The 115,343-nt window shown below is 64.1% G+C and carries 98 protein-coding genes and 1 tRNA gene (1 of these 99 running past the window's edge); 46 read left to right on the top strand and 53 right to left on the bottom strand.

The window, feature by feature from the left end:
- The 3 genes in view from AC1D05_RS14045 to AC1D05_RS14035 are tightly spaced (at most 6 nt apart) and all read left to right on the top strand, a layout consistent with a single transcriptional unit that may run on beyond the window.
- Positions 1–1,198: the 3' portion of a Re/Si-specific NAD(P)(+) transhydrogenase subunit alpha gene (locus tag AC1D05_RS14045; protein ID WP_477441325.1), read on the top strand. 77 nt of this gene lie to the left of the window's left edge; the window shows 1,198 of its 1,275 coding nt (coding positions 78–1,275); its start codon lies beyond the left edge, outside the window; the stop codon is at positions 1,196–1,198.
- Positions 1,198–1,623, top strand: a complete 426-nt coding sequence (locus AC1D05_RS14040) for an NAD(P) transhydrogenase subunit alpha part 2 (protein WP_015314277.1) — start codon at positions 1,198–1,200, stop codon at positions 1,621–1,623. Before AC1D05_RS14045 ends, AC1D05_RS14040 begins: the two co-directional genes overlap by 1 nt.
- Before the next feature lie 6 nt (positions 1,624–1,629).
- Positions 1,630–3,036: an NAD(P)(+) transhydrogenase (Re/Si-specific) subunit beta gene (locus AC1D05_RS14035; RefSeq protein WP_477441323.1), complete on the top strand. Its 1,407-nt coding sequence runs from the start codon at positions 1,630–1,632 to the stop codon at positions 3,034–3,036.
- 79 nt (positions 3,037–3,115) lie between these two features.
- Here AC1D05_RS14035 and AC1D05_RS14030 read toward each other — a convergent pair whose 3' ends face one another.
- Positions 3,116–4,033, bottom strand: coding sequence for a hypothetical protein (locus tag AC1D05_RS14030; protein WP_477441321.1), 918 nt, complete (start codon positions 4,031–4,033; stop codon positions 3,116–3,118).
- A gap of 163 nt (positions 4,034–4,196) precedes the next feature.
- Here AC1D05_RS14030 and AC1D05_RS14025 point away from each other — a divergent pair, with 163 nt between their 5' ends.
- Positions 4,197–5,537, top strand: a complete 1,341-nt coding sequence (locus AC1D05_RS14025; protein WP_477441319.1) for an alpha/beta hydrolase family protein — start codon at positions 4,197–4,199, stop codon at positions 5,535–5,537.
- A 100-nt stretch (positions 5,538–5,637) separates the two neighbouring features.
- Here the strand turns inward: AC1D05_RS14025 and gyrB are convergent, their stop codons facing one another.
- From gyrB to AC1D05_RS14000, 5 genes are all read right to left on the bottom strand, one after another.
- Positions 5,638–8,109: a DNA topoisomerase (ATP-hydrolyzing) subunit B gene (gyrB, locus tag AC1D05_RS14020; protein ID WP_477441318.1), complete on the bottom strand. Its 2,472-nt coding sequence runs from the start codon at positions 8,107–8,109 to the stop codon at positions 5,638–5,640.
- Positions 8,110–8,254: 145 nt separating this feature from the next.
- Positions 8,255–10,819: a caspase family protein gene (locus AC1D05_RS14015; RefSeq protein ID WP_477441317.1), complete on the bottom strand. Its 2,565-nt coding sequence runs from the start codon at positions 10,817–10,819 to the stop codon at positions 8,255–8,257.
- A gap of 189 nt (positions 10,820–11,008) precedes the next feature.
- Positions 11,009–13,267: a caspase family protein gene (locus tag AC1D05_RS14010; RefSeq protein WP_477441315.1), complete on the bottom strand. Its 2,259-nt coding sequence runs from the start codon at positions 13,265–13,267 to the stop codon at positions 11,009–11,011.
- A complete protein-coding gene (locus tag AC1D05_RS14005) occupies positions 13,203–13,580 on the bottom strand; it encodes a caspase family protein (RefSeq protein ID WP_477441313.1) in 378 nt (125 codons plus the stop codon). Before AC1D05_RS14005 ends, AC1D05_RS14010 begins: the two co-directional genes overlap by 65 nt.
- Positions 13,581–13,735: 155 nt before the next feature.
- Positions 13,736–14,305, bottom strand: coding sequence for an NADPH-dependent FMN reductase (locus AC1D05_RS14000; protein ID WP_477441311.1), 570 nt, complete (start codon positions 14,303–14,305; stop codon positions 13,736–13,738).
- Positions 14,306–14,515: 210 nt separating this feature from the next.
- Between AC1D05_RS14000 and AC1D05_RS13995 the strand changes: the two genes are divergently transcribed.
- Complete coding sequence (locus tag AC1D05_RS13995; protein WP_477441309.1) at positions 14,516–15,889, top strand: cytochrome P450; 1,374 nt, start codon at positions 14,516–14,518, stop codon at positions 15,887–15,889.
- Positions 15,890–15,898: 9 nt separating this feature from the next.
- On the opposite strand, the gene AC1D05_RS13990 is transcribed toward AC1D05_RS13995, so the two are convergent.
- From AC1D05_RS13990 to AC1D05_RS13960, 7 genes are all read right to left on the bottom strand, one after another.
- Positions 15,899–16,876, bottom strand: a complete 978-nt coding sequence (locus AC1D05_RS13990) for a complex I NDUFA9 subunit family protein (RefSeq protein WP_477441307.1) — start codon at positions 16,874–16,876, stop codon at positions 15,899–15,901.
- A 111-nt stretch (positions 16,877–16,987) separates the two neighbouring features.
- On the bottom strand, positions 16,988–17,440 hold the full coding sequence (locus tag AC1D05_RS13985) for a DoxX family protein (RefSeq protein ID WP_477441305.1): 453 nt from the start codon (positions 17,438–17,440) through the stop codon (positions 16,988–16,990).
- Between the two features lie 330 nt (positions 17,441–17,770).
- On the bottom strand, positions 17,771–18,772 hold the full coding sequence (locus AC1D05_RS13980; protein WP_477441624.1) for an Ldh family oxidoreductase: 1,002 nt from the start codon (positions 18,770–18,772) through the stop codon (positions 17,771–17,773).
- Positions 18,773–18,940: 168 nt separating this feature from the next.
- Complete coding sequence (locus tag AC1D05_RS13975) at positions 18,941–19,750, bottom strand: ABC transporter permease (protein WP_477441304.1); 810 nt, start codon at positions 19,748–19,750, stop codon at positions 18,941–18,943.
- Positions 19,750–20,415 carry an ABC transporter permease gene (locus AC1D05_RS13970; RefSeq protein WP_477441302.1) on the bottom strand — a complete coding sequence of 222 codons (666 nt, stop codon included), beginning with the start codon at positions 20,413–20,415 and terminating at the stop codon, positions 19,750–19,752. The genes AC1D05_RS13975 and AC1D05_RS13970 overlap by 1 nt, the downstream gene beginning before the upstream one ends.
- 197 nt (positions 20,416–20,612) lie before the next feature.
- Positions 20,613–21,410, bottom strand: a complete 798-nt coding sequence (locus AC1D05_RS13965; RefSeq protein WP_477441300.1) for a transporter substrate-binding domain-containing protein — start codon at positions 21,408–21,410, stop codon at positions 20,613–20,615.
- A 54-nt stretch (positions 21,411–21,464) separates the two neighbouring features.
- A complete protein-coding gene (locus AC1D05_RS13960) occupies positions 21,465–22,280 on the bottom strand; it encodes an ABC transporter ATP-binding protein (RefSeq protein ID WP_477441299.1) in 816 nt (271 codons plus the stop codon).
- A 214-nt stretch (positions 22,281–22,494) separates the two neighbouring features.
- On the opposite strand from AC1D05_RS13960, the gene AC1D05_RS13955 reads away from it, so the two are divergent.
- The 4 genes from AC1D05_RS13955 to AC1D05_RS13940 all read left to right on the top strand — a co-directional run bounded on the left by AC1D05_RS13955 (position 22,495) and on the right by AC1D05_RS13940 (position 26,635).
- Positions 22,495–23,367 carry a dimethylarginine dimethylaminohydrolase family protein gene (locus AC1D05_RS13955; protein ID WP_477441297.1) on the top strand — a complete coding sequence of 291 codons (873 nt, stop codon included), beginning with the start codon at positions 22,495–22,497 and terminating at the stop codon, positions 23,365–23,367.
- The gene (locus AC1D05_RS13950) at positions 23,364–24,014 is read left to right on the top strand and encodes a TetR family transcriptional regulator C-terminal domain-containing protein (protein ID WP_477441295.1); all 651 of its coding nucleotides are present in this window, start codon (positions 23,364–23,366) and stop codon (positions 24,012–24,014) included. The genes AC1D05_RS13955 and AC1D05_RS13950 overlap by 4 nt, the downstream gene beginning before the upstream one ends.
- Positions 24,015–24,107: 93 nt before the next feature.
- Positions 24,108–25,688, top strand: a complete 1,581-nt coding sequence (locus AC1D05_RS13945; protein ID WP_477441294.1) for a 5-guanidino-2-oxopentanoate decarboxylase — start codon at positions 24,108–24,110, stop codon at positions 25,686–25,688.
- Positions 25,689–25,927: 239 nt separating this feature from the next.
- On the top strand, positions 25,928–26,635 hold the full coding sequence (locus AC1D05_RS13940) for an SDR family NAD(P)-dependent oxidoreductase (protein ID WP_477441293.1): 708 nt from the start codon (positions 25,928–25,930) through the stop codon (positions 26,633–26,635).
- A gap of 188 nt (positions 26,636–26,823) precedes the next feature.
- On the opposite strand, the gene rpsA is transcribed toward AC1D05_RS13940, so the two are convergent.
- The 4 genes from rpsA to aroA all read right to left on the bottom strand — a co-directional run bounded on the left by rpsA (position 26,824) and on the right by aroA (position 31,062).
- Positions 26,824–28,521 carry a 30S ribosomal protein S1 gene (gene rpsA / locus AC1D05_RS13935; RefSeq protein ID WP_027040545.1) on the bottom strand — a complete coding sequence of 566 codons (1,698 nt, stop codon included), beginning with the start codon at positions 28,519–28,521 and terminating at the stop codon, positions 26,824–26,826.
- 209 nt (positions 28,522–28,730) lie between these two features.
- Positions 28,731–29,381, bottom strand: a complete 651-nt coding sequence (cmk, locus tag AC1D05_RS13930) for a (d)CMP kinase (RefSeq protein ID WP_477441291.1) — start codon at positions 29,379–29,381, stop codon at positions 28,731–28,733.
- Positions 29,378–29,704, bottom strand: a complete 327-nt coding sequence (locus tag AC1D05_RS13925; protein ID WP_477441289.1) for a hypothetical protein — start codon at positions 29,702–29,704, stop codon at positions 29,378–29,380. The genes cmk and AC1D05_RS13925 overlap by 4 nt, the downstream gene beginning before the upstream one ends.
- The gene (gene aroA, locus AC1D05_RS13920) at positions 29,704–31,062 is read right to left on the bottom strand and encodes a 3-phosphoshikimate 1-carboxyvinyltransferase (protein WP_477441288.1); all 1,359 of its coding nucleotides are present in this window, start codon (positions 31,060–31,062) and stop codon (positions 29,704–29,706) included. Before aroA ends, AC1D05_RS13925 begins: the two co-directional genes overlap by 1 nt.
- Positions 31,063–31,268: 206 nt before the next feature.
- Between aroA and AC1D05_RS13915 the strand changes: the two genes are divergently transcribed.
- Both AC1D05_RS13915 and AC1D05_RS13910 read left to right on the top strand, forming a co-directional pair.
- Positions 31,269–31,655 carry a TIGR02300 family protein gene (locus AC1D05_RS13915; RefSeq protein WP_477441286.1) on the top strand — a complete coding sequence of 129 codons (387 nt, stop codon included), beginning with the start codon at positions 31,269–31,271 and terminating at the stop codon, positions 31,653–31,655.
- 172 nt (positions 31,656–31,827) lie between these two features.
- A tRNA-Ala gene (locus AC1D05_RS13910) sits at positions 31,828–31,903 on the top strand.
- A 95-nt stretch (positions 31,904–31,998) separates the two neighbouring features.
- On the opposite strand, the gene AC1D05_RS13905 is transcribed toward AC1D05_RS13910, so the two are convergent.
- Positions 31,999–32,760 (bottom strand): SDR family NAD(P)-dependent oxidoreductase, encoded by a 762-nt coding sequence (locus tag AC1D05_RS13905; protein WP_477441284.1) that lies wholly within the window; start codon positions 32,758–32,760, stop codon positions 31,999–32,001.
- Positions 32,761–32,862: 102 nt separating this feature from the next.
- Here AC1D05_RS13905 and AC1D05_RS13900 point away from each other — a divergent pair, with 102 nt between their 5' ends.
- Positions 32,863–34,146, top strand: a complete 1,284-nt coding sequence (locus tag AC1D05_RS13900; RefSeq protein ID WP_477441282.1) for a class-III pyridoxal-phosphate-dependent aminotransferase — start codon at positions 32,863–32,865, stop codon at positions 34,144–34,146.
- A gap of 117 nt (positions 34,147–34,263) precedes the next feature.
- Positions 34,264–35,274 carry a phosphotransferase enzyme family protein gene (locus AC1D05_RS13895; RefSeq protein WP_477441280.1) on the top strand — a complete coding sequence of 337 codons (1,011 nt, stop codon included), beginning with the start codon at positions 34,264–34,266 and terminating at the stop codon, positions 35,272–35,274.
- Positions 35,275–35,287: 13 nt separating this feature from the next.
- Here the strand turns inward: AC1D05_RS13895 and fabG are convergent, their stop codons facing one another.
- The 8 genes from fabG to AC1D05_RS13855 all read right to left on the bottom strand — a co-directional run bounded on the left by fabG (position 35,288) and on the right by AC1D05_RS13855 (position 43,623).
- Positions 35,288–36,052 (bottom strand): 3-oxoacyl-ACP reductase FabG, encoded by a 765-nt coding sequence (gene fabG, locus AC1D05_RS13890; RefSeq protein WP_477441278.1) that lies wholly within the window; start codon positions 36,050–36,052, stop codon positions 35,288–35,290.
- A gap of 80 nt (positions 36,053–36,132) precedes the next feature.
- Positions 36,133–37,659: an APC family permease gene (locus AC1D05_RS13885; RefSeq protein ID WP_477441276.1), complete on the bottom strand. Its 1,527-nt coding sequence runs from the start codon at positions 37,657–37,659 to the stop codon at positions 36,133–36,135.
- A 98-nt stretch (positions 37,660–37,757) separates the two neighbouring features.
- Complete coding sequence (locus tag AC1D05_RS13880) at positions 37,758–38,456, bottom strand: cysteine hydrolase family protein (protein WP_477441274.1); 699 nt, start codon at positions 38,454–38,456, stop codon at positions 37,758–37,760.
- A 9-nt stretch (positions 38,457–38,465) separates the two neighbouring features.
- Positions 38,466–38,885, bottom strand: a complete 420-nt coding sequence (locus tag AC1D05_RS13875) for a diol dehydratase small subunit (RefSeq protein WP_477441273.1) — start codon at positions 38,883–38,885, stop codon at positions 38,466–38,468.
- Positions 38,882–41,152: a propanediol/glycerol family dehydratase large subunit gene (locus AC1D05_RS13870; protein ID WP_477441271.1), complete on the bottom strand. Its 2,271-nt coding sequence runs from the start codon at positions 41,150–41,152 to the stop codon at positions 38,882–38,884. The genes AC1D05_RS13875 and AC1D05_RS13870 overlap by 4 nt, the downstream gene beginning before the upstream one ends.
- 103 nt (positions 41,153–41,255) lie before the next feature.
- Positions 41,256–41,501, bottom strand: a complete 246-nt coding sequence (locus AC1D05_RS13865; RefSeq protein WP_477441269.1) for a hypothetical protein — start codon at positions 41,499–41,501, stop codon at positions 41,256–41,258.
- Positions 41,502–41,777: 276 nt separating this feature from the next.
- Complete coding sequence (dgoD, locus tag AC1D05_RS13860) at positions 41,778–42,926, bottom strand: galactonate dehydratase (RefSeq protein ID WP_477441267.1); 1,149 nt, start codon at positions 42,924–42,926, stop codon at positions 41,778–41,780.
- 7 nt (positions 42,927–42,933) lie between these two features.
- Entirely contained in the window at positions 42,934–43,623 is a 690-nt protein-coding gene (locus AC1D05_RS13855) for a FadR/GntR family transcriptional regulator (RefSeq protein WP_477441622.1), read from the bottom strand.
- Between the two features lie 256 nt (positions 43,624–43,879).
- Here AC1D05_RS13855 and AC1D05_RS13850 point away from each other — a divergent pair, with 256 nt between their 5' ends.
- From AC1D05_RS13850 to AC1D05_RS13820, 7 genes are all read left to right on the top strand, one after another.
- The gene (locus AC1D05_RS13850; RefSeq protein ID WP_477441266.1) at positions 43,880–44,869 is read left to right on the top strand and encodes an arabinose ABC transporter substrate-binding protein; all 990 of its coding nucleotides are present in this window, start codon (positions 43,880–43,882) and stop codon (positions 44,867–44,869) included.
- 70 nt (positions 44,870–44,939) lie between these two features.
- Positions 44,940–46,451 carry an L-arabinose ABC transporter ATP-binding protein AraG gene (gene araG / locus AC1D05_RS13845; protein WP_477441264.1) on the top strand — a complete coding sequence of 504 codons (1,512 nt, stop codon included), beginning with the start codon at positions 44,940–44,942 and terminating at the stop codon, positions 46,449–46,451.
- Positions 46,452–46,461: 10 nt separating this feature from the next.
- Positions 46,462–47,412, top strand: a complete 951-nt coding sequence (araH, locus tag AC1D05_RS13840) for an L-arabinose ABC transporter permease AraH (protein WP_477441262.1) — start codon at positions 46,462–46,464, stop codon at positions 47,410–47,412.
- Between the two features lie 25 nt (positions 47,413–47,437).
- The gene (locus AC1D05_RS13835) at positions 47,438–48,217 is read left to right on the top strand and encodes an SDR family oxidoreductase (protein WP_477441260.1); all 780 of its coding nucleotides are present in this window, start codon (positions 47,438–47,440) and stop codon (positions 48,215–48,217) included.
- A gap of 16 nt (positions 48,218–48,233) precedes the next feature.
- Positions 48,234–49,946, top strand: a complete 1,713-nt coding sequence (locus AC1D05_RS13830) for an IlvD/Edd family dehydratase (RefSeq protein ID WP_477441258.1) — start codon at positions 48,234–48,236, stop codon at positions 49,944–49,946.
- Between the two features lie 10 nt (positions 49,947–49,956).
- Positions 49,957–50,862, top strand: coding sequence for a dihydrodipicolinate synthase family protein (locus AC1D05_RS13825; RefSeq protein ID WP_477441256.1), 906 nt, complete (start codon positions 49,957–49,959; stop codon positions 50,860–50,862).
- 215 nt (positions 50,863–51,077) lie between these two features.
- The gene (locus AC1D05_RS13820; protein ID WP_477441254.1) at positions 51,078–51,821 is read left to right on the top strand and encodes a 4'-phosphopantetheinyl transferase family protein; all 744 of its coding nucleotides are present in this window, start codon (positions 51,078–51,080) and stop codon (positions 51,819–51,821) included.
- A gap of 20 nt (positions 51,822–51,841) precedes the next feature.
- On the opposite strand, the gene AC1D05_RS13815 is transcribed toward AC1D05_RS13820, so the two are convergent.
- The 8 genes from AC1D05_RS13815 to AC1D05_RS13780 all read right to left on the bottom strand — a co-directional run bounded on the left by AC1D05_RS13815 (position 51,842) and on the right by AC1D05_RS13780 (position 60,141).
- Complete coding sequence (locus AC1D05_RS13815; RefSeq protein ID WP_477441253.1) at positions 51,842–52,516, bottom strand: GntR family transcriptional regulator; 675 nt, start codon at positions 52,514–52,516, stop codon at positions 51,842–51,844.
- 82 nt (positions 52,517–52,598) lie between these two features.
- Positions 52,599–53,615 carry a Zn-dependent oxidoreductase gene (locus tag AC1D05_RS13810; RefSeq protein WP_477441251.1) on the bottom strand — a complete coding sequence of 339 codons (1,017 nt, stop codon included), beginning with the start codon at positions 53,613–53,615 and terminating at the stop codon, positions 52,599–52,601.
- 14 nt (positions 53,616–53,629) lie between these two features.
- A complete protein-coding gene (locus AC1D05_RS13805) occupies positions 53,630–54,316 on the bottom strand; it encodes a cyclase family protein (RefSeq protein WP_477441249.1) in 687 nt (228 codons plus the stop codon).
- A gap of 17 nt (positions 54,317–54,333) precedes the next feature.
- A complete protein-coding gene (locus tag AC1D05_RS13800; protein WP_477441247.1) occupies positions 54,334–55,275 on the bottom strand; it encodes an ABC transporter permease in 942 nt (313 codons plus the stop codon).
- The gene (locus AC1D05_RS13795; RefSeq protein WP_477441245.1) at positions 55,272–56,237 is read right to left on the bottom strand and encodes an ABC transporter permease; all 966 of its coding nucleotides are present in this window, start codon (positions 56,235–56,237) and stop codon (positions 55,272–55,274) included. The genes AC1D05_RS13800 and AC1D05_RS13795 overlap by 4 nt, the downstream gene beginning before the upstream one ends.
- Positions 56,230–57,729 carry a sugar ABC transporter ATP-binding protein gene (locus AC1D05_RS13790; RefSeq protein WP_477441244.1) on the bottom strand — a complete coding sequence of 500 codons (1,500 nt, stop codon included), beginning with the start codon at positions 57,727–57,729 and terminating at the stop codon, positions 56,230–56,232. The genes AC1D05_RS13795 and AC1D05_RS13790 overlap by 8 nt, the downstream gene beginning before the upstream one ends.
- Positions 57,730–57,740: 11 nt before the next feature.
- Positions 57,741–58,829: a substrate-binding domain-containing protein gene (locus AC1D05_RS13785; protein ID WP_477441242.1), complete on the bottom strand. Its 1,089-nt coding sequence runs from the start codon at positions 58,827–58,829 to the stop codon at positions 57,741–57,743.
- A gap of 64 nt (positions 58,830–58,893) precedes the next feature.
- A complete protein-coding gene (locus AC1D05_RS13780; RefSeq protein ID WP_477441240.1) occupies positions 58,894–60,141 on the bottom strand; it encodes an enolase C-terminal domain-like protein in 1,248 nt (415 codons plus the stop codon).
- Between the two features lie 147 nt (positions 60,142–60,288).
- Here AC1D05_RS13780 and AC1D05_RS13775 point away from each other — a divergent pair, with 147 nt between their 5' ends.
- From AC1D05_RS13775 to AC1D05_RS13720, 12 genes are all read left to right on the top strand, one after another.
- The gene (locus AC1D05_RS13775; protein WP_477441239.1) at positions 60,289–61,017 is read left to right on the top strand and encodes a GntR family transcriptional regulator; all 729 of its coding nucleotides are present in this window, start codon (positions 60,289–60,291) and stop codon (positions 61,015–61,017) included.
- Positions 61,018–61,224: 207 nt separating this feature from the next.
- Positions 61,225–62,397 carry an FMNH2-dependent alkanesulfonate monooxygenase gene (ssuD, locus tag AC1D05_RS13770; RefSeq protein ID WP_477441237.1) on the top strand — a complete coding sequence of 391 codons (1,173 nt, stop codon included), beginning with the start codon at positions 61,225–61,227 and terminating at the stop codon, positions 62,395–62,397.
- Positions 62,394–63,854, top strand: a complete 1,461-nt coding sequence (locus AC1D05_RS13765) for an FAD/NAD(P)-binding protein (RefSeq protein WP_477441235.1) — start codon at positions 62,394–62,396, stop codon at positions 63,852–63,854. The genes ssuD and AC1D05_RS13765 overlap by 4 nt, the downstream gene beginning before the upstream one ends.
- Positions 63,855–64,020: 166 nt before the next feature.
- Entirely contained in the window at positions 64,021–65,121 is a 1,101-nt protein-coding gene (gene sfnG / locus AC1D05_RS13760) for a dimethylsulfone monooxygenase SfnG (RefSeq protein ID WP_477441234.1), read from the top strand.
- Between the two features lie 121 nt (positions 65,122–65,242).
- Entirely contained in the window at positions 65,243–66,178 is a 936-nt protein-coding gene (locus tag AC1D05_RS13755) for an ABC transporter ATP-binding protein (RefSeq protein WP_477441233.1), read from the top strand.
- Positions 66,175–67,074 carry a branched-chain amino acid ABC transporter permease gene (locus AC1D05_RS13750; protein ID WP_477441232.1) on the top strand — a complete coding sequence of 300 codons (900 nt, stop codon included), beginning with the start codon at positions 66,175–66,177 and terminating at the stop codon, positions 67,072–67,074. Before AC1D05_RS13755 ends, AC1D05_RS13750 begins: the two co-directional genes overlap by 4 nt.
- Positions 67,075–67,077: 3 nt before the next feature.
- A complete protein-coding gene (locus AC1D05_RS13745; RefSeq protein WP_477441231.1) occupies positions 67,078–68,118 on the top strand; it encodes a branched-chain amino acid ABC transporter permease in 1,041 nt (346 codons plus the stop codon).
- A 70-nt stretch (positions 68,119–68,188) separates the two neighbouring features.
- Positions 68,189–69,526: an ABC transporter substrate-binding protein gene (locus AC1D05_RS13740; RefSeq protein WP_477441230.1), complete on the top strand. Its 1,338-nt coding sequence runs from the start codon at positions 68,189–68,191 to the stop codon at positions 69,524–69,526.
- 80 nt (positions 69,527–69,606) lie between these two features.
- Entirely contained in the window at positions 69,607–70,413 is an 807-nt protein-coding gene (locus AC1D05_RS13735; RefSeq protein WP_477441229.1) for an ABC transporter ATP-binding protein, read from the top strand.
- Between the two features lie 24 nt (positions 70,414–70,437).
- Positions 70,438–71,685 carry an SfnB family sulfur acquisition oxidoreductase gene (locus AC1D05_RS13730; protein WP_477441228.1) on the top strand — a complete coding sequence of 416 codons (1,248 nt, stop codon included), beginning with the start codon at positions 70,438–70,440 and terminating at the stop codon, positions 71,683–71,685.
- A 67-nt stretch (positions 71,686–71,752) separates the two neighbouring features.
- Positions 71,753–72,313, top strand: coding sequence for an FMN reductase (msuE, locus tag AC1D05_RS13725; protein WP_477441227.1), 561 nt, complete (start codon positions 71,753–71,755; stop codon positions 72,311–72,313).
- Between the two features lie 116 nt (positions 72,314–72,429).
- A complete protein-coding gene (locus tag AC1D05_RS13720) occupies positions 72,430–72,915 on the top strand; it encodes a hypothetical protein (protein ID WP_477441226.1) in 486 nt (161 codons plus the stop codon).
- A gap of 71 nt (positions 72,916–72,986) precedes the next feature.
- Here the strand turns inward: AC1D05_RS13720 and AC1D05_RS13715 are convergent, their stop codons facing one another.
- The 6 genes from AC1D05_RS13715 to AC1D05_RS13690 all read right to left on the bottom strand — a co-directional run bounded on the left by AC1D05_RS13715 (position 72,987) and on the right by AC1D05_RS13690 (position 81,242).
- Positions 72,987–73,520 carry a hypothetical protein gene (locus AC1D05_RS13715; protein ID WP_477441225.1) on the bottom strand — a complete coding sequence of 178 codons (534 nt, stop codon included), beginning with the start codon at positions 73,518–73,520 and terminating at the stop codon, positions 72,987–72,989.
- The gene (locus AC1D05_RS13710) at positions 73,513–76,398 is read right to left on the bottom strand and encodes a sarcosine oxidase subunit alpha family protein (protein ID WP_477441224.1); all 2,886 of its coding nucleotides are present in this window, start codon (positions 76,396–76,398) and stop codon (positions 73,513–73,515) included. The genes AC1D05_RS13715 and AC1D05_RS13710 overlap by 8 nt, the downstream gene beginning before the upstream one ends.
- On the bottom strand, positions 76,395–76,661 hold the full coding sequence (locus AC1D05_RS13705) for a sarcosine oxidase subunit delta (protein WP_477441223.1): 267 nt from the start codon (positions 76,659–76,661) through the stop codon (positions 76,395–76,397). Before AC1D05_RS13705 ends, AC1D05_RS13710 begins: the two co-directional genes overlap by 4 nt.
- An 8-nt stretch (positions 76,662–76,669) precedes the next feature.
- On the bottom strand, positions 76,670–77,923 hold the full coding sequence (locus tag AC1D05_RS13700) for a sarcosine oxidase subunit beta (RefSeq protein ID WP_477441222.1): 1,254 nt from the start codon (positions 77,921–77,923) through the stop codon (positions 76,670–76,672).
- Between the two features lie 82 nt (positions 77,924–78,005).
- Entirely contained in the window at positions 78,006–80,417 is a 2,412-nt protein-coding gene (locus AC1D05_RS13695; protein ID WP_477441221.1) for a GcvT family protein, read from the bottom strand.
- 165 nt (positions 80,418–80,582) lie between these two features.
- Entirely contained in the window at positions 80,583–81,242 is a 660-nt protein-coding gene (locus AC1D05_RS13690) for a TetR/AcrR family transcriptional regulator (protein WP_477441220.1), read from the bottom strand.
- 274 nt (positions 81,243–81,516) lie between these two features.
- On the opposite strand from AC1D05_RS13690, the gene AC1D05_RS13685 reads away from it, so the two are divergent.
- Positions 81,517–82,956, top strand: a complete 1,440-nt coding sequence (locus tag AC1D05_RS13685; RefSeq protein ID WP_477441219.1) for an aldehyde dehydrogenase family protein — start codon at positions 81,517–81,519, stop codon at positions 82,954–82,956.
- Between the two features lie 54 nt (positions 82,957–83,010).
- On the top strand, positions 83,011–83,586 hold the full coding sequence (locus tag AC1D05_RS13680; RefSeq protein WP_477441218.1) for a DUF1349 domain-containing protein: 576 nt from the start codon (positions 83,011–83,013) through the stop codon (positions 83,584–83,586).
- A 53-nt stretch (positions 83,587–83,639) separates the two neighbouring features.
- Here AC1D05_RS13680 and AC1D05_RS13675 read toward each other — a convergent pair whose 3' ends face one another.
- From AC1D05_RS13675 to AC1D05_RS13650, 6 genes are all read right to left on the bottom strand, one after another.
- Positions 83,640–85,214 (bottom strand): glycosyltransferase, encoded by a 1,575-nt coding sequence (locus AC1D05_RS13675; RefSeq protein ID WP_477441217.1) that lies wholly within the window; start codon positions 85,212–85,214, stop codon positions 83,640–83,642.
- Entirely contained in the window at positions 85,211–86,434 is a 1,224-nt protein-coding gene (locus AC1D05_RS13670; protein ID WP_477441216.1) for a glycosyltransferase family 4 protein, read from the bottom strand. The genes AC1D05_RS13675 and AC1D05_RS13670 overlap by 4 nt, the downstream gene beginning before the upstream one ends.
- Before the next feature lie 168 nt (positions 86,435–86,602).
- Positions 86,603–88,132, bottom strand: a complete 1,530-nt coding sequence (locus AC1D05_RS13665; protein WP_477441215.1) for a mercuric reductase — start codon at positions 88,130–88,132, stop codon at positions 86,603–86,605.
- The gene (locus tag AC1D05_RS13660) at positions 88,122–89,468 is read right to left on the bottom strand and encodes a glucoamylase family protein (protein WP_477441214.1); all 1,347 of its coding nucleotides are present in this window, start codon (positions 89,466–89,468) and stop codon (positions 88,122–88,124) included. The genes AC1D05_RS13665 and AC1D05_RS13660 overlap by 11 nt, the downstream gene beginning before the upstream one ends.
- A gap of 236 nt (positions 89,469–89,704) precedes the next feature.
- Complete coding sequence (locus AC1D05_RS13655; RefSeq protein WP_477441213.1) at positions 89,705–90,457, bottom strand: SDR family NAD(P)-dependent oxidoreductase; 753 nt, start codon at positions 90,455–90,457, stop codon at positions 89,705–89,707.
- A 118-nt stretch (positions 90,458–90,575) separates the two neighbouring features.
- Complete coding sequence (locus AC1D05_RS13650; protein ID WP_477441212.1) at positions 90,576–91,385, bottom strand: IclR family transcriptional regulator; 810 nt, start codon at positions 91,383–91,385, stop codon at positions 90,576–90,578.
- 186 nt (positions 91,386–91,571) lie between these two features.
- On the opposite strand from AC1D05_RS13650, the gene AC1D05_RS13645 reads away from it, so the two are divergent.
- The 6 genes from AC1D05_RS13645 to AC1D05_RS13620 all read left to right on the top strand — a co-directional run bounded on the left by AC1D05_RS13645 (position 91,572) and on the right by AC1D05_RS13620 (position 98,316).
- Positions 91,572–92,585, top strand: coding sequence for an ABC transporter permease (locus tag AC1D05_RS13645; protein ID WP_477441211.1), 1,014 nt, complete (start codon positions 91,572–91,574; stop codon positions 92,583–92,585).
- Positions 92,585–93,427 carry an ABC transporter permease gene (locus AC1D05_RS13640; RefSeq protein ID WP_477441210.1) on the top strand — a complete coding sequence of 281 codons (843 nt, stop codon included), beginning with the start codon at positions 92,585–92,587 and terminating at the stop codon, positions 93,425–93,427. Before AC1D05_RS13645 ends, AC1D05_RS13640 begins: the two co-directional genes overlap by 1 nt.
- A gap of 24 nt (positions 93,428–93,451) precedes the next feature.
- The gene (locus tag AC1D05_RS13635; protein ID WP_477441620.1) at positions 93,452–94,510 is read left to right on the top strand and encodes an ABC transporter ATP-binding protein; all 1,059 of its coding nucleotides are present in this window, start codon (positions 93,452–93,454) and stop codon (positions 94,508–94,510) included.
- A complete protein-coding gene (locus tag AC1D05_RS13630; RefSeq protein ID WP_477441209.1) occupies positions 94,507–95,544 on the top strand; it encodes an ABC transporter ATP-binding protein in 1,038 nt (345 codons plus the stop codon). Before AC1D05_RS13635 ends, AC1D05_RS13630 begins: the two co-directional genes overlap by 4 nt.
- 78 nt (positions 95,545–95,622) lie before the next feature.
- On the top strand, positions 95,623–96,861 hold the full coding sequence (locus AC1D05_RS13625) for a CaiB/BaiF CoA transferase family protein (RefSeq protein ID WP_477441618.1): 1,239 nt from the start codon (positions 95,623–95,625) through the stop codon (positions 96,859–96,861).
- An 18-nt stretch (positions 96,862–96,879) separates the two neighbouring features.
- A complete protein-coding gene (locus AC1D05_RS13620; RefSeq protein WP_477441208.1) occupies positions 96,880–98,316 on the top strand; it encodes an NAD-dependent succinate-semialdehyde dehydrogenase in 1,437 nt (478 codons plus the stop codon).
- 12 nt (positions 98,317–98,328) lie between these two features.
- On the opposite strand, the gene AC1D05_RS13615 is transcribed toward AC1D05_RS13620, so the two are convergent.
- Both AC1D05_RS13615 and otnK read right to left on the bottom strand, forming a co-directional pair.
- On the bottom strand, positions 98,329–98,967 hold the full coding sequence (locus AC1D05_RS13615) for a class II aldolase/adducin family protein (protein WP_477441207.1): 639 nt from the start codon (positions 98,965–98,967) through the stop codon (positions 98,329–98,331).
- A complete protein-coding gene (gene otnK, locus AC1D05_RS13610; protein WP_477441206.1) occupies positions 98,967–100,343 on the bottom strand; it encodes a 3-oxo-tetronate kinase in 1,377 nt (458 codons plus the stop codon). Before otnK ends, AC1D05_RS13615 begins: the two co-directional genes overlap by 1 nt.
- Positions 100,344–100,474: 131 nt before the next feature.
- On the opposite strand from otnK, the gene AC1D05_RS13605 reads away from it, so the two are divergent.
- A complete protein-coding gene (locus tag AC1D05_RS13605) occupies positions 100,475–101,212 on the top strand; it encodes a GntR family transcriptional regulator (protein WP_477441205.1) in 738 nt (245 codons plus the stop codon).
- A 27-nt stretch (positions 101,213–101,239) separates the two neighbouring features.
- Here AC1D05_RS13605 and AC1D05_RS13600 read toward each other — a convergent pair whose 3' ends face one another.
- The 4 genes from AC1D05_RS13600 to AC1D05_RS13585 all read right to left on the bottom strand — a co-directional run bounded on the left by AC1D05_RS13600 (position 101,240) and on the right by AC1D05_RS13585 (position 107,433).
- Positions 101,240–102,469: an aminotransferase class III-fold pyridoxal phosphate-dependent enzyme gene (locus tag AC1D05_RS13600; RefSeq protein WP_477441204.1), complete on the bottom strand. Its 1,230-nt coding sequence runs from the start codon at positions 102,467–102,469 to the stop codon at positions 101,240–101,242.
- A gap of 120 nt (positions 102,470–102,589) precedes the next feature.
- Positions 102,590–104,152 (bottom strand): ABC transporter substrate-binding protein, encoded by a 1,563-nt coding sequence (locus AC1D05_RS13595; RefSeq protein ID WP_477441617.1) that lies wholly within the window; start codon positions 104,150–104,152, stop codon positions 102,590–102,592.
- Between the two features lie 84 nt (positions 104,153–104,236).
- Positions 104,237–106,411, bottom strand: a complete 2,175-nt coding sequence (locus AC1D05_RS13590) for an alpha-ketoacid dehydrogenase subunit alpha/beta (RefSeq protein WP_477441203.1) — start codon at positions 106,409–106,411, stop codon at positions 104,237–104,239.
- A 242-nt stretch (positions 106,412–106,653) separates the two neighbouring features.
- Positions 106,654–107,433, bottom strand: a complete 780-nt coding sequence (locus AC1D05_RS13585) for a helix-turn-helix transcriptional regulator (RefSeq protein ID WP_477441202.1) — start codon at positions 107,431–107,433, stop codon at positions 106,654–106,656.
- A 143-nt stretch (positions 107,434–107,576) separates the two neighbouring features.
- Here AC1D05_RS13585 and AC1D05_RS13580 point away from each other — a divergent pair, with 143 nt between their 5' ends.
- The 5 genes from AC1D05_RS13580 to AC1D05_RS13560 all read left to right on the top strand — a co-directional run bounded on the left by AC1D05_RS13580 (position 107,577) and on the right by AC1D05_RS13560 (position 115,029).
- On the top strand, positions 107,577–109,706 hold the full coding sequence (locus AC1D05_RS13580; RefSeq protein WP_477441615.1) for a hydantoinase/oxoprolinase family protein: 2,130 nt from the start codon (positions 107,577–107,579) through the stop codon (positions 109,704–109,706).
- Positions 109,707–109,718: 12 nt separating this feature from the next.
- Positions 109,719–111,923, top strand: coding sequence for a hydantoinase B/oxoprolinase family protein (locus AC1D05_RS13575; RefSeq protein WP_477441201.1), 2,205 nt, complete (start codon positions 109,719–109,721; stop codon positions 111,921–111,923).
- Positions 111,920–112,405, top strand: coding sequence for an acetone carboxylase subunit gamma (locus AC1D05_RS13570; protein ID WP_477441200.1), 486 nt, complete (start codon positions 111,920–111,922; stop codon positions 112,403–112,405). The genes AC1D05_RS13575 and AC1D05_RS13570 overlap by 4 nt, the downstream gene beginning before the upstream one ends.
- A gap of 146 nt (positions 112,406–112,551) precedes the next feature.
- Positions 112,552–113,379: an SDR family NAD(P)-dependent oxidoreductase gene (locus AC1D05_RS13565; protein ID WP_477441199.1), complete on the top strand. Its 828-nt coding sequence runs from the start codon at positions 112,552–112,554 to the stop codon at positions 113,377–113,379.
- A gap of 336 nt (positions 113,380–113,715) precedes the next feature.
- Positions 113,716–115,029: an O-antigen ligase family protein gene (locus AC1D05_RS13560; protein WP_477441198.1), complete on the top strand. Its 1,314-nt coding sequence runs from the start codon at positions 113,716–113,718 to the stop codon at positions 115,027–115,029.
- Positions 115,030–115,114: 85 nt separating this feature from the next.
- Here the strand turns inward: AC1D05_RS13560 and AC1D05_RS13555 are convergent.
- On the bottom strand, positions 115,115–115,343 hold a 229-nt coding region (locus AC1D05_RS13555; RefSeq protein WP_477441197.1), incomplete at its 5' end, for a phosphoribosyltransferase family protein.

Raw genomic sequence — 115,343 nt, 5'->3', positions numbered from 1 at the left:
GCGGCTGGCGGGGCTGGGCCTCGACGTGATTGTCGAAACCAGTGCCGGCACAAGGTCGCGCATCCCGGACGAAGAGTTCGCCAAGGCAGGTGCTGCCATCGGCAAGGCTTCCGATGTCGTCAGGGCCGATGTCGTCCTGAAGGTACGCCGGCCAACGGACGCCGAACTGAAAAGCTACAAATCCGGCGCTGCCGTGATCGCCATCATGGATCCCTACGGCAACGACGCTGCCGTCGCGGCCCTGGCCAAGGCTGGGGTGACGGCCTTCTCGATGGAGTTCATGCCGCGCATCACCCGAGCGCAATCGATGGACGTCTTGTCCTCGCAGGCCAACCTCGCCGGCTACCAGGCGGTGATCGATGGCGCTTCGGAGTATGATCGCGCGCTGCCGATGATGATGACTGCGGCGGGCACCGTGCCGGCGGCGAAGGTCTTCATCATGGGCGTCGGCGTCGCCGGCCTGCAGGCGATCGCGACGGCGCGCCGCCTTGGCGCGGTCGTCACCGCCACCGACGTGCGCCCCGCCGCCAAGGAACAGGTCGCCTCGCTCGGCGCGAAATTCCTGGCCGTCGAGGATGACGAGTTCAAGGCCGCCGAGACAGCCGGCGGCTACGCCAAGGAAATGTCGAAGGAATACCAGGCTAAGCAGGCAGCACTGACCGCCGAGCACATCGCCAAGCAGGACATCGTCATCACCACGGCGCTGATCCCCGGCCGGCCGGCGCCGAAGCTGGTCTCGGCGGCGATGGTCGCCTCGATGAAGCCGGGCTCGGTGCTCGTCGACCTCGCGGTCGAGCGCGGCGGCAATGTCGAAGGCGCTGAAGCCGGCAAGATCGTCACCACGGCCAACAACGTCAAGATCGTCGGCCACCTCAATGTGCCCGGCCGCGTCGCCGCATCTGCCTCGCTGCTCTATGCCAGGAACCTGTTCGCCTTCCTCGAGACGCTGGTCGACAAGACCACCAAGACGCTCGCCATCAACCGCGATGACGATCTGGTCAAGGCGACGATGCTGACCGATGGCGGCCGTGTCGTTCATCCCGCCTTCGCCAAGGCCGATCAGCAGCCGCATGTCGAACCCGCGGCGATCCCGGCCACGACGATGGTCGCCGATGCTTCGGACGCGCCGAAAAAGTCCGCGCCTAGGAAGACCGCCGCATCCAAGTCGCCCGCGTCCAAGTCGAAAGGCACAGCGTGATGGATCAGACCCTGCAGAAAGCCCTCGATCAGCTCGACCAGGCAAGCGCTGCCGTCAGGCTTGCGGTGCAGAACCTGGCAAATGCTCCAGGCGGTGCCGAAGCGGCCGGTGATGCCGCGCACGCGCTCTCCGGCGGCGCCATCGATCCCTTCGTCTTCCGTTTCGCCATCTTCATCCTGGCGATCTTCGTCGGCTACTACGTCGTCTGGTCGGTGACGCCGGCACTGCACACGCCGCTGATGGCCGTCACCAACGCCATCTCCTCCGTTATCGTCGTTGGCGCGCTGCTCGCGGTCGGCATCGCGGCTTCCGGTGTCGCCGCAGGCTTCGGCTTCGTGGCGCTGATGCTGGTTTCCGTCAACATCTTCGGTGGCTTCCTGGTCACCCAGCGCATGCTGGCCATGTACAAGAAGAAGGACAAGTAGAGCGCCATGAACGCCAACTTCGCGTCCTTCCTCTATCTGGTTTCCGGCGTCCTGTTCATCATGGCGCTGCGCGGCCTGTCGCATCCGACCACCAGCCGCCAGGGCAATATGTACGGCATGATCGGCATGGGTATCGCCATCGCCACCACGCTGGCGCTGGCGATTCCGCTTGTCCCGTCGGCCGGCCGCTATGGCCTGATCGTGCTAGGCCTCGCCATCGGCGGTAGCGTCGGCGCCGTCACCGCGCGCCGCATCGCCATGACCTCGATGCCGCAACTGGTTGCTGCCTTCCACAGCCTCGTCGGCCTCGCCGCCGTCATGGTGGCTGCCGCGGCCATCTACGCGCCGGAGAGTTTTGGCATCGGCACCGCGGGCGACATCCATGCCCAGGCGCTGATCGAGATGAGCCTTGGCGTCGCCATCGGCGCCATCACCTTCACCGGCTCGGTCATCGCCTTCCTCAAGCTCGACGGCCGCATGTCGGGCGAGCCGATCATGATCGGCGGCCGCCACCTCATCAACGCAGCCCTCGGCGTAGCACTCATCGTGCTGATCGTGCTGCTGGTCGGCACGGAATCGAAGCTGGTGTTCTGGCTGATCGTCGCCGCCTCGTTGGTGCTCGGCATCCTCTTGATCATCCCGATCGGCGGCGCCGACATGCCGGTCGTCGTCTCGATGCTCAACTCCTACTCGGGCTGGGCAGCGGCTGCCCTCGGCTTCACGCTCGGCAATCTGGCGCTGATCATCACCGGCGCGCTGGTCGGCTCGTCCGGCGCGATCCTGTCCTACATCATGTGCAAGGGCATGAACCGCAGCTTCATCTCGGTCATTCTCGGCGGCTTCGGTGGCGAGACCGCAGCAGCTGCCGATGACGGCATCGAGCGCACGGTCAAGCAGGGCTCGGCCGACGACGCCGCCTACCTGATGATGAACGCGCAGAAGGTCATCATCGTGCCGGGGTACGGCATGGCGGTTGCCCAGGCGCAGCACGCGCTGCGCGAAATGGCCGACAAGCTCAAGGCCAACGGCGTCGACGTCAAATACGCCATCCATCCGGTCGCCGGCCGCATGCCCGGCCATATGAACGTGCTGCTGGCCGAAGCCAACGTGCCCTATGACGAAGTGTTCGAGCTCGAAGACATCAACTCGGAGTTCGCGCAGGCCGATGTCGCCTATGTCATCGGCGCCAACGACGTCACCAACCCTTCGGCCCGTGATGACAAGTCGTCGCCGATCTATGGCATGCCGATCCTTGATGTCGACAAGGCGCGCACCTGCCTGTTCGTCAAGCGCTCGCTCGGCTCCGGCTATGCCGGCATCGACAACACGCTGTTCTACAAGGACGGCACCATGATGCTGCTCGGCGATGCCAAGAAGATGACCGAGGAAATCGTCAAGGCCATGGATCACTGAGCCAGCTGATAGTCCCGATATCCGAATAGCAAAGAGCCCGGTCTCTCGAAACCGGGCTCTTTCATTTTGGCGCGTGCGTTTAGCGGTTGGTCAGGAAAACCGCTTCCTCTTCGTCGCGCTGCCTGCCGCCGAGAGCGGCCGCGGCACTGGCGATGAAAGCGCCGATGACCAGCGACAAGGCGCCAAGCAGGGCAAAGGTCGCGCTGCCCTTCCTGGCGGTGTCGGCGGCCTGCTTGGCCTTGACCTTGGCGTCTTCGACCTTGGCAACCAGGGCATCGACACGCGCCTTGGCGTCGGCTTCGGACAGGCCGGTGCGGGCGGCAACCAGTTGCGACAGGTAGGTCTTGTCGTCGGCCGAAATCTCGCCCGCCGCCGCAGTGGCGACCAGGATGCGTGAGGCTTGGCCAACCGCGGCGGCATTACCGTCCGGACCAGCCGCCGCGAGCTTGCTCGGATCGGCCGGACGGAACAGCGAATCCACCAGATAGGAGGTCGCATTGTCGGTCGATGCGCCGCCGGCATTGGCGGAGGCTCCGGCCGACGCACCCATGGCGGCACCCGACGCTACGGTGGAGACAGCCTGCAGGCCTGTACCAAGCGCTGCGGAAAGCGCTGAACCCAGGACGCCGACGACGAGCAGTGTGGCCAGCGCCCAGGCAAGGAAGCCATGAGCGGTGTCACGGAAATACACTTCGTCAGTGTGGATGCCGACCCATTTGGTGCGCAGGCGTCCGGCAAGGTAGCCGCCGACGCCGGAGGACAGCCATTGCACGATGACCAGCCAGATCGCGGTGGGCACCGCGAAGGTGGTGATCGACGCGCCGGACCCCGACCATGGCGAGACCATGCTGAGCCCAAGCCCTGAGCCGAGCAGCATCAGGATAAAGGTCAAGGTAGAGGCCGCGAAGGCGCCAGCGATGATCGGCCCCCAGCTGACGGCTGTGGCGGATGATTCTTCTGAAGCGGACAGGTCGATAGCCGATACGGTGGGCTGCATCAACGCCCCCTATCGTACGAAAAGCATGATGAGGATGATGATCGGAATCGGAATACCGAGCAACCAGAGCAAAATGCCACGTCCCATGAAGGCCTCCTGTGAGAAATTGTGATCGATGCTGTCACAATGTCGTCGGAGGACTTCCGTTCCGGAGCGTTTTGAAATGATTTTGTTTGCTGGCGATGGAACAATTCGGAGCGCCGGTTCGCTCCAATGTCTCAAGCGATCATGTTGTTGTGATTTGACCCATAGGTCGAGTCGGGCAAAAGCGGAAATCCAGGCGTCGTCCCTGCCTTTGACTCACAAGTCTCGCTGGATCCGACCCGTCAGCCCTACGAATTTTCTTCGAAGTGCCTTGCCGAGCAGGAAGACAATGACTCCAAGGAAATTCCAGAAGAAGCAGAAAGCAAGAGTCCGGCGGATTTCGGCCCCAGCCGGCGGCTCGCGCTCAGCAATTTTCGCCGGCCTGGTCTTGCTCTCTGGTCTGTTCACCGGAGCCTTGACCCCGGCGGCTACAGCCGGTCCGACGATTGGCGCGACATCGGTCAGTCCAGTTGCTGAAGACCTCGCGCATTCCCCCGTGGGCTTCGAAGCCGTTCGCATTCCCAATGGCGGCGAACCACCGCTGGCCGCCGGCATCTGGTACCCGACTTCAGCCGAGCCGCGCGATGTGCCGCTGGAATTCTTCAAGCAGCGCGTCGCGCCTTCCGGCCCGGTAAAAGGCCGTGCACTGCCGCTTATCGTGATTTCGCATGGCGGCGGAGGATCCTATGCGGGTCACTATGATTTAGCGATCGCGTTGGCGAGAGCCGGGTTCATCGTCGCCGCGGTCAGCCATGCCGGCGACACCTACGACGACCAGAGCAAGGTGCTGATGCTATGGCGCCGGCCCGCCCAGCTGAGCCGGCTGATCGATTTTATGCTGAAGGACTGGCAAGGACATGCTGACATCGATCCGCAGCGCATCGGCGCCTTCGGATTTTCGAATGGCGGCTTCACCGTGCTCGTCGAAGCGGGCGGAATACCCGATCTCGGCAGGATCGACCCATACTGCGCGGCAAATCCCCAGCATGATCTTTGCACCACGCTGGCGAAAGCGGGGGTCCATTCCGTCGCACAAGCGCCCCAGCCGCCGCCGGAGGCGTGGAAGCCTGATCGGCGAATCCGCGCTATTGCAGCTGCCGCGCCCGCGTTCGGCTTTACATTTGACCGTGCCGGCCTCGCTACGGTTCAAATCCCGGTGCTTCTATGGCGCGCGGCCAACGACCGGCATCAACCCGACCCCTGGTACGAAGAACACCTTCGTTCGGCGCTGCCCCGACCGCCGGAATATCATGTCGAGCCGCTGGCGGGCCACTATGCGTTCCTGCCGCCTTGCAGCACTCGCCTGCGCGCCATTGCGCCCATGGCTTGCGTTGACGCACCCGGCTTCGACCGGGCCGCGTTTCATCAGCGCCTCAACGCCGCCCTGGCAAGCTTCTTCGAAGCATCGCTACTGCCTTAAGGCGCGTCGCGTCGAAACGGCTTCAGAAGACGTGCTTTAAGCCTTGTTTTTATGCTTGTCGTTCGCCCAAAAACCGTTGTGCAGTTTTGGGCGACAAGCATCAAATATCCAGATTGGCGACGGACAGCGCATTGTCCTGGATGAATTCGCGCCGTGGCTCCACCTCGTCGCCCATCAGCCGCGAGAACAGGCTGTCGGCATCGGTCGCATCGTTGACCTTGACCTGCAGCAGCGACCGCACATTCGGGTCGAGCGTGGTTTCCCAGAGCTGTTCGGCATTCATCTCGCCGAGACCCTTGTAGCGCTGCATGGTCAGCCCCTTGCGGCCGGTCGCAAAGACGGCGTTGAGCAGCGCCAGCGGTCCCGAAACGACTTCTGAGACATCCTTGCGGCGCAGCACCGGCGGCGCCCCGTAGACCTCGGTGAGGCGCTGTGCGTAGCGGTCGAGCTGGCGGGCGTCAGCCGAATTGATCAGCCCCATGTCGAGATGGGCGTATTCCTTGACGCTGCGCACGGTGCGCTCGAAGACATAGCCGCCGCTGCCGTCATTCGAGGTCGACATGCGGCCGGTCCAGCCGCGCTCGGTGTCCTCGGCGATGATGTCGAGGCGTTGCGCAATCCGCTCCGCCATCGCGTTGGCGCCGCCAAGGTCGTTGAAGACATCGGGGTTGAGCCCGCCGGCGATCGCGGCTTGTTCGACCACGCCCCTGTTGTAGCGTGTGTGCAGGCCGTTGATGAGCTGGCGCACAGCCAGCGCGTCTTCGACGGCACCGCGCAGGTCCTGTCCGATCCGGACTTCGCCTGAACCCAGCGTAAGCGAGGCTTCCTCCAGCCCGGAATCGATCAGGAACTCCTCGAAGGCGCTCTCATTCTTGATGTATTGCGAGCTCTTGCCGCGCGTCACTTTGTAGAGCGGCGGCTGGGCGATATAGAGATGCCCGCGTTCGATCAGCTCCGGCATCTGCCGGAAGAAGAAGGTGAGCAGCAGGGTTCTGATATGGGCGCCGTCGACGTCGGCGTCGGTCATCAGGATGATCTTGTGGTAGCGCAGCTTGTCGGCGTTGAATTCGTCCTTGCCGATCGAGGTGCCGAGCGCGGTGATCAGCGTGCCGATCATGTCGGAGCCGAGCATGCGGTCGAAGCGGGCGCGCTCGACATTGAGGATCTTGCCGCGCAGCGGCAAAATGGCCTGGTTCTGCCGCGAACGGCCGCCCTTGGCCGAGCCGCCGGCCGAGTCACCCTCGACGATGAAGATTTCGGATTTCGCCGGATCGCGCTCCTGGCAGTCAGCCAGCTTGCCCGGCAGCGAGGTGACGCCGAGCGAGCTCTTGCGGGTGATGTCGCGCGCCTTGCGCGCCGCTTCACGCGCCGCCGCGGCCTGGATCACCTTGTCGATGACCACCTTGCCCTCGGTCGGATGCTCCTCCAGCCAGGTGCCCAGCGCCTCATTGACCAGCCCTTCGACCACCGGACGGACTTCCGATGAAACCAGCTTGTCCTTGGTCTGCGAGGAGAATTTCGGGTCGGGAACCTTGACCGACAGCACGGCCGTCAGGCCTTCGCGGCAATCGTCGCCGATCAGCGAGACCTTTTCCTTCTTGGTCAGGCCCGAGGACTCGCCATAGCCGGTGATCTGGCGCGTCAGCGCGCCACGGAAGCCGGCCAGATGGGTACCGCCATCGCGCTGCGGGATGTTGTTGGTGAAGGCCAGCACGTTCTCGTGGTAGCTGTCGTTCCACCACATCGCCACTTCGACGGTGATGCCGTCGCGCTCCGCCTTGATGGCGATCGGTTTCTCGATCAGCGGTTTCTTGACCCGGTCGAGATATTTGACGAACTCTTCGAGGCCGCCATCATAGTGCAGCTCATGGCGCACGATGTCGGCGTGGCGGGCGTCGGTCAGAATGATGCGGACGCCGGAATTGAGGAAGGCGAGCTCGCGCAGCCGGTGCTCCAGCGTGCCGAAGTCGAACTCGACCATGGTGAAGGTCTCGGACGACGGAAAGAAGGTGATCTGGCTGCCGCTGCGGCCCTCATAGGTGCCTGGCTGCTTGTCCTGTTCGTAGCTGCCCGTCGCCTTCAACGGCGCATCGGCGTTGCCGTGCGTGAAGCTCATCTCGAAGATCTGGCCGTTGCGGCGAATCTTGAGCTTCAGCCATGCCGAAAGGGCGTTGACCACCGAGACCCCGACGCCGTGCAGGCCGCCCGACACCTTGTAGGAGTTCTGGTCGAATTTGCCGCCGGCATGCAGCTGCGTCATGATCACTTCGGCCGCCGAAATGCCTTCGCCGGTGTGGATATCGGTCGGAATGCCACGGCCATTGTCGATCACCGTCACCGAACCATCGGGGTTGAGCGTCACGGTGACGAGGTCGGCGTGACCGGCCAAGGCCTCGTCGATGGCGTTGTCGACCACCTCATAAACCATGTGATGCAGGCCCGAACCGTCGTCGGTGTCGCCGATATACATGCCGGGGCGTTTGCGGACAGCGTCCAACCCCTTCAAAACCTTGATGGAATCGGCGCCGTATTCGGCTTCGGCGCCGTTGGTGTTCTCGGTCTGGTCGCTCATGAAAACCTGTTGTCTAGATGCCGTTTGTACTGCGCGAAAAATCGGCCCCGAATCGCGCGTCTGATATCGGCTAGATATAGGCGCTAAAGGCGGTTTTTCCAAGGTTTGCAGGCATTTCCGGGTCGAATCCCGGGCTGGCAGCCGGCTATTTTTTTCGGGCGCCGAGTTTGGCGAGAAGGCCGCGCAAATATTTGATCGTGGATTTGTCTCTAGGCGCCAGCCGACCCGTGCGGTCGAGCTCCAGCGTCAGGTTCAGCGCCTTGGTCAGCACCGCCTTCGGATCCTTGGCCACATACGCATAGTTGATGTAGGCCTGGACCAGATCAAATTGCCAGATCGCATTGTCCGGATCGGACTGGGCCAGTTTCTGGCGGATGCCGAGGCTGGCTTCGAAGGCCTTCTTGGAGCCCTCGAAATGGCGCTGCTTGGTCTCCAGCATGCCGATTTCCGACAGGGTGATCGACAGGTCGCGTTGCCAGTCGGAATTACCTGGGTCGAGCTTCGCCAGCCGGTCGGCAATGGCAAGGCTGTCCTGGTAGTTTTGCAGCGCGCCACTGACATCGCCCTGGGCATCAAGCACACCAGCAACTTTTTCCAGACAGACCGAGAGGTCGCGCTGCCATTCGGTGTTGCCGGGGTCATCAGCGGCAAAGTCACGCGCGACAGTCAGCGCTTGCTGATAGGAAGTCAGCGCTGCCGGCCAGTTCTCCTGGTCGTTGAGCGCGTTGCCGATCTTGGCGTAGCTGATCGACAGGTCGCGCTTCAAGTCGGTGTCGTTAGGGTCACGGCGCACCATTTCTTCGGCGATCGTCTGGCTCTTGGTGTAGGCCACGAGCGCACCGGCGGGGTCGCCGCGCAGGCGCAAGACGTCACCGATCCTGTCGTGGCTGACAGAGACAGCACGCTGACGCTCAGGGTCATCGGGTTTGTCATCGGCCAGCACCAGCCGAATTCTCAGGCTCTCTTCAAAGGCCGTCTGGGCGCCGTCCAACTGGCCGGCGGTCCGGGCAAGGTCGCCGATTTCGTCATAGGTTATGGTCAGGTCGCGCAGCAGATAGGCGCTGTTCGGTTCGGCATCGGCCAATTTCTGCTTGATCGACAGGCTTTGCTGATAGGCCTGGGCCGCCGCACCCACATCGCCTTGTGTCGCCAGCACGTTGCCGATCTTGTCATTGGCCATGGCAAGGTCGCCCAGCCAATCTTTCTTGTCCGGCACGCTTGCAGTCAAATCCTGCAGCATGTCCCTTGCCGCCTCATAATTTTCCAGGGAGGTTGGCAGGTCGCCTTGCACTATTTTTATGTTGGCGAGCTTGATATGGCTGATAGCGAGATCGCGCTTGACGCTGGGGTCGGTTTCCTGACGCGACCGCTGCTCGAGATTGGCCAACAGGGCGGCGAAGGCGCGGCCGGCCGCCTCGACATTGCCGACCGTCGTATAGAGAATCCCGAGTTCCTCCAGCGTGCGGCTCTGGCGGTCGGCCTGTTCCAGATTCAGCGAGGTCTGCCCGGCCTCGCCATACAGCACCAGCACCGATTCATAGTCACCAATGGCGGTGGCGTAGTCGAGGTCGGCGCGCGCCGCACCGCCGGAGAGGAAGCGCGTCGCGGCCTCGGACAGGGTCCGGCTGACGAAATTGACCTTCAGCGCCTGACGCGAAACATTGTCGATGTCGGCGGCCTTGGCGAGGATGGCGCGGGCGCCATCGAAGGCGCCGAGCGAAAGCTGCTCTTCGGCCTGCCGGCGCAGCTCTGTCACCTGCGGATCATCGGAGGCGAGCGTCTTCATTTCACTGCGCACCTTGACGAAGGCGTCGGCCGCCTCGCGCAGCCGGGCATTCAGGCTGTCGGCAGAGAGATGGCTGGTGTCGGTGCCAATCAGCGCGCCATAGAGCGGCGCCAGCGGCATGTCGGCGTCGCTGGCGATCTGTTCGACCTCGCCGCGCATTTCCGGCGTCACATCGGCCATGGCCAGCAGCAGTCGTTCGCGCTCCGGCAATTGCTCCTTGGCCGCAGCGGCAAAGAACAGTTTCGGCAGGCCGCTCTCGACATAGGGCAGCTGCTTGCCGCGGGAGAGGTCGTAGACCTCCTGCTGCACCAGTGTCAGCACCGAGCGGATTTCCAGCCCATCGGTGCCGAGATATTTGGTGAGCGCCGTCGTGAAAGGCGAGTTGTCGCCGGTGCCGTCGGCGGCCGTCTCGCCGGGTGCGGCCGAGAAAGCAAACAGGATGTTTTCCGCCCGCCCAATGCGGCCGAGGCCCGGCTTGACCTTGTCGGCGACATCCTTGGCCAGGGAGGTTGCACCGCGCCCGTCGCTGCTGCTTCCCGAGAACGGATCGCTGCGGCACGCATCGAGCACGATCAGCCCGACCTTGGCGGTGGCGGCCACCGCAGCGCGCACTTCTTCCAGCGGCAGGCTGGTCTTGTCCAGCGCGTCGAGCGAGCACGCGTCGGCGTCGACCGGCAGCAACCGGTTGTCGCCCGAGATTTCGACGCCATGGCCGGAGAAATACACCAAGGCCACGTCGGCGCCTTTGGCATCCTCGCGAAAATCGTCGAGCGCGCGCCGCATGCGCCGCAGATCCCGGTTGGTTTCGAGAACAACCTCGAAGCCGAGCTTCTTCAGCGCCGCTTCCATCGCCTCGCCGTCATGGATGGGATTGGCGAGTGGCCGCACCAGCCGGTAGTCATCCTCTGCCATGACCAATGCCATGCGCCGTTCCGCCACAGCAGTGGCGGTCGTTGACAAGAACAGCAGCAAGGCAAACAGCAAGCGCAAGTCGAACCGCCCCCGGCTCAGTCGTTTGCCGACAATTCCACCTCTTTATGGCGCGAGCAAGCCAGGCCGAAAACCGACTCTTTCAGGCAACGGTGCCCATCAGGGTTTCCGGTGCTGGCTTCGTCATTTGGCCGGGGCGTCGAGCAGCTTGAGCCGCTTGCTCAATTCCTCCGGAATCCAGGCGTCCGCGGGCGAGAGGACGCCTGCCTGCCGCATCTCGGACGCGATTTTCAGGGCTTCGGTCAAATTCGAACGGGCATCGAGGCCCATTTCGGCCATTTTGAGATGGTCGATGATCATATCGCGCAGCCACATCGCATTGTCCGGATCTATGGCAGCGAAGTGCTCGGAAATGTCGAGCGACTGCTGGTACAACTGGGTGGCGAGATCCTTGTTGTTGCCCCATTTTGCCAGGAGATCGGCGATCTTGCCGCAATTGACCGCCAGATCGCGTTGCCAGAGGCTGTTGGTGGCGTCATTTCCGGTGAGGGTAAGAGAGGCATCGAATGCCGATTTGTAGGCGGCCAGCGCCGCTTCCGGCTCGCCATTCGCCAGATACGCGTCGCCCAGCTTGCCGTAGTTGATTTCGAGATCCCGCAGCCATCGCGTGTTGCTCTGGTCGGCCTTCACCAGCGATTCCCAGATGTGGTTGGCTTTGTTGAATGCGGCCAGCGCCTCTGCTTTTGCCTGCAGCATGAACTGCGCGTCGCCGATGCTGTCATGAAGGATCGCGAGATCCCGCTGGCCCTCGAGATTTTCAGGATCGGCGTTGGCCAGTGCGGAACTCACGGCCAGACCCGCCTGATAGGAAACGATGGCGTTCTTGTAGTCGCCCAATATCTGCAAGCTGTCGCCGATCTTGGTGTAAGAGACGCACAGATCGCGCTGCCAGGAGAGATTGGCTGGATCCAGCTCCGTCAACTTGCGCCATATGGCAAAGCCCGAACTGAAGGCGTCGAGCGCCCGGCTGTAATCGCCCTCCATGATCAACACGTCGCCGATCGAATCGTGGGCCACGCCGAGCCGGCGCTGCCAGACGATGTTGTCGGGCTCGAGCCCGGCCACCCGTTTGGAAATCTCCAGCGCCTTCTGGTAATAGGGCATCGCGTCCTTGAGATTGCCCTGTGAGCGCAAGACGTAGCCGATGCGGTCGTAGGCAAAGGAAAGATCGCTCTGCCATTCGAGTTCGGTCGGGGCCGCTGCAGCCACCTTCTCGGCGATATCAGCCGATGCCTGGTAATCGGCAAGGCCATCGGCGAGCTTGCCTTGGGCAACGGCGGTATCGCCCATCTTGTCCAGACTGAGCGAAACATCCCGTTGCCAGAAAATATTTTTCGGATCGGTGCCGGAGCGCCTTGTTGATGTTTCGTTCCATTCCTTGTAGGCCCTGCCGGCCTCATCCAGCCTGCCCAGCGTCGTGTAGACATCGCCGAGCCGGGCAAGCGTGAGAAGCTGCTGCAGCCGATCGTCAGCTGGAATGTCCTCGCCATTGACCTCGCGATAGAGCGCTGTCGCCTTCTCATAGCCATCCGCGGCCAGCTGGTACCGGAGCAGAGCGCTTGCCGCGCCGCCTTCCAGTGAATGGGTTGCCGCTTCCGAAAGCGTGCGCTCCACATAATTGGCCTTCAGCCGCTGGCGCGAATCCTTGTCTATTGCCGCTGCCTCGGCGAGCTTGGCGCGAGCCGCATCAAAAGCACCGAGCGAAAGCTGCCGTTCCGCTTCCTGCCGCAACTGCGTCACCTCCGGGTCACCTGAGGCCAGCGTGGTCATTTCCCGCTGCACCTTGACGAAGGCATCCGCGGCTTCCCTGAGCTTGGCGGAGCGTTGCTCGGGGCCGAGCGAGGCAAGATCCTTCGACAGCAGCGCGCCATAGAGCGGCGCAAGCGGCATGTCGGCGTCGCTGGCGATCTGCTCGACCTCGCCACGCATTTCCGGCGTCACGTCGGCCATGGCCAGCAGCAGCCGTTCGCGCTCCGGCAGCTGCTCCTTGGCGGCAGCAGCAAAGAACAGTTTCGGCAGGCCGCTCTCGACATAGGGCAGCTGCTTGCCGCGGGAGAGGTCGTAGACCTCCTGCTGCACCAGTGTCAGCACCGAGCGGATTTCCAGCCCGTCGGTGCCGAGATATTTGGTCAGCGCCGTCGTGAAAGGCGAGTTGTCGCCGGTGCCGTCGGCGGCCGTCTCGCCGGGTGCTGCCGAGAAAGCAAACAGGATGTTTTCCGCCCGCCCAATGCGGCCGAGGCCCGGCTTGACCTTGTCGGCGACATCCTTGGCCAGGGAGGTTGCACCGCGCCCGTCGCTGCTGCTTCCCGAGAACGGATCACTGCGGCACGCATCGAGCACGATCAGCCCGACCTTGGCGGTGGCGGCCACCGCAGCGCGCACGCTCTTCCAGCGGCAGGCTGGTCTTGTCCAGCGCGTCGAGCGAGGACGCGTCGGCGTCGACCGGCAGCAACCGGTTGTCGCCCGAGATTTCGACGCCATGGCCGGAGAAATAGACCAGGGCCACGTCGGCGCCTTTGGCATCTTCGCGAAAATCGTCGAGCGCGCGCCGCATGCGCCGCAGATCCCGGTTGGTTTCGAGAACAACCTCGAAGCCGAGCTTCTTCAGCGCCGCTTCCATCGCCTCGCCGTCATGGATGGGATTGGCGAGTGGCCGCACCAGCCGGTAGTCATCCTCTGCCATGACCAATGCCATGCGCCGTTCCGCCACCGCTGTGGCGGTCGTTGACAAGAACAGCAGCAAGGCAAACAGCAAACGCAAGTCGAACCGCCCCCCGGCTCAGTCGCGTGCCGACCATTCCACCTCTTTATGGCGTGAGCAAGCCGGGGACTCGGCTAAAACCGGCTCCTTCAGTCAGCGCGCATCGGCTTCAACGCCTCGCTCCAGCGCAACAGCTCGTCCAGCATGGCCTTGGCGCCGCCGGTCACCTGTTCACTGGCGCTGAAGGCGCCGTTCTCGTCGAGCAGTTTCTGGTACATCGGCAACGCGACACCTTCCGAGATCGGCATGACACCCACCGCGGTCAGGAGCGGCTTCAGCGCCTGCGCCGCGCGCAGGCCGCCGGAGACCCCGCCATAGCTGAAAATGGCGGCCGGCTTGTACTTCCATTCGCGCGCGAGATAGTCGATCGCGTTGACGATCGCGGGTGCGACGAAATAATTATACTCCGGCGCGACGAAGACGAAGGCGTCGGCGGCGGCGATCGCCTTCGACCAGGCCTTGGTGTGGTCGTTCTGGTAGTTGCCAAGCCTTGGATGATGCGGCTCGTCCAGCACCGGCAGATGGAACGCGGCGATGTCAGTCAGCACCGGCTCGAATTTTCCGTGCTCGCGCGCGAATGTCTCCAGCCATTCGGCAAAAACCGGGCCGGCGCGCCCGGGCCGCGTGCTGCCGATGACGATGTTCAACTGGTGCTTCAAGGCGGGCTCCTTTGTCAGGCGGTATCTGTTGGTGACCGTCACTACGGCAGAGTGTCCTGGCGGACAAGGCGGGTCACCTGGCGGAGCGGTCACGATCGGATGAACAGACTGTCTGTCTTCGCGTTCTGCTGTCGTGGTTCGGTCTGCCGTTCGGTCACATGGACGTCCGGGGTGCCAGCCACTACATTGATGGGAGTAGCGGAGCACTTCATGGACATTCAGCCCGCCCCCTTTGTTCCCCCCGCGCCGAAGCCGCGCACGACGCCGCCTTCGACGCTGGAGATGATCCGTATCGTCTACCGCAATCCGCTCGAATTGTGGGGTGAGCATACCTATAACGAGCCCTGGATTTCCGCGAATGGCGTTGGTGGTCATCTGATCGTCGCCAACGATCCCGGCCTCATCCGCCATGTGCTGGTCGACAACGCCAAGAACTACAAGATGGCGACGGTGCGCCAGAAGATCCTGCGGCCGATCCTGCGCGATGGCCTGCTGACCGCCGAGGGCGAGGTCTGGAAGCGGTCGCGCAAGGCGATGGCGCCGGTGTTCACGCCACGCCACATCTTTGGCTTTGCCCAGCCGATGCTGAAGCGCACTCTGGAGTTCGTCACCCGTTACGAAGAGGACGGCATATCCGACATCGCCCATGACATGACATTGCTCACCTACGATATCCTCGCCGAGACGCTGTTCTCCGGCGAGATCGCGGGCGAGCCGGGCAGTTTCGCCAATGAGATCGACCGCTTGTTCGAGACCATGGGCCGCGTCGATCCGCTCGACCTGTTGCGCGCGCCCGACTGGCTGCCACGGCTCACCCGCATCCGCGGCCGCAAGACCATGGCCTATTTCCGCAAGATCGTCACCGATACGGTCAAGATGCGCGAAGAGAGGGTCAAGCGTGACCCCGATGGCGTGCCACAGGATTTCCTGACGCTGCTGCTCAAGGCCGAAGGCCCGGAAGGACTGACGCGCTCGGAAGTCGAGGACAACATCATCACCTTCATCGGCGCCGGCCATGAGACCACCGCGCGGGCGTTGGGCTGGACGCTTTACTGCCTCGCCGAATCGCCGTGGGAGCGCAACCGGGTCGAGCAGGAGATCGACCAGGTGCTGGCGCGCGAACCCGATCCGACGAAGTGGCTGGACGCCATGCCGCTGACCCGCGCGGCTTTCGACGAGGCGCTTAGGCTCTATCCGCCGGCGCCGTCGATCAACCGCGAGCCGATCGAACCGGAAATGTGGAAGGATCTTTATATCCCCAAGCACGCGGCCGTGCTGGTGATGCCTTGGGTCGTGCATCGCCACAGGAAGCTGTGGGACAGGCCGGATGCCTATCTGCCGGAACGGTTCCATCCGGGAAACCGTGAGAAGATCGACCGCTTCCAGTATCTGCCGTTCGGTGCGGGACCACGCGTTTGCATCGGCGCCAGCTTCGCTATGCAGGAAGCGATCATCGCACTCGCGATCCTGTTGTCTCGCTTCCGCTTCGATACCACGGCCGAGACCAAGCCTTGGCCGGTGCAGAAACTGACCACACAGCCGCAAGGCGGGTTGCCGATGCAGGTCACCCGCCGCAGTCGTTGAGAGCTGGATTTATGCCGCGGGCTTGCGCTGCTGGAACTGGCCGGCGGCGCGGAAGCGCCAGAGGTAGCTCGGCAGGATCGTCGCGATCGATTGCGGCTGGATGCCAAGCCCGGCGAGTGTCCGGTTGGCCTTGGTGGCGGCCTCCGAAACGATGTTGTGCTCGCGCAACTGCATCACCTGGTCCTTGGTCAGCAGCGGATTGGGCAACAGGCCGAGGATCGAGGCCTGGATGTTGGCCACCCACCACGGCACCGGCACCAGCAGGCGCTTGCGCTCGATCACGGTGAGCAGCTCTTCCATGCACTCCTTGAAGGTGAGCACATTGGGGCCGCCAAGCTCATAGGTCTGGCCGCCGCCGATCTTGCCGTCGACCGAGCGCGCCACCGCCTCGGCAACGTCGCCGACATAGACCGGCTGGAACTTGGTATGGCCGCCGCCGATCAGCGGCAGCACCGGCGAATAGCGCGCCATGTTGGCGAAGCGGTTGAAGAAGCCGTCTTCCGGTCCGAAATTGATCGACGGCCGGAAAATCACCGCGCCGGCGATCGTCTCCAGCACGGCCTTCTCTCCAAGCGCCTTGGTGCGCGCGTAATCCGATTCGGAGTCCGCATCGGCGCCGAGCGCTGAAATATGGGTGAGCCCGGCACCCACCGAGCGCGCGGCCTCGGCAACGGCGCGGGCGCCGAATTCGTGAACGGTGTTGAATTTCTGCCGGCCGGTCTCATGCAGGATGGCAACGAGGTTGACGACATGGTCGGCGCCTTGCACGGCACGGTCGACCGACCAGCGCACGCGCACATTGGCCTGCACCGGCTGGATCTGGCCGACATTGCCGAGCGGCTGCAAATGGCCGGCAAGGTCGGGCCGCCGGCAGGCGACCCGGATGCGGTAGCCGCGCTTGGCCAGCGCGCGCACGACATGGCGGCCGACGAAGCCTGACCCGCCAAAGACGACGACGAGCTTTGGGGTCTGCAGGATTTCGGTCATGGCTGGCTCCGGCGCACGTTCCAGATGGCTTGGCTGAAGCCGTTTCATAGTCGGTTTTGCGCCAAAGGCAAAGGGTGACGCGTCGTCGCTGCCACCCCTCTCGAAAGCTTGTTAGAATGCCTTGCCGATGCGGGCGTCGACCGAGTGCCGGTTGCCGCCGCGAATGACGAAGAAGAGCAGGATCGCCGCCCACAAAAGCGACTTTTCGGTCCCTGAAAAACCCTGGCCCATCGTCACCCAGTGGAACCAGACCGTCACTAGCAGCACGAACAGCCCGGCAAAGGCGGCCGGGCGCGTCAAAAACCCGAGTGCGATGAGGATACCGCCAAAGAACTCGGTGCAGGACAGAAGCAGCGACCAGAAGGCGCCGGGATAGAAGCCGAGGCCTTCGACCATTTCGGCGGCGCCGAAAGGATTGGTGATCTTCTGCGAGCCATGGACGGTGAGCAACGCGCCGGCGACGACGCGCAGCACGGTTTCGCCGGCATCATGCAGCGACGAATACAGGCGGCCAAGCGCCGGAATGATCAGTCTGCCGCGGGAAGCGTCGGTGGTTGCGGACATCGTAGCTCCTGTTGTTGTGATGACCCCTCGCAAACGCCCGATGGCTCCCATCAAGTCAAGTTAACAAAAGTTAACTGTCATTATCATGTTATTGCGTTCAAAGGACGAAACGCAGAAAACCCCGCCGAAGCGGGGTTTTCCGGGTGAAGATCATGTCGAAACCAGGGTCCAACGAGGCGGCCTGACCTGAGACGGTATCAGCGTGGCGTGAGACGCCCGCCCCAGCCCTGGACGCATCCGACAGAAGACACCGACCGGGCAAACCCGACCCGGACAGCTATTCGTCGTCGCGACGCGCGGGAAGGTTCACCGAGGCGCGGAAAATTCTCTTCAGGCGGAATAGCGCTCGGCGAATTCGGAAATACGCTGCACCACTGCCTTGGGCGCGGTGATGCCGCGTGCCTGGGCTTTCTCGGCGGCTTCGGCCCGGGCACGGCCCGGCACATGCACGCCATAGCGGCGGCGCAGGCGATCGAGCTGGTCCTTCATCCGCTGTTCGAAATCCGGATCGAGCAGCTTGGGCTCGACGGCAAGCACGAACAGGCCGGTTCCGGGGCTGTCCGGGCCGCCGCTGAACCAGGGCGCGTCGAGCGACCAGTTGGCGCCCGACAGTCCGGCCGCCAGCACTTCGACCATCAGTGCGATGTTGGCGCCGCGTTGGCCGCCAAAGGCAAGCATGGCGCCCTTCATGGCGGCCGCCGGATCGGTGGTCGGGTTGCCGCTGGCGTCCAGCGCCCAGCCTTCGGGGATTTTCTTGCCGTCCTCGGCCGCCTTGCGAATGTTAACGAAGGCGGTGGCGCTCGACGACTGATCGATGACCAGCGGCGCGCCATCGGCGGCGGGGGCGGCAAACGACATCGGGTTGGTGCAATAAACCGGCTTGACCGAGCCCGAGCCGGCAAGAACCGCCGGACCGTTGGTGGCGGCGAAGGACACCAGCCCCTGTGCCGCCAGCCTTCCGGTGAAATAGCCGAGCGCGCCGCACGTATAGGCATTCTTCTGCGAGAAGATGGCGACGCCGAACAGCTTCGCCGCCTTGGCAAGGTCGCCGATCGTCCGGTCGAAGCCGGTATGCGCCAGGCCGCCGCGTGCGTCGGAGAGATAGACGGCCAGCGCCGGCCTTGTGATCACCGGATCGGCATTGCCGTCGATGCGCCCGGCCTCGAGGGCTTCGAGATAATCGATGAAATGCGACAGCCCGACGGTCGAAAGCCCTTCCGCCTCGGCTGCTATGATCGAGGCGGTCAGCGATTGCGCCGCTTCCTCATTGGCGCCGGCGCCGAGTGCCGCCATCCGGCACAGTCCTCTTGCCTGGTCGAGACTGAGTTGCATCATGGCCGTCCTGCGATTGCTGCAATTGGTTGGTTGGGTCTAACAGCACATGAGGCGGCGTTTGTGTTGAAAATCGTCCGCAACTGCAAGAAAAACGGCGGACACATCAGCTGTTGCAAGTCCACGGTACGGGGGCCTGGCGGCTCCAGGGCAATTCCAGGCAAAGCTTTAGCCGATCTTGTTCGGAATCCGCGCCTCGATCCTGCTGAAGGCGAAGACCAGGATGCCGGTGATCGTCATGTAGATCAGCGCCAGCAGCAGCAAGGGTTCGTAGGTGAGGTAGGTGTCCTGTCGCACCTTGCCCGCGACGGCGAAGATGTCGATGACGCTGATGGTCGCCACCAGCGGCGTCGACTTCAGCTGCAGCACGGTTTCGCCGGTCAGCGTCGGCAGCGCCCTGTAGAAGGCTTGCGGCAGCCAGATGCGCCGGAAGATCTTCCAGCGGCTCATGCCGAAGGCGCGGGCGGCTTCCAACTGTCCCTTGGGCACGCCGGCAAAGGCGCCGCGCATCACTTCACCCTCGTAACCGGCGAAGGACAGGGTGAGAGCCAGAACGCCGTACGGCCAGGCCTGTCTGAGATAGGGCCACATCCAGGAGTCGCGGATCCACGGATATTGCGGGAACAGCGAGCCCAGCCCGTAATAGAGCAGCCATAATTGCAAGAGCAGCGGCGTGCCGCGGATGATGGTGCAGAAGACTTTCGCCGGCGCCGCGACCCAGATCGAACCGGCGGCCTGCGCCAGCCCGACCGGCATGGCGATCAGGAAGCCGAGCGCGCAGGTGACAGCCAGGATCCACAGGGCGCGCCAGATGCCCATCAGGCCCATTTCCCAATATTGCGGCAGCCAGTCCCAGCGCATGAAAAAGGCGGCCGACAACACCAGCCCGAGCGCGATCAGGATGAGGACGATGCGATGCGGCTGCAGCCAGAGCGAGGCGCGCGCCGCCGTGTTGATGATGGCTGCTTCGCCCGCCATCAGCGTGCCTCCTTGATCGAAGGCATGCCGCGCCGTGCCCATTTCTCGGCGCGGCCAAGCAGGAAGTTCGAAAACAGCGTCACCGCGAGATAGAGCACGCCGGCGGCGAGATAGAATATCAGATAGGCCTTGGTGACGCCTGCCGCCTGCCGTGTCGCCAGCGTCAGTTCGAAGAAGCCGACGACGGCCAGCAGCGCGGTGTCCTTGGTCGCGATCAGCCACAGATTGGCGAGACCTGGAATGGCAAAGGGCAGCATCGCCGGCAGCGTGATGCGCCGCAAGAGAAGGCCGGGAGACATGCCGAAGGCTCGGGCGGCTTCGATCTGGCCCTGCGGGATGGCCAGGATCGCGCCGCGCATGACCTCCGTCGAATAGGCGCCCTGGCAGAAGCCGAGCACGGCTATGCCGGCCACCAGCCCGCTAATATCGACACGCTGGTAACCGATCGCGGTCAGTACCTGGTTTATCAGGTCGGTGCCGGCATAATAGAGCAGCAGGATCAGCACCAGTTCCGGCACGGCGCGCACCACGGTGGTGTAGACCGCGAGCAGGTCGCGCACGGCCGGTCCGCCGTAAAGCTTGCCATAGGCACCGCAGATCCCGATGAGCAGGCCGACGATCGTGGCGCCAACGGCAATCTCCAGCGAATGCAGCAACCCGAGCATGAGTGTGCCGCCCCAGCCGACGGGCGCGGGCGAGAGGAGTTCGATGATGCCGGCCGCCGAGGCCGGAAGGAATGCGTCGATCAGCTTTGCCCCCGGATTGCTGGCTCTATCCGCCGACGCCAGCGGCCGGCGGCAAGCATGAGTGGGAAGCCGGAGAGCACGACTTGGCGTCGTGTCTCCGGCTCATGCGAGGGTCGTCAGTTCGACTGCGCGTCGGCACCGTAGATGTCGAAATCGAAGTACTTCTTCGAGATCGCGTCATATTTGCCGTTGGCGCGGATTGCCTTGATGCCGGCGTTGATCTTTTCCTTCAGTTCGGTGTCTTCCTTGCGCACGCCGGCGCCGACGCCCGGTCCGAGCACCTCGAGATCCGGCGCCACCATGCCCTTCAGGTCGCAGCAGGCTTTGCCCTGGTCCGACTTGAGGAATTCGCCGAGTGCGATGGAATCGGCCTGCACCGCGTCGAGTCGGCCGGCGGCGAGATCCTGGTTGGCCTCGTCCTGGGTCTGGTATTCCTTGATCTCGGACGCCGTGGCGCCGAAATGCTTCTTGGCGTAGACGGCGTGCACCGTCGACACCTGGACGCCGAGCACCTTGCCCTTGAGGTCGTCAGGCGAGGCGCCGAACTTCTGGTCCTTCGGTCCGATGATCGCCGTCGGCGTGTTGTAGTACTTGTCCGAGAAGTCGATCGTCTTCTTGCGCTCGTCGGTGATCGACATCGACGAGACGATGAGGTCGATCTTCTTGGTGGTCAGCGCCGGGATGATGCCGTCCCAGGCAACCGGCGTGATGACGCAGTCGAGTTTCTCCTCGGCGCACACGGCGTCGATGAACTCGATCTCCCAGCCGACCCACTTGCCCGACGCGTCCGGCGAGGTGAAGGGCGGATAGGGCTCGGCGGCGACGCCGATCTTGACCGGATCGGCCTTGGCCACGCCCATGGCGGCGACGCCGAGCAGCAGTGCCGCGGCGAATGTCTTCAGAGCAGTCTTCATTTCAAACTCCCAGTTTGTTGTTGGTTCCCGGTTTTCTTCCGTCCCGGCCTGTCCCTAGCCGATGTTGCGGATGAACTGTTTCAGCCTTTCGGATTTCGGTGCGCCGAAGATTTGCTCCGGCGGGCCTTCTTCCTCGACCAGCCCGTTGTAGAGGTAGACGACGTGGGTCGCGACCTCGCGGGCGAACTTCATCTCGTGGGTGACCAGCACCATGGTGCGGCCTTCGCGCGCCAGGTCGCCGATCACCTTCAGCACCTCGCCGACCAGTTCCGGGTCGAGCGCCGAGGTCGGCTCGTCGAACAACATGACGCGCGGATTGATGGCAAGCGCGCGGGCGATCGCGGCGCGCTGCTGCTGGCCGCCAGACAGGTAGGCGGGATAGACGTCGCGCTTTTCGGCAAGCCCGACGCGCGCCAGCAGCTTTTCGGCTTCGCTGATCGCCACCTCGCGCTTGACGCCAAGCACATGCACCGGAACCTCGATGACGTTCTCGATCAGCGTCATGTGGCTCCAGAGGTTGAAATTCTGGAACACCATGCCGAGCTTGGAGCGGATACGCTCGATTTGCCTGCGGTCGGCCGGGATGGTGTGGCCGTGGCTATCGGCTTTCAGTTTGATCTCTTCGCCATTGACGCGGATGATGCCGCTGGTCGGGTTTTCCAGGCAGTTGATGCAGCGCAGCAGCGTCGATTTGCCTGAGCCTGAGCCGCCGATGATGGCGATCACCTCGCCATCGCGCGCCGACAGCGACACGCCCTTCAGCACATGCAGTTGGCCGAACTTCTTGTGCAGGTTCTCGACATGGATGGCTTCGGCGGCGCCGTCCTGCGCCTTGCCGGATTGGACTGCGGCAGCTTCCACCGCGCTCACCGGGTGACCTCTGTATGGTCGGCGGCAGTTCGTCGAACGTCCATTCGGCTAATCAACATATACGCTGTACTGCCCCGCTCCAGACTTCAGCATGGACCCAACGGCGCGAGCCCGTCAATCCCACTCATTACGGCACTTGCGAGCTTGTTGTGCAAGTGTATAAATAGCGCTCCATGAAATTTTCTCGATTTTTTTCAGCTAAAAAAGGGCTTCGATGAGCGCTTTCGGATCACAGTCCATGGCAGCGCCGCTGCGACGCGTGCTGATGCGGTCGGCGGCCAACGCCATGCGCGACGCCGACAGGGTTGCCTGGCACTATGGCCCAGGATTCAATCCAGCGAAAGCAGCATCGCAGCACGCGCTCCTTGCCGAACTGGTGGCGGCTTCCGGCGCCGAAATCGAATGGATCGAGGACAAGGCCGATGGACTTTCGGATTCGGTGTTCACGCACGACCCATCGTTGATGACCGAGCGCGGCGCGCTGATTCTGTCCATGGGCAAGCCCTTGCGCGCCAACGAGCCCTCGCTGCATGAGGAAACCTACAGAAGGCTGGGCATTCCGATCCTCGGCCGCGTCGAGGCTCCAGGCCAGGTCGAAGGTGGTGATTGTGTATGGCTGGATGCCCGCACGCTCGTGATCGGGCGCGGTGTCCGCTCCAACCAGGAAGGCATCCAGCAGGTTTCCAACCTGCTGACGCCGCTGGGCGTTTCCGTCTATGGCTTTGACCTGCCGCTGTGGCAGGGCGAAGAGGCCTGCCTGCATCTGATGTCGGTGATCAGCCCGCTGGCCGACGACCTCGCTTTGGTCTATTCACCGCTTTTGCCGGCCGCGTTCTACCAGATGCTGAAGGCGCGCAACATCCGGCTGGTGGAAGGCGACGCCGAAGAGTTCGCGGCTTCCAACGGCCTCAGCCTGAACGTGCTGCCGACCAGCCCATTCAAGGTCATTGCCGTTGCAGGCTTTCCAAAGACCAAAGCCGCGATGGAAGCCGCCGGCTGCACGGTCGAAATCTTCGAGGCGGATGCGCTCTGCATCGCCTGCGAGGGCGGGCCGACATGCCTGACGCGGCCGATCCTGCGCCAATGAATACGCCTTCCCGCCGCAGGTTCCGTCGCGAGGGCGAGGAGCGGCGGCGGCAGGATCTGATCGAGGCAACTCTGGACAGCGTGGCGGAACATGGCCTGCAGGGCGCCACCTTGCGCACCATCGCTTTGCGCGCCGGCGTCACCGCCGGGCTGATCCGGCACTATTTCCCCGGCAAGGAAGAATTGCTGCAGGAAGCTTATGCTGCGCTGATGGGCCGCATGACCGAGCAGGCGAAAGCGGCGTTGGTCATGGAAGATGCCTCGCCGCGCCAGCGCCTTGCGGCTTTCGTTACCGCCAACCTCAACGCGCCGATCATCGACGCGCGGGTGTTTTCGCTCTGGGCAACCTTCATCGGCCGCGCCGGTGCGGATCCGGCCCTGGCTCGTGCTCACCGTGAAGGCTACCTTGGCTTTCGCAACGAGGTGGAAGCCGTTGTGGCCGAGGTGCTCGCGGCAGAACAGCGCGAGGCGGACGCAAACCAGTTGCGCCACCATGCCATTGCGATCAACGCGATCATCGACGGGCTCTGGGTAGAAGGCTGCCTGGCCGGCGAGATGTTCTCGCCTGGCGAATTGGCGGCGATTGGCATCAAGACTATCGAGGCCGAACTGGGCCTCGCGCCGCTGAAGCATTTCCAGGAAAAGTGACATGCGGTTTTCCGTCCGGAATTGCGTTGAAGACAAAGGGACCGAGCCGATCACTGTTTCCGAACTGTGATCGGCTCTAAGGGAGGAAAACCAATGACAACACTCGGCGAAGCCCTCATCACGCTGCTCGAAGCCCACGGCGTCGACACTGTCTTCGGCATTCCGGGCGTGCACACGGTCGAGCTCTACCGTGGCCTCGCGCGCTCGAAAATCCGCCATGTCACGCCGCGCCACGAACAGGGCGCCGGCTTCATGGCCGACGGCTATGCCCGCGCCAGCGGCAGGCCCGGTGTCGCCTTCGTCATCACGGGACCAGGGCTGACCAACACCATCACCGCCATGGGCCAGGCGCGCGCCGATTCGGTGCCGATGCTGGTCATATCGGGCGTCAACGCCATGCCGACGCTGGGCAAGGGCCTGGGCTTCCTGCACGAGCTGCCGGATCAGCGCGGCATGATGGAGAAGGTGGCGCTGTTGTCGCAGCGCGTCACCGAGGCGAGCGAATTGCCGCGCGCATTGGCACAGGCCTTCGCCCTGTTTTCATCGTCGCGGCCCGGCCCTGTGCATATCGAGATCCCGACCGATGTCATGGTCAAGCCGGCTGACGGTATCGCGGCACTGCTGAGCAACGCGGCACCGCCGGCGCCGGACGGCGCGGCGATTGCGAGCGCGGCCAAACTCATCGCCACTGCCCGCCGTCCGCTGATCCTGGCCGGCGGTGGCGCCAAGCGCGCCGAAGCGTCCTTGCGGCGCCTGGCCGAGAAACTGGGTGCGCCGGTCGTCGAGACCACCAATGCGCGCGGCCTGCTGCACCGCCACCCGCTCTGCGTGCCGGCAAGCCCAAGCCTGAAGGCGGTTCGCGCGCTGATGGCCGAGGCCGATCTGGTGATTGCCGCCGGCACCGAATTCGGCCCGACCGACTATGACGGCTATGGCGATGGCGGTTTCGTGCTGCCCTCCAACCTGATCCGCATCGACATCGGCGCCGACCAGCTCGCGCGCCGCCCGGTGACGGTTGGCATCCAGGCCGACTGCGCCGAGGCGATCGAAGCCCTGCTCGCCGCCATCGGCTCTGCTCATGTGGCCGCGCCAGAGGGCGAGGCACGCGCCGCCGCTGCACGCAAGGCGGCGGTCGCCGAGCTGAGCCCGGCCTATCTGGCACAGGTGCATGCCGTGGAAATGATCCGCGACACGCTGCCGGGCGCGATCATCGTCGGCGACTCGACGCAGCCGATCTACGCCGCCAACCTCTACTACGACCACGACCGGCCGGCCGGCTGGTTCAATGCCGCCACCGGCTTCGGCGCGCTCGGCTATGGCCCGCCGGCGGCGATCGGCGCGGCGCTTGCCATGCCCGACGCGCCGGTCGTCTGCCTGACCGGCGACGGCGGCTTCCAGTTCACTTTGCCGGAACTGGGTGTCGCGCTTGATTCCGACGCACCGGTTATTTTCGTGGTCTGGAACAACAGGGGCTATCGCGAGATCGAGACCTCGATGCTCGATGTCGGCGTCGAACCCGTCGGGGTCTCGCCGGCGCCGCCGGATTTCTGCAAGCTGGCCGAAGCCTATGGCATCGGCGCCGAACGGCTGGCCGAGATCGGCGCCTTGCCGCAGGCCCTCAAGCGCGCCCGGGCAACTGGATTGCCTTGCGTCATCGAAATCACGGTCGATTGAAGCCTTCAGGCCGCCGGTGATTTTCCAACCTGCATCGGATACTACGCCGGCTCGGCTGTTGTACCGCAACAGCCTCATGGCTGACGGCATTGCCACTATATGCGTCCTGACGCATGCAAAGACGTGACGGCTGCCATGTCGAGATATCAGTTGAGTGATCGCCCGAAAGGCGCGACGCTTCGCGTCGGGGCGGCGCAACAAGCGACAAAATCATAAAAATACGACAGGAGCGGTCCAGGATGACGGAAATACTTCAAGGCAGGCATATCGTTGTGACCGGTGGAACCGGCGCGCTCGGCGGTGCGGTGGTTGGCCGGCTGCTGGAACAGGGCGCGATCTGCCACGTACCGAACGCGCATGCCGCGGCACCCCAGCATTTTCCTTTCACCGCGCATGAGAACGTCAAGCTGGCGCACAATGTCGACCTGTCGGATTCCGCCAAGGTTGAAGGCTTCTATGCTCAGGTTCCCGCCTTGTGGGGATCGATCCATCTCGCCGGCGGCTTTGCCATGGCGCCGGTGGAAAAGATCGAATCGGCCTCCTTCGCCGAGATGATGGACACCAACGCACGCACCACTTTCCTGTGCAGCCGCGCGGCGATCCGCTCGATGCTGGCGTCGGGCACATCAGGCCGCATTGTCAATGTCACCGCGCGCGCCGGGCTCGACCCCAGGCGCGGCGCCGGCATGGTCGCCTACACGGCCAGCAAGGCGGCGGTGGCGGCCATGACCGTGGCGATGGCGGAAGAGCTCAAGGCCAAGGGCATCCTGGTCAATGCCGTGGCGCCGTCGACGCTCGACACACCGGCAAACCGCGCCGACATGCCGGATGCCGATTTCACCAAATGGGTCAGCCTCGAAGCGGCGGCCGAGGCAATCGCCTATCTCGTTTCGCCCGCCAACCAGGCGATGAGCGGAACGCTGGTGCCGCTCTACGGCCGGGCCTGACTTATAGGCACAAGTTTCAGAACTGGAGCAATTCCAGGAAAAGTGTGAACGGTTTTCCGTCCGGAATTGCGCCAAAACAAAGAGTTAGAGCGGTTCGCCGTTTCCGTGAAACGGTGAACTGCTCTAAGTCAAAGAAAAACCCCGCCGGATCGCTCCGGCGGGGTTTTGTTTAGAGCTTTGCGAAGGACTTAGCTGCCCTGCTTCTTCAGCGCGGCACCCAGGATATCGCCCAGCGAAGCGCCGGAGTCGGTCGAACCGTACTGAGCGACGGCTTCCTTCTCTTCGGCGATTTCCAGCGCCTTGATCGAGACCTGCAGCTTGCGGGTCTTCTTGTCGAAGGCGATGACGCGGGCGTCGACCTTCTGGCCGACGGTGAAGCGCTCGGGGCGCTGCTCGTCGCGGTCACGGCTGAGGTCAGAGCGCTTGATGAAGGTCTCGATGCCGCTGTCGACCAGCCGCACTTCCAGACCGCCATCCTTGACGCCGATGACTTCACAGGTGACGACGGCGTTCTTGCGCAGTTCGCCGCTGTTGGCCGCCTCGCCGACCGTATCCTTGGCCAGCTGCTTGATGCCGAGCGAAATGCGCTCCTTCTCGATGTCGACGTCGAGCACCTGCGCCTTGACCATGTCGCCGCGATTGTACTCTTCGATGACCTGCTCGCCCGGACGGGTCCAGTCGAGGTCGGAGAGGTGCACCATGCCGTCCACGTCGCCTTCCAGGCCGATGAACAGGCCGAACTCGGTCTTGTTCTTGACCTCGCCCTCGACCTGGCTGCCGACCGGATGGCTGCGCGCGAACGCTTCCCACGGGTTTTCCAGCGTCTGCTTGAGGCCGAGCGAGATGCGGCGCTTGGCCGGATCGACCTCGAGCACCACCACGTCGACTTCCTGCGTCGTCGACAGGATCTTGCCGGGATGCACGTTCTTCTTGGTCCACGACATTTCCGAAACGTGGATGAGGCCCTCGATGCCCGGCTCCAGCTCGACGAACGCGCCGTAGTCGGTGATGTTGGTGACGGTGCCCTTGATCTTCTTGCCGATCGGGAACTTGGTGCCGATCTCCGACCACGGATCGCTCTCGAGCTGCTTCATGCCGAGCGAGATGCGGTGGGTTTCCTGGTTGATGCGGATTATCTGCACCTTGACCGTCTGACCGATGTTGAGGATTTCGGTCGGATGGTTGACGCGGCGCCATGCCATATCGGTGACATGCAGCAGGCCGTCGATGCCGCCGAGGTCGACGAACGCACCGTAATCGGTGATGTTCTTGACGACGCCTTCGACAACCTGGCCTTCTTCGAGGTTCTGCACGATTTCCGAACGCTGTTCGGCGCGGCTCTCCTCGAGCACGGTGCGGCGCGACACCACGATGTTGCCGCGGCGGCGATCCATCTTGAGGATCTCGAAGGGCTGCGGGTTGTGCATCAGCGGGGAGACGTCGCGGATCGGGCGGATATCGACCTGGCTGCGCGGCAGGAAGGCCACGGCGCCGTCGAGGTCGACGGTGAAGCCGCCCTTGACCTGGTTGAAGATGACGCCTTCGACGCGCTCACCCTTGGTGAACTTCTCTTCGAGACGGACCCAGCTCTCTTCGCGGCGGGCCTTTTCACGGGAAAGCATCGCTTCGCCAAGCGCGTTTTCGATACGCTCGACATAGACTTCGACGGTGTCACCGACCTTGAGGGTGGTGTCCTTGCCCTTGACGCCGAATTCCTTCAGCGGCACGCGGCCTTCGACCTTCAGGCCGACGTCGATGATGGCCATGTCTTTTTCAATGGCGGTGATGATGCCCTTGACGACCTGGCCTTCGCCGGAATGGCCGGCGGTGAAAGATTCTTCGAGCAGGCTCGCGAAATCATCGCGAGTGGGATTTGCAGCTGACATATTTTCTCCTGGAGTGCCCCGCATCTGGAAGCGGGACGGGCGCCGTGGGTTAGCGTTGCGTTGGCCTGCCGGCGTTCCGGGCTGAAAAAAGCCCTGGGCCGCTTTCTAAGCGGCAATTCCGGCGCATAAAGAATGCTGGCAGGCTGGTTCGTGCCCGATATGGGTATTTTCTGCGCTTCCGGCAACGGAAACACGGGAGAAAACCCGGATCAGGCCTTGTTTCTCCTGGCCAGCGCGTCGTCGATGATCGCCATGGCCGCGAGAAACGCGGCTTCTATAGCCATTTCGCTGGTATCAAGCAAGTGCGCGTCGGCGGCCGGCTTCAAGGGTGAGTCGGCACGGCCCATGTCGCGCTCGTCCCGGCGCGCGATATCGGCGAGGATTTCAGCAAAGTTGGCGGTGCCGCCGATGCTTTCGATCTCGGCCAGCCGGCGCCTTGCCCGCACCTCCGCACTCGCCGTCACATAGAGTTTGATGTCGGCATCGGGGCACACGACGGTGCCGATGTCGCGCCCGTCCAGCACCGCGCCCGGCGGCGTCTTGGCGAAGGCCCGCTGCTTTTCGACGAGGATGCGCCGCACCGTCGGATACACCGCGACTTTCGAGGCGGCCTCACCGACCGCATGCGCCGACAGCACCGCCCGGTCGAGCCTTGCCAGATCGACCTGGCGCGCCGCGGTTTCGGCCGCCGAGACATTGTCGAGCGGCAGCGCGTGCTGGATCAGCGCATAGGCGACCGCGCGATAGGTGAGGCCTGTGTCGAGCAGGTTCAGCCGGTAATGGTCGGCGAGCCGCCGGGCGAGCGTGCCTTTGCCGGCGCCGGCGGGTCCGTCGATGGCGATGGTGAAGGTCGGGGTCATCTGACTTGCCTGAATTGACGGAGCCCCAGCACGACCAGAGCGATCAAAATCGACAGTGGCAACAAGATAAAGGGTATGATGCCAATTGTTACAAAAGCCACGGCGCCGATTGCGCGCGAGAATCCTGCAAGGATGCTCCAGCCGTTTCTTTCCAGGAACTCGCCGGTATGAACGGAAGCGAACGTGACAAGAAACTGCAGAGCAAAGAGCCAAAAAAGGATCGCAAAGATACCGAATCTTTTCTTGAAGGCGATGCGTTCAATCAAATACGGGACCAGCGCAAATCCGAGGTAAGTCGCGACCGCTAACAAGTCCCGCTTCATCAAGCGATCTCCGCGCCCAACCCCGTCATCAATCCCATGAACTCCGGAAAACTCGTCGCGATCATCGCCGCGTCATCAATGGTCACCGGCTTTTCCGTCGCCAGCCCCATGACCAGAAAGCTCATGGCGATGCGATGGTCGAGATGGGTCTGCACGGTCGTGTCCTGGCCGTTGGGATGCCCGCCCAATCCCTTGCCGCCGGGCTTGCCGCGCACGGCAAGCGAAGCTTCGCCCTCGGTGCAATCGACGCCGTTGAGCTTCAGCCCGTTGGCGACGGCCGAAAGCCGGTCGGACTCCTTCACCCGCAGCTCTTCCAGCCCCTGCATCAGCGTCTCGCCTTCGGCGAAGCTGGCGGCGACAGCCAGCACCGGGTACTCGTCGATCATCGACGGTGCCCGCTCGGGCGGCACGGTGACGCCCTTAAGCTCGGAATAACGCACGCGCAGATCTGCGACATCCTCGCCGCCGGCGTTGCGCGGGTTCAGAATGTCGATCTGGCCGCCCATTTCCTGCAAGGTCAGCAAAAGGCCGGTGCGGGTCGGGTTCATCAGCACGTTTTCGATGACGATGTCCGAACCCGGCACGATCAGCGCCGCGACCAGCGGGAAGCCGGCCGAGGACGGGTCGCCGGGTACCGCGATCGTCTGGCCGGTCAGCTTGCCCTGACCCTCGATGAAGATGTGGCGCACGCCGCGCTCGTCGGTCTCGACCGACAGATTGGCGCCGAAGCCCTTCAGCATCTTTTCAGTATGGTCGCGCGTCATCACCGGTTCGATGACCGTGGTGATGCCCGGTGTGTTGAGGCCGGCAAGCAGCACCGCCGATTTCACCTGCGCCGAGGCCATCGGCACGCGGTAGGTGATCGGGGCGGCGTGCTTGGGGCCGTGCAATGTGATCGGCATGCGGTCGCCGGGTGTCGCCTTCAGCACCTGCACCCCCATCTGGCGCAGCGGCTCGAGCACGCGGCCCATCGGCCGGCCGGACAGCGAGGCGTCACCGATGAAGGTGGTTTCCATGTCATAGGTGCCGACCAGGCCCATGGTCAGCCGCGAGCCGGTGCCGGCATTGCCGAAATCGAGCGGGCCTTCCGGCTGCAGCAGTGCGCCATTGCCGGTGCCGCGGATCACCCACTCGGCGCCGCGCTTCTCTATATGCGCGCCCATTGCCTTCATGGCAGCAGCCGTACGCATGACGTCCTCGCCTTCGAGCAGGCCGGTGACTCGGGTTTCACCGGATGCGAGACCGCCGAACATCATGGAGCGGTGCGAGATCGACTTGTCGCCCGGTACGCGGGCGGTGCCGGAAAGGGCTTGAGATTTGCGGGCGGTGGCCGGCTTGGGAGCGGCGGCGTGAGACATGGAATTTCCCTGGACGGAATGCCGGCGTGCCGGCGCTTTTCATTTGTTGCGGCGGTCTCGTATCACGGCGGGGCGAAATGGTCATCCCCATGGTCGTCACTTGGCGCGAGGCCTTTCAGGACTTGGTTTTGTGACGCCGGCTTTTCGCTTTGACAGCGCTGCAAACTGTGGTTAAGGGGACCACTCTTTTATTGACGAGGCTTGCCGTGGCAAAAAACGAACTTGGCACAAAGCGTATCGACCCTGAGACGGGTCGAAAATTCTACGACCTGAACAAGGACCCGATCGTCTCGCCCTACACCGGCAAGACCTATCCGCGTTCCTATTTCGAGGAAGGCAAGATCGCCGCCCTCGAGGAGGAAGAGGAAGTGGCCGAGAAGGAAGTGGACGCCGAGGACGAAGAAGGCGTTGAAGTCGTCTCGCTCGAAGAGGCCGACGAGGACGTCAAGGGTGACGACCTGCCGGACCTCGGCGATGACGAGGACGTCGACCTCGGCGACGACGAGGATGACACTTTCCTTGCCGACGAAGAGGAAGAAGACGACGACGTTGCCGACATGATCGGCGTCGGCGACGACGACGACGAGGTCTGATCGACCTGAAACGCAAGCGTTTGCAGGCTTTCTCGGCCTGTGAACAAAAAGCCGCTCTTCAAGGCTTGATATCTGGGAAAGGCGGGGTTAGAAGCCGCCTGCACTAACGGCGCGGTGTTCCAACCCGCGCTGATCTCTTCGCCGGAAACGGCGCCGGCTGACTGCCGGAAGTGGGGCCATAGCTCAGTTGGGAGAGCGCTTGAATGGCATTCAAGAGGTCGTCGGTTCGATTCCGATTGGCTCCACCAAACAGTCCTTCGCAAACTTGATCGTTGCCGCTCTTGTTGATGAGTAACCCGGCGAGCATTTCGATAGAACGGTTCCCGTGAAACGACGAACCGCGCTAGACCACCGTCTCTCCTCCATCGACAACCAGAATCTGGCCCGTCATGTACGAGGACCGGTCGGACACAAGAAACAGCACCGCCTCCGCGATTTCCTCGACGCTTGCCCAACGTCCAAGCGGCACTTTTTCGCGGATGTAGGCTTCGATGGCTTCCCGGCCTCCCATCTGGGCGATGAAAGGGCCATTGAAGGGCGTGTCGACCCAGCCGGGGCAAAGCGCGTTGACGCGAATGCCAAAGCGGCCAAAGTCGCCCGCCATCTGCTTCGTCATCGCGATCACCGCGTGCTTGGTCGTCGTATAGGCGATCATCTCGCGGTCGTAGAGCACGCCGGAGCTCGACGACGTGTTGAGGATGACCCCGCGACCCGCCTTTTTCATGAACGGCATGACGATGCGGGCACCGAAGAAGTGAGCCCGCACGTTGAGCGTCCAGGACGTGTCGAAGCCTTTGACGCTCACACCGAGCAGGTCACCCTCTACCTGTACGCCGGCATGATTGTGCAGGATGTCGATCCTGCCTTGCGTGTCGATGAAATCGCGGAAACCGGCTTCAAGCGCCTGATCGTCGGTCAGGTCGAACACAAGCGCTTTCGCCCGGCCCCCTGCGGCAACAATCTGGTCGACGGTCGCGTTCGCGCCGTCAGCGCTGCGGTCCGCTACGCCGACCACAGCGCCCTCGCGCGCGATGATCAGCGCTGCCGCCCTGCCGATGCCCGATCCTGCCCCGGTAACGATCGCGGTCCTGTCCTTCAGGATCATCTTTCAGCCCCCTTTCTCCCTGGCCTGTAATCCTGCATCATCCGTCGGACGAGCCTCGCCAGCTTGGATGCGCGCCGATCAACCTCTGGGGAAAAGACAGGCATGTACGACTTCGGCCCCTTCAAGTTCGAGTCGAAGCAGGATTTTTTCGACAAGGCAATCCGTTTCTGGAATCCCGACAAGACCAGGTTCTGGCAGAAAGCCGGGATCGATCTGGTGATCGGCAGGCGGGAAGGCTATTTCCTCTACGACATGTCGGGCCGCCGCCTGATCGACCTGCACCTCAATGGCGGCACCTACAATCTCGGTCATCGCAATCCGGAACTGGTCGAGACGCTGAAGAGCGCGCTCGATTATTTCGACATCGGCAACCACTGGTTTCCCTCCGTGGCGCGGACGGCGCTGGCCGAATCCCTCGTCAATGTCTCACCGGGACTGAAATATGCGATCTTCGCGCCGGGCGGCGCCGAGGCGGTGGACATCGCCATCAAGAGCGCCCGCTACGCCACCAAGCGGCGCAAGATCGTGTCGATCATCAAGGGGTATCACGGGCATTCGGGGCTTGCGGTGGCGACCGGCGACGATCGCTTCACCAAGATCTTTCTTTCCGACCAGCCGGAGACGTTCATCCAGGTTCCGTTCAACGATATCGACGCCATGGAGCAGGCGCTGAAGGGCGACGACGTCGCGGCGCTGATCATGGAGACGATCCCCGCCACGTACGGCTTCCCAATGCCGAAGGACGGCTATCTCAGCGCCTGCAAGGCGCTGTGCGAAAAGCATGGCGCGATGTACATCGCCGACGAGGTCCAGACCGGCCTGATGCGGACCGGCAGCATGTGGGGCTGGCAGGCCTATGGCGTCCAGCCGGATATCATGGTGACGGCAAAGGGCCTGTCCGGCGGCCTCTATCCGATCAGCGCGACGCTGGTGAACGACAGGGCGGGCGGCTGGCTCAACGAGGACGGGGCGGCCCACATCTCGACCACCGGCGGGGCCGAACTCGGCTGTGTCGTTGCTCACAAGGTCATCGAGATGCTGCAGCGGCCTGAACTGGTGGCCAATGTCGGCACCGTGACCGAGTTCATGGCGCAGGCCATGCGTGAGATGCAGGCTCGTCACGGCGATGTCTTCACCGGGGTGCGCCAGAAAGGCGTCATCCTCGGCCTGCAATTCAGCAATCACCCTGAAGGCGCCGTCTTCGTGTCACGCGCACTCTACGAGCAGGGCGTCTGGGCGATCTTCTCGTCGCTCGACAAGCGGGTGCTGCAGTGGAAGCCTGGCGTGCTTCTCGATCACGAAACCTGCCGGGACATCATGGATCGCTTCGACGCGGCTATGCCGCGCGCGCGGGAGTTGCTGCATCAGGCAGACAAGGCGAGTTGACATGTCCCGAACCTGGTTGAAACTGCCAGGCGCCCAGCTCGAGCTGGCGGCTGGACTTGCCGGGATCGTGTGGGTTCCGGCAGGGGACAAGGGCAAAATGATCGGGCAGGACGGACAGTGACGGATTTCGACGCTCTCACCCATGACCAGCAACTCGGCATCCTGCAGGAGACGGCGGAGGCGGCCACCGCCAACTACGATTTGCCGGCGGATGTTTCCGTCGCGATGATCAACCTGTCGGAGAACGCGACTTACAAGATTGCAGCTCGCGACGGCCGGCGCTGGGCGCTTCGCATCCATCGCGACGGCTACCATTCAAGGACGGCCATCCAGTCCGAACTGGCCTGGCTGACCGATTTGCGCCAAACCGGGATCGTGCCCACCCCCGTGCCGGTGGCCGGCAAGGATGGCGAGCAGATCCAGCGTGTCGGCCATGCCAGGCTTGCGCAACCCCGCAATGTCGTGCTGTCGCAATGGGAGACCGGTTCGGAGCCGGGCATAGGCGAAGCGCTCGCCGAACCTTTCGAGGTGCTTGGCGAGGTGACGGCCCGCATGCACATCCACGCCCGGCAATGGAAGCGCCCATCCTGGTTCAGCCGCCATGTGTGGGATTTCGAGACGAGCCTCGGCGAGGAAAGCCCCCATTGGGGACGCTGGCGCGACGGCATGGGCGTCGATGGCGACAAGGCTAAACTCTTCGGCCGCACCGCGGATCTGATCGGCCGCAGGCTCGCCGCCTTCGGCAAGGGCCATGACCGTTTCGGCCTCATTCATTGCGACTTGCGGCTCGCCAACCTTTTGATCGACGGCAAGACGGTGAAGGTCATCGACTTCGACGATTGCGGCTTCGGCTGGTTTATGTATGACGCGGCGACGCCCATCTCTTTCTATGAGCACGAGCCGCAGGCAGCCGATCTTATCCAATCGTGGACGACCGGCTATCGCCGAGTGCTTGACCTGCCCAAGGCGGACGAGGATGAAATCCCGACCTTCGTGATGCTGCGCCGCCTGCTCCTGGTTGCGTGGATCGGCTCACACGCCGAGACAGACCTCGCCCAATCGATGGGCCTGCCCTACACCGAGGGAACGGTCGGGCTGTGCGAGGCCTATCTCAGCAGGTTCTCCTAGACGGTCGCCATCATCATGCCAGGGCCTCCAGGCTCTCCGGCAGGATCTGGCCGCCGTCGACGATGATCGTCTGCCCTGTCACATAGGCTGCCTCCTTCGAGGCAAAGTAGAGCGCGGCGTAGCCGATGTCCTCTACGGTTCCGAGCCGCTTGAGCGGGATCGAGGCCGCCATGGTCTTCTGATAATCCTCGCCCAGACCGGCAAGGCCCTCGGTGATGATGTTGCCCGGCATGACGGCGTTGACGGTGATGCCGTATTTCGCCAGCTCGATGCAGGCGGTGCGCATGAAGCCGAGTTGCCCGGCCTTGGTGGCGCCGTAGTGCGACCAGCCGGGAAAACCGGTGACCGGGCCGGTGATCGACGACGTCAGCACGACGCGGCCCTGGTCGGATTTCTTGAGATAGGCAACCGCCGCCTTGACCGCGTGGAAGGTGCCCTTGAGGTTGGTGTCGACAACCTCGTCCCATTGTTCCGAAGTCATGTCTTCGAGCCGCGCCTGCGGGAAAATTCCGGCATTGGCGCACAACACGTCGATGCCCCCGTTTCTTGCGGCCACGGTCGCAAACGCGCTCTCGACGCTGGCGAGCGAGGTGACATCGCCAGCCACGCCAAAGGCGCCGTGACCGATCTCGGCGGCCGCGGCTTCGGCCTGGTCGAGATGGCGCGCGATGATGGCGACCTTGGCACCAGACAGCGCGAACACCCGCGCTATGCCCTTGCCGATGCCTTTCGATCCGCCGGTAACGACGACGGACCGACCCTTCAAAGACTGGGTCATGATTTGAAGCTCCAAAATGAGACGGGGACAGAGTGATACCCTGTCCCCGTTGCCACAAGAAATCCAGGGCGGTGGATGCCCTAGCCTTCGTTCACCATGTGACCGATGTTCTGGTACGCTTGGGGGTTGGCGGACTTCAGCACGAAGCCCCAGATCAGGCCGACGATAAGGATCGCAAGCCCGACATAGGGGATGCTCCTGGCGAAGCCATTGGTGCCGCCGAGCGTCGCGAGATTGGCCACCAGCGTGTAGACGAGGACCAGCTGGACCACGAGCGAGATCAGCGGCGCGATGACCGTCGTCAGCATGCTGCCGCCGCCGTTCTTCTTGAACCACATGTAGATCGCCAGCGAGACAACGGCTTGCAGCACCAGCAGCAGTCCGGTGCCAAGCACCGCAAACAGCGTATAGACGCCAAGCCAGGCCTGTCCCGACGGATCGTCGAAGCCGTAGGCCAGACCGTAGAGGAGCACCCACACCGCCGCCAGCACCGACTGCAGCGCCGAGGCCTTGTGGGGGCTCTTGTGATGATCATGCGTCTCGGCGATCGCCTGCGGCAGGACGCCCTCGCGCGCCAGCGAGTACAGATAGCGGGAAGCGGTGTTGTGGAAGGCCATGCCGCAGGCAAAGGAACTGGTCAGGATGAGAAGCGACATCAGCTGGTAGCCCCAGCCACCGACAAAACTCTGAACCGGCGTCAGGAAGAAGTTCACCCCGTCGGAGAATGCCTTGGCCACCATGTCGGCCTCGGTCGGATAGGCCGCCACCGCGCACCAGCTGACGAAGGTGTAGAACAGGCCAAGGCCAATGACCGAAATCAGCAGCGATTGCGGAATGATGCGCTTCGGATCACGGGATTCCTCGGCATAGTTCGGCGCCATCTCGAAGCCGACCCAGGACCAGAACGCCATGAAGATGCCGACAGCCGCGGCACCCGCGGGTATGGCCACGGTTCCGACTGTCTGCTCGGCGACAGGCGTGAACACCTTGAACACATTCAACGAATCGCCGGAAAAGTTCGTCCCGCCATGGGCGAAAAGCACGCCCAGCGAGAAGATCACCAGCATGATCACTTCAAGAATGAGGGCTATCCCGAGCAGCCGTGCCGACACCTTCACGTCGCGATAGGCGAGTGCTGCGATGACCACGATCATGGCGAGCGCGAGCACGATCCACGGCACGTTGATGCCGAAATGCTGGGAAATCCAAAGATTGCCGAAAAATGCGAACAAACCAGTGAGCGAGGCCTCGAAGAGAGAGTAGCAGGCGAGCGAGCCAATGCCCGCCGACATGCCGACCTCACGGCCGAGCCCCTGGCTGATGAAGGAGTAGAAGCCGCCGACGGACGAGACGCGCGATGCCATCGCGGCATAGCCGACAGAGAAGATGGTCAGCACGATCGTCGCCATCAGGAAGGCGGCCGGCGTGTATTTGCCGATGCCGTAGCCTGCCGCGAACGGTACATTACCCAGCATCGCCGACATTGGCGCCGCGCCGGTGACGGCCAGGAAGAGCACTCCCGCGAGCCCCACGGCCTTGGAGTGCAAAAGATTGATGCTGTTACTCTTCGAGACGTCGATCGTCCCGCGTGCAGTTTCTATGGCCATGAAGCCCTCTCCATTCGTGACAGCTGTATTTGGTCCCCGCACGTGGCGGCCGATGTGTCCCGGCCTGCGAGTGCAGCCATGACACTACGGACGCCGCGTCACTTTGCCAAGGCCATGATTTTGCATAGCTCGGCGCTCGACATCACGTGGCAGTAGATCATGTTGATGATTTCGAGCTCCTTGCGATGAAGATCCTCGGTCGCCGCCGCGCAGCAATCCTCCAGCACAATGACCGCATAGCTCTCGTCCGCCAGGCTGCGCACTGTCGAGGACACGCACTGATCCGTGAAGATGCCGCAGCAGATGACATTCCTGATGCCGAGATTGTGAAGGATCAGGCGCAGATTCGTCCCAGTCAGCGCGGAATCGGTGGTCTTGGTCACCACGATTTCGTCGCCGGCCGGCTGAAGCTCGGCAACGAGCTGCGACGGCGCGTCGTTCTTTGGCAGCAGCAAATTGTTCCAGCCCGGCATTTTCTGGGAGAGCGAGCGATCGCGCCCGTCCCTGGTGTGGCAGGCGATGCGGGCAAAAAGGCATTCGATGCCATTTTGCCGAGCCAACTCCAGCAATCTCGCCGTGTTCGGTATGACCGTGCCGTGCATACGCTCGTGGAACGGCGTCCATAGATCGTAGCGGTGCTGTTCCTGCGGTGAAAGCGAGGCGCGATCCGGCCGTCCCAGGTAGGTGTTCTGAACGTCGATGACCAGTATGGCGGTTTGCGCTGGCACCAGTACCGGATCATCCGGCTCGGGCGCGCCGAGGTAATAGAGCGAACGGAATCCGGTTTTCCAGCTCATGCGGTCCTTTCAGAAGCGGAAGGTAAAAAGGCCGCGCGCTGCGTAGGTCTCGGCGGCTTCCTCGATGAAACGGGCGATGCGTTCGGCCTGGTAGGTCTCGCGCATCGTGGCGGCGGCCTCGAGCAATTCTTCCTTGGACTTGGCGCGGCCTGGGCGCAGCAGTTCGTAGACCTGCATGATGAAATCCTGCGGTACCTCGACCAGCTCTGCCCCGCGCTCGAAGTTGAGGGCGAGAGTCGGCCGGCCGACATCACGCGCCACGTCGGCCTGGGCCTGCAGTGCTTGCGGCGTGATGCGAAGGTCTTCCATCGTCACGTGGCCGGCGAGCACCGCATCCAGCGTTATCTCCGGAAGCGCCTTGCCATGCTTGCCGGTCACGGCGCCGGGCTGGGTTTCGGCGAGCGGATAGTCGGCGCGCGTATGGGTCACGATTTCGCTCCCGTCAGGGTGATGTCGACCTCTTCGGGAGCCGCACCTGCTTCGGTCAGCCCGGTTTCGATGGCGTAGATGAGGGCGACGCGGGCGTGGTAGCGCGAACCCATGGCCTCGCCCCGTTGCGGCACGACGATAGGCTCTGGCATTTGGCCCAGCGCATAGGCCGCCGCATTGGCACCGAGCGCGCGATAGTGCTCGATCCTGGTGATCGGCGCATTGGAAAACAATTCCAGATTGTTGTGCGGCTGGCGGTCGCGCTGATGGATGACGGCCGTGCCCTTGGCCTGGATGCCGATGCCGATGCCGCTGCCGGCAAGCCGGGCGGCAGACAGACCGAGGAAGGAGGTATCGGCCGTATGGCGAAAGCGAACGACGCGCGCCTTGAGCCCGCGCGCGCGAATTGCATCCAGCATCGCGCCAAGCACTTCGGACAGCCGATGTCCGGCCGTCGTCCGGTAGAGCTTCAAGCCGAAGGCCGGGCTGATGCCGATGACGACATCGTCCTTCGCCGACCCGTTGGCTGCCGGCCCAAGGTTGCGATAGCGGATGTGCCTTGCCTCGTCCTTCTCGTGCAGGGCTTCCGAGCGCAGCACTTCTTTCTGATCCAGCACATCGCGGATGTCGTTGAGTTGCAGGCGCCGTTCTTCGGACACGCGATAGCCGGAGCCGGGGCCGAGATAGTCGTTCGGATCGTTCACCGCGCTGACGATTCGCCCGTTGCGGATCATGGCCGAGGTCTGGAGATAGTCGCCCGAAAGGCGCAGCTTCACCACGTTCAGCAGGTTCTCGGCCTCTTCGCGGAAACCGCGGTTGGCGAGCGCCTTGACCACATCGATCACGGTGATGCCGCGCTCCTTGATGGCCTCGCTGATGAAGGACACGTCGCGCGGCATCAGGCTGCGCGTATCGTCAGAGCCGGAGGCGTAAACCACGCTGGTCTTCATGTCTTCGGTCGGCGAGGACAGGCCGAGCTCCTCGAACACGGCCGCAATCGCCTCCACCGCCCGCTCGCGCAGCTCGATCGCGCGTGACTCGGGCAGTGGCGTCAACCCGCCATCGGCCTCGAAATCGCGCTGCAGCACCAGATAGTCTTCCAATTCCTCGCCGTTGATCAGCGACGGGTTGAACGAATTGTCGTATTTCAGGATAGATCCCATTCCCGAACAGATCAGGTCCGAGCCGGCGATCAGATAGGGAAGGATCTTGGCGCCGACACGAATTTCCGATTCGGTGGAGCGCGCGTCATTGCCGGACGCGCATTCGAGATCGAGCCAGACGGCGATGAGGTTCTCGGCCATCAGCTCGCGGACGCCACCGGGGATCGTCGCGGTCAAGGGCGCGCCGTCGATGCCCCCATTTTGCGTGCCCTGCACGCCCATGCCACGCTGTAGGCAGAGGCAGCGCGCTTCCAGGTAAAGCAGCGATTTTGCCTCGTGGAAGCCCATCAGCAATTCGGAGCCGGCGCCCGACGTGCAGCGCATCTTGACGCCGCGCGAGGCATAGGCGGCGGCGAGAAATGCCTTGGACCATGGCGTGTCGTCGCCATCGGTGAACGATTTTTCGGTGCCGTAGACGGAAACGGTTTCGGCGTAGGAGGTAAAGCCGGCCATGGCGATGCGCAGCTCTTCGGCTTCCTCGCTGGAACACTGGAACAGCGTTCCCCAGCGGCCGACCGCGCCGCCCACCGCACACGCCACCGCGTTGGACCAGGCGTTGCGCGACACGCGCATGGTCGTCTCGATCTCGTCGAAGCCAAAGGCGACGGCGGTCGCCGCGTCGGCGGCGAGCTGCAGCGGGTCGTCCTTGGCGTTGGTGACATGCGCTTGGTTGCCCGGCGTCTTGCGTGCCCGCATCTTCGAATAGGCGAAGGCTATCTCCAACGCGTTGAGCTGCGACACCACCTCGGCGAGTTTCGCGGGTGTCATGCCGTGCGCGAGTCGCACCAGCGTTTCGCGCGGCACGTTCATGTCGACCAGCCAGCGTGCGACGGTCGCCGAGTCCAGCGCCATCGCTTCAGGCGCCACCTCCGGGTCGATGTGGTGGCGGGCTATGAAGCGGTCGATCATGTCGTAGTCGTGTTCGAGCACCCCATCGAGGGACACGACGCGCCCGCCCTGGATGCCGATGCCGGGTTTGGGATCGGCCGGGCTGGAGAAGGCGGAGAAGCCGTTGGCGGGGTCTTCCGCCGCGAACTTGTCCAGCCGCAACGGCCGCTCGTCCCAGTCGGCAAAGCGCTTCCAGCGGTTCAGTTTCGGCGTCATGCGTGCGATCCTCGACCCGGCCGAAAGACTAGTGAATGCCCACTCGTCACACAATGGCCTGGATCGACCGTGGTCGGCGAACAGTTCGCCGCCCATGCGATGTCTATTCCGAAGTCCCGACCAGGTGTTGAAGCGCTCGTTGAGCTCCTCCGAGCCGGAAGGCGCGGGTCTCCTCGCTGCCGATATGCAGGCCGGTCTTGAGGTTGTCGCCGGCCGGCAGGAGGGCGATGCGCTCACGCTTGATGAACTTGTCGGCGCCGTTGATCGTCGTGCCAATCCGTGCCGGGCCGCGACATCGATTATCCCAGGACCAAGCGCTCTCGGTGACGCCGCGCCTTGTCGAATGCATTCGTCAGGCCGCCGCCATCGCACCGCGCATCGCCGGCGATCTCGGGTCGATTTCCTGGTTACCAGGGAGCGGCTTTTCGCAGGCGAAGTCACCGTCTACACGGCGGGTGGGCATTCCACCTGGAGCAATCCCGCCATCATGGCCGGAATCGAGCAACACTGGCGGCGCGATCAGGCTGATTTTCTGCGTACGCGGCACACTTGGTTCACGCGGGTCTGCGCCGAGGCACTTCTGGCAAAATGCGGACGAGGCGGCGGCGATCCGGGCAAGTCCCGATCACCACTCGGCGAAGGAGCCGTCCTTGTGGCGCCAGATCGGGTTGCGCCAGCGGTGGCCTTCCTTCGCACGTTCCTTGACATACTCCTCGTCGATCTCGACACCCAGGCCCGGACCATCGGGGATGGCGACATAGCCATCCTCGTAGCGGAAAACGTCCTTGTTGGCGGCGTAGTCGAGCAGGTCGTTGGCGGCGTTGTAGTGGATGCCGAGGCTCTGCTCCTGGATGAAGCAATTGTAGCTGACCGCATCGAGCTGCAGGCAGGCGGCGAGCGCGATCGGTCCGAGCGGGCAGTGCGGCGCCACCGCGACATCATAGGCTTCCGCCATCGCCGCGATCTTGCGGCATTCGGTGATGCCGCCGGCATGCGACAGATCGGGCTGGATGATGTCGACGACGCCTTCCTCGAACACCGACTTGAAGTCCCAGCGGCTGTAGAGCCGTTCGCCGAGCGCGATCGGCGTCGAGCCGAGGGCGGCGATCTCCTTCAGCGCCTCGCGGTTTTCGCTGAGCACCGGCTCCTCGATGAACATCAGCCGGTAAGGCTCGAGCTCCTTGACCAGGATGCGCGCCATCGGCCGGTGCACGCGGCCGTGGAAATCGACGGCGATGCCGATATTGGGGCCGACCGCCTCGCGCACCATTGCGACCCGTTCGATCGCGGCATCTATTCTGTCGTGGCTGTCGACGATCTGCAGTTCCTCGGTGCCGTTCATCTTGAGCGCCAGGAAGCCTCGCGAAACCACTTCCTTGGCGCCCGCCGCCACTTCGGCCGGCCGGTCGCCGCCGATCCAGGAATAGACCTTGATGGTGTCGCGCAGCTTTCCGCCGAGCAGTTCGTGCACGGGCACACCGAGCGCCTTGCCCTTGATGTCCCACAGCGCCTGGTCGATGCCGGCAATGGCGCTCATCAGGATCGGTCCGCCGCGGTAGAAGCCGCCGCGATGCATCACCGTCCAGTGGTCTTCGATCAGGCGCGGGTCCTTGCCGATGAGATAATCGCCAAGCTCCTTGACCGCTGCCTCGACGGTCAGCGCACGGCCTTCGACCACCGGCTCGCCCCAGCCGGTGACGCCGGCATCGGTCTCGATCTTCAGGAACAGCCAGCGCGGCGGCACGATGTAGGTGGTGAGCGAGATGATTTTCATGCTGGTCTCAGTTGTTCTTGAGTTTCTTGGCGCTGACGAGGTCGCGCGCCGCAAGGTCGAGAATCCGGTTTGCAGCACCACGCGCCGCCTCGGCGTCGCGCATGCGTAACGCCTCGACCACTTCGCGGTGCGCCGCCACGGCTTCCATGCGCCGGTCGAGTGAAATCACCGCTGTTGCCTCCAGCGAGAATTTCAGCCCGGTGTCGATCAGATTGCCGATCTGCCGGAAGATCGGATTGTGGCTCGCGGCATAGACGATCTGGTGAAAGGCAATGTCGCTGCGCGAGAAGGCGGCGAGGTCCTCACCGGCGCCGGCCATCCCCCGCCACGCCGCTTCGAGATTGGCGATCTCCTGCAGGGTCGCTCTTGTGGCGGCAAGCTCGGCGACCAGCGGCTCGATGGCGCGGCGCGTTTCGAGGATGGCGTCGAACAGCTTGTCGTCGAGCGCATGCGGCGCGTGCCAGGCCAGCACTTGCGGGTCGATGATGTTCCAGTCGTCCTCGGCGCAGACGATGGTGCCGACGCGCGGCCGCGACAGCACCAGCCCCTTGGCCGCCAGCACCTTCAGCGCCTCGCGGATGACGGTGCGGCTGACGCCATATTCGACGCCAAGTTCGTTCTCGGTCGGCAGCGAGGAGCCGGCCGGGTAGCGGCCGGAAAAGATGTCCGAAGCGATTGCCTTGGTCACATCGGGCATGACGCGCGGGCGGCGGGCGGCCGTATCGCCTGAAGCCTTCTTAGAAGTTTCGGTCACCTCAGCCCTCCTCCAAGGCGGCGAACCCGCTGATTTCGCACAACCGGCCCGGCCTTACCGGATGCGGATGATTTGCGCCAGCGATCCCTGGTCAGAGCATGTATCTTAATTATCATACCAGATCAATTGACGAGTATGATAAAAAGAATTAGAGACTCTGCATCCGGGCTGAGCGCCCGGCCATCGCTGGGAGGTAATCATGCGACTTTTGAAGACCGCGCTCGTCGCGGGCGCGCTTGCCGTGCTGTCCGTCACGACCATCGCTGCATATGCTCAGGACACCAAGATCGGTTTCATCGTCAAACAGCCCGAGGAGCCGTGGTTCCAGGACGAGTGGAAGTTCGCCGACCAGGCCGCCAAGGAAAAGGGTTTCACCCTGGTCAAGATCGGCGCCGAGGACGGTGAGAAGCTGATGTCGGCGATCGACAATCTCGGCGCCCAGGGCGCGCAAGGCTTCATCGTCTGCACCCCGGACGTCAAGCTCGGCCCCGGCATCGTTGCCAAGGCCACCGCCAACAACCTCAAGCTGATGACCGTCGACGACCGCCTGGTCGGTGCTGACGGCAAGGCGCTGGAAGACGTGCCGCATATGGGCATTTCGGCCACCAAGATCGGCGAGGCCGTCGGCCAGGCCATCGTCGACGAAATGAAGGCGCGCGGCTGGAAGGCCGACGAAGTCGGCGCCATCCGCGTCTCCTACGACCAGCTGCCGACCGCCGTCGACCGTGTCGAAGGCGCCATCTCGGTGCTCAAGGCGAACGGCTTCAAGGCCGAGAACATCTTCGACGCGCCGCAGGCCAAGACCGACACCGAAGCCGCCCTCAATGCCGCAACGGTTGTGCTCAACGCCCATGCCGACATCAAGAAGTGGGTGTCCTTTGGCCTCAACGACGAAGCCGTGCTTGGCGCCGTGCGTGCTTCCGAAAGCGTCGGCATTCCCGCCGACGGCATGATCGGCGTCGGCATTGGCGGCGCGGATTCGGCGATCAACGAGTTCAAGAAGCCGACCGCCACCGGCTTTGTCGGCACGGTGATCATCTCGCCGAAGCGCCATGGCTACGAGACGGCGCTCAACATGTATGACTGGGTCGCCAACAACAAGGAACCGGAGAAGCTGATCCTGACCTCCGGTGCACTCGCCAAGCGCGACGACTACCAGAAGGTCCGCCAGGGCCTCGGCATCGAATAATCCTCCCTGTACAACAGGCGGCGGCTCATCCCGCCGCCTGTTTTGTCGTGACACAGAAGGATCGACGTCCGTGTCCTTTCTCGACTTCTCGCGCATCACCAAGACCTATCCGGGCGTCAAGGCGCTGTCGGACGTTTCCTTCGGCGTCGACAAGGGCGCCGTGCATGGCCTGATGGGCGAGAACGGCGCCGGCAAATCGACCCTGATCAAGATCCTGTCCGGTGATCAGCATGCCGACGACGGCGAGATCCGCATCGACGGCAAGGTTCAGGCCTATTCATCGACGCGGGATGCCTTCGACAATGGCGTCATCGTCATCCACCAGGAACTGCAACTGGTCCCCGAGCTCACCGTTGCCGAAAACCTCAGCCTCGGCCGCTTTCCCGCCAGCGCCGGCATCATCGCTGGCCGACGGATGCTGGAAGATGTCGGTGCCAAGCTGAAATCCGCGGGCATCGACATCGACATGCGCCGCAAGGTCAAGACGCTGTCCATCGGCGAGCGCCAGATGGTCGAGATCGCCAAGGCGATCATGCTCGACGCGCGCGTCATCGCGCTGGACGAACCGACCTCGTCGCTGTCCTCGCGCGAAAGCGAAATCCTGTTTGCCCTGATCGACCGCCTGCGCGGCGAGGGCAAGGTCATCATCTATGTCTCGCATCGGCTGGACGAGGTGTTCCGGCTCTGCGACAGCCTGACGGTTCTGCGCGACGGCAAGCTCGCGGCGCACCACGCATCGCTGAAAGGCGTCACCCGCGACCAGGTCGTCGCCGAAATGGTCGGCCGCGAAATCTCCGACATCTGGGGTTTTCGCCCACGCAAATCAGGCGATGTCAGGCTGAAGGTCGAAGGCCTTTCCGGCGCAAAGTTGAAGACGCCGGCCAGCTTCGAGGCGAAGGCAGGCGAGATCGTCGGCTTCTTCGGCCTGATCGGCGCCGGCCGCTCGGAGCTGATGCGGCTGGTCTTCGGTGCCGACCCGCGATCGGGCGGCACCATTACCGTCGACGGCAAGATCGTTCGTGCCACTGATCCCCATGACGCGATCCGCGCCGGCATCGTGCTGTGTTCGGAAGACCGCAAGCATGACGGCATCATCCAGGGCCGCTCGATCGAGGAGAACATCAACATCTCGTCGCGGCGCCATCACACCCGCTTCGGTGTGCTCAACCGCGCCAGCGAGATCGCCACTGCGGAAACCTTCATCAAGAAGCTCAAGGTGCGCACGCCCTCGCGCAAGCAGGACATCATCAACCTCTCCGGCGGCAACCAGCAGAAGGTCATCCTGGGCCGCTGGCTGTCGGAGCAGGGCGTGCGCGTCCTTATCGTCGACGAGCCGACGCGCGGTATCGATGTCGGCGCCAAAGCGGAAATCTACGAACTGCTCTACCAGCTTGCCGAAGACGGCTTGGCGATCATCGTCGTCTCGTCTGAACTGCCCGAGGTGATGGGCATTTGCGACCGCATCCTGGTGATGTGCGGCGGCCGCATCAGCGCCGAACTCGACCGGAACCAGTTCGCCGAAAAGGCGATCCTGGCCGCAGCCCTTCCCGACACGAAAACCCCCGACGCGATCGCATCCTGAGGACCTTGGCATGACCGACCAGTTGAAGAAGCTCTTGCTCGGCGAACAGGGTCTCGTCGTCATCTTCATCGTCGCCTTCGCCCTGGTGTCGCTGTTGGTGCCGAACTTCCTCACTGACCGCAACATGCTCGGGCTGCTGCAGTCGGTGGTCACCGTCGGCATCGTCGCCTGCACCATGATGTTCTGCCTCGCCGCGCGCGACTTCGACCTGTCGGTCGGCTCGATCGTCGCCTTCGCCGGCATGGTCGCGGTGATGGCGTCGAATTATACCGGTTCGATCCTGCTCGGGCTGCTGGCGGCGATCGCTTGCGGTGCTTTCGTCGGCTTCATCAACGGTGTCGTCATCGCCAAATTCCGCATCAACGCGCTGATCACGACGCTCGCCACCATGCAGATCGTGCGCGGCCTGGCGCTGATTGCATCCGACGGCCGCGCCGTCGGTATCAACAGCCCGGATTTCTACCAACTGGCGCTGTCGAAATTGCTCGGCATCCCGACGCCGATCTGGGTGCTGGCCGTCCTCTTCGGCATCTTCGGCTTCGTCTTGAACCGCACTGTTTTCGGCAAGAACACGCTGGCCATCGGCGGCAATCCGGAAGCATCGCGGCTGGCCGGCGTCAATGTCGACTGGACGCGCATCTGGATCTTCGCGCTGCAGGGCGTCGTCTGCGGCATCGCCGGCATCCTGTTGGCGTCGCGCATCACCTCCGGCCAGCCCAACGCGGCGGTCGGGCTCGAGCTTTCGGTCATCTCGGCCTGCGTGCTCGGCGGCGTTTCGCTCGCCGGCGGCCGCGCCACCATGTCGGGCGTCATCGTCGGCGTGCTGATCATGGGCATTGCCGAAAACGCCATGAACCTGCTCAACATCCCGGCCTTCTACCAGTACATCGTGCGCGGCGTGATCCTGCTGCTCGCCGTGCTGCTCGACAATCTGCGCTCGTCGGCGCTCGGCCGGCGTTGATCCGTCTCCAAGGGGAGTGACCGCGATGGCTGAGCGTCTGTCCGGCAAACGCATCTTTCTGACCGGTGCCGCGCAAGGCATCGGCCTGGCCATCGCCGAGGCCTGTCTGGCCGAGGGGGCAAAACTGTTTCTGGTTGATCAGGATGGTGAGCTTCTGAACAAGACCGTTGCCGGCCTGGCCGCATCGAAGGGTGATGTCGGCCATGCAACAGCCGACATCAGCGACGGGGCCGCGATTCATGCTGCCGTCCGGCAGGCAACCGCCGAGATCGGGCCGATCAACGCACTGATCAACAATGCCGGGATGAACGTGTTCTCGACGCCGCTCGAAGCGACCGAGGACGAGTGGAACCGCAATTTCGACGTCAACGTCAAGGGCGCCTGGAATTGCAGCAAGGCGGTCCTGCCGGGCATGATCGCGAGTGGTGGCGGCGCCATCCTCAACATCGCCTCGACGCACAGCTTCACCATCATTCCGCACACTTTTCCTTACCCGGTCGCCAAGCACGCGCTGCTCGGGCTGACCAAGTCGCTGGCGCTCGAATATGCGGCGCCAGGCGTGCGCGTGAATGCGCTGGCGCCCGGCTATGTCGAGACGCAGAAGGCGGTCGACTACTGGAACAGCTTTGCCGATCCGGCATTGGCGCGCGCCCACACTCTGGCGCTGCATCCCGGCGGCCGCATCGCCTCGGTGCGCGAGATCGCGCTCGCCGCGGTGTTCATGATTTCCGACGAGTGCCCGTTCATGAACGCGGCGACCCTCGTCGTCGATGGCGGGCTGAGCCAGCTTCAGCACCCCGCCTGAACGCCGGAAAAAATCCATGACCAAGAGACGATCGCAGCATTGGTTCGGCGGCCTCGGCAAGGATGCCTTCATCCACCGCAGCTGGATGAAGAACAACGGCCTGCTCGACGACGCTTTCGACGGCCGCCCGGTGATCGGCATCTGCAATACATTTTCCGAATTCACGCCCTGCCATGTGCATTTTCGCGGACTGATCGAGCACATCAAGGCCGGCGTGCTGGAGGCCGGTGGCCTGCCGCTGGAGTTCCCGGTGTTCTCCTGCGGCGAATCCAATCTGCGGCCGACGGCGATGCTGTTCCGCAATCTCGCATCGATGGATGTCGAGGAAGCGATCCGCGGCAACCCGATGGACGGTGTCGTGCTGATGGCCGGTTGCGACAAGACCACGCCGTCGCTGGTCATGGGCGCGGCTTCCTGCGACCTGCCGGCGATCGTCATCTCCGGCGGTCCGATGCTCAACGGCCGTTTCCAGGGTCGCGAGATCGGCTCCGGCACCGATGTCTGGAAATTCTCGGAGGATGTGCGTGCCGGCGTGATGAGCGAGCAGGATTTCGCCAATGCCGAGAGCGCCATGTCGCGCTCGCCCGGCCACTGCATGACAATGGGCACGGCTTCGACCATGGCCTCGATGGTCGAAGCGCTCGGCCTGGCACTGCCCGGCAATGCCGCCTATCCGGCGGTCGACGCGCGCCGCAGCCGCATCGCCCGTATGACAGGACGGCGCATCGTCGAAATGGTCAACGAGAATCTCTGCCCCTCGGCGATCCTCACGAAGCAGGCCTTCGCCAACGCCATCCGCGTCAATGGCGCTATCGGCGGCTCGACCAATGCGGTCGTGCATCTACTCGCCATCGCCGGCCGCGTCGGCACAGAGCTGACCCTGGATGACTGGGACCAGTATGGCCGCAACGTGCCGACCATCCTCGACCTGATGCCGTCGGGCCGCTTCCTGATGGAGGATTTCTGCTACGCCGGCGGCATTCCGGCTGTCATGAAAGAGATCGCCGACATGCTCGATCTCGATGCGCTGACCGTCACCGGCAAGAGCGTGCGTGAGAACATTGCGGATGCCCAGAACTACAATCCGGAGGTGATCCGCCCGCGCGACAAGGCGCTGACACCGCACGGCGGCATCGCGGTGTTGCGCGGCAATCTGGCACCCGACGGCGCCATCATCAAGCCGTCGGCCGCCTCGCCAAGCCTGATGAAGCATCGCGGCCGTGCCGTTGTCTTCGAGGACATCGACGACTACAAGGCGCGCATCGACGATCCCGCGCTGGATATCGACGAGACGTCGATCATGGTGCTGAAGAATTGTGGCCCCAAGGGCTATCCCGGGATGGCCGAGGTCGGCAACATGGCGTTGCCACAAAAGCTCCTGAAGCTGGGCGTCCGCGACGTGATCCGCATCTCCGACGCCCGCATGTCCGGCACCGCCTTCGGCACGGTCGTGCTGCATGCCGCGCCCGAGGCCGCTGTCGGTGGTCCGCTGGCGCTGGTCAGGAGTGGTGACGTCATCGAACTCGATGTCGAGGCGCGGAAGCTGCATCTCGACGTATCTGAGCAGGAACTCGCGAAACGGCGGATGTCCTGGGCTGCGCCGGAGCCGGCGATGCGCGGCGGCTATCAGGGTCTTTACACCGAGCATGTGTTGCAGGCGGATCGTGGCGCCGACCTCGATTTCCTCGTCGGTAGCCGCGGCCACGCCATTCCGCGCGAAAGCCATTGAGGGCGAACGGATGCCAAAGTTGCGGCCCGATGATTTCCACGGCATCCACGCCATTCTCTACGCGCTGTTCGACGGCCAGGAAAAACTCGACCGCGCGGCAATGCGCAGGCAGGTCGAGATCTGCCTGGCGAACGGCGTGCATGGCATGGCGGCACTTGGCCTTGCGACGGAAGTCGCCAAGCTGACCGAAGCCGAGCGTCGAACAATCATGGACTGGACAGCGGAGGACACCGCCGGCAAGGTGCCGCTCGCCTTCACCATCTTCGGCGCGTCGGTGGCCGAGCAGGTCGCTCAGGTACGCCACGCCGAAAGCGTCGGCGCCGACTGGGTGATCCTGCAGCCGCCGCCTGGGGGATCCTACGGGGCGCCGGAGTACATACGCTTCTTCGGCCGTGTCGCCGATACGACCGACCTGCCCGTGGCGATCCAGAATGCGCCGGCTTTTTTCGGCCGTGGTCTGACATCGGATGAAATCCGCGACCTCGTCACGCAGCATCCCAACATAAGGTTGATCAAGGGCGAAGGCCCGGTCACCGACATTGCCGGACTAATCGAGCGCACCGAGGGGCGGACACCCGTCTTCAACGGGCGTGGCGGTCTGGAACTGATCGACAATTTCCGCATCGGCTGCCGCGGCATGATCCTGGCGCCGGATTGTATCGACCATGCCGTGCGCGCCTATGAGGCGTTTCGCGCCGGCAATGAAGTCGCAGCCGAGGCCGAATATGCCAAAATGCTGCCGGCAGCGGTCTTCGTCATGCAAGGCATCGAGAATCTGATCTGCTACGGGAAGCGGCTGTTCGGCGCCCGCGCCGGCATCGCCATACAGGACCGGGCGCCAGCGATGCGGCCCAATGAGACTGGCCTCGCAATGGTCCAGCGCTTCGCCGACAGTCTGGGGCGATTGCAGGGATAGAGCCAGTTCTCGATGCGGCCGTCACCGCCTCACCGCCGCGCCGACCTCATCGAAGAGGTCCTTGCCCATTCCGGTGAACTGTGATCCCTGTCCCGGCAACATGAAGACGCGCATCGCATTCCTCCGCTCATGGATCGTCATCGGGCCGCGATCGGCGCGGCGGATTTGCCTGGAACAATCGTGATGTCGTCACCCGTGCCAGGCCGGCTCCGGCCATGAAAGAAAGCGATCCACGACGCGGCCAGGTCGATCTGTGGTACGTGCAGCTCGACGACTTCGGCGTGGATGACCAAGCCGCCTGCCTGCGGCTTCTGAGCGGACCCGAACGCGATCGGCACGACGCCTTCAAGTCCGAACCGGCCCGGCTTCAGCATCTCGCGGTGCGCGGCCTGGTCAGGACCACCCTGTCGCGCTATCGCGCTGTCGCCCCGGAACACTGGCGCTTTGACACCAATCGGTATGGCCGCCCCTTCATCGACGACACCTTGGGCGTCAGCAGCCTCCACTTCAGCCTGTCTCACACCCATGGCCTGGTGGCCTGCGCGGTTGCCACTTTCGCGGAGATCGGCGTCGACGTCGAGCCTTGCGACCGCGATGTCGGTCTCGCCGAACTGGCGCCGGCGGTATTTTCGCCCTGGGAACGCGCGCGCTTCGAGGCGATGAGCGGGCAGGCGAGACAGGATTTCTTTTTCACTCTGTGGACGCTCAAGGAAGCCTATGTGAAAGCGCGCGGCATTGGCCTCTCCTTGCCGGTGAAGAAGGTTGAGCTCGACCTGCAGGTCTCTCCGCCCATTGCCCATTTCGGCGACGAGATCGATGACGATGCCTCGCGTTGGGCGTTCCGCAGCCTGCATCTGACGGACCGGCACATTGTCGGCATCGCGGCCGCAGTGCCCGATGGCGAACTCGAGATCGTGCCGAGGCGGACACGCGCCATCAATCCGCCTTTGCATGTCTGATCGATCCAGTGCGGCCGGCTTCAGCCGAGAAGCTCGGCGGCGACTTCGAGCGTGTTGCGGAACGACGTTTCGAGATGGTGCTCCATCGCCTGCGCGGCGCCCTCGGCGTCGTGGCGCCTCAGCGCATCGAGAATGGCCCCGTGCTGCTCGATCGTCTGTTCGCCATAGCCGGGCTTCGGGATGACGAGGGTGCGGCCTCGATCCATCTGCGCCTTGGAGATGTCGACGGCGCGCCAGATTCCCGGCAGGCCGCAGATCTCGGCGATGGTGCGGTGGAAGACGTCGTCGAGTTGGATCGCGGTGGCATATCTGCCGCGCGATATGGCGAGCCGGTGCGCCGCCATGTTGTCCTCCAGAAGTTCGCCGGCTGATGGCGTGAATTTGACGGCCGCGCGCCTGGCGCTTTCCATTTCCAGGGCGCGGCGGATGACATAGGCTTCCTCCAGGTCGACGCGGTTGATCGGGGCGACATAGGTGCCGGTCTGCGCCAGGATCGTGACGAGGCCCTCGTCACTGATGCGCTTGACCGCTTCGCGCACCGGTGTGCGCGAGACGCCGAGGGCTTCGGCGATGGCCACCTCGTTGATCACTTCCCCCGGCTTCATCTGACCGACGACGATCAGGGTGCGGATCTGGTGATAAATCTGATCGCGCAACGGAAGCGTCCGATTGAGCGTCGAAGGATCCAGGTCCATGGCAAATCCACGTCTTCGTTCACCAGAAGTGATCAGACTATATTGGAATGCCGCGTGTTCGATAGGCCGGCCCCGGGAACATTCAGGAGAAATCGAGCTGGACCTTCAGGGTCCGCTGCGGTTCTCTGTCGATCAGGTCGAAGGCCGCCTTGGCGTCCGCCGCGGCAAAGACCTGGGTGATCATCGCTTCCGGCTCGAGGCACTTGTTCGCCAGCCATTCCACCACCTTGGGCAGCAGTTGACGGTTGAGGCGCGAGCCGACGACAGTCAGTTCCTTGCGCACCACCTCTTGCTGGCTGAGGCTGGACGGTGTCGCCGAGAAGCCCAGCAGACCGATGCGGCCGGCCGGGCTGGCGATGCGGCATGCCTCGTCGAGAAGCGCCGGCACACCGGCGCCGTCGATGATCACCGTCGGGCCAAGGCCGTCATTTTCATCCCGCACGGCGTCCGCGACCGGCTGGCTTGGCGAATGGATCGCCGTATCCGCGCCAAAGCCCGACGCGCGCTCGAGGCGGGCCTCGTCGATATCGGCCACGATGCAGCGCGCGCCAAGCAGCTTGGCCACCTGCAGCACGGTGACGCCGACGGTGCCAGCGCCGTAGACCAGCACCGTGTCCTGCGGCCCGCAGCCGGTTCTGTCCAGCACATTGGCGGCGATCGAGAACGGTTCGGCGAGTGCCGCCAGGCCGAACGGCATATCGGCGGGAACGGCAACGACGTTGCGGGCCGGCACGGCGACAAGATCGCGGAAGCCACCGTCACGATGAACGCCCATGACCTCGAGATTGGCGCAGACATTCGGCCGCCCGACGCGGCAGGGATAGCAATGGCCGCATGAGACTACGGGATCGACCACGACATGGTCGCCCGCGCGCACCGAGGAAACGCCCGCGCCGAGCGCGGTGACGACGCCGGCAAACTCATGACCGATGATGCGCGGATAGACGGCAAACGGGTTCGATCCGTGCAGTATATGCATGTCCGACCCGCAGATGCCGGCGCGCTGCACGCGCACGACCACTTCTCCGGCTTCAGGCTGTGGCACGGTGCCAGTCTGAACGGCGAGTGCCCCCGGTTTGCGGACGACGATATCAACCACGGCAGCTCACCTTTTCAGGACCTTGAGACGAGGGCGACAGCGCGCAGTGGCGACCCCGATCCGCCCTCGATCGCCAGCGGCAAGGTGACCAGGAAGCAGGTGGGCGGCAGCAGGCCGAGATTGGCGAAATTCTCGCCGACCAGAATATCCGCGCCGAGCAGGATATTGTGGGCGGGAAAATCGCTGGAGCCGAAGCGGTCGATCGACAGGCAATCGGTGCCGACGATGCGTACACGGCGCTCGACCAGCAGCAGGCTAGCCTCGCGCGACAGGCCCGGCCAGTCCTCGAGCACCCGGTGGCCTTGCTCCGGATCGCTCCAGAACCGGTCCCAGCCGAAGTGGAAGAACACGGCGTCGCCAGGTGCGATCGCGCCGTGTTGGGTCTCAAAATCGCGGATTGCCTCCGGCCCGAGCGCCGTGGCCGGCGCTGTGTCGCGGGCGTCGATCGTCACCATGCGGCCGAAGAAGCGCTCGACCGGAACGTCGGCGATCGACCGTCCGCCGGGGACGAAATGCAGCGGCGCGTCGAAATGCGTGCCGGTATGCTCGCTCATGCAAAGCGCGTGATTGCAGGCGACGTCGCCGCGATCGAACGCTTCGACCACTTCCTGGCAGTAATGCGGATGCGTCGGCCAGACCGCCATGCCGGCGCGCATGCGGTGGGTGAGGTCTACATAATCGAGGTCATCGTCAAACAGCATTGTGGATCCATCCATCCTCAGGCGGCGCTTCGCCGCGGCACGATCGCCACGATGAGGATGATCAGCACGCCCGTCAAAAGAAAGCGCACGCCGGCCTCGATGCGAAACGTGTTCAGCATCGTGGCCATCAGGTTGAAGAACAGTGCCGCGCCCCAGATGCCGATCGCGTTGGCCTGCCCGCCCGCGACGCTGGTGCCGCCAAGCACCACGACCGCGATCGATTCCATCAGATAGGCGTCGCCCATGTTGAGCGCGGCGCCGCCGGTGAAGCCCGACAGCAGGAACCCAGCCAGCGCCGCTGCCGTGCCGCACAGCACATAGGCCGCCAGCCGCACCCGCCCGACCTCCACGCCCGCCAGCTTCGCGGCCGGTTCGCTCTGTCCGCTTGCCAGCAGATGGCGGCCCCAGACGCTGCGTTGCAGGATGAGCGCTGTCAACAGCGTCAGCACCATGACGGCGATCGGCATGAACTGGATGCCCGCGACTCGCCACGAGGTGAACCAGGACAGCATGGCCGGCGGCTTCAGGGTGGCCTCGCCGCCGAGATTGAAGGCGAACGATTGGAAGACGAAGCTCCAGGCCAGCGTCGCGATGATCGGCGGCAGCCGCAATGCCTTGATGGCAAGGAAATTGAGCGCGCCGGCGACCGCGCCGACCGCTAGCGCCACCAGCAATCCGGGCAGGATCATCGCATCATTGCCGTTCATCACCGCCATCGACACATAGGCAGCGAGCGTCAGCACCGACGGCACGGAAAGATCGATGTTGCCTGGCCCCGAAGCGACGACCAGCATCTGTCCGGTGCCGACGACGACGCTGAAGGCGCCAAAGGCCAGGGCCGCGGAAATCGTGGCGCCTGCGCTGCCCCAGCCGGAATAAGCGGTGGTCGCCAGCCACATCGCCAGCGCCACGATGAAGCCATAGGTCCAGGGTGCGAGGAACAGCCGGCGCTGGATCATGAAACCCGCTCCGCCAAGAGGACGCGGCCGGCCAGCACCAGGAACAGGATCACGCCTTGCGCGCCGATCTGCCAGGTCGGCGGCACCGCGAGAAAGGAGAGCAGTGATCCCGCCAGCGACAGGGTGAGCGCGCCGATGACCGTTCCCACCGGCGACACGATACCGCCGGTGAAGGTGCCGCCGCCGAGGATGACCGCGCCGACACCCAGCAATGTGTAGGCAGGCGCGACATTGGGATCGCCGGAAGTGGTAAGGCCGGTCAGCGTAATTCCGGCCAGGCAGGCGAGAAGCCCGGCGCCGGCATAGGTGGCGACGCGAAGGCCGACGATCGACCACCCGGCGCGCTCGACCGCGCGTGGGTTGGCGCCAGCGCCACGCAGCACCGCGCCATAGGACGAACGTGTGATGACAAGGTGCCCGATGGCCGCGGCGAAGGCAGCCAGCCACACCGGCAACGGTAGCAAAGGCGGTTGCCAGCTCATGAAGCCGATGAGCCAGTCCGGCGCTGTGCCGCCAGGCGCCGGAAGCAGCAGGATCGCGCTGCCAAGCCAGATGAAGGACATGCCGAGTGTCACGATGATCGAGGGCAGCTGCCGGACATGGATCAGCAGGCCGAAGCCGGCATAGGCCGCGATCGTCACCAGGTAGATCAGCATCGCGAGCGCCGGAAAATCCCCGAGATAGAGCGCCGTGACGCAGGTGATCAGGCCGACAAAGGCGCCGTTGGACAGGTCGATGTCGCCCAGCATGATGACCATCATCTGCGCCAGCGCGGCGAACACCAGCGGCACGGCGAGCTTGAACAGCAGCGTGAAGCCGAAATAGCTCATCGCCGCCGGGCGGATCCAGAAGATGACGGCCAGCATCACCAGCAGCGCCACCGCCGGCAGGCCGATCTGCACGGCGCCGCCAAGCCATGCCGGCCGGGCAGGGCGGCGGGAGGAGAGGGCCGCGTCAGCCATGCGCGCCTCCGAAAGACGCCTGCAGGATACGGGCCGGTTCGATGTCGTTGCCGTCGAGCTGCACCTCCGCCCGGCCTTCGCGGAAGACGTAGAGCCGGTCGCAATTGCTCAGTTCCTCGAGTTCGGTCGTGTACCAGACGAAGCAGCGCCCGTTCTCGGCTTCGCTCCGGATCAGCTGGTAGACCTCATGCTTGGTGCCGACATCGACGCCGCGCATCGGGTCGTCGAGGAAGATCACCCGCGCGTCGGACGCCAGCGCGCGGGCGAACAGCACCTTCTGCTGGTTGCCGCCGCTCAGGCTGAGGATAGGCGTGTCGATGGAAGGCGCCTTGACCTTAAGCCGCGTCGACCATGTCTGGGCCAGGTCGCGGGCGGCTCGGGTCGAGATCAGCCCGTTTCGCCGCAATGCCTTGAGGCTGCGGATGGTCAGGTTTTCCGCGATCGACCACAGGGTGAAGACGCCCTCGCCTTGCCGGTCGCCGGCCACATAGGCGACGGGCGTGGCCGGGCCGCTCCGGCGGTTCTTTCTGCGCGCAGCCGAAAACAGCGCCCGCAGCCGCTCGCGCTGGCCGTGGCCGTCAAGGCCGGCAAAGCCGATGATCTCGCCCGCCGCCGCCTGGATCGACAGGTCGTCGCCACCGTTCCCGGGATGATCGACGATCAGCGGCTTTCCCGACGCGGCGATCTTGCGGCTGGAGCGGTCGCGTGGCGCCTCGATACTGCCCATCAGTTCGACCAGCGCGGCGCGCGTCAGCCCGGCCGTCGGGCGCGCGGCCACCACTTTGCCGTCGACCATGACCACGGCCCGGTCGCAGACCGCGAGGATCTCGTTGAGGCGGTGGGTGATCAGGATGCAGGCGATGCCGCGCGCCGCCGCGCGCCGGATATGGTCGAGCAGCTGTTGCGTGGCCTCATGGCCGAGCGCCGATGTCGGTTCGTCGAGGATGACGCAACGCACCGGCGTGTCGGTTTCCGAGAAGGCACGCGCGATCTCCACCATCTGCCTTGGGCCGATCGCCAGATCGGCCACCCGGGTCTCGGGGTCGATGCCGTGGCCCGGGAAAATCTCGTCCAATGTTTTCCGGATCACCGTACGTGCGCGCTTGCGCCAGCCGAAGCCGCGCAAGGGGCGATGAACGATGCGCGTGTTTTCGGCCAGCGAAAGATTGGCGCACAGCGACAATTCCTGGAAGACGCAGCGCAGTCCACAGGTCTGGGCGGCGAACGCGCTCCACTTGCCGACCGGCATGCCATCGAGGTCGAAGGCGCCGCTGCTTCGCTCGACGGTACCGGCAAGCACGTTCATCAGCGTCGATTTGCCGGCTCCATTGTGGCCGACGAGGCCGACGACCTCGCCGGGCAGGATGCGGAAGTCGACACCGCCCAAAGCATGCACTGCGCCGTAGCTCTTGCGGACGTCACGCACCGCCAGATAGGGGCGCGCGGCGTCCGCCGAGGCGACATGCTGGTCGGACGTCGCGGCGCTGTTCAAGGCTCAGGCTCTCATTTGGGGGCGGGAACGCCCGGCAGCGGCTTCTTGTTCACATTGGCGTCGATGATATCCGCCACCAGGGCCTGCGGATACTCGGCATTCACCACGCCGCCCTTCGGCACGGTGGCGAGCCAGGCGCCGAGGTCGGGCTGGTTGATCTGCAAGAGCGGCACCTCGACGAATTTTGGCACCTCCTTGCCGGCCAGGATCTGCTGCGCCACCCAGAAGGCCACCTGCGACACGCTGGGTGTGGCGCCGAGCGAGAAGGTCTCGTAGCCATTGGCGTCGTGTTCCTGCTTCCAGAGCCCGAGTTCGTCCTCGCGATTGCCCATGATGATGATCGGCAGCTTGCGGCCGGCATCCTTGAAGGCCATGGCGGCGCCATAGCCGTCGCCACCCTGGGTCAGCACCGCGTCGATCTGCGGCAGCGACGGCAGCACGCCCGACACTTCCTTCTGCGCAACGGTGGCCGTCCACTGGCCATAGACCTCGCCGACGGCCTTGTAGCTCGGATGCGCCTTCATCGCCTTTTCGACGCCTTCGTGAAGCCGCTTGTCGAAGCCGTCGCCGGCCATGCCGCGGATCTCGAACATGTTTGCCGGCTTGTCCCCCAGCTTGCTCTGGATATAGTCGAGTTCCGCCTTGGCGTAGGAATCGAGATCATAGTCGACCCGGTAGGCGCAAGGCTCGGTGACGCCGCTGGCGAAGGCGACCACGAGGATGCCGGCGTTGCAGGCATCCTTGACCGCACCGTTGAGCGCCGTGTCGGAGCCGGCCAGCACGATGATGGCGTTGTAGCCCTGCAGGATCAGGTTCTGGATCTGGGCCGCCTGTTCGGTGACCGAATTGTTGGAGCTGACGGCCGTGACCCCGGCGACCAATCCGTCCTTGACCGCTTGCGCCCCCATGGTCTCGAAGCTCTTGATCATCACCTGGCGGAAGGAATTTCCGGCATAGGAATTGCTGAACGCGATCTTCTTGCCGCTCGTATCCCCCTTGGCGATGCCGTCCTGCGCCCTGGCGCTGGTGCAAGCCAGCATCGCCGATGTGGCGAGCATGGCGCAAAGCATTGTCTTTCCATGTCGATTTTTCAGTGTCATTTCCGTCTCCTCCGGTTGACTGTCCCGCGGTCACTCCACCGCACGGTTCATGCACGCATAAGGCTCATTTCCCGCCGGTCTCCGGCACGATGCTGACAGAGTGGTCGGCGAAATCCGAATTGGGCAGCAGCGGATACCAGCCCGGTCGGCCGGGATCCCGGTCATAGGGGTAGCCGCCGAGCGAACGGTAGAGTTCGGCATAGGTCTGCAATTTGTCGCGGTCGAGCGTCACCCCGAGCCCCGGACCGTCGGGCACGGCAATGCAGCCCTTGGCGTAGCGCATCTTGCCGCCGACGATGACGTCGTCGGCGAGATGGTGATAGTGCGCGTCTGCGGTGAAGGTCAGGTTGGGCAGCACCGCGCCCAGATGCAGCATGGTGGCGAGCTGGATGCCGAGTTCGCCGGAAGAATGCACCGCGACCCCCAGCCCGAACGTGTCGCAGATCTGCGCCGCCTTCACGCAGGCCCGGATGCCGCCCCAGAACGTGGTGTCGAGCAGGATGACGTCGACGGCCGGGTCGCGCACATTTGTCGCCAACTGCTCGAAGTCGACGACGATGGTGTTGGTGGCGAGCGGAATGGCGAGCTTTTCCCGCAGCCGGCGCATCCCGGCAAACCCCCAGGTCGGGTCCTCGAAATAATCGTTGCGCAGGTCCGAGATGGCCTGGCCGAAGCGCAGCGCCTGTTCGACCGACAGCGCGGCATTGGGATCGTAGCGCAGCGTATCGTCGGGAAAGGCGGCCGCCAGCGCGCGGTAGCATTCGAGCTCGTAGTCGGGGTGGAACACGCCGGCCTTCAGCTTGTGGGCGGTGAAGCCGTGCTCGGCTTTCAGCGCCCTGGCATGCGCGACCAACTGGTCGATGGTGCGGACTTCACCTTCGCGCGTCCAGGCATCGGCATAGCGGAAGAAGAGATAGCTGGCGAAGCCGACCTCGTCGCGGACCTTGCCGCCGAGAAGCTGATAGACCGGCACATTGAGTTCCTTGCCGATAATGTCGAGGCAGGCGAATTCCAGCGCGGCATGCAGCTGTGTGCGGTTGTTGTAGAGCGACGCCGTCGGGTTGCAGATCGCATACCGCATGCGGTTGAGGTCGAAGGGATCGTGGCCGACCAGATAGGCTTTCAGCCCGGCGAAGGCCAACGCGGCACTTTCGCCGCCGCCACCCATCTCGCCGAGGCCGACAATCCCTTCGTCGGTCTCCACCTCGACGACCGTCCTGACGAACCGGCCCCAATGGGCGCCGTTGCTGTGCCTGAGCGGTGCCTGCAGCGGCACCGTCACCGTGGTCGCGCGGATATCCGTTATCTTCACCGCGCAGCCTCCCGAAGCACGAAACCGGCGCGCGATCAGCGGCGCCGACAGTCGATTTACAACTGGTATGGTACCATGTCAATTGCATTTGCGTGCATGCGTGCTAGGCGTTACAACGAAACGAATCCGTAGGAGAGGCCGAGGCTCTTGAACACCGAAGCGAAGTCCCGCGGTGCTGAGCCGCGCGCAACGGCGAAGCTTCTCGGCTCCGTCAACAACCGGGTGCCGATCTCGCCGCAGATCTACGAACTGCTGCGGCGCGCCATCACCACTCTGGCGATACTGCCGTCGGAAGGCCTGAGCGAAAAGGATCTCGCCCAACAGCTTGGCGTCAGTCGCACGCCGGTCCGGGAAGCCTTGATCCGTCTCGCCGACGAGGGCTTGATCGACATCTTGCCGCAGCGCGGAAGCTTCGTCGCCCCGATCCGGCTCGAGGATGTGGAAGAAGCGCAGTTCATCCGACAAGCTCTCGAGGTCTCCGTCGTATCCCGCCTGGCGAAAAAACCTTCGCCCGGCTTCCTCGAGACCGGACGGGCAAACCTGGCCCGCCAGAAGCTGGCCGTGGCCGGCAAGGACCGGGAACTGTTCCTGGAGCTTGACGAGGCGTTTCACCGCAATTTCTGCGAGGCGGCCGGGTTGCCGAAGAGCTGGCGCGTCATTCAGGTGGTCAAGCTGCAGATGGATCGCGTGCGCTATCTCAGCCTGCCGGAGCAGGGCCACCTTGAAACACTTCTGGCGCAGCACACCGCCATTCTCGATGCCATCGAACAGGGCCTGTCTGACGAGGCTGGCGCGCATATGGCCACCCATTTGCAGGAAGTGCTGCGCACCGTCCGGCGGCTAAGTGTCGAACGGCCCGATCTTTTCAGGAGTTGACCGCAACCCGCATCGGTTCGAGCGGGTGGAGAGAATTTCCAATTTCAGCGGCGGATTTGGAATAAACTAACTCTACAGAGTTTATAGAATAAGCAAAGTGCGCTGGCGATCTGGTTTTCCCGGACAGGACTCCGCCATGCCCGCCCCTCAGCGCCCGCTTTCAACCCCGTTTGGCACAGGCCGCCGCCGCATTGCGGGAGGCCAGTCATGACCAAGGATGTTCCCGAGCGCATCAAGGTTCTCTGGTTCCTGCCGACGCATGGCGATAGCCGTTATCTCGGCACGACCGAAGGCGGCAGGGCCGTCGACCTGCCCTATCTGACACAGGTGGCTAAGGCCGCCGACACGCTGGGCTATTACGGCGTGCTGCTGCCGACCGGCCGCGCCTGCGAGGATTCCTGGGTGATCGCCTCCGCGCTCGCCCCGCTGACCGAGCGGCTGCGTTTCCTCGTCGCCGTGCGGCCGGGCCTGCAGTCGCCGACGCTTGCCGCGCGCATGACAGCGACGCTCGACCGCATCTCCAACGGCCGCCTGCTGATCAATGTCGTCACTGGCGGCGATCCCTTGGAGAACAAGGGCGACGGCATCTTCCTCTCGCATGCCGAGCGCTACGAGGTGACGCAGGAATTCCTGCAGATCTACAAGCGCGTGCTGAGCGGCGAGACGGTCGAGCACCAGGGCAAGCATTTCCACATCGAGGACGGCAGGCTGCTGTTCCCACCGGTGCAGACGCCCTATCCGCCGCTCTATTTCGGCGGCTCGTCGGATGTCGGATCGGTGGTGGCGGCGCAGGAGATCGACAAATACCTGACCTGGGGCGAACCGCCCGCCGATGTTGAGCGCAAGCTGGACGCGGTGCGCGAACTGGCCGAGAAGGCCGGCCGCAAACTCTCCTTCGGCATTCGCCTGCATGTCATCGCGCGCGAAACGACCGAGCAGGCCTGGGCAGCGGCCGACAGCCTGATCAGCCGGCTCGACGACGCGACGATCGCCTCGGCCCAGAAAGTCTTTGCCCGTATGGATTCGGTCGGCCAGGCGCGGATGAGCGCGCTGCATGGCGGCAGCCGCGACAAGCTCGAAATCGCACCCAACCTCTGGGCCGGCGTCGGCCTGGTGCGCGGCGGTGCGGGCACGGCCCTTGTCGGCGATCCGGACACGGTCGCGGAGCGCATCGACGAGTACCGGCGCCTCGGCATCGACACCTTCATCCTGTCCGGCTACCCGCATCTCGAAGAGGCCTACCGCTTCGGCGAGCTGGTGCTGCCGAAACTGCCGACCGATCATCCGGTCAAAGCCGCCGGCACGTCGGTCAACACCGGACCGTTCGGCGAGACCATCGCCGGCGACCACCGGCCGAAGACGCTCGCCAGCGCCTCGTGAACGCGCTGCCTCCGGCCCGCCGCTTGCGCGTCGCCATCATCGGCGGCGGCTTTTCCGGCGCTGCCCTGGCCTGGCATCTGGCGCAGGCGCATCGCCCGGAGCACCTGTCGGTTTCCGTGATCGAGCCGCGCGCGGCGCTCGGCGGTGGCCTGGCCTATTCCAGTGAGGAGCCATCGCACCGGGTCAATGTCCCGGCTGTCAGAATGAGCATGGTTCCCGACGACCCGCAGCATTTTGCCCGCTGGTTGGCCGGCAGCGGTGAACTCGAACACGACCCGGATGCGCTCTGGAGGAATGGCGACGTCTATCCGCGTCGCCGTGTGTTCGGCCGCTATGTCGCCGAGCACCTTGCGCCTCATCTCGAGACCGGCGCTATCCGCCACGTCCAAGGTCAGGCCACGCGGGTGATACGCGAAACCAATGGCGCCGGCTGGACCGTGCAGACGTCGGCCGGGCCTGTCGCCGCCGACATCGTCATTCTGGCGGCGACGCATCCTCAGCCTGGAATTCCCAATGCGCTGGAGTCACTTGCCGAAGCGCCGGGCTTCATCGCCGATCCATACGCCGCGTCGGCACTTGCCGGCATCGGTTCGGACGCCTCGGTGCTGATCGTCGGCTCCGGGCTGAGCTCGGCCGACATGGTGGCCGAGCTTGATCGCCGTGGCCATCGCGGCCGCATCCTGGCGCTGTCGCGCCGCGGGCTGCGCTCGCGCGGCCATCCCGATGTCAGGGGCGAACCGTTTGGCGATTTTGCCTCGGCGCCGGCCACATCGGCGCTTGGCCTGCTGAAGACCATCCGCGCCACGCTTGCCGCTGCGCGCGCGGCCAATGTCAACTGGCAGTCGGTTTTCGATCGGCTGCGCCTGCAGGGGCCGGTGCTATGGGCTGCCCTTGCTCCATCAGAACGGGCAAGGCTGGTCCGCCAGCTGCGTGTGTTCTGGGATGTCCATCGCTTCAGGATCGCACCGCAAATTGCTGCCGTGCTCGAACGCCGCCAGAGCGCTGGAACGTTCGACACCATCGCCGCCAGGCTTGTCGCGTCGAATGATGAGGGCGAGAGCCTGGCGGTCAGCTTTCAACGGCGCGGGCAGACACGGATCGAGACGGCCCGCTTCGATGCCGTCATCAACACGACAGGACCGGCTCATGGCCAGGCGCTACAGCTCAATCCGGCGTTACGCTCCCTGGCTGAGGCTGGGCTGATCAGGGTTGACGCCTACGGGCTCGGCATCGCGACCAGTCTGGATAGCCGTGCCATCGGCCGGGATGACAGGTCGGTCGCCGGGCTTTTCGTCGCCGGTCCGCTGGCGCGAGGCACCTTCGGCGAACTCATGGGCCTGCCGGAGGTTGCTTGTCATGCCCAGATGGTCGCGGCCGCGATTGCAAGGCTGGTCAACAAGTTCCCATCCGCAGAGGCGGCTGGCGCCAATGGCGGCGACGTTGCGGTCGCGCGCTGACAGGTGAATGCCGGCCTGGCCGGGCAAAATTGGTATTTCCGTCTTCAGAAGGCGCCAAAAACGGAAAATCCTACTTTGTATATATAATCAGTAGACATAATAAATGTTGGCGAAATCCGGCTGCGGCTGGACCGATCAACCACACGGCCTGAATGGGAGACAATTCATGGCACACGCAGGAACCGACGCGGTCAAGTTCGCCTACTGGGTGCCGAATGTTTCGGGCGGCCTGGTGATTTCCAACATCGAGCAGCGCACCAACCATTCGGCCGAATATAATCGCAAGCTGGCGCAGATCGCCGAGAAGGCCGGCTTCGACTATGCGCTCAGCCAGATCCGTTTCACCGCCGGCTACGGCGCCGACGAACAGCACGAATCGGTGGCCTTCAGCCATGACCTGCTGGCGGCCACCACGACGCTGAAGGTGATCGCGGCGATCCTGCCCGGGCCGTGGAATCCGGCGCTGGCGGCCAAGCAGCTCGCCACCATCAGCTATCTGACCAATGGTCGCGTCGCCATCAACCTCGTCTCCGGCTGGTTCCGTGGCGAGTTCCACGCCATCGGCGAGCACTGGCTCGACCATGACGAGCGCTATCGTCGCTCGGAGGAATTCATCCGTGCGCTGCGCGGAATCTGGACGGAAGACAGCTTCACCTTCCGCGGCGATTTCTACCGCTTCAACGAATACTCTTTGAAGCCGAAACCGCCGCAGGTGCCTGAAGTCTTCCAGGGCGGTTCGTCGCGCGCCGCACGCGACATGGCATCGCGTGTTTCGGACTGTTACTTCACCAATGGCAACACGCCGGCCGAAATCGCCAAACAGGTCGACGACCTCAAATCCAAGGCCAAAGCCAACCATCATTCCGTCAAGGTCGGCGTCAACGCCTTCGCCATCGTCCGCGAAACCGAGGAAGAGGCCAAGGCGGTGCTTGCCGAGATCATCGGCAAGGCCAATCCCGAAGCGGTCAATGCCTTTGGCCATGAGGTCAAGAATGCCGGCAAGGCCTCGCCAGAGGGCGAGGGCAATTGGGCGAAATCCTCCTTCGAGGATCTGGTCCAGTATAATGACGGCTTCCGCTCGAACCTGATCGGCACGCCGAGGCAGGTCGCCGAGCGTGTCGTCGATCTGAAGCGCGCCGGCGCCGATCTCATCCTGCTCGGCTTCCTGCACTTCCAGGAAGAGGTCGAATATTTCGGCAAGCACGTCATCCCGCTCGTTCGCGAGCTGGAAGACGCCGAACAGGCGGCATCGCTGGCAGCGGAATAGTCATTTTCAAAAAAGGCAGGCCGGGCACTCCGGCCTGCAACCGATGAAGGTTCCAGGCGCTCGATCCATCGAGCGTCAACGAGGTTTTGCGCGCCTGCTGAAGCAATCGAGGACGATTGGAATGCCGTTGGCCAGTTATGCCCTTGGAATGATGGAGGCCTCGGTCTATGCGCCGGAAGTCTTCGCGCGTGGCTTGCCGTCGGCAGTCCGTCCCGCGCGGCCGTCCGAAGGCAGCGCCGAGCCGACGGGGGCTGTCACAGCCGCCGCTGCTCCGCTGCTCTCACTGCAAGGTATCGGCCTGTCGTTCGGCGGCGTCGTCGCACTCGCCGATGTCGACCTGTCGGTTCTATCAGGCGAAATCCGCGCCATCATCGGCCCCAACGGCGCCGGCAAGAGTTCGCTGATCAATGTTATCAGCGGCGTCTACCGGCCGGACCGTGGCCATGTCCAACTCGACGGCATCAGCTATGCCCAGGTGCCGACACAGCGGCTGGCGCATCTCGGCGTCGCCAGGACCTTTCAGAACCTTGCTCTGTTCAAGGGTCTCAGCGTCCTCGACGATGTCGCGTCCGGCCTCGCTTACAAGGTCCGCTCCAATTTTGCCGGCCAGGTGCTCAGCATCGGCCGCTCTCGCGGCGAGCAGCGCGACTCGCTAAGCCGCGCCGATCAGATTCTCGAATTCCTCGATCTCACCGCCGTCCGCGACCGTCTTGTCGGCACACTGCCCTATGGGCTGCAGAAGCGTGTCGAACTGGCCCGCGCTCTCGTCGCCCAGCCGCGCCTTCTTCTGCTCGACGAGCCAATGGCCGGCATGACCGCAAGCGAGAAGAACGAGATGGCGGGTTTCGTACGTGCAGCGCGCGACCGTTTCGCCACGACCGTCGTGTTGATCGAGCATGATGTCGGCGTCGTCATGGGCCTGTCCGATCGCATCGCCGTTCTCGACTATGGCCGCAAGATCGCCGACGCCACACCAGACGAAGTCCGCAACGACCAGCGCGTCATCGACGCCTATCTCGGCGTCGCCTCCGACAATGAGGATGGGGCAGGCATATGATCGCCGATTTCGACTACCAGTTCTTCATCGAAGTGCTCGTCGGCGGCCTGCTCTCCGGCGTCATGTACTCGCTGGTCGCGATCGGCTTCGTGCTGATCTACAAGACCTCGGGCGTGCTCAATTTCGCGCAGGGTGCGATGCTGCTGTTCGCCGCACTCACCTTCGTCAGCCTCGTAGAGCGCGGCATTCCGTTCGCGCTGGCGCTGGTCATCACCTTCGCCATCATGGTGGCGATGGGTGTCGCCATCGAACGCACGGTGCTCAGGCCGCTGACCAACAAGCCGCCGATCACTCTGTTCATGGCGACGCTCGGCCTGTCCTACATCATCGAGGGCGCCGCCCAGCTGATCTGGGGCACGCAGGTCCACGGCCTCGACCTCGGCATCGAGGACGTGCCGCTGGAAATCGGCGGCGTGCTGATCAGCCAGTTCGACATTTTCGCCGCGGTGGTGGCCGCCGGCATGGTTCTCCTTTTGTCGCTGTTCTTCCGCTACACTCGCATCGGCCTCTCCTTCCGCGCTGTCGCCGACGATCAGTTCGCAGCACTCGCGGTTGGGCTGCGGCTGCCGCTGATCTGGGGCACTGTCTGGGCCGCCGCCGGGCTCGTCGCCCTTGTCGCCGGGGTGCTCTGGGGCGCTCGTCTCGGCGTACAGTTCTCGCTGTCGCTGGTGGTGCTCAAGGCACTGCCGGTGCTGGTGCTCGGCGGCTTCGATTCCATCCTTGGCGCCATTGTCGGCGGGCTCTTGATCGGCGCCAGTGAGAAGCTCGCCGAGGTCTATATCGGCGACTATTTCGGCGGCGGCATCGAGAGCTGGTTCGCCTATGTCGTCGCGCTCGTCTTCCTCTTGATCCGTCCCTCCGGCCTGTTCGGTCAGAAGCTTGTGGAAAGGGTCTGAGCCATGGCCGCGATCACAAGCGATTTCTCCGCCGCGCCGGTGTTGCCGAAGTGGCTCGTGCCCGTGCTGCTGCTCGCCTTCGCCTATGGCGTCATCCCGCTCATCGGCTCGAGCTATCTGTTCGAGGCCATCCTGCTGCCGTTCCTGGCACTCAGCCTCGCCGGCGTGGGCTTGAACATCCTGACCGGCTATGCCGGCCAGGTTTCGCTGGGCAGCGCTGCCTTCATGGCGGCGGGCGCCTTCGCCGCCTACAATTTCAACCTGCGCGTCGAGGGCCTGCCGCTGATCGGCAGCATCTTTCTGGCCGGCATTGTCGCCGCCGCGATCGGCATCGTCTTCGGCCTGCCCAGCCTGCGGCTGAAGGGTTTTTATCTCGCGGTTTCGACGCTCGCCGCGCAGTTCTTCGTGCAATGGGCGCTGACCAAGTTCAGCTGGTTCTCCAACGACTCGGCGTCCGGCGTCATCGACGCGCCGAAGCTGTCGATAGCCGGATTCGCCTTCGACGGCGCTGTCGGCCGCTATCTCTTCGCGCTCACCATCGTCAGCATCCTCACCTTCCTCGCCTATCGGCTGGTATCGTCGCAGACCGGGCGCAATTTCATCGCCATCCGCGACAATGAGACCGCAGCCCGCATCATCGGCATTCCGGTGCTGAAGACCAAGCTTCTGGCCTTCGCCATCTCGTCCTTCATCATCGGCGTCGCCGGCGTCATCTGGGCCTTCGCGTATCTGAGAACCGTCGAGCCCGACGGCTTCGATCTCGACCGCTCGTTCCAGATCCTGTTCATCATCATCATCGGCGGCCTGGCCTCAATCCGTGGCGCCTTCTTCGGCGCCGCTCTGATCGTCGTCTTTCCGCTCGCCCTGTCTCGCCTCGGCGGCATCCTGCTCGGCGATGTCTTTGACTCGGGCGTGCTCGACATGAGCCAGCGCATTGTGCTGGGCGCCCTCATCATCCTGTTTCTGATCCTGGAACCCGACGGGCTGGTTGCCCTGTGGGACAGGGTTCGAAGACGGCTCCTGTTCGCCTGGCAGTCGACCTGAGCCCCGCATTCGCATTTGAAAATGAACCAGAGGCCGAACCAAGACGGCCCATACCGGGAGTACCCTGACAATGACCTTCCTCAGCACCATCAAGGCGGCGGCGCTGTCCGCGGCGATGATCGTGTCGGTGGCCTTGCCCGCCGCCCACGCCGACGAACAATATTTCCCACTGCAAAGCTATCGCGTCGGACCCTACGCGGCCGGCGGCACCGGCTTCTTCGGCGGCTTCATCGATTACCTCAACCTCATCAACATCCGCGACGGCGGCGTCAACGGCGTCAAGCTGACCTGGGACGAGTGCGAGACCCAGTACGAGGTCGAGCGCGGCGTCGAATGCTATGAGCGGCAGAAGAGCCATGCCGCTGCTGCCGCCTGGAACCCGCTCTCGGTCGGCATCGCCTATGCCATGATCGACCGCATCTCCGCCGACAAGGTGCCGCTGATCACGGTCAACCACGGCCGCACCGACTCCACCGACGGGCGCGTTTTCCCTTACGTTTTCCCGCTGCTGCTCAACCCCTACAGCGAGACCTCGGGCATCGTGAATTACATCGCCTCGAAGGAAGGCGGCATCGACAAGCTCAAGGGCAAGAAGATCGTCGTGCTCTATCACGGCTCGCCCTATGGCAAGGAGACCATCCCGATCTATGAATTGCTGGCGCAGAAATACGGCTTCACCGTGCAGCAGATCGAAGTGCCGCATCCCGGCAACGAGCAGCAGTCGCAGTGGCTGACCATCCGCCGCGCCAAGCCGGACTTCGTCGTCCTGCGCGGCTGGGGCGTGATGAACCCGGTGGCGCTGAAGACTGCGGTTAAGGTCGGCTATCCCGTCGACCACATCGTCGGCAATGTCTGGTCGAACTCGGAAGAGGATGTCATCCCGGCCGGCGACGCCGCCAAGGGCTACACCGCCATCACCACCCAGGCTTCCGGCAACTCCTATCCGGTGGTGCAGGAGATCGTGAAGACCGTCTACGGCGCCGGCAAGGGCAACCTTGAAGACAAGTCGCGCATCGGCTCGGTCTACCACAATCTCGGCATCGTCAACGGCATCCTCAATGTCGAGGCGATCCGCGTCGCGCAGGAGAAGTTCGGTCATCGCACGCTGACCGGCGACGAGGTCCGCTGGGGCTTCGAACATCTCAAGCTTGATCTGGCCAAGGTCGAGGCGCTCGGCGCCAAGGACCTGTTCCACTCGATCAATGTCAGCTGGGACAATCACGAAGGCGAAGGCTACGTGACCTTCCAGCAGTGGGACGGCAAGAAGTGGAACGTCGTCTCCGACTGGATCGCGCCGGACTGGGCGCTGCTGCGGCCGATCATCGAGAAGTCCGCAGAGGCCTATGCCGCCGAGAAGGGCATCAAGCTGCGCACCGCCGACGATGCCAACGCCGTGACCACCAACTGATCAGTCAATGCCGGGCGCCGCGGATCGGTTTCCGCGGCGCCCGGCTTCTTACGGTTCCTCGAACCGCGAAAGAAGAGCCCATGCCGGACAATGACGTCATCCTTGCGGTGGACACGATCCATGCCACCTACAACCACGCCATCACGGCGCTGCATGGCGTCTCCTTCGAGATACGGCGCGGCGAGATCCTGGCGCTGCTCGGCGCCAACGGCGCCGGCAAGACCACCACGCTGAAGGCCGTCTCCAACCTGCTGCCGGCCGAGCGTGGCCAGGTCAACGCCGGCACCATCCGATATGATGGCTCGGATGTCTCGCGCCACAAGCCCGGTGACCTCGTGCGCGCCGGCCTGGTGCCGGTGCTCGAGGGCCGCCACTGCTTCAAGAGCCTCACCGTCGAGGAAAACCTAGTCGCCGGCGGCATCGGCCGCAGCGGCCGCCGGGCCGAGATCAATGCGGACCTCGAACGTATCTACGGCTATTTCCCGCGGCTCAGGGAAAAGCGCCGGACACTGTCCGGCCTGACCTCCGGCGGCGAACAGCAGATGACGGCGATCGGCCGGGCGCTGATGTCGCGGCCGCGCCTGCTGGTCCTCGACGAACCGTCAATGGGGTTGGCTCCGCTGATCGTCCAGGACATTTTCCAGACGCTGAGAAAACTCAACCGCGAGACCGGCCTGTCGATTCTGGTCGCCGAGCAGAATTCGGCGGTTGCTCTGCGATATGCCGACCACGCGACCGTGCTCGAAAACGGCGTCTCCGTTCTCTCCGGCGCGGCTGCCGATCTTCGCCAGCGCGAGGACGTGCGCGCCTTCTATCTCGGTCAATCGACCACCGGCCAACAGGGATCGGCGGCTGCCAAACCAGCCCATCTCCATGCCGTTGCCTGACATCAGATATCAAGGAGCAGTGAAATGACCGTCTCGACCGTCAAGACAGACCACGCTTCCGCCGCTGTGCCGCCGGTCGCAAGGCCGTCGGCGCCAGCTCACATCATCAGGGATGACGCCGAAGCGATTGCGGTCGCTCATGCGCTCGCCGCCGAATTCGTCAAGGATTCCTCCAAGCGCGACCGCGAGCGCATCTGGCCAGTCGCGGAGCTCGACGCCTTCTCGCAAAGCGGCCTGTGGTCGATCAATGTGCCCAACGCATTCGGCGGGCCGGAAGTGTCCTACGTGACGCTGGCCAAGGTGGTCGAGATCATCTCGGCTGCGGATTCCTCCATCGGCCAGATCGCCCAGAACCATCTCGGCGTCATCGCCGCGATCCGCACCGTGTCGGATGCGGACCAGCAGAAACTGCTGTTTGCCGAAGCGCTGAAGGGCACGCGGTTCGGCAATGCTTTCTCCGAGTTCGGTTCCAAGCGCGCCGCCGATTTCGAGACCCGTTTCACCGATGCCGGCGACCATGTCGTCGTCAACGGCCGCAAATTCTATTCCTCCGGCGCGCTGCTCGCCCATCTGGTGCCGATCGTGGCGCTCGATGACGAGGGCCGTGCCTGGTATGCGATCGCCGACCGTGGTGCGCCGGGCCTGACCGTCATCGACGACTGGTCGAGCTTCGGCCAGCGCACGACTTTGTCCGGTACCGTCATCATCGACAACGTCAAGGTGCCGAAGACGCATCTGGTGCCTGGCTACAAGGGCTATGACAAACCGACCGCCGACGGCGCCATCTTCCAGATCATCCAGGTGGCCGTGGACACCGGCATCGCCCAGGCGGCGATCGACGAAACGGTTCACTTCGTCAGGACCAGAAGCCGCGCCTGGATCGACAGCGGCGTCGACAATGCCTGGGACGATCCCTACACCATCCAGGCGGTCGGCGACCTGACGCTGCGCCTGCACGCCGCGCAGGCGCTGCTCGAAAAGGCAGGCTTGGCAATCGACAAGGCTGTGGCCGAGCCGACGGCGGAGACGGTGGCGCATGCGCAGATCGTCACCGCCGAGGCAAAAATCCTGTCGACAGAGATCGCCATCGCCGCGACCAACAAGCTGTTCGAGCTGGCCGGCACACGCTCGACGCTGGCCGAGCACAATCTCGACAGGCATTGGCGCAATGCCCGCACCCACACGCTGCACGATCCGGTACGCTGGAAGTACTCGATCCTCGGCAAATACTTCCTCAACGGCGAAAATCCGCCGCTGCACGCCTGGAGCTGATTTCCCACCGGCGGGCGGCCCGCCCTTCAAGATTTCGACCATCATGACCAAAGAGAGCCCAGTCACCATGTCAAACCCAACAGTCGTCGGCTTTTCCGGCAACATCACCCGGCCGTCGAAGACGCGAGCCTTCGTCGAACTGGTCACCAGGGACATCGCCGCCCGCCACGGCCTGTCGGCTGTTGCCTACGACATCGAGGATGTCGGCCCATCGCTGGGCACGGCACGGTGGGCGCGCGACCTCGACAGCCAGGCTCAACCGATCCTGGCCCAGATCTTCGCCGCGGATGTGCTGGTGGTCGGTTCGCCGACCTACAAGGGCAGCTACACCGGCCTGTTCAAGCACTTCTTCGACCTGATCGATCCGGCCGCGTTGCGGGGCAAGCCCATCCTGCTCACCGCGACCGGCGGCGGCGAGCGTCATGCCTTGATCGTCGAACACCAGCTGCGGCCGCTGTTCGGGTTCTTCGAGGCCTTCACGCTGCCGACCGCCGTCTACGCCACCGACAAGGATTTCACCGACGGCGTGCTGCGCTCCGAGGCGATCCTGAAGCGCGCGGCGCAGGCGGTGGACGAGGTCGGCTTCGTGCTGGCCAATCGCTCGTCGGGCAGGGTCGCCGCCGAGTAGCAGCCGAAAACGGATTTCACGGATCGAAATCCGCCCGGGCGGCACCCTCGCTTACGTGCAATTTACGACCGCCCGCTTAAAACGTTCCTGTCTGATTCGTCCGGGACAGGAACACGATGAGCAAAGCCCTCACGACCTTCGCACTCGTCGCTGTGCTGACCGCCTTGCTCATGGCGCTGAGCCTTGCTGTAGCCAGGCACGGCTATCCCTATGGCGCGATCGGCGTCAGGCGCCTCGACGGCATTGCCGACGCCGGAACCTTCATTCCGCTTGCGGCGGTCTTTTTCTTCAGCGCGCTGCTGATGATGATCCTGCCGATCCGCGCGGCCAGCATCGTGCTGACCCATGCCGCCGACGCGATCTTCTGGACGGTGATCGTGCTGTTTGCCACCATTGTCGGCGGCCTTCTGGCGCGGTGGGCCTTCGGTCAGGGCAGCGCGTTGTTCGCGTTGCTGAACTGGCGGTTCCTGTTTGCCGTGGCGGTGGTCGGTTGCCACTTCGTCATGAACGAATTGCGCCGCAACGTGTTGTTGCGCAGCCTGTTCTTTGTAATCTTCGCCGCCGCGACACTGGCCTGCCTGTTCTGGTCCTTCACGCTCTGAGCGCGCCGGCTAGACTTTTTGTTTAACGCAATTCCGGACGGAAAACCGTTTACACTTGTCCTGGAATTGCACTAGTTTCCGGCCGCGATGTGACCGGCAGCCTGCTCCATCCACATCCAGAGATAGGCTGCCAGGCCGCGGTCGACATGGACGCGCAGCCTGTCTTTATGACGATAGACGATGGCACTGATGCCGGCGAAGGAAAGTGCCGCACTAGCGCTTGGCTGCCTGGGATCGAGCGTCGTTCCACGCGCGATAAGAGCATCGAGCGCGGGGCCTTCGACCTCGAACACCTGCAGCCCGGCGCTGATCTCCGTCACCGCAAAACCCTCCGCGTGCCAACCCGTAGCGATGACGAGGGGAGTGTTCGACACGATGAGCAGCCGGTCACGCGCCAGCCGCGCCGCATAGCGGTCGCCCTGCGCCGCGCCAAAAGCGCCTACGCCGTCGCCGTGCATGCCCGATGTCTTCGCCCACGCGTCGAGGCTACCACTGACCAACATCTGGCTGAGGCTAGGGACGACACGCAACGCGAGGCCTGATGTCGTGATATTGGCAGCCTGCCAATCCGGTGCGACAGACCATTTTTCCGCGAGATCACGCATGCAGCCGGTCTCCTGCCGGGTCGAAGGCGCAAGGCGCGGCAATCGTCGCCTTGCTGACCTTGCCGAGATGCTGGATTTCGATCGTCTCGCCGTGGCGCGAAGCACCACGCTCGATCAGGCCAAGCGCCACCGGCCGGCCAAGCGTCGGGCTCTGGTAGCTCGACGTGACAAAGCCCTGGCTGTGCAGCCTGCCATCGACCCGTCGGATGCCGTGCGCGCCCGTTGGCAAGGGTGCTTCGCCCTGCGGCACCGTCAGCCCGACAAGCTGCATGCGGTTGTTTCGCGAAGCCTCCTCGGTAAACAGCGAACGGCGGCCGACATATTCGGTCTGGCGTTTGGTGCGGGGTCCGTCGCTGCCGAGATCATGCGGCAGCGTGGTGCCGTCTGTGTCCTTGCCGATGACGATAAAGCCTTTCTCGGCACGCAGGATCATCAGCGCTTCGAGGCCGATGACAACGGCATCAAGCGCCTGGCCGGCCTGGCGCAGATGCGCCCACAACGGCTCGGCGCGATCGGCGCGAATGGAGATTTCATAACTCCTGTCGCCGGTGAAGCTGACGCGGGCGATGCGGACCCCGTCACCGCCATAGCTGCCGTGGCCGATCGCCATATGCGGCAGGTCGGCATCGTCGAGCGAGAGGCCAAGATCGACTGTTTCGAGCAGCTTCCGGGCATTCGGTCCGGAGACAGTCAGCGTCGCCATGTCCGCTGTGGCGTTGTGGATATAGACCGCGTCGCGGCCAAAGCGGTCCTGGCGCCATTCCTCCAGCCGCGCGTGCACCGCGGCGACATGCGAGGATGAGCACGAGACGACGAAGCGATGCTCGTCCAGCCGCACCAGCACGCCGTCATCGAAGACCACGCCGTTCTCCGACAGCATGAAGCCGTAGCGGCAGCGGCCCGGCTTCAGCGTCGACATGGTGTTGTAGTAGAGGAAATCGACGAACGCGGCCGCCTTCGGGCCCACCACCTCGATCTTGCCGAGCGTCGAACCGTCGAACAGCGCCACCGACTGGCGCGCGCGCAACGCCTCGTCCTGGATGGCGCGATCCGCATCGGCGTCGCGACCGCCATAGTGGGCAGGCCGCAGCCAGCCGCCATATTCCTGGAACACCGCGCCGCTGGCACGGTGGATAGTCTCCAGCGGCAGCCGCCGCACAGGCGCCATCAATTCGCCGACGCGCGTGCCGGCAAAGCTTGCCAGCGGCACCGGCGTGAACGGCGGGCGATAAGTGGTGGTGCCGACCTCCGGCACGGTGCGGCCGGTAATCCCGGCCATCAGCGCCAGGCCCGGCAGGTTGGAGGTCTTGCCCTGGTCAGTCGCCATGCCGAGCGTGGTGTAGCGCTTGAGATGCTCGACCGAGACGAAGTTCTCGCGCGCTGCCAGCTCGACGTCCTTCACGGTCACATCGTTCTGGTAGTCGATCCAGATGCGCCCTTTCGAGCCGGGCACTGGCCACGCCGCTGTTATGCCGCTCGTTGCCTCCGGCCCGGTGCTGCGCGGCATCGCCGCTTTCGTTTGACCAATAGATGCAACGGCGTTGCCGGCACCTGCGAACACCTCCGACAAGGAAACCGCACCGCCTGCGGCGCCAGCAACAGCAATGCCATCGACCGGATCGCCCGGCAGGAAGGCGGCGCGTGCCTCGCTCCAGGCGAGTTTGCCCTTGGCTTGGCCGAAGAGGTGGATGGTCGATGTCCAACCGCCCGAGACCAGCACGCAATCGGCATCGAGCCTGGTGCCGTCGTCCAGCGTCACGCCCTCGACGCGCAGTTTGCCGCTGGCGGACGCGAGAGCACGCCCGTTGATCAACCGCACCTTGGCTGGCGTGGTCGGCATGCCGTCGCGCCTGATGTCGACAAGCTTGACGTCGGCGCCCGCCTCGGCCAGCGCTGCGGCTGCTTCATAGGCGCTGTCATTGTTGGTGGCGACGACGATGCGCCGGCCGACCAGCACCGCATGGCGCCTGAGATAGGCAAGTGCGGCATCCGCCGACAGGATGCCGGGCAGGTCATTGTTGGCGAAGGGCAGCGGCCGCTCGATGGCGCCGGTCGCCAGCACGATATGGCGTGGCCTGACCCGCCACAGCGTGTCGCGCCGGCCATCGAAATGACGCTGGTTCAGCCCGACCAGATTGTGGTCGTAGATGCCGAAGGCGGTGGTCGAGGGCAGGATCAGGTGACCGCCCGTGCTAAGCTCCGCAACCGTCTCCTCTATCCAGACGGCCGCCGGCTTGCCGTCGATCTCGCTGGCGCGGTGGCCGAGCGATCCGCCCGGTTTCTGTTGGTCGTCGACCAGGGTGACGGACAGACCCGCGCTAGCCGCCAACCTTGCCGCCGCCAGTCCAGCCGGCCCGGCTCCAATCACCAGCACATCGCAATGATGGTTGATCTGGTCTGATGTGCCCGACGAGGTCCAATTCGCATCGACCTTGCCCAGTCCCGCCATGGCGCGGATGCGTTGCTCGAACATGTGCCAGTCCGGCCACATGAAGGTCTTGTAGTAGAAGGCGGCTGGAATGAAGCGCGCAAAACGGTCGAGGAAGGCGTTGCGGTCGGCCAGCGCATTGGGCGTCGCATTGACGCTTTTCGCCACCAGCCCGTCGCGTGCCGGCTCGGTCGTGGCGCGCGTGTTCGGCGTCGCCTGGGGGCCGCCGACATCGACCAGCGCATTCGGCTCTTCGACGCCGGCGCCCCAGATGCCACGCGGCCGGTGATATTTGAAACTGCGGCCGACGACCGCGATGTCATTGGCCAGCAGCGCCGAGGCGATGGTGTCACCGGCAAAGCCGTCCACGGTCGCGCCGTCGAAACTGAAGCGGATCGGCCGCGAGCGGTCGATGGTGCTGCCGCCTGTGGTGAGACGCGAGGCGGTCACGCCGCGTGCTCCCCGCCAAGGGCTGCCGAGGACAGCACCTTGTGGGTGACGGTGTCACGCTCCATGACGAAGAACTCGCCGCAGTTCATGTGCACCCAGATTTCGCGCGCCGTGCCCTTCTGATTGCCGCGCAGGTAGAGATATCCGGCCCAGCGCTCGATCGGAACATCGACGCCATCCGGCCTGGCATTGCCGGCATCGCCGCCATAGTGGAATTCGGTCTCGTCGCGTGGGCCGCAGAACGGACAAGGGAAAAGCTGCATCAGAAACCTCAGTGCGCGATGCCGGAGCCGGCCGCTTCGTCGATCAGTCGCCCGCTGGCAAAGCGATCCAAATCGAAGGGACGGCTGATGTCGTTGTGCTTGCCGGTCGCCAGCAGGTTTGCCAGCAGCGTGCCGCCGGCGGGAATGGCCTTGAAGCCACCTGTGCCCCAGCCGCAGTTGAGGAACAAATTGGGCAATGGCGAGGGACCGATGATCGGCGAGGAGTCCGGCACGACGTCGACAATGCCGGCCCACTGCCGCATCAGCTTCAGCTGGCCGAAGATCGGGAACATTTCCAACAGGCCGGCGATCACGGCCTCCAGCGTCGGCAAATTGCCGCGCTGCGCGTATGAAGGAATACGGTCCAACCCCCCGCCAATGACGATCTCGCCCTTGTCCGACTGGCTGACATAGACGCCGCAGCCCGGCGACAGCACCACCGTATCGAGGATCGGTTTGACCGGCTCTGACACGCAGGCCTGCAGCGCATAGGAATTGATCGGCAGCCCGAATCCGGCCTTGGCCGCCAGCACCGAGGAATGCCCGGCCACCGCCATGCCGATGCGGTCCGCGCGGATGGCGCCACGGCTCGTCTGGACGCCACGGCAGCGGCCGCCCTCGACGATGAAATCGGTGATCTCGCAATTCTGGATGATGTCGACGCCGAGCCGGCTCGCCGCCCGCGCATAACCCCAGGCGACCGCGTCATGGCGCGCCGTGCCGGCGCGGCCCTGCCAGATGCCGCCGAACACCGGGAAACGCGCATCCGGGGAGAAATTGTAAATCGGCGCCACGCGGCGCACATCCTCGGGTGAAAACAGCTCAGCATCGATGCCGTTGATCTGCATGGCATTGACGGTGCGCGCGCCGATCTCCATTTCGGCGGTCGAGTGGCAAAGATTGACCATGCCGCGCTGCGACAGCATGACGTTGTAGTTCAACTCTTTCGAAAGCCCCTCGTAGAGCCGGTGCGCCAGCCCATAGAGCTCGACGCTTTCCGGGTAGTAGTAGTTGGAGCGCACCACGGTGGTGTTGCGGCCGGTGTTGCCGCCGCCGATCCAGCCTTTTTCCAGCACGGCCACTCTGGCGATGCCGTGGTTCTTCGCCAGGTAATAGGCCGTGGCCAGCCCGTGGCCGCCGCCGCCGATGACGATCGCGTCGTAAGACGGCTTCGGCTCGGGCGAGCGCCAGGCCTGCTTCCAGCCGGCCTGGCCAGCCAGGCCCTCCTTGAACAGTGACAGGGCGGAATAGCGTCTGGTCATGGTGTGCCGGACAGGCCTGTTTCTGGGGAGCAAGCGTGGATCATGGCATGGTCTTCCGCAGGGATGGCAGCGGTTCTTTCGGTCATGCCCGCATCGCCTTGCCCAGTGGATCGTAGGGCGACGAAGCGATGACGCGCGCACCTCTTTCGACGCCGACGATGTGGGTTGTCAACTCGGTATCGATACTGGCCGCATCACGATCGACCAGCGCCATGGCGAGGCTCTTGCGGACCGTGTGGCCATAGCCGCCAGAGGTGACGAAGCCGGCAAGCTTGCCCTTGCTCCAGACCGGCTCGTAGCCGCTGGCGTCGGCATCCCCGGCGTCGATTTCGAGCGTCACCAGCGTTCGCCTGGCATCGGCCTTCTGCTCTTTCAGCGCCGCCTCACGGCCGATGAAGTCACCCTTGTCGAAAGCAATCCAGCGGTCCATGCCGGTTTCACCAGGCGTGTAGTCCTGCGTGAACTCGCGCGACCAGATGCCAAAACTCTTTTCGAGCCGCAGCGAATTGACGGCGCCGAAGCCGTATTCGGTGATGCCAAGGTCGCTGCCTGCCGAAAGCAGCGCGCGGCGCAGCCCAGCATGCTCGTTGGCCTGGCAATGGATCTCGTAGCCGAGCTCGCCGATGACCGACAGCCGCCCGACCTTGGCCCGCACCAGGCCGACATCCAGCGTCTTGCAGGCGAGGAAGCCGAAGGCCTGGTGCGAGATATCCTGATGCGTCAGTCGTTCGAGCAGATGGCGCGCATTGGGGCCGGCCAGCGAAAAGCCGACGATCGCGTCGGAAATGTCGCGCACGGTGACGCCGTCGGCGAGATGCTGTTCGAACCAGCGCATGTGCCATTGCCGCAGATAGTACGAACCCATGATCCACCAGGTGCCGTCGCCCCAGTTGAAAACGGTGAGGTCGCCCTTGAGCTTGCCGTTCTCGCCCAGCATCGGCGCGAGTTTCGCGCGACCGGGCTTCGGCAGCGCACAGGCGAGCAACCGGTCGAGCCAGGCTTCCGCTTGCGGCCCGGCGGCCTCGTAGCGCGAGAAGGCGGTGATATCGAGCAGACCGACGCCTTCGCGCACCTCGCGGCATTCCCGGGCGACGATGTCGATGGCGTTGGAGCGCTTCAGTGTCGGCGTTTCGACAAAGCCCTGCGGCGCGAAATAAAGCGGCACTTCCATGCCCCAGGAATTGCCCCAGCGCGCGCCGGCGGCATCCATGGCGTCATGCGCGCCGGCCGTCTTCAAGGGCCGTCCCGCCGCCAATTGCTCGTTGGGATAGCTCATGACGAAGCGGCGCGAATAGAACTGCCCGGTCGTTTGCTTGATGTATTCGCGGTTGGAGGCGAAATCGCCGTAGCGGGCGATGTCCATGCCGTAGACGTCCGCTTCCGGCTCGCCATGGATCATCCATTCGGCCAGCGACTTGCCGACACCGCCGCCTTGCAGGAAGCCGGCCATGACGCCGCAGGCCACCCAGTAATTGGGAACGCCGCGCACCGGGCCGACCAGCGGATTGCCGTCCGGCGAGAAGGTGAAGGCGCCGTTCACCCAGCGCTTGATGCCGGCCGTCTCCAGGCAGGGGTAACGGCTGAAGCCGAGCGCAAGTTCGTTGGCGATGCGGTCGGTGTCCTCCTGGATCAGCTCGATGCCGTAGTTCCACGGCGCACCGTCCATGTTCCAGTGCTTGTGATTGATTTCGTAGATGCCGAGCAGCAGGCCCTTCTGCTCCTGGCGCATATAGGTGAAGCCTTCGAGGTCGACGATCAGCGGCAGTTCCCGGTCGAGCGCCTGGATTTCGGGCAGAGCCTCGGTGACGAGGTAGTGATGCTCCATCGGCGACACCGGCAGGTCGATGCCGGCCATCCGGCCGACCTGCTTGGCCCACAACCCGCCGGCATTGACGACATGCTCGGCAATGACCGTGCCTTTCTCGGTGACCACGTCCCAGCTGCCGTCGGCGCGGCGGTTGAGCTCCAGCACGCGGTTGTGCTCGATGATATCGGCGCCGCGTTTCCTCGCCGCCTTGGCATAGGCGTGCACGACGCCCGACGGATCGATATGGCCCTCGCGCGCGGCATAGAGGCCGCCCAGCATGCCGTCGGTGTTGAGGATCGGGCAGCGCTGCTTGATTTCGTCGACGCCGACCAGATGGACATCGTCGATGCCCATGGTCTGGAAGATGCGATAGGAAGCCTTCAGCCATTCCCAGCGCTCCGGTGCCGAGGCGACCGAGATGCCACCGGTCATATGCATGCCGATATTCTGGCCCGATTCTGTCTCGACCTCCGACAGCAGGTCGATCGTATAGGCCTGCAGCGCGGCGATGTTGGGGTCGGCGTTCAGCGCATGGAAGCCGCCGGCCGCATGCCAGCTCGACCCCGCGGTCAGCACCTCGCGTTCGATCAGCGCGACGTCGCTCCAGCCGAATTTCGCCAGGTGATAGAGCACCGAGGCCCCAACCACGCCGCCGCCGATAACGATCGCCCTGTATTGCGATTTCATCCTGTCGCACTCCGTCAGGTCATGACGGCGCACCCTAACGGCATTGTACATATGTGTCTAGTGCGTTGCAGAGTCGACCAAGAGCAGGCTGGCGTGCTGGTCAAGGGAGGGGCGCCCTAGGTATGTCGTCAGGAAGCTGTCGGGCCAGGCGGCCGATGGCCGCGTCTATCGCTTGCCGGAAAGCGTCTTCTCGACATAGCGGGCGAAGTCCTCGACATCTTCCGCCGGAGGCTCCTGGCCGGTGAAGCTGCGCAGATAGGAGGCGACCTGAGCCAGGCGGGTGCTCATCGGCTCGTTGAGTTCGAGCGAGTAATAGCCGATCTGCATGAAATAGAGCACGCGCGCCCGCACGAACGCATCTTCTTCCTCATAGCCATGGCGCATGTACATGTCGCGTATGGCATTGACGCGCTCCTCGTCGGCCTCGTCGAGTGCACGCCGGATTGCGGGCGAGCGACGGGCCCAGGCCCTGATCGCGAAGTCCAGCCGGGGATCGAACAGCCTCTCGTCGACCCAGCATTCGAAAATGCTCATCACGCCCCGAATGACCGTGGCGGACGGCCGCGAGGCGCGTTCGACGATGAACCTGGTGTTGGTTTGCCGCCAATAGTCCAGCAACTGGTCGAGCAGATCCTGGCGGCTCTTGAAATACCAGTAGAAGCTGGAGCGCGAGACGTCGAGCTGCTGGCCAAGCGTCAGCACGCGGACGCGTTCGACACCATCCGAGATCAGTGTTTCAAGCGCCAGCTTCAGCCAGTCTTCGCGAGTGGCTTTGATGTTCCCGGTGGTGCCGGCACGCTGAATCGTCGTTTCTAGTGCTGCCATCGCCACGACGCATGACACGCCGCATCAGGCAAATCAAGGCTGTGTACATGTCTGTACAGGGCAATTCGTTTGGGCCTGGATTGCGCCCCGTGGAAATTAGCCGGGTTGCTATCGATGGGGCGCTGGCGCCACCGCACGATCGGCGTAACGGCAGGCCTGGGGATTTTTGTCGCGGCTACTCGGTCAGTGCGTGCTTTCCCGCAAGGCATTTGTCTGGCAAATACCAATTCAGACAGATGCCGCCGCGCGGCCAACCAACAGGAAAGACCAGGACATGGCGCAGTTTCGAAAGAACCTCATCGATGGCGAGTGGGTCGGCGACGCCGGGTCCCGCAACATCAACCCCTCGGATACAGGCGACGTCGTCGGCGAATATGCCTCGGCGGGGGTCGAACAGGCCAAGCAGGCCATCGCGGCGGCCAAGGCGGCGTTTCCGGCATGGTCGCGCTCCGGTCCGCTGGCGCGCCACGCGGTGCTGAAGAAGGCATCCGACGAGATCATGGCGCGCAAGGACGAGATCGGCCGCAATCTGGCGCGCGAGGAAGGCAAGACGCTGGCCGAGGGCATCGGCGAAACCATTCGCGCCGCCCAGATATTCGATTTCTTTGCCGGCGAAACATTGCGTCTGACCGGAGAGATGGTGCCAAGCGTGAGGCCGGGTGTCGGCGTCGAGATCACGCGCGAGGCGGTCGGCGTGGTCGGCATCATCACGCCGTGGAATTTCCCCATCGCCATTCCGGCCTGGAAGATCGCGCCGGCGCTGGCGCACGGCAACACCATCGTCTTCAAGCCAGCGGAACTCGTTCCCGAGAGCGCCTGGTCGATCGTCGACATCCTGTACCGTGCCGGCCTGCCCAAGGGCGTGCTCAACCTGGTCATGGGCAAGGGTTCGGTGGTCGGCCAGGCGATGCTCGACAGCCCCGATGTCAATGCCATCACCTTCACCGGTTCGGTCGGCACGGGAAAACGTGTCGCCGCCGCAAGCGTCGAGCACATGCGCAAGTTCCAGCTCGAAATGGGCGGCAAGAACCCGCTGGTCGTGCTCGACGACGCCGATCTTGCGGTCGCCGTCGATTGCGCGCTCAACGGCGCCTTCTTCTCGACCGGCCAACGCTGCACGGCCTCGTCCAGGCTGATCGTGACCGACGGCATCCATGACCGTTTCGTAGATGCGCTGAAGGACCGCATGGGCAAACTGGTGATCGGCGATGCGCTCGACGCTCAGACCCAGATCGGGCCGGTCGTCGACGCGACACAGCTGAAGCAGGACGAGGACTATATCGCCATCGGCGTCAGGGAAGGCGCCACGCTTGCCTTCGGCGGTGAAAGGCTCGATCGCAAGACACCGGGCTTCTACCTCAGCCCGGCACTGCTGACCGAGGCCACCAATGCCATGCGCAGCTCGCGCGAGGAGATTTTTGGGCCCGTCGCCAGCGTCATCCGGGTCAAGGATTATGACGAGGCGCTTGCCGTCGCCAACGACACACCCTTCGGGCTGACCTCGGGCATCTGCACATCGAGCCTGAAGCACGCCACCCACTTCAAGCGCAATTCGGAGGCCGGCATGGTGATGGTCAATTTGCCGACGGCGGGCGTCGACTTCCACGTCCCCTTCGGCGGCCGCAAGGGCTCTAGCTTTGGCCCGCGCGAACAGGGCCGCTATGCCGCGGAGTTCTACACCACCGTCAAGACCGCCTATACATTTGCAGGCTGATCGGGCGCCGGCCCATCGGCCGGCGAGCTTTCACCGGGGAATCGGCACGAGGCAATGGCATTGCAGGACCTGACCTGGCTCAACCCGCCGCCGCATCACGCCATTGACGGCGATGCCGTCCACGTGGGCACCGGCAAGGAGACCGATTTCTGGCGCGAGACCTTCTACGGTTTCTGGCGCGACAACGGCCACTTCCTGCATCGGCCGGTCGAGGGCGACTTCACTGCCGAAGTCACCGTCAAGGGCGACTACAAGGTGCTCTATGACCAGGCCGGGCTGATGATCCGGCTGAGCGAGACGCACTGGATCAAGGCCGGCATCGAATACACCGACTGCCTCGCTTATGTCTCCGTCGTCGTCACCAACGACACATCGGACTGGTCGCTGGTCGCCATTCATGCCGATCCGAACGGCGTCAGCATCCGTCTGACCCGCCATGGCGAGGCGATCCGCGTCCAGTATCTCGATGCTTCGGACGGCCACTGGAAGCCGGTGCGGCTTGCCTATTTCCCGGTCTCGAAGACGGTCAATGTCGGCATGATGTGCTGCTCGCCGCAGCGCGAGGGTTTCGAGGTCACATTCTCCGGGTTTTCGGTCGGCCCGCCGATCTCACGGGAGTTGCACGACTGACGCCTGCCGTGCTCGACTGAATTCAAGCAGCACGGCCTGTACGGCAGGCCGTTTCACCAGGGGACGTGTAGGATCTCCAGCTTCGGCAAGCCGACCGGCCGGATGCCGAGATCGTTGGCGAGCATGCCAAAGGCTTCGGTCTCGATCAGGTCGCGGTAGGGGATTTCGGGGAAGCGAAGGCCGCCGCGATGCAGAGCGGCATCGACCAGCAGCATGGTCCCGCCGACCGCATCGAGGCCGATGATGTCGAGATGCCTGACATCGCTGAGATGATACCGGTTTGGCGTTTGCGCCGGAGGCTGGTGGAGCCCGCCGCGTATGTCCCGATAGTAGCGATAATCCTTGATCTGTCGTCTGATCACGAAGCTGTTGAGGTCGAAGCTGCCGCCGCCGGCGATCTTCACGCAGTTAGGCACCGCGATGCGATGTCCCGTGGCGATCAGCCGGTTCAGGGCATCGCCGGGAAAGCGCCAGACGTCGATATCGATCCATAGCGCCCAGTCGTCGTCTTCCTTCAAGCCGTGATCGATCAGGTAATTGCGCACCTTGGCAATCGCGCCGCGCCTTACGCGTTGCATGCGAGGCTTCGCCCGTTTTGCCCTGTCAAGCCTGGTGCCGACCTGTCTTTGCAGCAGGACGATGCCACGATATTTGCCGGCTAACCCTGTTGTCGCCGCCTGCAACCGCTCCCAGCTTCCGTCCTGGCTGTCGCCTTCGCAGAAGACCAGCTTGATCCTGTCCTTGGGGTAGTCGAGCCCGTCCAGCGCATCGAGAAAGGGTTGGATGAGGTCGGCGGCGTCGCGAAGCGGCACCAGAACGGCGATGTTCTGGCCTGAAGGCGGCGGTGCCGACAGAACCGCCTTGTCGACGCTGGCTTTCGCCACGGCCTCATCCAGATACGCGCCGCGCGTCAGCCGGTACCGGAGCCGATAGGCTCGGTTGCGCAGTTTGGTCGTCCATTTCGGCGGTGGCTGCGGGGTCCACCATGTGCCGGCCCAGTGATGGATCGAAAGCGCAGCCATATCGTGACTGGCCTCGCGCTCCGTACTGCCGGCCGAGGTCACCGGCGCGAACAGGCCGGAAGGGTGAATGGCGAAGGCCTCTTGATCGCTGTAACCGCGCTGCGCGGAGGTCAAAAGGCAAGGGCCGGTCGCGTCGAGCACGTCCTTGGCACCGGCGAGCCCCGGCATCATGGACAAAAGGTGCAGCCAGAATGGATGGCGGGGCGGGCTCGCGATTGTTCCGTTGAACAGGAGATAGGGCAGGCCCCGGAAATCCGCTTGGACGGCCGCATGCGATGCCGGCTCCTTGCACAGCACGACACGGGTCTCGTCCATGATCGGATCGAAGGCGGCGACGCATTCGCAGTCGATGTCGGCATAGACACCGCCAAAATGATGCAGGAGCATGTAGCGGGCGGCATCCGACCGCTGCACGCCATTCGTGTAGCTGCAGAACATCGGCAGGAAATCAGGGTAGTGCTCGGCCACGAATTCGAGCAGCATCCGGTCGCTCCAGAACATCACCGTCCAGTGCGGATTATGCCGCTTCCAGCTGTCGGCATAGACCTGGAAGCGTGCGGGAAGGGTGTCGCTCTTCCATGTCTGGTGCAGGATTGCTGGAATCATCCGGCGGCGCCGTTCAGTCCAAGCCCGTCACGAACGGCGTCGCGAATCGCTTGCGGGCCGAACCTTGCCCATACCGCCTGATGCGCGCAAAGCCGTTGCCGCGCCCTGCGTTCGGGATCGAGACAGAGTCCGATGGCCATCTCGGCAAGCGTCTCGTCAGTGTCAGACAGCAGCACCTCGTCGTCTTCGACCAGGTCCAGGCCCTCGGCAGCGATCGGCGTGGCGATCACCGGCACGCCCGTGGCCATTGCTTCCAGGATCTTGATGCGTGTGCCGCCCCCCGCCGTCAGCGGGACGATGGTGAGATGCGCGCTGGACAAGAGTGGCGCCACATCCACGGGATCTTCGATGAGCTCCACACCAGGCAATCTGGCCAGTGCCTGCACCTCGGGTGTCGGGGTGCGTCCAGCCAGCACGAGCCTTGCATCCGGCAGGGCGTTGCGGATGCGGGGCAATATGACACTGGCCAATCGCTGCGCGGCATCGACGTTCGGCGGATAGGCGAGATGGCCGATGAACACGATCACCGGAAAGCCGTTGCCGGTCGACGGCTCGGCAGGCAGGCGCGCGGGACCATCCCCGGCTTTCGGAATTCCGTTCGGAACCACGTCGATCGGGATCTTGTGTCGGGCAAGCGTCATCAGCTTCTGGCGATCCAGATTCGAGCAGACCCATACCCTGTCGACAAGGGACAGCGCTTTTCTTTCCAGGTACCTGACGCCGAATGCCGCCGCGGTTCGCTTGGCACTGAGACGCCTGATCTGTGCGGCCAGGTCGGACTCGACATTGTGCATATCGAGAATGAGCTGCTCCGCCAGCGGCCGCAGGGGCCGCAGCAGCTTGAACAGGCCGACACCCTCGACAATGATGGTGTCAGGGCGGAATTCACGGGCCAGCGTCTCAAGCCGCGTCAGGGCGGAACGCGGTATGCGGCTCTCCGCCCTTGAGCGCCACCAGCCGATCGAGGCCGTGCGTGGCTCTCCCGCGATCGACAGGCCCTCGACGCGGATTGACGGACCGGGAGCATTCCCTGCTATCTTCGGCTTCACCGAAACCAGGCAGACCGGTCCGAACCTGGCGGCCGCTTCGGCGTTGCGGTAGTTTCTCAGATCCGAACCCGAAGCCGGCGGAGAGGCCGGGTCTTGCGACACGATCAGCGTGCGCTTCTGGGCCGCCCGCTCGGGCAGGCCGACAGCCGGTTGCGCGCCTGTGCCGTTCAATGCGGACGCCTGGGGCGTTGTGCCAGGCAAGGGGCCCAATTCAGATGGCATTCGTAACGATTCCGTGATCACAAACATCGGCGCCACCTTGTTTAGCTGAACAAGGCTTTCGTCAAGCACTGTATCTTTTGAATACTTCCGCCCCGAGCCCTCGGCGGGCCGCAAGGCTCATCGCCTCGACCAAGCCAACCAGCGCGCCGCCAGGCGCCTGCGCAAGGAGGTGAACCGCGTCCGCCTGTAAGCGTCACCAGCCATCTTGATGCCTTGCGCCTGCGTCGGGAAGGGATGGATGACATCGGCCAGGGCATGCAATCCCATGCCCGACCGGATGGCGAGCGTCACCGCATTGATCATCTCGCCGGCATGGCTGGCGACGACTGTCGCCCCGAGGATACGGTCGGATCGCTCCCGGACATGGATCTTGACGAACCCTTCCTCCTCGCCGTCCATCACGGCACGGGCGACATCATGCATCAGCACCGTATAGGTCTTGACCGGAATGCCGTTACGGCGCGCCTCTATGGGATAGAGCCCGACATGGGCGATCTCCGGATCGGTGTAGGTGCACCAGGGAACGACGAGTTCACTGAGCCTTTCGCGCCCGCGAAACAGGGCATTGCGCACGACAATGCGCGCCGTTGCCTCGGCGGTATGGGTGAACTTGTATTCCAGGCACACATCGCCTGCCGCGTAGATGTGCGGATTTGTGGTTCTCAGATAGTCGTCCACCTTGATGCCGTTCGCGTCATACGCCACCCCGGCCTCCTCCAGGCCGAGACCCCTGACATTGGGCGAACGGCCGACGCCGGTGATGATCTCGTCGACGGAGATCGTCGTCGTGTCGCCGTCCCGCATCAGATCGGCGAGCTTCTTGCCGCCTTCCCTGCGCACCGCCACCACCTCGGTGTTCAGGCGCACTTCGACCCCCTCGCGCGCCAGCGCGTCAGACAGGATCTGCGCGGCGTCACGTTCCTCGCCCGGCAGGAACATTGGATCGCTCTGCGCCAGGATGACCTTCGCGCCGAGCAGACAAAAGGCCTGTGCGGTCTCGCAGCCGAGCGGCCCACCGCCTATGACCAGGAGCCGCGGCGGGCATTCCGTGAGGTTGAACATGCTCTCATTGTCGAGATAGCCGGCCTCGGCAAGTCCCGGAATGGCCGGCCCGCTCGGATGCGCGCCCGTTGCGGCCAGGGCTTTCTTGAAATGCAGCGTCTTGCCGGCGACCACCACTGTGTCTGGTTCGGCGAAGCGCGCTTCGCCGAAATAGAGGTGGATGCCTTCCGAAGCGATGGCCGCGGCCGAATCGGCGCGGCTGAGCCGCTGGCGGATCTGCCGCATCCGCATCATGGCTCGCTCGAAGTCGACGTGGAGACGCTCCGGCGTGTCGCCGCCGAAATTCTCGGCATCGCGCATGTCGGCATAGAGCCTGGCCGTGCGGATGATCGACTTCGACGGGACGCCGCCGACATTGACACAGGCGCCGCCGATCAGCCCGCGCTCGATCAGCGCGACCTTCGCGCCAACGCTCGCGGCGTCACGCGCCGCGGTCAGCCCGGCCGGCCCGGCGCCGATGATAACGAGATTGTACGGACCATCGGGGGTCGGGTTCTTCCAGTGCGGCGGATGCGCGGCCCGGATCAGCTCGACGTCGTTGCGGTCGACAGGGAAGGCGGGGGACTTCGCGCGGTCACGCGGCATCGCGGCCCCCTGCTGCGGGGTCCGGCTGCGACAGCCAGCCGCCGGTGAAGCCGGCTTTGCCCAGGCCGCGACGGATGTGAGGATTGGACCGCATCAGCTCCCAGATCAGGCGCGAGCGGTGGTTCTCGATCATCATCACCACGATGCCCTGGTCCAGCCCGTAATGGCCTTCCGACACCCAGCCGTTGCGGCCGAATTTTCGCCGGTTGGCCAAGGTCGGATTGAAGCCGCTCGGCAGGCGGAAATTGTCGATCACCTCCGGATAACGCCCACCGAGATGGCGTATGGCGGCGAGGCAGATGTCAGGCGCGAAAGGCAGCGACGCTGGATAGGACCATGGCGCGATCGTCCCGTCATCCGGCCCGAACGGCGCGCCGCGCGCCGCATAGCCGGAAAACCGGTGCCGCCGTCGCTCGACACTGGCGCGGAAGCTGCCTGGCCCGTCACCGGCGGAGAGCCCCCACAGGTTCTCGCCATAGCCGTCGAAGCCATAGGGGTTATGGCGGGCATAGTCGCGCTGCAGATAGGTCGAGCGGCGGCTGTTTTCGAAATAGTCCGAATTCTTCTCGCGCATGAAAGCGTCGCGGATGCCGGCGAAATCGATCCAGGCATGCGAGAACTGGTGCATGAACAACGGCCCGCCATAGAGCACGTCATGGCCGTAGATGTTTTCCCACTGGTAGGTCGCCGTCCAGGCTTCATAACTGTCGTCGGTGGTCGGGCCGTCGGGCGAGGCCATCGACAGCACGTAGAGGATGGTCGCTTCGTTGTAGCCCTCCCAGCCATAGTGCAGAAAACCGCTCTTCGGCTTCCAGCCTTGCCGCAAGGTCGGCGTGCTGCCTTGCGCCCATCGCCAGTCGACGCGCCGATAGAGCGCTTCGGCCAGTTGCCGGATTTCGGCTTCCTTCCCGTCCTCGCCGGAGAAATAGGCGCCGGCCACCAACATGCCGGCCATCAGCAAGGCGGTATCCACCATCGACAGCTCGCAGCGCCAGACGCGCAGGCCGGTGCGCATGTCGAGGAAGTGGTAGTAGAAACCCTTGTGGCCAGTGACCTCGTCACCACTGCCTTGCGGGCTGGCCGAGAAGAAACGCAGCGCCGCAAGCGTAAGCTCCACCGCCGCCGCGCGCGTCATCCAGCCGCGCTCGACGCCGATCGGATAACAGGAGAGCGCGAAACCGACGACGGCGATGCTGGCCGGTGAGTTCGGCCGCGACGTATCGGCGACCAGCCCGTTATCGGGGTTCACAGTCTCGAGGAAATAATCGAAGGCCGCGCGCTGGTAGCGGTCCAGAAGCTCGTCGTCGGACAGCGCGGCAAGATCTGCTTCAGGCAAACGATGCAAACTCCAGCCTGTCGGTCACAGCGTTCGTCGATCGCGCGGTGCCGGTATGGCGGCCATGGACCATCGCCCCCGCCAAAATGTCTCGTCGTGTCATGGCTTTCCTGCAAACCTTGTTGTGTCACCGCCCATTCAGACGTCAGCCACTATAAGCCTGTCCAGTTCCGATCGTTGCGTCGTCACGCGGAATTGTAGTCGCATACTCCAATGTGGGGATGTCTCGGCCGGGCTCAATAGGTAGCGCGGCCGCCGGAAACGTCGAAGACGGCGGCCGTCGTGAACGAACATTCTTCCGAGGCGATCCAGCAGATCAGCGCCGCCACCTCTTCGACCTCGCCGAAGCGTGCCATCGGTATCTTGGACAGCATGAAGTCGATGTGCTCCTGGCTCATCTGCTTGAAGATCGCGGTGCGCACGGCCGCCGGGGTCACGCAATTCACCGTCACCTTGGTCTTGGCCAGTTCCTTGCCGAGCGACTTGGTCAGGCCGATCACCGCCGCCTTCGACGTGCTGTAGGCGGAGGCATTGGGATTGCCTTCCTTGCCGGCGATGGAGGCAATGTTGACGATGCGGCCATAATTGCGCTCGAGCATGTGCGGCACCAGCGCCTTGTTGCAGTAGAAGACGCCGTTGATGTTGATGTCGATGACCTTCTGCCAATCCTCGGTCGAATAGGCCCATGTCGTCATGTTCGGCCCGGTGATCGCCGCGCTGGTGACCAGGATATCGACGCCGCCAAGGGCTTCGATCGTCCGTGCCGCGGCGCCTTCAACGCCGACGGCATCGGCGACGTCGATGGCAACACCGTGCAGGCCTGGGACGATAGCCTTTGCCTGTTCGATCTGGGCCGGATCGCGATCCCAGACGCTGACACGCCCGCCTTCCTCGACGATCCTCTGCGCGACCGCCAGGCCGATGCCCGAGGCTCCGCCAGTGATGACCGCCGACCGGCCGGCAAAGCGTCCCGCGAAGTTCATCGCCATCTGATCCTACCCCTGTCTATGTTGGCTGAAGCCGCCATCGGCGGAGACTGTGAGGTCATGGCCGGGCAAGTTCAAGCCGGCATACAGGCCGATCGTCTGGGCCAATGCCTGGCTCGGATCAGTCGGGATTTCCCTCGAGCTCTCGGCGCAGGGCCTCCACCATAGCTACCAGCGCCGGTCCGATTTCGGCATGCGCGCGTTGCTCGGTGATAATCTCGCCGATGCCGCCGCAAGTGATGGCGACCAGCGGCGAGCCATCGCGCGGGCGAAACGGCACGCCGACCGCATGGATATAGCTGTGCCAGGCGCCGAACGAAGTGACATAGCCCAGCCGCTCGTACTGGGCGATCGCGTCCTCGATGGCAGCCGGGATCATCGCCGCCTTGTCGGGCTCAGCCTCCTGCAGTGCACGCACAAGACTGGCGCGTTCTTCCGGCAGAAGTCCCGCCGCATAGGCCAGCCCCATCGAGGTCTTCCAGATCGGCAAGTAGGAGCCCGGATTGAGCCGCAGCGTCACCAGGCTCTCCGACCGGCAATTGGCGAGATAAACCATGTTGAGACTGTCACGCGTGCCGATCGCCACCGCCGCGCCGGTCAGGTCTGCCAACGGCTGCATCAGCGGCCGGGCGATGTGGACCACCGCGCTGGAGCTCAGCGCCGAATAGCCGAGCGCGACGGTCGCCGGCCCCAGGCTGTAGCGGCCGAGGTCCTTGTCGTAGAGCAAATAACCGAGCGCACTCAGCGTATAGGTGATGCGCGAAACCGTGGCCTTGGGCAGGCCGGTGCGGGCGATGATATCCTGGTTGCCGAGCGAGGCGTCGCCCGGCCGGAAGGCGCGCAAGATGCCGAGCCCGCGCACCAGCGACGACGAAAGCTGCGCGCCCTCGCCGTCAAGTTCCGTCTCGTCCCTTGTCGCTCGCTTGCGCACGCTGGCGGTCTTTCTGGCGGAGTGTCCACCTGTCGGGCCGGTCTCGCCGGCGCTGTGCATTCAAAAATGAAATTAAATTCCATTTATATTGACAGCGGCTTTTGCAGCCTGTCAATATGTCCCCTCGATGGCATCTGTCAGCGCCTTGTGCCATCTTACGAAGCCCGTCCTTGTGAAGGTAGCCACGTGTCCCGCTATATTTTGCGCCGGCTTATCGCGATGCCGTTCCTGGTGCTCGGTATCGTCACCATCGCCTTTCTGATCACCACGGTGACCAAGGGCGATCCGCTGACTGCAATCGTCGCTGAGCAGCAGATGAGCAACCCAGAAGTGGTCGCAGCCGCCAAGGCCCGCTGGGGTTTGGATCGTCCTCTGCCGGAGCGCTATATGATATATCTTGGTAATCTGTTGAGCGGCGACCTCGGCACTTCGTTCATCACCAAGCGCAATGTTGGCACCGACATTCTCTACCGCTTGCCGGCAACGCTCGAACTGGTCTTCGCCGCGATGATCTTCGGCACCACGCTCGGTATCGTGCTTGGCGTGCTGGCCGCCTATTTCCGCAACAGCCTGATCGACCATGGCGCGCGGCTGTTTGCCTTGTTCGGCTCGTCGCTGCCGGTGTTCTGGTCTGGCCTCGGTCTGCTCTTCATCTTCTCGGTCATGCTGAACTGGCTGCCGGGGCCGGGTCGGCTGGATGCCCGTCTGGCACTGCCACCCGGCATCACCGGATTCCTGACCATCGATTCGCTTCTGGCCGGCGACCTCACCGTCTTCAAGGATGCGCTGTGGCATCTGCTGTTGCCAGCTTTCGTGCTCGGCTGGACGGTATCGGGAACCATATCGAGGCTGGTTCGCGCCAACATGCTCGACGTGATGAGCCGTGAATTCGTGCTTACCGCGCGCGCCAAGGGGGCGAGCGAATTCCGCGTCGTCATCGTGCATGCGCTGCGCAACACCATGGTGTCGACGCTGACCGTCATCGGCTATTCCTTCGCCTATCTGATCACCGGCGCGGTGCTGACCGAGACCATCTTTTCCTGGCCGGGCATGGGCTCCTACGCGGTCGAGGCGGCGCGTGCCCTCGACTTTCCGGCGATCATCGGCGTCACCATTGTCGGCGGCCTCGCCTTCCTGGTCACCAACCTCATCACCGACATCCTCTATGTCGTCGCCAACCCACGCGTGAGGTTGAGCTGATGTCGGCGGTCGTCGCCAAATCCCGTTCCGCCGCCATCCCCGAATGGCTGACCGCGCCCTTGGTCATCGGCACGGTCGTCATCCTGTTCTGGCTGTTCATGACCGTGTTCGCCAATCTGGTGGTGCAGTTCGATCCGCTGGAAATGGTTGCCCGCCGCCTGCAGCCGCCGAGTTGGGCGCATTGGCTGGGCACCGACGCACTCGGCCGCGACGTGCTGGCCCGCACGTTGCACGGCGCGGCGCATTCGCTGCCGATCGCGGTTCTGGTCGTCGTCTCGGCCGTCGTCATCGGCTCGCTGCTAGGCGCGATTTCCGGCTTCGTCGGCGGCCTGACCGGTGCCGCGATCATGCGGCTGGTCGACATCACCTTGTCCTTCCCGCCGATGCTGCTGGCCATGGCTGTCGCAGCCTCGCTCGGGCCGGGCCTCGGCAATGCCGCCATCGCCATGGTGCTGGTCTGGTGGCCGGTCTACGCCCGGCTGATGCGGGCGCAGGTGCTGGAGGTGAAGGAGCGCGAGCATGTCGAGGCGGCGATCGCCGCCGGCGCCAGGCCGCGCCGCGTCCTGTTCACGCACATATTGCCGCTCTGCTGGACCCCGGTGCTGATCAGCGCCACCATGGATCTCGGCCAGGTCGTGCTGCTCGCCGCGTCGCTGAGCTTCATCGGCTTGGGCGCCACGCCGCCGACACCCGAATGGGGATCGATGATCTCCGACGGCGCCGTGCATTTCTATCAATGGTGGATCGCCTTCGGCCCTGGTGCCGCCATCCTCACCATCGTGCTCGGCTTCAACTTCATAGGTGATGGCCTGCGCGACATTCTCGATCCAAGGTCGGACTAGGCGATGAGCGCACAGGTACTTCCCATGCGTTCCGGCGCGATCGACAAGCCAGGCGAGCGCGAGCTGCTGCTGTCCATACGCGGCCTGCGGGTCGGGTTCCGCAAGGCCGGCAGCCAGTTCGAGGCGGTGCGCGGCATCGACCTCGACGTCGCCAAGGGCGAGGTCGTCGGCATCGTCGGTGAATCCGGTTCGGGCAAATCGGTCGGCATGCTCGCCGCTCTCGGCCTGACGTCGAAAAACGCGGTGGTCACCGGCTCGGTCCGCTTCAAGGGCGAGGAACTGGTGGGCAAATCGTCACGCGAAATGCGCAAGATCAGGGGCGCGCGTATCGCCATGATCTTTCAGGATCCGCTGTCCTCGCTGAACCCGGTGATGACCGTCGGCGCCCAGATCGTCGAAGCGGTGAGGTTGCATCAGCGCGTCACCCGCAAGCAGGCCATGGCGCGTGCGGTCGAACTGCTCGCCCTGGTGGCGATACCGCAGCCGGAACGCCGGGTCAGCCAGTACCCGCACGAATTCTCCGGCGGCATGCGCCAGCGCGCGGTCATCGCCATGGCCGTTGCCAATGACCCCGATTTGTTGATCGCCGACGAGCCGACCACGGCGCTCGACGTGACGGTGCAGGCGCAGATCCTGGCCGTGCTGCGCTCGCTGCAAGAGCGGCTCGGCCTCGGCCTGGTGCTGATCACCCATGATCTCGGCGTCGTCGCCGGCCATGCCGATCGCGTCGCCGTCGTCTATTCCGGCCGTGTCGTCGAGCAAGCCACCGTGTCGGACCTGTTCGCCGACCCGCGCCATCCCTACACGCGCGGCCTCATCGCCTCGATCCCCAATCTCGAGGAAAGCCGCGAGCGGCTGTTCTCGATCGACGGCTCGCCGCCCGCACTCGGCCGTCTGCCGGGCGGCTGCGCCTTCCATCCGCGCTGCATCCACGCCGCCGAGGCGCGTTGCCGGATCGAAGACCCGCCGCTGCGTGACATTGGCGGCCGCTTCTCGGCCTGCCATTTCGCGACGACCTTGCCGCCTTTCCACAGCGCTGCGCTGGCTGCGGGAAGCCTGGAGACTGGAAGCCTGATCCCATGAGCGCAGCGGAGCAAATTCAAGCCGAAACCAGGCCGGCGCCGGAAGCCGCGCTGTCGGTGCGCCATCTTGTCAAGGATTTCCCGGTTCGCGGCGGCCTCGTTTTCGACCGCGCGATCGCTCATGTGCGGGCGGTCGCCGATGTCTCCTTCGACGTGGCACCAGGCGAGACGCTTGGCCTTGTCGGTGAATCCGGGTGCGGCAAGTCGACCCTCGGGCGCTGCCTGATGCGGCTGATCGAGCCGACCAGCGGCGAGAGCTGGTTTCGTGGCCAGAACCTGCTCGCGCTCAACCACGAGGACATGCGCCTGATGCGGCGCTACATCCAACTGGTCTTCCAGGATCCCTACGGCTCGCTGCATCCGCGCATGCGCATCGCCGACAACATCGCCGAGCCGCTGCGCATGAGCGACATGTCGAAGGCCGACCGCCGCGCCCGCGTCGCCGAACTGCTCGAACTGGTGCGACTCAATCCGGAGCATGGCAAGCGCTATCCGCACGAACTCTCCGGCGGCCAGCGCCAGCGCGTCGTCATCGCCCGCGCGCTAGCGCTCAACCCGCAAGTGGTGATCCTCGACGAGCCCGTCTCTGCGCTCGATGTCTCGGTGCAGGCCGGCGTGCTCAACCTGCTCAAGGACATCCAGCAGTCCTTCGGCACATCCTATCTGTTCATCGCCCATGATCTGTCCGTCGTGCGCCACATCTCGCATCATGTCGCGGTCATGTATCTCGGCAAGATCGTCGAGATCGCACCTGCCTCCGAGCTCTATTCGAGGGCGCTGCATCCCTACACGCAGGCACTTCTGTCGGCCGTGCCGCTCGCCAATCCCGAGAAGGAACGCAAGCGCGAGCGGATCGTGCTGACCGGCGACGTACCGAGCCCGCTCAACCCACCGTCGGGCTGCCGCTTCCGCACGCGCTGCTTCAAGGCGCAGGCGATCTGCGCCTCGGTCGAGCCGCCGCTCGGCCCGTCCGGGGAAAAGCATCGCGTCGCCTGTCATTTCCCGGAGCCGGTCAACACCTTCAGGACCGTCTGACAGATCGGCCAGGCAGCTGCCGAATTACCCGCGAAGGATTGCGATGTGACTGAAGCCCAAACCAACGATGCCGCCACAATGGGCCGGGCGCGCCTGCCGCTCGAAGGCATCAAGGTGCTCGACCTCTCGCGCGTGCTCGCCGGCCCCTGGGCTACCATGAGCCTTGCCGATCTCGGCGCCGAAGTCTGGAAGATCGAGAACATCGATGGCGGCGACGACACCCGTGCATGGTCGGTGCCGAGCTACAAGGGCGTCTCGACTTACTATCTCTGCGCCAATCGCGGCAAGCAGAGCGTCGCGCTCGACATGAAAAGCCCGCAAGGCCTGGCGATCGTGCGCGAGCTGGCCGCCAAGGCCGACATTGTCGTCGAGAATTTCCGCTCCGGCACGGCCGATCGCCTCGGCGTCGGCTACAAGGAGCTCAGCGCCTCCAATCCGCGGCTGATCTACTGCTCGATCTCGGGCTACGGCCAGACCGGGCCCGATGCCGGCCGGCCGGGCTATGATTTCGTCATGCAGGCGGAAAGCGGCCTGATGGCCATCACCGGCGAGAGCGACGGCGAACCGATGCGCGTCGGCGTCGCCATCACCGATATCGTCTGCGGCATGGTCGCGACGCAATCGATCCTGGCCGCACTCTATGAGCGGACGACCACCGGCAAGGGCCAGTTCCTCGACCTGTCGCTGATCGACTGCGCGCTCAGCCTCTTGATCAATGTCGGCAGCGGCTATCTCAATACCGGACGCGAGGTTGCCCGTTACGGCAACGCCCATCCGACGGTCGTGCCCTACCAGATATTCGAGGCCTCTGACGGCGGCTTTGCTTTGGCGGTCGGCAATGACCGGCAGTTCGCGGCGTTGTGCGAGCAGGTTGTTGATCTCCCGCATCTGGCGAAGGACCAGCGTTTCATCAGGGCAGGCGCTCGCGCCACCAATCGCGAGGCGTTGATCCCGCAGCTCGCCACCGTTTTCCGGACGGAGGCGCGTGACCACTGGATGGCGGCCTGTGCCGCGGCCAGCGTGCCGGCCGGTACGGTGAAGTCGATACCGGAAGTCTTCGACAGCCCGAATGTGCGCGAGCGCGGCCTCATCCACACCTTGCCGCATCCGCATCTCGGTTCCGTCGCCATGGTGCGTCCGGCGCAAGGGCTGGCCGCGCAGCTGACAGCCGACTTCACCGCCCCGCCCATGCTCGGCCAGGACACGGCGTCCGTACTCACTGATATCCTCGGCTACAGCCCCGAGACCATCGACCAACTGATCGGCGCTGGCGCCATCGGCATTTACACGCCTGTCGCCGAGCCTGTTCCCGCCTGACTTCTTACGGAGCCTCACATGTATCCCGACGTTCATCTGCACATCGACGGCTCGTGGCGGCCCGCGCGGAGCGGACGCACACTGGCGATCGTCAATCCGGCGACCGAAGCTGAGCTTGGCTCGCTGGCCCATGCCGGCATCGACGATCTTGATGAAGCGCTCGCCGCCGCCGCAAAGGGCTTCGGGACCTGGCGGCGCATCTCGCCCTTCGACCGCTCGAAGCTGATGCGCAAGGCCGCCAACATCCTGCGTGAGCGCAACGAGCATATCGCGACGCTGATGACGCTGGAGCAGGGCAAGCCGATCGCCGAATCGCGCATGGAGGCCTTCGCCGCCGCCGACATCATCGACTGGTTCGCCGAGGAGGCGCGCCGCGCCTACGGCCGCATCGTTCCGGCGCGCCTCGAAGGCGTGAGCCAGTCGGTCGTCAAGGAGCCGGTCGGCCCGGTGGCCGCCTTCACGCCGTGGAATTTCCCGCTCAACCAGGCAGTACGCAAACTGTCGGCGGCGCTCGCCGCCGGCTGCTCGATCATCATCAAGGGACCGGAGGAAACGCCGGCTTCACCCGCCGAATTGGTCCGTGCCTTCGTCGATGCCGGCCTGCCCGACGGTGTCTTGAACCTCGTCTATGGCACGCCGTCGGAAATCTCCGCCTATCTCATTCCGCATCCGGTGATCCGCAAGATTTCCTTCACCGGCTCGACGCCCGTCGGCAAGCAGCTGGCGTCGCTCGCCGGACTGCACATGAAACGCGCGACGATGGAATTGGGCGGCCATGCGCCGGTCATCGTCCTGCCCGACGCCGATCTCGACCGCGCCGCACGCTCGATGGCGGCATCGAAATTCCGCAATGCCGGCCAGATCTGCGTCGCGCCGACGCGCTTCCTCGTCGACCATGCGGTCTATGATGATTTCGTCGGCCGCTTCGCTGAAGCGACAAGCCAGATCAAGGTTGGCGATGGCCTTGCCGAAGGCACGACCATGGGGCCGCTTGCCAACCCGCGCCGCGTGCAGGCGATGGAGGAGCTGGTCCATGATGCGGTGCAGAAAGGCGCCGAGCTCGTCACCGGCGGCAAGCGCATCGGCAATTCCGGCTATTTCTTCGAGCCGACCATCCTGTCTAATGTAGGCAGCGATGCTCGCGCCATGAACGAGGAGCCGTTCGGCCCGCTGGCGCTGATGACCCCGGTGAGCGGTCTGGACGAGGCGCTCGCGGAAGCCAACCGGCTGAACTACGGCCTCGCCGCCTATGGCTTCACCCGTTCATCGGCCAGTGCCGCAAAAATGTCGTCGGGCATCGCCAGCGGCATGGTGTCGATCAACCATTATGGCCTGGCGCTGCCGGAGGTGCCGTTCGGCGGCATCAACGATTCCGGCAATGGCACCGAGGGCGGCGCCGATGCGCTGGAGAGCTATCTCAACTCGAAGTTCGTCTCGCATCTGCAGGTCGACTGAGCAGGCCGCTCGTTACTTCTGCTGGCCGTAGGTCTTGTAGCGCCCGCGAATGGCGGCGAGTTCGGTGCCCTCGATCAGCACCGGCGTGCCGGCGCTGCGCGCCAAAAGATATTGCCGCGCCAGGGTTTCGAGCTTGATGGTGCGGAGGAGTGCCGTGTCGAGATCGCCACCGAAGGCGATCATGCCGTGATTGGCCAGCAGGCAGGCCGTGCGGTCCTTGAGCGCCGCCACCGCCACCTTGGCCAGTTCGCTTGAGGCAAACAGCGCATAGTCCGAGCAGCGCACATCGTCGCCGCCGAAGCCAGCCACCATGTAATGGAACAGCGGCAGTCGTTCGCGCAGGCAGGACAGCGCCACGCAATGGTCGGGATGGGCATGCACCATGGCGCCGGCCTCCGGGAATGCCCTGTAGATCTCGGCATGCATCTCCCATTCGCTGGATGGCTTGAACGCGCCGTCCCAGGATCCGTCGAGCTGCATCGCCACCATCTGCTCCGGCCGCAGCGCTTTTGTGGCGATCCCCGTCGGCGTGATCAGCATGCCATTTGCCGTGCGCACGCTGATATTGCCTGTCGTGCCGACATTCATGCCGCTGGCGTCCAACGTTTCCGTTGCGGTGATCAGACTGGCGCGTGCGATGTCGGTATCCATTACGATGCTTTCCCTGGGGTTGGCCCTGTGGTCGATTTTGTCGGCGGCCAGGTGTCGATTGCCGGCGCGATGGTGGTTGCCCGCGTCATGTCCTGCAGCACGTCGGCGAAGATGTCGGGGCTGCCGAGCTTTCCGGATTTCAGCATCAGCGCCAGCGGGTCGTTGGGCAGGCCGGGCAGGTGGGCGATGGCACGCGCCAGGCCGGGCCCCTGATAGGCGCCCATGGCAATCCCTGTGACGCCGAGCGCCTTGACCACCGAACCGGTGGTCTCGCCGCCGGCGACGACCAGCCGCCGCACGCCGAAATCGCGCACCAGGATTTGCGCAATCCTGGCCAGTATCTCTTCCGCCTTTGCCGCCACGGCATCACGGCCATGCGCCTGCTGCAGTGCCTCGACCGTGGCCTGCGGGGCCGTCGTGGCGATCGCGATCATCGCGCCGGGCAGATGCCGCTGGGCAAAGGCGCGCGCTTCGGCAACGACATCCTTGCCGGCGAAGGCGCCAGCAAGGTCAATCGTCAGCAGCGGATTCTTCCGCGCGAAGCGCTCAAGCTGTTCGATGGTGCGGTCGGCGACGCTACCGGCTAGCACCGCAGCCGGGCCGTCCACGGCCGGCAGGCTGGCGGCCACGAGATCGCTTCTCGTCACCAGCCCATGCGCCAGCCAGGCCGGCGGCAGATGCGCGGCGACCGAGGAATTGCCGGTCATCAGCGGCAGGTCGAAGGCGGCTTCCGCGATCGCCGCCAGATCGCGCTCGCGGAGCGTGTCGGTGACCAACAGCGTCTCGCCGCGCGCGCTTTTCTCCCGCACGGCAGCGCGGATGGCTTCGGGGCCGGCATCAACCGTAAGATAAGGCACCAGTCCGGCCTTGCCCTTGCTTTGCGCCTGCAGCACCCGGACCAGATTGGAATCGGTCATCGGCGTCAGCGGATCGAAACGCTTGGGCGATTCGGCCAGCAACTGCGCACCGCCGAACATATGCCCTTGATAGACGGTGCGGCCGGTCTCGCACAGCGCCGGCGTGAACAGCGTCACGCCGCCGCCAAGCCGATCGAGCAGCGCTTCCGCACAGGGGCCGATATTGCCGGCGGGCGTCGAGTCGAAGGTCGCGCAGTATTTGAAGAAGATCTGCCGCGCACCTGCCTCGACCAGCCGGTCGGCGGCCTCAAGCACCTGGCGCACCGCATCGCCGGCCGCGATAACGCGGGTTTTCAGCAGGATCACATGGGCAAGATTGCCCGACGGGATCGGTGCCTCCAGCTCGACCGTACATCCCGTCGCAATGCCGCGCGCGACCAGCATCGACGCCAGTTCGGTGCCGCCGGTCAGATCATCGGCAATGGCTCCGAACAGCAGGGATGGCGTCGACCCGGTCATGCGGCTCGTTCCCCTGATTTTTTGGTTTCGATGGCGTGTCCGATGCCGATGGTCAGGCCCATCGTGATATCATATACACAGCCCGCTCGACTCAGGCGACGCCTGCGCCATCGCAAGGACGGAGACTGGATGTGACTGCTTCCATCGCGCCGATCGCGCGCGACAATCTGACGACCCGCGTCTACGAAGAGCTGCGCCGTGCCATGATGGAAGGCCGTTTCTGGCCGGGCCATCGCTTCAAGATCCGCGACCTTGCCGCCAGCCTGCAGGTGTCCGAGACGCCGGTGCGCGAGGCGCTGATGCAGCTGGTGCGTGAAAAGGGCCTGGAGATGGAGGCGGGCCGCTCCATCACCGTCGCTCAGCTGTCGCTCGCTCAATATCTGGAATTGCGCAGCATCCGTCTGCATCTCGAAGGCATGGCGGGTGCTGCGGCGACGACGCGCATCGAGCCGCGCGAGATCGATCGCCTGGCGGCGGTGCATGACAAGCTGATCGCCGACGAGGACAATGGCCGCTGGTTCGAGGCCGTCCGCGACAACTGGGAATTCCACCACTCGATCTACCAGGCGGCGGGCATGCCGGAACTGCTCGCCATCATCGAGGGCATCTGGCTGCGCAACGGTCCGCTGGTCAACTACCAGTATCCGAACGCCAGGCCGACGTACGACGGCCGCCACCGGCATCTCGACATCCTCGACGCGCTGCGCGCCCGCGATGAGAACGGCGTGCGCAAGGGCATCCAGCAGGACATGATCGAAGGCGGCCGGTTGCTGGTCAAAGTTCTGGAACGGCTGAACGACGGCTCGGTTACGCCCGAGGAACTGCGCCGCGCGGCGCAGAACGGCCGCCTGGTATCGGCGGCCAGCTGAGTTTTTTCTACGCAGCATAGTGCCTGCTCACGCCACCTGCGCTGCGGCGGCCATGCCGGCATCGGCGGCCTGAAGCGCCAGGTCGATATCTCCAGCTTTGTGCGCGGCGCTCAGGAACATGTTGTGCCGGGGGTGGAAATAGGCGCCCTCGCGCAAGGCAGCCGAGCAGAAGGCATCGGCCTTCTTGAATTCGGCATCGTCGTCGAACAACACCATCGGCATCGACACCGGCCCGGTCTGGCGAAGCGAAAGGCCATGCTTCTTCGCCGCCGCATCGAGGCCCGAGCGCAGTCTCTCACCGGCCGCATTCATGCTGGCGATCGCGTTGGTGTCGCGCAGCGTCTTGATGGTGGCGATGGCGGCGGCCATGGCGACCGCGCCATACCAGAACGAGCCCGTCACATAGACCTTGGTCGCGGCTTCGCGGAACCGGTCCGTGCCGGTGATGGCGGCGAGCGGATAGCCGTTGGCGATCGCTTTCGAGAAGGCGGAAAGGTCCGGCCGTACGCCGAGCGGCTCCCAGCTGCCGGCGAGGTCGATGCGGAATCCGGCCCGCACATCGTCGACGATCAGCGCCGCGTCGGCGGCGGTGGTGAGTTCCCGCGCGCGTTTGGCGAAGGCGGTGGTCGGCAGTTCCTGGTCGCGGGCAATGTCGTGGCGGAAGGCGGTGACGACGACAGTGGCAAGGTCGTTGCCGGCCTGCTCGACGGCCGCCTCCAGGCTGGCGACGTCATTATAATCGAAATGGATCAGATGGGCGCGGTCCTCGGCGGTGACGCCGGCGAGCGAGGGCGTGCACCACGGCACCGCGCCATGATAGGAGCCGCGCGCCACCAGCACCTTGCGCCGGCCGGTGCCGGCGCGCGCGATGGTCACGCAGGCGGTGGTGGCGTCGGTGCCGTTCTTCTGCAGCATCGCCCAGTCGGCGTGGGCGACGGTCTTGACCAGCAGCTCGGCCAATTCGACCAGCACTTCGCCGGGACCATTCATCGCATCACCGAGGCTGCGCTGCCGCGCTGCCGCTTCTTCGACCGCCTGGTGGTGATGGCCGAGGATGTTCGGACCCCAGCTGCACATCAGGTCGATATATTCGCGACCGTCGACATCCCAGACTCGGCAGCCATCGGCACGTTCGAAGAACTGCGGATAGGCGGAGCCGAGATAGCGGGTGGCCATATGCCCCCACATGCCGCCCGGAATGACCGAGGCCGCGCGCTCGCGCAGCAATTGGTCCTTGGAGTTGATCAGGGCAGGCATGGCGACATCTCCGCTCATTGATATATCATATATTGATTTTAACTACTGAAGGACGGGATTTTCCGATCTTCCAAAGTGGAGAAACGGGAGGCGGTTGACCGCCTCCCGCAGTCTGTTCGCTCAGTGGCTGAGCTCGGCCAGCGGCAGGTTGCAGCAGGCGCTGTAGCGCACGCCCTTGACGTCGGACTTGTAGGCCAGGATCAGGTTCGGGCTGACCAGCGGCAGGATGATCCTGTCCTTGATCATTTCTTCGCCGACCTGGTGCCACAGCTTGGCGGCCTCATCACCGCTTGCTGCCAGCGCTGCCTTGTAGATGTCCGCTTCCTTCGGGTTGATCACCGATGGGTCACGTTCGGCGCCGGCGCGCCGCGACCATGGGCTGCCCTTGGTCATTGCGAAATAATCGACGTACTGCGAGGTGCCGTAGTAGTCCGGCGCGTAGAACACGGCGGTCATCGGGATGCCGTCGCCATTGATGCGCTCGCGCCAGTTGGCGAAGGGGATCGGCTGCAGGTCAAGCTTGATGTTGGCCTTGGCCAGATCCTGCTGGACCTTCTGCATCAACAGCGACAGGTCGACGCCATAGACGTTCATGCCCGGGAAGGCGGCTTCCATCTCGAAGCCGTCGGCATGGCCGGCCTTGGCCAGCAATTCCTTCGCCTTGGCGAGATCGTAGGGCTGCACCTCGAAACCCGACCCGCCGGGGAAACCGAGCGGGATCGGCGCGCTGATCAGCTGGCCTTCGGAACCGATGGTGAAGTCGAGGATGCTGGGGCGGTCAAGCGCAAGCGAGATCGCCTCGCGCACCTCAGGCGTCAGCGGCACCTTGTTGGCCTTGGCGCCGGGCGACAGCGCGACATAGATGAAGTTGTAGGACGGCACGGTCTCGATCTTGACGTCGCTTCCGGTCATCGTCTTGGCCGTGTCGGGATCGATCTGCATGGCGATGTCGGCGGTGCCGCTCTGCAGCATCTGCGCCTGCGCCACCGCGTCCTTGGTCTGGCGGATGACGACTTCGCTCAGCGCCGGCGCGGTGCGCCAGTACTTGTCGTTGCGCACCAGGCGCAGCTCCGAATTCGGCTCATAGGATTTCAGCACGAACGGTGCGCTGCCGGCCGAATGCGCCAGGAACCAGGCCTCGGCGTTGTCGGTGGTCGAGGCGTCCGCACCGGCCTTGGCGCCGGCTTCGGTAGCGACCTTGCTGTTGACGACGGCCGTATAGGGCGCCGCCGCGATGTTGAGGAATTCCGAGCTCGGCGCCACCATCTTGACGACGACGGTATGCGCGTCCGGGGTCTCGATCGAGGCGACATTGTCCATCAGGAACGAGGCACTGCCCTTGAGGTTCTTCAGCCGCTCCCAAGACCATTTCACGTCCTTGGCTTCGACCGGCGAACCGTCGGAGAATTTGGCGGCCGGGTCGAGCGTGAAGGTGAAGCTGGTCTGGTCGGCATTGCCTTCCCACTTGGAAGCCAAGAGCGGGATCAGCTTGTTGTCCTTGTCCAGCGTCAGGAGCGATTCATAGACGCTGGAATTGTAGATCTGGCAGGTGTCGCAGAAGGCGCGGTGCGGATCGAGCGAGTTGAGGTCGATGTTGCGCGCGATGACCAGCGGCTTCTTGTCCTGCGCGAACGTCGCAGGCGCCCAGAAGGCGCTGGTGGCCATCAGCACGGCCGCCAGCATCGTCGCTCTGGTCTTGTTTCTTGGTAGGATCGTCATGTTCATTCTCCCATTTTCTTGTCGGATCGTTGTGGCAATGCGTTCGCTCTATCCGCCCACGCCGGTGAGGGATCGAAGCGCGGCCTTGAGCTTGTCGGCGCCGCCCAGTGCGGCCCGGTTGAGCGGGGCCGATACGACGGGAGCCGAAAGGCTTCCCGTCACATGCAGGATCTCGTGATCGAGATAGTCGAACACGCGGTCCTGAATCTCCTGCGTCAGCCGCGCGCCGAGCGACAGCCCGCGCTGTACTTGCTCGACGACGGCGACCCGGTTGGTCTTGCGGATCGAGGCCTCCACCAGCGTCCAGTCGAGCCCGGTCGGGTCGAGGCTGCGCAAACCGATGATCTCTGCGTCGACGCCGGTCTCCTCCACCACCTGTGCAGCGACGGACACCATGCTGGCGCTGGTGAGCAGCGTGCAGGCACTGCCTGGCCTGACGATCCTGGCCATGCCCAGCCGCACGCAATAGTCTCGGTCTTCGGTCGGAACGGGACCTTCGCTCGGGAACAATTCGACATGCTCGATGATGACGACCGGGTCGTCGCATTTCAGCGCCGAATTCATCAGCCCGATATAGTCGAAGGGCGTCGTCGGCGCGACGATGCGCCAGCCGGGATAGAGCGCGAACAGGCCTGACGGATCGCCCGAATGCTGCGAACCGTAGCCGGTGTGCGGCGAGACGCGCACCCGCACCACGATCGGCACCGGAAACCCGCCGCCGAACATGTGGCGCACCTTGCTCACCGCATTGAACAATTGATCGGCGGCAACCAGGCAGAAGTCGCCGAACATGATTTCGACAATCGGCCGCAAGCCGCAGAGTGCCGCGCCAAGTGCCACGCCAACAAAACCGTTCTCGGCAATCGGCATCGCCAGCACGCGCTCCGGCCAACGTTCCAGAGCGCCCTTGGTGGCGCCGGAAACACCGCCGCGCAGACGATGCACGTCCTCGCCCATGATGATGATGCGCGGGTCCTGTTCCATGGCGCGCGCGATCACTTCCGATGCGGCAACCATGAATTTGACCGGCCTGGTCTCGGCCGGCGGCACATCCTCGATCTCCAGGAAGCGCTCATCCCTGAGTTCCGACAGGTCGCCACGGATCTGGTTGTCGACTTCGCCGGCGTCTGGCCACAGATGGTCCGGGACGCGCAGCGCGTTGCCGCTCATCTCGGTTAAAGAGTCCGCGGCGGCGTTGACCACGTCCATGACCCGCTCGTCGAGCGCGGCGAGATCGGAAGCATCGAGAACGCCCATCGTCTTCAGCCGCGCCGCCATCGTGGTGAGCGGATCGCGTGCCTTCCAGGCATCCTCCTCGGCGCGTGTGCGGTAGCCGAACTCGCTGCCAGGCCGCGCGCCGCTTTGGTGCAGGAAGCGGTAGCAGAGTGCTTCGATCAGCACCGGCCCGCCCTCTTTTTTGATTGCCCGGCGCGCTTCGCGCATGGCGTGATGAACCGCGACCACATCCATGCCATCGCACTCGATGCCGCGAAAGCCGAGCATCGGTCCGCGCGAGGCGAGCCGCGTCTCGCGCGTCTGTTCGTTGACATGGGTCGACACGGCGTAAAAATTGTTTTCGGCGAAGAAGATCACCGGCAGCCGGTAGAGCGCGGCGATGTTCATCGCCTCATAGGCGGGGCCTGCCATCATCGTGCCGTCGCCGAAGAAGGCGACCGAGATGTTGCCGGTTCCAAGCAATTTGTCGGCAAGCGCATAGCCTGCCGCATGCGGCAGGTTGCCGCCGATGATGGCGCTGGTGCCCGGAATGCCGGAAGCGTCGTCGCGCATATGCATCGAGCCGCCACGGCCGCCGCAATAGCCTGCATTGAGCCCCATGATCTCGGCCATCAGGCCGCGCACCGACCCCTGCATGTCCGGATTGAAATCGTCGTGCAGCGGATCGAATCCTCCAGGCGTCTGCGCATTGACCAGCTTGGCCAGCACCTGATGATGGGCGCGGTGGGTGCCGTTGATGCGGTCGCCCGTGCCGAGCATCGACATGGCGCCGACCGCCGTCGCCTCCTGGCCGATACTGGCGTGTGCGGGGCCGTGCACCAGCCCGGCATTGGCGAGGTCGAGCACCTTTTCCTCGAACCGGCGGATCAGCAGCATCTGGTGATACCAGCGCACGAGGCTCGAAACCTCGGCGTCGTTCCAGTCCGAATCGTCGACGTCGAGCCGCAACCAGGGCGCAGATGGCTGGATCGATGTCTGCTGGACCATTCAGGCTAGTTCCATTCTGGTAGATGATATATCAAATATTTTCTCGGTCGATTGTGTCAGGCGATTTTCTGTCATGACACTGGCTTGCAGGGTTCGGCAGGTAAATGGAATTAAATTTCATTTTCTGCGTGAAACCGAGACTAAGCTGGGATGACGCAGTTCCGCAAGTGGAATTTTGACACGCGCGATCGGATCGTTCCGACGGAACCGGAGGCCAATCTGTTGCAGGCACTGGAGACCCGCTACCGGTCCGACCGGTGCTGAAAAAACTGCAGGAACAGTTCCCGCTCGGTGGTGATGTCGAGCTTCTCGTAGATGCGCCGGCGGTGGTTCTTGACGGTGCCCACTGTGATGCCGAGACGCTCGGCGATGTTTGCGGTCGGATGGCCGGCGAGGATCAGTTGCACTAGCTCGCGCTCGCGCAGTGACAGTTCCGGCCACAGGCTTATCGGGATGGTCGGCTCCTGCCGCGGCGAAGCGCCGGGGCCGGTCGGCGCCGTCGTGCGGAAGAACTCGCGTCCGCGCGCGGTAATGTCGAGTGCGTGCAAGGCTTCGAACACCGGCAACCGCTCTTCCAATTGAGCGATCTCGCTGTCCTTGAATGAAGCGGTCGAGCGATCGAGGAAGATGCCGAGACACCAGTCGCCGCCATCGGCCAGCATGATGCCGACCTCGTCGCAGATCTCCGACTGCGCCAGGAAGCCGGCTATGTACTGGCCGCGCTTGGCCTCGTCGTCGGCGAGGCGCTTCAGCGGCATGATGCCCAATCTGCGCTCGCGCCGCCACGAGGCATAGAACGGATCGAAGACATAGTAGTTGTCGAGATAGAGCCGGACCATCTCGTCCGAGAAGCGCCGGTGCTTGACGAATTCCGGTGTCTGCGTCGCCGAATAGCGCGTCACGGTGACGAGATCGTGCTCGATGTCGGCGCCGATCAGGTCGATCAGGCAGTCGACATGCCTGTCCGTACCGGTGGCGGCGATCGCCTTGGCGAGCGGCGCCCAGATATTGCCCATGCGCATGCCCCTCTTCTCGGCGATCCCGACCTGACCGTCATTGTGTCTTTAGGCATATGGCGCAAGGCCGCCCCTCGAATCTAGCCTTGCGTCATCCTAGACCCAATCTCGAGGCGACCGTGACCCAACCCCACCCCTCTGCCCCGATAATCGGCAACCCGATCGTCATTGGTATCGACGCCGGCGGCACCATGACCGACACGATCCTTGTCGATCAGGACGGCCACTTCAAGATAGGCAAGTCGGCGACCACGCCCAAGAAAGAGGCGGAAGGCTTCCTCGCCTCTGCCGAGGACGCGGCGGACGCTTGGGGCATCTCGCTGGAGTCGCTGTTCTCCGGCGTCAATGTCGTGCTCTATTCCGGTACCGGCATGCTCAACACGCTGTTGTCGCGCACCGGCCGCCGGCTCGGCCTGATCACCACCAAGGGCCTGGAAGACATGATCCTGATGGGCCGTGGGCTGCAAGCCTGGGCCGACTATTCCTATGCCGACCGGCTGCATGCGGTCACCCATCACCATCCTGATCCGCTGGTGCCGCGCCGCCGCACCCATGGCGTGACCGAGCGTATCGACCAGTTCGGCGACGTCGTGCTGCCGCTCTATGAGCATGAGGTCGCGGCCGCGGCCAAGAAGCTGATCGCCGACAAGGTCGAGGCGATCTGCATCATGACGATCTTCTCGCACGTCAATCCGGTGCACGAGAAGCGCATCGCAGAGATCTGCCGCGAGGAGATCGCAAAGGCCGGCGCCGACATCCTCGTCTACACCAGCCACGAGGTCCGCCCGGTCATCCGCGAACAGTCGCGGCTGAACTCGGTGCTGATCGAGGCCTATGCCACCTCGCGCGGCCGCAAGCAGCTTAGGGGTATCGAGGATGTCTCGAAGAAATACGGCTTCAAATATGGCGTGCAGACGCTGCTTTCCTTCGGTGGCCTGACCTCGATCAATCACCCGCGCCTGCACGAGACGATGATTTCCGGCCCGATCGGCGGCATCCTCGGTGCGGCCTATGTCGGCAAGCTGATCGGCAACGACTCGCTGATCTGCTCGGACATGGGTGGAACCTCCTTCGACATGGGCGTCATCTCGCGCGGCCAGACGCGGATCGAGAACGAGCCGCTGATGGACCGCTTCAAGCTCAACGTGCCGACGCTGCACCTCGATACGATCGGCGCCGGTGCCGGTATGATCCTCAAGGTCGATCCGCTGACCAAGAAGGTCTCCCTCGGGCCGGAAAGCGCCGGCTCCGATCCCGGACCGATCTGTTTCGCCAAGGGCGGCACCGAACCCACCATCGCGGATTGCGACGCCATCCTCGGCCGCCTCAACCCGCATTATTTCCTCGGCGGCAAGGTCGTCTTGCAGGTCGAGAAGGCGCGCAAGGCGTTCGAGGAAAAGTGCTCCAGCATCCTTGGCGTCGGCGTCGAGGAAGCCGCCGAAGGCATGATCGACATGTTGGAGGCCGACGCCAATAACGCGCTGCGCCGCGTCATTTCGGGCCAGGGCATCCACCCTTCCGAATTCACGCTGCTCTCTTATGGCGGTTCCGGTCCGTTGCATCTGGCCGGCTGCTCCAGGGGCATCGGTTTCAAGGACATCATCACCTTCCAGTTCGCCGCTGCCTTCTCGGCCTTCGGCTGCACCACGGCCGATTTCATGCGCCGCCATTCGGTGTCGACGCAGCACGACATTGGCGCTCGTGCCAGCGATGACGAACTGCTCGCCTTCGGCAGAAAGGTCACCACTGTCTGGAACGACCTGACTAAGGCCGCGGTCGACGAGATGATCACCGACGGCCATATCAGAGACAAGATCAAGACCGTGCCGTTCCTGATGATGCGCTACACCGGCCAGCTCGAGGACGTCGAAGTCATCGCGCCGCTTGCCGAGGTCAAGTCGGCTGACGATATGCGTAGGGTTATCGGCGAGTTCGAGGCGGTCTACGCCAAGGTCAACCACCGCGTGTCGCGTTATGGCGAGGCCGGATTCACCATCACCGAGCTTGGCCTCATCGCCACCGCCGACAAGGTCAAGCCGGTGCTGCTCAAGCGGCCGCTCGGCAAGTCCGACCCGGCAGCCGCCCACAAGGGCGTGCGCGAAGCTTATATCGGCGGCCGCTGGCACAAGGCCAATCTCTACGAGATGGATCTCCTGCAGCCCGGCCACGAGGTCATCGGTCCGGCCATCATCGAACATCCCGCCACCACGCTCGTCGTTCATCCGCAGGACCGTGTCCATGTCGATGAATGGACGCTGCTGCACTACACCCACGCTTGAGAGGGCACCGCCATGTTGGACAAACCTGCTTCGGCCCTGCGCCTCCGCGAAAGACTGCTCGATTCCGAGCGGCTGATGGAAGAGACCGGCTGCTATGACGGCATCACCGAACTCACGCTGCGCAACCAGGACCCGCTGAAATTCGAGACGCTGCACACCAAGCTGCGCGCCTATTGCGTCTCGGCCCGCGAAATGGCCCGCCGCATCTCCGCCTCCCCCGGCGTGCGCGAGGTCGGCGAGATGGTGGTCGCGATCTATACGCCCGAGGGTGACGCCATCGCGCTCTCCAACGGCATCATGGTGCACGTCCATACGATGAGCCGTTTCATCAAATGGATGATCAAGAACAATTACGAGGAAAACCCGAAGATCCGCGAAGGCGATATCTTCGCCAACAACGATGCCTTCATCGGCACCGTGCAGGTGCCCGATGTCATGGACGTGGTGCCGATCTTCCATGAAGGCACGCTGGTCGGCTGGGCCGGTGCGGTCTGCCACGAACTGGAAGCCGGCGGCATCACGCCTGGCGGCGACGTCTGTCTCGCGCAGGAGCGCTTCACCGAGGGCTTGTTCGTCTGCGCCGAGAAGATCGGCGAGAATGACGAAATCCGCCGCGACTATGTCATCCGCTGCGAGCGCAATCTGCGCATGCCGATCTACTGGGTGCTCGATGAGAAGGCCAAGGTCGCCTCCTGCATCGACATGCGCGAAAGCGTCAAGCAGCTGATCTCCGAGATCGGCCTCGACTACTGGATGAAGGTGTCGAAGGAGTTCATCGAGGAGGGCCGCCGCGCCCAGCTCGCCCGCACCCGCCAGCTCACCGTTCCCGGCATCTATCGCGGCCACACTTTTTACGGCCACGTCACGGCGGGAAAACCCGGCTTCCAGCTGCTTGGCGATCCCGACTGGCTCTACAACATCCCGATCGAGATGGAGATCACCACCGACGGCAAGATCACCATGGACTTCGAGGGCACGCAGCCTTGGGGCTACCATTCGATGAACTGCACGCCGGCCGGCATGGATGGCGGCATGTTCGTCACCTTAACCCAGCACATGAATTTCGAAGGCCTGGTCAATGACGGCGCCTGGATGGCGACCGAGCTGAAACTGCCGCACGGCACCTGGACCAATCCCGACAACGAGATGGTGGCCACCGCCACCTCATGGGCGCTGCTACTGCCCGCCTATGGCGTCTTCCAGCGGCTTTTGTCGCGCGGCTTCGTCGCGCGCGGTTTCGTCGAGGAGGCGTTCGTCGGCCAGGTCAACAGCCCGATGATCGAGATGGGCGGCGAGAGCCAGTACGGCACGCCGTTCGGCATGGCGCATTTCGAATGCGCCGCCGCCGGCTCCGGCGCGCTCGCCATCGCCGACGGCCTCGACACCGCCTATGTCGGCTGGAATCCGGAATCCGACATGGGCAACATCGAGGTCTGGGAACAGTCGATGCCGATGGTCTATATCGGCCGCTCGATCGTGCCCAATTCGGGCGGCGCCGGCAAATATCGCGGCGGCTGTTCCTTTGTCTCGACCTGGCTGATCAACAAGACCTCGCATCTGCGGCTCCACACCTCGGAGCACTCTTCCAGAGTGTTCGACAATGGCGGCATGTGCGGAGGCTATCCGGCGCCGACCTGCCAGAAGCATCGCGCGGTGCGCAACTCCAACATCCATGAACTGGCGGCAAAAGGCGAACCGCTAGCACATGCGCCCGGCAGCGACCCGCATGTCTCGGACTATGAGCGGAACATCGGCGGCGACCATGTCGTCGTCGAGGGCCCCTACATCACCGCGCCGCACAAATCCGGCGACATCTTCAGCCATTCCTACAATGGCGGCGGCGGCTATGGCGACGTGCTGGAGCGCGATCCGATCAAGACGGCATGGGATGTCGAGAACGGGTTCCTCACCCACCAGGCGGCCGACCAGATCTTCGGCATCATTCTGAAGGACGACGCTGAGGGCTATCCGGTTGCCGATATCGACGCCACGGTCGAACGCCGTGCCGCCATGCGCAAGGAACGCCTGGCCAAGGCGATCCCCGTTTCGGACTGGATCGCCGCCGAACGCGGCCGGGTCGAGAAGGCCGGGTTCGCCCCCGAGGTGAAGAAAATGTACGCCAGCGCGATCAAGCTTTCGTCGCGCTTCACCAGGGATTTCAGCGATTTCTGGAACGTCGACGCCAAATCGATCTTCATGCCGGGAGCAAAGCCATGACCGCGTACAGCAAGGAAGTCCTCCGCGATCTCGCTGCCGGCCAGCTGCCCTGGCCGCAGACAAAGCGCATCATGAGCGCCTACAAGGATGATGACCGCTTCTTCAAGATGGTCGCCGTCTACCAGGATCGCGTCGCCTGGAAGGATCCGATCCTGTTGCCGGTCTCGGATCATTTGTTCATCTGCCAGAGCGGCGATGAGCGCATCACCCGTTGCGAATGCGGCCACTCCTTCGGCGACTATCGCAAGAACTGGAAGCTCAAGGCCGCGATCATCGTGCGCAACACCGAGGAAGCGTTGCGCGAGATCTACCCGAACAGCGATATTCCTGATCCGCAATGGATGGAAATCCGCGAATTCATCTGCCCGGAATGCGGCACCATGCACGAGGTCGAGGCGGCCGCACCCGGCTATCCCATCGTGCATGATTTCGAACCCGATCTCGAAGGCTTCTATCGGGAGTGGCTGGGCAAACCACTTTAGGGATATTGATGTCGTGCACCCGTCGCGGCCAGGGTAGTGCTCGTCACCGGCTCCAAAAGGGTCGTCGACGGAGCTATCTTGGCGTCTGAATCCCAAACCTGTTGGGCCGGGTTGCCCCGCATTGAACCGTCTGGAGAGTATGCCTGATGACAAATCTTTCCGGCCGCAGCGCGATCGTTACCGGCGGGTTTTCGGGCATGGGCTTCGCCATTGCAATGGCCTTGGCCGAAGCCGGCGCCAATGTTGCCGTCGGCTCCTACATCGCGCCTGCCGCCACCGACAGACCCGATGCCGCCTATTATCCGGGTGCCGACGAAATCGAGCGCGTGCGCTCGGCCCTGTCGTCCCACGGCACCAGGGTTCACGCCGCCCATCTCGACGTCCGCGACAGCGAGGTTACCAACCTTTTCATCGCCGAGGCTCGGGCCGCTATCGGCGCGGCCGACATACTGGTCAACGCCGCCGGCACCACTGCCGAGCAGCCGGTCTGCGGCCATTCCGATGCGCTGTGGGACAAGATCGTCGACACCAACCTGACCGGCGCCTTCCGCGCCACCCGCGCCGTGCTTCCTGGCATGATCGAGCGCGGCTGGGGGCGCATCGTCAACATCGGCTCGACCGCCGCTTCCGTCGGCTGGAAGGATAACCCCGCCTATTGCGCTTCCAAGGCCGGACTTCTCGGCCTCACCCGCTGCGTGGCTTTGGAAGGGGCCGCACACGGCGTCACCTGCGTCATGATCAGCCCGACCTGGGTTGAGACCGAACTGATGCGCCGCAATGTGGCGCAGGTCGTCGAGCGCGAGGGCAAGGGGAGGACGGCAGAAGAAGCAATGGCCGAGATTGCCAGTGGCAACCCGCAGCAGCGCATGCTGCAGCCGCGGGAGATAGCCGCTCTGGCGGTATTCCTATGCTCGGATCTCGCCAAAGGCATCACCATGGAAAACATACAGATCACCGGCGGAGCCCTGTGGTAGCGTTCTCCTCGTCTGATCCAGGCGGCCGTGGCGGGGCGGGCGACCGGCTGATCTCTCCCTTTTCGCCAGGGCAATTCCAGGAAAAGTGTGAACGGGTTTCCCACAGGAATTGCGTCAAAACAAGGGGTTAGAGCGGTTCGCCGTTTCTGTGAAACGGTGAGCTGCTCTGATGTAAGACAAGGTGACCGGATTTGCCATTGAGCATGCGGTGCGATAGGTTATATTGCACTGCACAATGGAGATGCCGTTTATTGCACGCCCCTGTTTGCGGATATGCCGGCCGGCTTGCTGCCTGCCTGGCTTGCGCGTCTTGGGTCGCGTCGACGGGACCCTGAGATGAAAATTCCAAAGTCCCTGCTGGTCGATCCCGAGAAGAACTCGGTCTATGGCGCCTTTGCGGTAGCCGTCTCGATCTGGGCGTTCTCCTATTCCGTCATTTTCGGCCAGGTGCTGATCCTGGCCTACTATGCCGTCTGGCTTCCACTCATCCTGGTCGACTACCGGCGCTTCCTGCGGCAGATGTCCAGCGCCTGGCTGCCGCTGCTGTTCGCGGCCTATGTCTGCTTCTCGGTTTTCTGGTCGCAGGCCCCCGGCGTCACCGCCAGAACGGCGATCCAGTACCTTTCCCACATCGCCTGTGCCTATGTCGCTGCGCGCACGGTCAGCGTGCGCACCCTGACGCTCGGCGCCTTGGTTGGGATATTCTTCGTCCTGATCTATTCGCTCAAGGTCGGCGCCTATTCGGAAGACGTCCTCGACGGCACCTACAATTTCGTCGGCGCCTTTGCCTCCAAGAACCAGATCGGTTTTGTCGGCTCGCTCGGCATCTATTTCTCCGTGGTGTTCCTTGCTTTCCTGCGGCGCGGTCGGCTGAGCTTCATTCTGACTGTGCCTGTCGTGCTGTTGTCGGCCTATGTGCTGGTCGTCTCGCATTCCGCCACCTCGATGGCCTCGATCCCGGCGGTGCTGGCGCTGATCGCGCTTCTTGCCATGACCAAGCTTTTGTCGCGGCGCTATCGCCGGGTGATCTTCGTGCTCGGCGCCGGCATGGTCATCGTGGTGGCGGTTGTTGCGCTCAATCTTGGGCTCATGGACTTCGTGCTCGGCCTCTTCGGCAAGGATTCGACGCTCACCGGGCGGACCTATCTGTGGGAGCAGGGCTGGAACGCCGCGCAGCGCTCACCGATCCTCGGCGTCGGCTATGCTGCCTATTGGGTGCAGGGTTTTGCCGAGGCCGAGCGGCTGTGGAACGAATTCTACATCACCACCCGCACCGGCTTCCATTTCCACAACACCTATGTCGAGGCGCTCGTCGAGCTCGGCTTCACCGGAGCGGTGATGATCTCGCTGATCATGCTGCGCACGCTTTACGGCCATGTCTCGACGGTGATCTTCAAGGCATGGCAGGCCGAATCGGTGGTTCTCTTCGGCGTGATGGTGCTGCTGCTCATCCGCTCCTTCGTCGAAGTCGAGATCCTCAACCCCTACATCATGGGCTCGTTCCTGATGTATTTCAGCTACTTCAAGCTGGCGCGGCTGCCGGTCACCCGCACGCGATGGTCGCCGGCCTTCGACCCGGCGGATGCGGCAAGGGGCGAGCCAGCCTGGCCCCGGCATGCCGGCCGTCCGGCCACCGCCGATCAGGCATGAACTGTCGTGTCGCGAATTGAAGCCAGACCAACGCGACGCGCTTAAGCGTGCACTCCGGCGACCGGGTTCGATCCTAGTCGGACATCTAACTGTTGAGATCGTCCTTTGTCATTGCGGCCGCCAGAGGAATTCCAGGCAGCCCGGCTATGATTGGCACTCCGTCTCCGCGCCAGATAGCGCAAACAACGCCAATGATATTCGCGCCAGCCTCGCTGACCAGCCGCGCTGCGTCAGCAACCGCTCCACCCGTCGTGATGACATCCTCGATGAGCACGACCCGCTTACCTCGAACATTTCCACCTTCGACAGCTAGA

This window comes from Mesorhizobium sp. P2_E9 (genome assembly GCF_056403815.1).
The sequence above is the reverse complement of the archived record's forward strand: the minus strand, read 5'-3'. Positions and strand labels throughout refer to the sequence as shown.

Bases quoted from the DNA above. Each gene is read 5' to 3' on its own strand.
- AC1D05_RS14040 (WP_015314277.1), top strand. From the start codon at position 1,198: ATGGATCAGACCCTGCAGAAAGCCCTCGATCAGCTCGACCAGGCAAGC.
- AC1D05_RS14035 (WP_477441323.1), top strand. From the start codon at position 1,630: ATGAACGCCAACTTCGCGTCCTTCCTCTATCTGGTTTCCGGCGTCCTG.
- AC1D05_RS14030 (WP_477441321.1), bottom strand. From the start codon at position 4,033: ATGCAGCCCACCGTATCGGCTATCGACCTGTCCGCTTCAGAAGAATCA.
- AC1D05_RS14025 (WP_477441319.1), top strand. From the start codon at position 4,197: ATGATTTTGTTTGCTGGCGATGGAACAATTCGGAGCGCCGGTTCGCTC.
- gyrB (WP_477441318.1), bottom strand. From the start codon at position 8,109: ATGAGCGACCAGACCGAGAACACCAACGGCGCCGAAGCCGAATACGGC.
- AC1D05_RS14015 (WP_477441317.1), bottom strand. From the start codon at position 10,819: ATGGCATTGGTCATGGCAGAGGATGACTACCGGCTGGTGCGGCCACTC.
- AC1D05_RS14005 (WP_477441313.1), bottom strand. From the start codon at position 13,580: ATGGCATTGGTCATGGCAGAGGATGACTACCGGCTGGTGCGGCCACTC.
- AC1D05_RS13995 (WP_477441309.1), top strand. From the start codon at position 14,516: ATGGACATTCAGCCCGCCCCCTTTGTTCCCCCCGCGCCGAAGCCGCGC.
- AC1D05_RS13990 (WP_477441307.1), bottom strand. From the start codon at position 16,876: ATGACCGAAATCCTGCAGACCCCAAAGCTCGTCGTCGTCTTTGGCGGG.
- AC1D05_RS13985 (WP_477441305.1), bottom strand. From the start codon at position 17,440: ATGTCCGCAACCACCGACGCTTCCCGCGGCAGACTGATCATTCCGGCG.
- AC1D05_RS13980 (WP_477441624.1), bottom strand. From the start codon at position 18,772: ATGCAACTCAGTCTCGACCAGGCAAGAGGACTGTGCCGGATGGCGGCA.
- AC1D05_RS13975 (WP_477441304.1), bottom strand. From the start codon at position 19,750: ATGGCGGGCGAAGCAGCCATCATCAACACGGCGGCGCGCGCCTCGCTC.
- AC1D05_RS13970 (WP_477441302.1), bottom strand. From the start codon at position 20,415: ATGCTCGGGTTGCTGCATTCGCTGGAGATTGCCGTTGGCGCCACGATC.
- AC1D05_RS13965 (WP_477441300.1), bottom strand. From the start codon at position 21,410: ATGAAGACTGCTCTGAAGACATTCGCCGCGGCACTGCTGCTCGGCGTC.
- AC1D05_RS13955 (WP_477441297.1), top strand. From the start codon at position 22,495: ATGAGCGCTTTCGGATCACAGTCCATGGCAGCGCCGCTGCGACGCGTG.
- AC1D05_RS13950 (WP_477441295.1), top strand. From the start codon at position 23,364: ATGAATACGCCTTCCCGCCGCAGGTTCCGTCGCGAGGGCGAGGAGCGG.
- AC1D05_RS13945 (WP_477441294.1), top strand. From the start codon at position 24,108: ATGACAACACTCGGCGAAGCCCTCATCACGCTGCTCGAAGCCCACGGC.
- AC1D05_RS13940 (WP_477441293.1), top strand. From the start codon at position 25,928: ATGACGGAAATACTTCAAGGCAGGCATATCGTTGTGACCGGTGGAACC.
- rpsA (WP_027040545.1), bottom strand. From the start codon at position 28,521: ATGTCAGCTGCAAATCCCACTCGCGATGATTTCGCGAGCCTGCTCGAA.
- cmk (WP_477441291.1), bottom strand. From the start codon at position 29,381: ATGACCCCGACCTTCACCATCGCCATCGACGGACCCGCCGGCGCCGGC.
- AC1D05_RS13925 (WP_477441289.1), bottom strand. From the start codon at position 29,704: ATGAAGCGGGACTTGTTAGCGGTCGCGACTTACCTCGGATTTGCGCTG.
- aroA (WP_477441288.1), bottom strand. From the start codon at position 31,062: ATGTCTCACGCCGCCGCTCCCAAGCCGGCCACCGCCCGCAAATCTCAA.
- AC1D05_RS13905 (WP_477441284.1), bottom strand. From the start codon at position 32,760: ATGATCCTGAAGGACAGGACCGCGATCGTTACCGGGGCAGGATCGGGC.
- AC1D05_RS13900 (WP_477441282.1), top strand. From the start codon at position 32,863: ATGTACGACTTCGGCCCCTTCAAGTTCGAGTCGAAGCAGGATTTTTTC.
- fabG (WP_477441278.1), bottom strand. From the start codon at position 36,052: ATGACCCAGTCTTTGAAGGGTCGGTCCGTCGTCGTTACCGGCGGATCG.
- AC1D05_RS13885 (WP_477441276.1), bottom strand. From the start codon at position 37,659: ATGGCCATAGAAACTGCACGCGGGACGATCGACGTCTCGAAGAGTAAC.
- AC1D05_RS13880 (WP_477441274.1), bottom strand. From the start codon at position 38,456: ATGAGCTGGAAAACCGGATTCCGTTCGCTCTATTACCTCGGCGCGCCC.
- AC1D05_RS13870 (WP_477441271.1), bottom strand. From the start codon at position 41,152: ATGACGCCGAAACTGAACCGCTGGAAGCGCTTTGCCGACTGGGACGAG.
- AC1D05_RS13865 (WP_477441269.1), bottom strand. From the start codon at position 41,501: ATGCATTCGACAAGGCGCGGCGTCACCGAGAGCGCTTGGTCCTGGGAT.
- dgoD (WP_477441267.1), bottom strand. From the start codon at position 42,926: ATGAAAATCATCTCGCTCACCACCTACATCGTGCCGCCGCGCTGGCTG.
- AC1D05_RS13855 (WP_477441622.1), bottom strand. From the start codon at position 43,623: ATGCCCGATGTGACCAAGGCAATCGCTTCGGACATCTTTTCCGGCCGC.
- AC1D05_RS13850 (WP_477441266.1), top strand. From the start codon at position 43,880: ATGCGACTTTTGAAGACCGCGCTCGTCGCGGGCGCGCTTGCCGTGCTG.
- araH (WP_477441262.1), top strand. From the start codon at position 46,462: ATGACCGACCAGTTGAAGAAGCTCTTGCTCGGCGAACAGGGTCTCGTC.
- AC1D05_RS13835 (WP_477441260.1), top strand. From the start codon at position 47,438: ATGGCTGAGCGTCTGTCCGGCAAACGCATCTTTCTGACCGGTGCCGCG.
- AC1D05_RS13830 (WP_477441258.1), top strand. From the start codon at position 48,234: ATGACCAAGAGACGATCGCAGCATTGGTTCGGCGGCCTCGGCAAGGAT.
- AC1D05_RS13825 (WP_477441256.1), top strand. From the start codon at position 49,957: ATGCCAAAGTTGCGGCCCGATGATTTCCACGGCATCCACGCCATTCTC.
- AC1D05_RS13820 (WP_477441254.1), top strand. From the start codon at position 51,078: ATGAAAGAAAGCGATCCACGACGCGGCCAGGTCGATCTGTGGTACGTG.
- AC1D05_RS13815 (WP_477441253.1), bottom strand. From the start codon at position 52,516: ATGGACCTGGATCCTTCGACGCTCAATCGGACGCTTCCGTTGCGCGAT.
- AC1D05_RS13805 (WP_477441249.1), bottom strand. From the start codon at position 54,316: ATGCTGTTTGACGATGACCTCGATTATGTAGACCTCACCCACCGCATG.
- AC1D05_RS13800 (WP_477441247.1), bottom strand. From the start codon at position 55,275: ATGATCCAGCGCCGGCTGTTCCTCGCACCCTGGACCTATGGCTTCATC.
- AC1D05_RS13795 (WP_477441245.1), bottom strand. From the start codon at position 56,237: ATGGCTGACGCGGCCCTCTCCTCCCGCCGCCCTGCCCGGCCGGCATGG.
- AC1D05_RS13785 (WP_477441242.1), bottom strand. From the start codon at position 58,829: ATGACACTGAAAAATCGACATGGAAAGACAATGCTTTGCGCCATGCTC.
- ssuD (WP_477441237.1), top strand. From the start codon at position 61,225: ATGACCAAGGATGTTCCCGAGCGCATCAAGGTTCTCTGGTTCCTGCCG.
- sfnG (WP_477441234.1), top strand. From the start codon at position 64,021: ATGGCACACGCAGGAACCGACGCGGTCAAGTTCGCCTACTGGGTGCCG.
- AC1D05_RS13755 (WP_477441233.1), top strand. From the start codon at position 65,243: ATGCCGTTGGCCAGTTATGCCCTTGGAATGATGGAGGCCTCGGTCTAT.
- AC1D05_RS13750 (WP_477441232.1), top strand. From the start codon at position 66,175: ATGATCGCCGATTTCGACTACCAGTTCTTCATCGAAGTGCTCGTCGGC.
- AC1D05_RS13745 (WP_477441231.1), top strand. From the start codon at position 67,078: ATGGCCGCGATCACAAGCGATTTCTCCGCCGCGCCGGTGTTGCCGAAG.
- AC1D05_RS13740 (WP_477441230.1), top strand. From the start codon at position 68,189: ATGACCTTCCTCAGCACCATCAAGGCGGCGGCGCTGTCCGCGGCGATG.
- AC1D05_RS13735 (WP_477441229.1), top strand. From the start codon at position 69,607: ATGCCGGACAATGACGTCATCCTTGCGGTGGACACGATCCATGCCACC.
- AC1D05_RS13730 (WP_477441228.1), top strand. From the start codon at position 70,438: ATGACCGTCTCGACCGTCAAGACAGACCACGCTTCCGCCGCTGTGCCG.
- msuE (WP_477441227.1), top strand. From the start codon at position 71,753: ATGTCAAACCCAACAGTCGTCGGCTTTTCCGGCAACATCACCCGGCCG.
- AC1D05_RS13720 (WP_477441226.1), top strand. From the start codon at position 72,430: ATGAGCAAAGCCCTCACGACCTTCGCACTCGTCGCTGTGCTGACCGCC.
- AC1D05_RS13715 (WP_477441225.1), bottom strand. From the start codon at position 73,520: ATGCGTGATCTCGCGGAAAAATGGTCTGTCGCACCGGATTGGCAGGCT.
- AC1D05_RS13705 (WP_477441223.1), bottom strand. From the start codon at position 76,661: ATGCAGCTTTTCCCTTGTCCGTTCTGCGGCCCACGCGACGAGACCGAA.
- AC1D05_RS13700 (WP_477441222.1), bottom strand. From the start codon at position 77,923: ATGACCAGACGCTATTCCGCCCTGTCACTGTTCAAGGAGGGCCTGGCT.
- AC1D05_RS13695 (WP_477441221.1), bottom strand. From the start codon at position 80,417: ATGAAATCGCAATACAGGGCGATCGTTATCGGCGGCGGCGTGGTTGGG.
- AC1D05_RS13690 (WP_477441220.1), bottom strand. From the start codon at position 81,242: ATGGCAGCACTAGAAACGACGATTCAGCGTGCCGGCACCACCGGGAAC.
- AC1D05_RS13685 (WP_477441219.1), top strand. From the start codon at position 81,517: ATGGCGCAGTTTCGAAAGAACCTCATCGATGGCGAGTGGGTCGGCGAC.
- AC1D05_RS13680 (WP_477441218.1), top strand. From the start codon at position 83,011: ATGGCATTGCAGGACCTGACCTGGCTCAACCCGCCGCCGCATCACGCC.
- AC1D05_RS13675 (WP_477441217.1), bottom strand. From the start codon at position 85,214: ATGATTCCAGCAATCCTGCACCAGACATGGAAGAGCGACACCCTTCCC.
- AC1D05_RS13665 (WP_477441215.1), bottom strand. From the start codon at position 88,132: ATGCCGCGTGACCGCGCGAAGTCCCCCGCCTTCCCTGTCGACCGCAAC.
- AC1D05_RS13655 (WP_477441213.1), bottom strand. From the start codon at position 90,457: ATGGCGATGAACTTCGCGGGACGCTTTGCCGGCCGGTCGGCGGTCATC.
- AC1D05_RS13640 (WP_477441210.1), top strand. From the start codon at position 92,585: ATGTCGGCGGTCGTCGCCAAATCCCGTTCCGCCGCCATCCCCGAATGG.
- AC1D05_RS13635 (WP_477441620.1), top strand. From the start codon at position 93,452: ATGCGTTCCGGCGCGATCGACAAGCCAGGCGAGCGCGAGCTGCTGCTG.
- AC1D05_RS13630 (WP_477441209.1), top strand. From the start codon at position 94,507: ATGAGCGCAGCGGAGCAAATTCAAGCCGAAACCAGGCCGGCGCCGGAA.
- AC1D05_RS13625 (WP_477441618.1), top strand. From the start codon at position 95,623: ATGGGCCGGGCGCGCCTGCCGCTCGAAGGCATCAAGGTGCTCGACCTC.
- AC1D05_RS13620 (WP_477441208.1), top strand. From the start codon at position 96,880: ATGTATCCCGACGTTCATCTGCACATCGACGGCTCGTGGCGGCCCGCG.
- AC1D05_RS13615 (WP_477441207.1), bottom strand. From the start codon at position 98,967: ATGGATACCGACATCGCACGCGCCAGTCTGATCACCGCAACGGAAACG.
- otnK (WP_477441206.1), bottom strand. From the start codon at position 100,343: ATGACCGGGTCGACGCCATCCCTGCTGTTCGGAGCCATTGCCGATGAT.
- AC1D05_RS13600 (WP_477441204.1), bottom strand. From the start codon at position 102,469: ATGCCTGCCCTGATCAACTCCAAGGACCAATTGCTGCGCGAGCGCGCG.
- AC1D05_RS13595 (WP_477441617.1), bottom strand. From the start codon at position 104,152: ATGCTGGCGGCCGTGCTGATGGCCACCAGCGCCTTCTGGGCGCCTGCG.
- AC1D05_RS13590 (WP_477441203.1), bottom strand. From the start codon at position 106,411: ATGGTCCAGCAGACATCGATCCAGCCATCTGCGCCCTGGTTGCGGCTC.
- AC1D05_RS13585 (WP_477441202.1), bottom strand. From the start codon at position 107,433: ATGCGCATGGGCAATATCTGGGCGCCGCTCGCCAAGGCGATCGCCGCC.
- AC1D05_RS13575 (WP_477441201.1), top strand. From the start codon at position 109,719: ATGTTGGACAAACCTGCTTCGGCCCTGCGCCTCCGCGAAAGACTGCTC.
- AC1D05_RS13570 (WP_477441200.1), top strand. From the start codon at position 111,920: ATGACCGCGTACAGCAAGGAAGTCCTCCGCGATCTCGCTGCCGGCCAG.
- AC1D05_RS13565 (WP_477441199.1), top strand. From the start codon at position 112,552: ATGACAAATCTTTCCGGCCGCAGCGCGATCGTTACCGGCGGGTTTTCG.
- AC1D05_RS13560 (WP_477441198.1), top strand. From the start codon at position 113,716: ATGAAAATTCCAAAGTCCCTGCTGGTCGATCCCGAGAAGAACTCGGTC.